General features: G+C 68.8%; 112 protein-coding genes (2 of these 112 only partly in view). 49 read left to right on the top strand and 63 right to left on the bottom strand.

The features are described from left to right. Positions 1-596, top strand: partial view of an MFS transporter gene (locus tag NQK81_RS25345; protein ID WP_257483511.1) — the 3' portion only. 571 nt of this gene lie to the left of the window's left edge; the window shows 596 of its 1167 coding nt (coding positions 572-1167); its start codon lies off the left edge, out of view; it ends in the stop codon at positions 594-596. Here the strand turns inward: NQK81_RS25345 and NQK81_RS25340 are convergent. Continuing rightward, a complete protein-coding gene (locus NQK81_RS25340) occupies positions 593-1363 on the bottom strand; it encodes a dioxygenase family protein (RefSeq protein WP_126734711.1) in 771 nt (256 codons plus the stop codon). The two genes, NQK81_RS25345 and NQK81_RS25340, sit on opposite strands and share 4 nt — an antisense overlap. Before the next feature lie 60 nt (positions 1364-1423). Continuing rightward, complete coding sequence (locus NQK81_RS25335) at positions 1424-1774, bottom strand: winged helix DNA-binding protein (protein WP_257483510.1); 351 nt, start codon at positions 1772-1774, stop codon at positions 1424-1426. 62 nt (positions 1775-1836) lie between these two features. Between NQK81_RS25335 and NQK81_RS25330 the strand changes: the two genes are divergently transcribed. Further along, entirely contained in the window at positions 1837-2298 is a 462-nt protein-coding gene (locus tag NQK81_RS25330) for a MarR family winged helix-turn-helix transcriptional regulator (RefSeq protein ID WP_257483509.1), read from the top strand. Here the strand turns inward: NQK81_RS25330 and NQK81_RS25325 are convergent. Beyond that, positions 2274-2645, bottom strand: coding sequence for a VOC family protein (locus NQK81_RS25325; RefSeq protein ID WP_257483508.1), 372 nt, complete (start codon positions 2643-2645; stop codon positions 2274-2276). The genes NQK81_RS25330 and NQK81_RS25325 overlap by 25 nt on opposite strands. An 85-nt stretch (positions 2646-2730) precedes the next feature. Here NQK81_RS25325 and NQK81_RS25320 point away from each other — a divergent pair, with 85 nt between their 5' ends. Further along, positions 2731-3684 (top strand): helix-turn-helix transcriptional regulator, encoded by a 954-nt coding sequence (locus tag NQK81_RS25320; protein ID WP_257483507.1) that lies wholly within the window; start codon positions 2731-2733, stop codon positions 3682-3684. 4 nt (positions 3685-3688) lie between these two features. On the opposite strand, the gene NQK81_RS25315 is transcribed toward NQK81_RS25320, so the two are convergent. Continuing rightward, the gene (locus NQK81_RS25315; protein WP_257483506.1) at positions 3689-4864 is read right to left on the bottom strand and encodes a serine hydrolase domain-containing protein; all 1176 of its coding nucleotides are present in this window, start codon (positions 4862-4864) and stop codon (positions 3689-3691) included. A gap of 37 nt (positions 4865-4901) precedes the next feature. Then, positions 4902-5585 carry a TetR/AcrR family transcriptional regulator gene (locus tag NQK81_RS25310; protein WP_257483505.1) on the bottom strand — a complete coding sequence of 228 codons (684 nt, stop codon included), beginning with the start codon at positions 5583-5585 and terminating at the stop codon, positions 4902-4904. A gap of 69 nt (positions 5586-5654) precedes the next feature. On the opposite strand from NQK81_RS25310, the gene NQK81_RS25305 reads away from it, so the two are divergent. Further along, a complete protein-coding gene (locus tag NQK81_RS25305) occupies positions 5655-6809 on the top strand; it encodes an FAD-dependent oxidoreductase (protein ID WP_257483504.1) in 1155 nt (384 codons plus the stop codon). Between the two features lie 117 nt (positions 6810-6926). Next, positions 6927-7706 carry an alpha/beta fold hydrolase gene (locus NQK81_RS25300; RefSeq protein WP_257483503.1) on the top strand — a complete coding sequence of 260 codons (780 nt, stop codon included), beginning with the start codon at positions 6927-6929 and terminating at the stop codon, positions 7704-7706. 126 nt (positions 7707-7832) lie between these two features. On the opposite strand, the gene dnaB is transcribed toward NQK81_RS25300, so the two are convergent. From dnaB to NQK81_RS25240, 12 genes are all read right to left on the bottom strand, one after another. Then, complete coding sequence (gene dnaB / locus NQK81_RS25295) at positions 7833-9242, bottom strand: replicative DNA helicase (protein WP_007032313.1); 1410 nt, start codon at positions 9240-9242, stop codon at positions 7833-7835. A 475-nt stretch (positions 9243-9717) separates the two neighbouring features. Continuing rightward, positions 9718-10515 (bottom strand): ESX secretion-associated protein EspG, encoded by a 798-nt coding sequence (locus tag NQK81_RS25290; protein WP_126734702.1) that lies wholly within the window; start codon positions 10513-10515, stop codon positions 9718-9720. 96 nt (positions 10516-10611) lie between these two features. Further along, positions 10612-11946: a PPE domain-containing protein gene (locus tag NQK81_RS25285; RefSeq protein WP_257483502.1), complete on the bottom strand. Its 1335-nt coding sequence runs from the start codon at positions 11944-11946 to the stop codon at positions 10612-10614. A gap of 3 nt (positions 11947-11949) precedes the next feature. Continuing rightward, on the bottom strand, positions 11950-12549 hold the full coding sequence (locus NQK81_RS25280) for a DUF3558 domain-containing protein (protein WP_126734700.1): 600 nt from the start codon (positions 12547-12549) through the stop codon (positions 11950-11952). After that, a complete protein-coding gene (locus tag NQK81_RS25275) occupies positions 12549-12956 on the bottom strand; it encodes a hypothetical protein (RefSeq protein ID WP_257483501.1) in 408 nt (135 codons plus the stop codon). Before NQK81_RS25275 ends, NQK81_RS25280 begins: the two co-directional genes overlap by 1 nt. A gap of 154 nt (positions 12957-13110) precedes the next feature. Then, positions 13111-13566 (bottom strand): 50S ribosomal protein L9, encoded by a 456-nt coding sequence (rplI, locus tag NQK81_RS25270; protein ID WP_005168124.1) that lies wholly within the window; start codon positions 13564-13566, stop codon positions 13111-13113. 12 nt (positions 13567-13578) lie between these two features. Then, positions 13579-13827: a 30S ribosomal protein S18 gene (gene rpsR, locus NQK81_RS25265; protein ID WP_005168122.1), complete on the bottom strand. Its 249-nt coding sequence runs from the start codon at positions 13825-13827 to the stop codon at positions 13579-13581. A 77-nt stretch (positions 13828-13904) separates the two neighbouring features. Next, positions 13905-14408: a single-stranded DNA-binding protein gene (locus tag NQK81_RS25260; protein ID WP_126734698.1), complete on the bottom strand. Its 504-nt coding sequence runs from the start codon at positions 14406-14408 to the stop codon at positions 13905-13907. Between the two features lie 17 nt (positions 14409-14425). Beyond that, positions 14426-14746 (bottom strand): 30S ribosomal protein S6, encoded by a 321-nt coding sequence (gene rpsF, locus NQK81_RS25255; RefSeq protein WP_185927209.1) that lies wholly within the window; start codon positions 14744-14746, stop codon positions 14426-14428. A gap of 78 nt (positions 14747-14824) precedes the next feature. Continuing rightward, entirely contained in the window at positions 14825-15715 is an 891-nt protein-coding gene (locus NQK81_RS25250; protein WP_257483500.1) for a hypothetical protein, read from the bottom strand. A 101-nt stretch (positions 15716-15816) separates the two neighbouring features. Next, complete coding sequence (locus NQK81_RS25245) at positions 15817-16695, bottom strand: hypothetical protein (RefSeq protein WP_257483499.1); 879 nt, start codon at positions 16693-16695, stop codon at positions 15817-15819. 124 nt (positions 16696-16819) lie between these two features. Beyond that, entirely contained in the window at positions 16820-17629 is an 810-nt protein-coding gene (locus NQK81_RS25240; RefSeq protein WP_257483498.1) for a hypothetical protein, read from the bottom strand. 118 nt (positions 17630-17747) lie between these two features. Here NQK81_RS25240 and NQK81_RS25235 point away from each other — a divergent pair, with 118 nt between their 5' ends. From NQK81_RS25235 to NQK81_RS25225, 3 genes are all read left to right on the top strand, one after another. Beyond that, positions 17748-18527, top strand: coding sequence for a deoxyribonuclease IV (locus NQK81_RS25235; RefSeq protein WP_257483497.1), 780 nt, complete (start codon positions 17748-17750; stop codon positions 18525-18527). A 219-nt stretch (positions 18528-18746) separates the two neighbouring features. Continuing rightward, entirely contained in the window at positions 18747-19265 is a 519-nt protein-coding gene (locus tag NQK81_RS25230; protein ID WP_257483496.1) for a hypothetical protein, read from the top strand. Positions 19266-19309: 44 nt separating this feature from the next. Next, a complete protein-coding gene (locus tag NQK81_RS25225) occupies positions 19310-19645 on the top strand; it encodes a hypothetical protein (RefSeq protein ID WP_126734693.1) in 336 nt (111 codons plus the stop codon). Here NQK81_RS25225 and NQK81_RS25220 read toward each other — a convergent pair. Further along, complete coding sequence (locus NQK81_RS25220; RefSeq protein WP_257483495.1) at positions 19602-21149, bottom strand: glycosyltransferase family 87 protein; 1548 nt, start codon at positions 21147-21149, stop codon at positions 19602-19604. The genes NQK81_RS25225 and NQK81_RS25220 overlap by 44 nt on opposite strands. A gap of 17 nt (positions 21150-21166) precedes the next feature. Then, positions 21167-22255, bottom strand: coding sequence for an ROK family transcriptional regulator (locus NQK81_RS25215; protein ID WP_257483494.1), 1089 nt, complete (start codon positions 22253-22255; stop codon positions 21167-21169). Positions 22256-22310: 55 nt separating this feature from the next. Here NQK81_RS25215 and NQK81_RS25210 point away from each other — a divergent pair, with 55 nt between their 5' ends. Further along, positions 22311-23360: a Gfo/Idh/MocA family oxidoreductase gene (locus NQK81_RS25210; protein WP_257483493.1), complete on the top strand. Its 1050-nt coding sequence runs from the start codon at positions 22311-22313 to the stop codon at positions 23358-23360. Here NQK81_RS25210 and NQK81_RS25205 read toward each other — a convergent pair whose 3' ends face one another. The 3 genes from NQK81_RS25205 to NQK81_RS25195 all read right to left on the bottom strand — a co-directional run bounded on the left by NQK81_RS25205 (position 23361) and on the right by NQK81_RS25195 (position 29305). Beyond that, the gene (locus tag NQK81_RS25205; protein ID WP_257483492.1) at positions 23361-25874 is read right to left on the bottom strand and encodes a transglycosylase domain-containing protein; all 2514 of its coding nucleotides are present in this window, start codon (positions 25872-25874) and stop codon (positions 23361-23363) included. A gap of 160 nt (positions 25875-26034) precedes the next feature. Further along, positions 26035-28422 carry a transglycosylase domain-containing protein gene (locus tag NQK81_RS25200; RefSeq protein WP_257489842.1) on the bottom strand — a complete coding sequence of 796 codons (2388 nt, stop codon included), beginning with the start codon at positions 28420-28422 and terminating at the stop codon, positions 26035-26037. A gap of 469 nt (positions 28423-28891) precedes the next feature. After that, positions 28892-29305 carry a DUF5318 domain-containing protein gene (locus NQK81_RS25195; RefSeq protein WP_126737440.1) on the bottom strand — a complete coding sequence of 138 codons (414 nt, stop codon included), beginning with the start codon at positions 29303-29305 and terminating at the stop codon, positions 28892-28894. Between the two features lie 247 nt (positions 29306-29552). On the opposite strand from NQK81_RS25195, the gene NQK81_RS25190 reads away from it, so the two are divergent. Together NQK81_RS25190 and NQK81_RS25185 are read left to right on the top strand one after the other, a co-directional pair. After that, the gene (locus NQK81_RS25190) at positions 29553-30098 is read left to right on the top strand and encodes a PadR family transcriptional regulator (protein WP_005168208.1); all 546 of its coding nucleotides are present in this window, start codon (positions 29553-29555) and stop codon (positions 30096-30098) included. A 62-nt stretch (positions 30099-30160) separates the two neighbouring features. Then, on the top strand, positions 30161-31243 hold the full coding sequence (locus tag NQK81_RS25185) for an inositol-3-phosphate synthase (protein WP_125679418.1): 1083 nt from the start codon (positions 30161-30163) through the stop codon (positions 31241-31243). 186 nt (positions 31244-31429) lie between these two features. On the opposite strand, the gene NQK81_RS25180 is transcribed toward NQK81_RS25185, so the two are convergent. Then, positions 31430-32065, bottom strand: coding sequence for an HAD family hydrolase (locus tag NQK81_RS25180; RefSeq protein ID WP_257483491.1), 636 nt, complete (start codon positions 32063-32065; stop codon positions 31430-31432). 77 nt (positions 32066-32142) lie between these two features. Between NQK81_RS25180 and NQK81_RS25175 the strand changes: the two genes are divergently transcribed. From NQK81_RS25175 to NQK81_RS25140, 8 genes are all read left to right on the top strand, one after another. Next, positions 32143-32601: a MarR family winged helix-turn-helix transcriptional regulator gene (locus NQK81_RS25175; RefSeq protein WP_126737438.1), complete on the top strand. Its 459-nt coding sequence runs from the start codon at positions 32143-32145 to the stop codon at positions 32599-32601. Beyond that, entirely contained in the window at positions 32591-33808 is a 1218-nt protein-coding gene (locus tag NQK81_RS25170; RefSeq protein ID WP_257483490.1) for an MFS transporter, read from the top strand. Before NQK81_RS25175 ends, NQK81_RS25170 begins: the two co-directional genes overlap by 11 nt. Positions 33809-33905: 97 nt before the next feature. Next, a complete protein-coding gene (locus NQK81_RS25165) occupies positions 33906-35948 on the top strand; it encodes a PhoX family protein (RefSeq protein WP_257483489.1) in 2043 nt (680 codons plus the stop codon). A 179-nt stretch (positions 35949-36127) separates the two neighbouring features. Continuing rightward, positions 36128-38230, top strand: a complete 2103-nt coding sequence (locus NQK81_RS25160) for a PhoX family protein (protein WP_257483488.1) — start codon at positions 36128-36130, stop codon at positions 38228-38230. A gap of 124 nt (positions 38231-38354) precedes the next feature. After that, positions 38355-39953 (top strand): DUF7850 domain-containing protein, encoded by a 1599-nt coding sequence (locus NQK81_RS25155; RefSeq protein ID WP_371878916.1) that lies wholly within the window; start codon positions 38355-38357, stop codon positions 39951-39953. 111 nt (positions 39954-40064) lie between these two features. After that, positions 40065-40682 (top strand): class I SAM-dependent DNA methyltransferase, encoded by a 618-nt coding sequence (locus NQK81_RS25150; protein ID WP_257483486.1) that lies wholly within the window; start codon positions 40065-40067, stop codon positions 40680-40682. 53 nt (positions 40683-40735) lie between these two features. Continuing rightward, positions 40736-42463, top strand: coding sequence for an arabinofuranosyltransferase AftB family protein (locus NQK81_RS25145; RefSeq protein ID WP_257483485.1), 1728 nt, complete (start codon positions 40736-40738; stop codon positions 42461-42463). A 189-nt stretch (positions 42464-42652) separates the two neighbouring features. Further along, entirely contained in the window at positions 42653-43339 is a 687-nt protein-coding gene (locus NQK81_RS25140) for an SDR family oxidoreductase (RefSeq protein ID WP_257483484.1), read from the top strand. Between the two features lie 205 nt (positions 43340-43544). Here the strand turns inward: NQK81_RS25140 and NQK81_RS25135 are convergent, their stop codons facing one another. The 3 genes from NQK81_RS25135 to NQK81_RS25125 all read right to left on the bottom strand — a co-directional run bounded on the left by NQK81_RS25135 (position 43545) and on the right by NQK81_RS25125 (position 47377). Continuing rightward, positions 43545-44852: an amidohydrolase family protein gene (locus NQK81_RS25135; protein WP_257483483.1), complete on the bottom strand. Its 1308-nt coding sequence runs from the start codon at positions 44850-44852 to the stop codon at positions 43545-43547. 102 nt (positions 44853-44954) lie between these two features. Next, complete coding sequence (locus tag NQK81_RS25130; protein WP_126737430.1) at positions 44955-45605, bottom strand: response regulator; 651 nt, start codon at positions 45603-45605, stop codon at positions 44955-44957. Continuing rightward, positions 45602-47377 carry a sensor histidine kinase gene (locus NQK81_RS25125; RefSeq protein WP_371878809.1) on the bottom strand — a complete coding sequence of 592 codons (1776 nt, stop codon included), beginning with the start codon at positions 47375-47377 and terminating at the stop codon, positions 45602-45604. The genes NQK81_RS25130 and NQK81_RS25125 overlap by 4 nt, the downstream gene beginning before the upstream one ends. Before the next feature lie 180 nt (positions 47378-47557). Between NQK81_RS25125 and NQK81_RS25120 the strand changes: the two genes are divergently transcribed. Further along, positions 47558-48253, top strand: a complete 696-nt coding sequence (locus tag NQK81_RS25120; RefSeq protein WP_016338261.1) for an ABC transporter ATP-binding protein — start codon at positions 47558-47560, stop codon at positions 48251-48253. Continuing rightward, positions 48253-50502: an FtsX-like permease family protein gene (locus tag NQK81_RS25115; protein WP_257483482.1), complete on the top strand. Its 2250-nt coding sequence runs from the start codon at positions 48253-48255 to the stop codon at positions 50500-50502. The genes NQK81_RS25120 and NQK81_RS25115 overlap by 1 nt, the downstream gene beginning before the upstream one ends. A gap of 396 nt (positions 50503-50898) precedes the next feature. Here NQK81_RS25115 and trmB read toward each other — a convergent pair whose 3' ends face one another. The 6 genes from trmB to NQK81_RS25085 all read right to left on the bottom strand — a co-directional run bounded on the left by trmB (position 50899) and on the right by NQK81_RS25085 (position 55862). Further along, positions 50899-51582 (bottom strand): tRNA (guanosine(46)-N7)-methyltransferase TrmB, encoded by a 684-nt coding sequence (gene trmB / locus NQK81_RS25110; RefSeq protein WP_257489840.1) that lies wholly within the window; start codon positions 51580-51582, stop codon positions 50899-50901. 44 nt (positions 51583-51626) lie between these two features. Further along, positions 51627-52169, bottom strand: a complete 543-nt coding sequence (locus NQK81_RS25105) for a hypothetical protein (protein WP_126737426.1) — start codon at positions 52167-52169, stop codon at positions 51627-51629. Positions 52170-52338: 169 nt separating this feature from the next. Further along, positions 52339-53091 (bottom strand): hypothetical protein, encoded by a 753-nt coding sequence (locus tag NQK81_RS25100; RefSeq protein ID WP_126737425.1) that lies wholly within the window; start codon positions 53089-53091, stop codon positions 52339-52341. Continuing rightward, the gene (locus NQK81_RS25095; protein ID WP_192747230.1) at positions 53088-54005 is read right to left on the bottom strand and encodes an ABC transporter ATP-binding protein; all 918 of its coding nucleotides are present in this window, start codon (positions 54003-54005) and stop codon (positions 53088-53090) included. Before NQK81_RS25095 ends, NQK81_RS25100 begins: the two co-directional genes overlap by 4 nt. Positions 54006-54153: 148 nt before the next feature. Continuing rightward, positions 54154-54885: an ABC transporter permease gene (locus NQK81_RS25090; protein WP_126737423.1), complete on the bottom strand. Its 732-nt coding sequence runs from the start codon at positions 54883-54885 to the stop codon at positions 54154-54156. Positions 54886-54923: 38 nt separating this feature from the next. Beyond that, positions 54924-55862 (bottom strand): ABC transporter ATP-binding protein, encoded by a 939-nt coding sequence (locus NQK81_RS25085; protein ID WP_257483481.1) that lies wholly within the window; start codon positions 55860-55862, stop codon positions 54924-54926. A gap of 190 nt (positions 55863-56052) precedes the next feature. On the opposite strand from NQK81_RS25085, the gene NQK81_RS25080 reads away from it, so the two are divergent. Next, positions 56053-56631 carry a TetR/AcrR family transcriptional regulator gene (locus NQK81_RS25080; protein ID WP_126737421.1) on the top strand — a complete coding sequence of 193 codons (579 nt, stop codon included), beginning with the start codon at positions 56053-56055 and terminating at the stop codon, positions 56629-56631. Beyond that, positions 56632-57543, top strand: coding sequence for an SDR family NAD(P)-dependent oxidoreductase (locus tag NQK81_RS25075; RefSeq protein WP_257483480.1), 912 nt, complete (start codon positions 56632-56634; stop codon positions 57541-57543). It abuts the gene before it with no gap. 207 nt (positions 57544-57750) lie between these two features. Here the strand turns inward: NQK81_RS25075 and NQK81_RS25070 are convergent, their stop codons facing one another. From NQK81_RS25070 to NQK81_RS25060, 3 genes are all read right to left on the bottom strand, one after another. Beyond that, on the bottom strand, positions 57751-58164 hold the full coding sequence (locus NQK81_RS25070) for a VOC family protein (protein WP_257483479.1): 414 nt from the start codon (positions 58162-58164) through the stop codon (positions 57751-57753). An 80-nt stretch (positions 58165-58244) separates the two neighbouring features. Beyond that, complete coding sequence (locus NQK81_RS25065) at positions 58245-58901, bottom strand: response regulator (RefSeq protein ID WP_037307422.1); 657 nt, start codon at positions 58899-58901, stop codon at positions 58245-58247. Continuing rightward, positions 58898-60076, bottom strand: coding sequence for a sensor histidine kinase (locus tag NQK81_RS25060; protein WP_257489838.1), 1179 nt, complete (start codon positions 60074-60076; stop codon positions 58898-58900). Before NQK81_RS25060 ends, NQK81_RS25065 begins: the two co-directional genes overlap by 4 nt. A gap of 208 nt (positions 60077-60284) precedes the next feature. Between NQK81_RS25060 and NQK81_RS25055 the strand changes: the two genes are divergently transcribed. The 11 genes from NQK81_RS25055 (at position 60285) to NQK81_RS25005 (ending at position 71835) form a co-directional block, all read left to right on the top strand. Further along, complete coding sequence (locus tag NQK81_RS25055; RefSeq protein ID WP_443092900.1) at positions 60285-61808, top strand: dynamin family protein; 1524 nt, start codon at positions 60285-60287, stop codon at positions 61806-61808. Between the two features lie 48 nt (positions 61809-61856). Next, on the top strand, positions 61857-62336 hold the full coding sequence (locus tag NQK81_RS25050) for a YqeB family protein (RefSeq protein ID WP_257483477.1): 480 nt from the start codon (positions 61857-61859) through the stop codon (positions 62334-62336). Further along, the gene (locus NQK81_RS25045) at positions 62333-62989 is read left to right on the top strand and encodes a TetR/AcrR family transcriptional regulator (protein ID WP_257483476.1); all 657 of its coding nucleotides are present in this window, start codon (positions 62333-62335) and stop codon (positions 62987-62989) included. Before NQK81_RS25050 ends, NQK81_RS25045 begins: the two co-directional genes overlap by 4 nt. A 39-nt stretch (positions 62990-63028) precedes the next feature. Next, the gene (grpE, locus tag NQK81_RS25040) at positions 63029-63514 is read left to right on the top strand and encodes a nucleotide exchange factor GrpE (protein WP_257483475.1); all 486 of its coding nucleotides are present in this window, start codon (positions 63029-63031) and stop codon (positions 63512-63514) included. Continuing rightward, positions 63511-65346, top strand: a complete 1836-nt coding sequence (locus tag NQK81_RS25035; RefSeq protein WP_257483474.1) for a dynamin family protein — start codon at positions 63511-63513, stop codon at positions 65344-65346. Before grpE ends, NQK81_RS25035 begins: the two co-directional genes overlap by 4 nt. Positions 65347-65438: 92 nt before the next feature. Continuing rightward, positions 65439-66158: a DUF6802 family protein gene (locus NQK81_RS25030; RefSeq protein ID WP_126737414.1), complete on the top strand. Its 720-nt coding sequence runs from the start codon at positions 65439-65441 to the stop codon at positions 66156-66158. Between the two features lie 399 nt (positions 66159-66557). Next, positions 66558-68381, top strand: a complete 1824-nt coding sequence (locus tag NQK81_RS25025; protein WP_257483473.1) for a phosphoenolpyruvate carboxykinase (GTP) — start codon at positions 66558-66560, stop codon at positions 68379-68381. An 86-nt stretch (positions 68382-68467) separates the two neighbouring features. Next, entirely contained in the window at positions 68468-69340 is an 873-nt protein-coding gene (locus tag NQK81_RS25020; RefSeq protein ID WP_257483472.1) for an LLM class F420-dependent oxidoreductase, read from the top strand. Next, a complete protein-coding gene (locus tag NQK81_RS25015; RefSeq protein ID WP_257483471.1) occupies positions 69337-69942 on the top strand; it encodes an ABC transporter ATP-binding protein in 606 nt (201 codons plus the stop codon). The genes NQK81_RS25020 and NQK81_RS25015 overlap by 4 nt, the downstream gene beginning before the upstream one ends. Beyond that, positions 69936-71183 carry a DUF6297 family protein gene (locus NQK81_RS25010; protein WP_257483470.1) on the top strand — a complete coding sequence of 416 codons (1248 nt, stop codon included), beginning with the start codon at positions 69936-69938 and terminating at the stop codon, positions 71181-71183. The genes NQK81_RS25015 and NQK81_RS25010 overlap by 7 nt, the downstream gene beginning before the upstream one ends. A gap of 76 nt (positions 71184-71259) precedes the next feature. Then, positions 71260-71835 (top strand): EndoU domain-containing protein, encoded by a 576-nt coding sequence (locus tag NQK81_RS25005; RefSeq protein ID WP_257483469.1) that lies wholly within the window; start codon positions 71260-71262, stop codon positions 71833-71835. Here NQK81_RS25005 and NQK81_RS25000 read toward each other — a convergent pair. Continuing rightward, on the bottom strand, positions 71832-72107 hold the full coding sequence (locus NQK81_RS25000) for a helix-turn-helix domain-containing protein (RefSeq protein WP_126737409.1): 276 nt from the start codon (positions 72105-72107) through the stop codon (positions 71832-71834). The genes NQK81_RS25005 and NQK81_RS25000 overlap by 4 nt on opposite strands. Before the next feature lie 355 nt (positions 72108-72462). After that, positions 72463-74079, bottom strand: coding sequence for an alpha/beta hydrolase (locus tag NQK81_RS24995; RefSeq protein WP_257483468.1), 1617 nt, complete (start codon positions 74077-74079; stop codon positions 72463-72465). Positions 74080-74282: 203 nt separating this feature from the next. On the opposite strand from NQK81_RS24995, the gene NQK81_RS24990 reads away from it, so the two are divergent. After that, the gene (locus NQK81_RS24990; protein WP_185927414.1) at positions 74283-74561 is read left to right on the top strand and encodes a DUF3311 domain-containing protein; all 279 of its coding nucleotides are present in this window, start codon (positions 74283-74285) and stop codon (positions 74559-74561) included. After that, a complete protein-coding gene (mctP, locus tag NQK81_RS24985; protein ID WP_126737406.1) occupies positions 74558-76201 on the top strand; it encodes a monocarboxylate uptake permease MctP in 1644 nt (547 codons plus the stop codon). Before NQK81_RS24990 ends, mctP begins: the two co-directional genes overlap by 4 nt. 1 nt (position 76202) lies before the next feature. On the opposite strand, the gene NQK81_RS24980 is transcribed toward mctP, so the two are convergent. The 9 genes from NQK81_RS24980 to NQK81_RS24940 all read right to left on the bottom strand — a co-directional run bounded on the left by NQK81_RS24980 (position 76203) and on the right by NQK81_RS24940 (position 83055). Beyond that, a complete protein-coding gene (locus NQK81_RS24980) occupies positions 76203-76823 on the bottom strand; it encodes a hypothetical protein (RefSeq protein WP_257483467.1) in 621 nt (206 codons plus the stop codon). Between the two features lie 327 nt (positions 76824-77150). Then, positions 77151-78368, bottom strand: a complete 1218-nt coding sequence (locus tag NQK81_RS24975; RefSeq protein ID WP_257483466.1) for an RNA polymerase sigma factor — start codon at positions 78366-78368, stop codon at positions 77151-77153. Next, positions 78365-78736 carry a YciI family protein gene (locus NQK81_RS24970; RefSeq protein ID WP_257483465.1) on the bottom strand — a complete coding sequence of 124 codons (372 nt, stop codon included), beginning with the start codon at positions 78734-78736 and terminating at the stop codon, positions 78365-78367. Before NQK81_RS24970 ends, NQK81_RS24975 begins: the two co-directional genes overlap by 4 nt. Beyond that, positions 78736-79092, bottom strand: a complete 357-nt coding sequence (locus NQK81_RS24965; RefSeq protein ID WP_126736194.1) for a YciI family protein — start codon at positions 79090-79092, stop codon at positions 78736-78738. The genes NQK81_RS24970 and NQK81_RS24965 overlap by 1 nt, the downstream gene beginning before the upstream one ends. Positions 79093-79149: 57 nt before the next feature. Further along, positions 79150-79425, bottom strand: coding sequence for a hypothetical protein (locus NQK81_RS24960; RefSeq protein ID WP_257483464.1), 276 nt, complete (start codon positions 79423-79425; stop codon positions 79150-79152). Position 79426: 1 nt separating this feature from the next. Continuing rightward, entirely contained in the window at positions 79427-80350 is a 924-nt protein-coding gene (locus tag NQK81_RS24955) for a bifunctional helix-turn-helix transcriptional regulator/GNAT family N-acetyltransferase (protein ID WP_257483463.1), read from the bottom strand. Between the two features lie 235 nt (positions 80351-80585). Continuing rightward, a complete protein-coding gene (locus NQK81_RS24950) occupies positions 80586-80735 on the bottom strand; it encodes a hypothetical protein (protein WP_007032374.1) in 150 nt (49 codons plus the stop codon). Positions 80736-80990: 255 nt separating this feature from the next. Next, positions 80991-82181: an ATP-binding protein gene (locus NQK81_RS24945; protein WP_007032375.1), complete on the bottom strand. Its 1191-nt coding sequence runs from the start codon at positions 82179-82181 to the stop codon at positions 80991-80993. A gap of 112 nt (positions 82182-82293) precedes the next feature. Beyond that, a complete protein-coding gene (locus tag NQK81_RS24940) occupies positions 82294-83055 on the bottom strand; it encodes a MerR family transcriptional regulator (protein WP_192747209.1) in 762 nt (253 codons plus the stop codon). A 71-nt stretch (positions 83056-83126) separates the two neighbouring features. On the opposite strand from NQK81_RS24940, the gene NQK81_RS24935 reads away from it, so the two are divergent. Further along, the gene (locus tag NQK81_RS24935) at positions 83127-84158 is read left to right on the top strand and encodes a glycerophosphodiester phosphodiesterase family protein (RefSeq protein ID WP_257483462.1); all 1032 of its coding nucleotides are present in this window, start codon (positions 83127-83129) and stop codon (positions 84156-84158) included. A 129-nt stretch (positions 84159-84287) separates the two neighbouring features. Further along, entirely contained in the window at positions 84288-84794 is a 507-nt protein-coding gene (locus NQK81_RS24930) for a DoxX family membrane protein (protein WP_192747207.1), read from the top strand. Between the two features lie 319 nt (positions 84795-85113). On the opposite strand, the gene NQK81_RS24925 is transcribed toward NQK81_RS24930, so the two are convergent. From NQK81_RS24925 to NQK81_RS24910, 4 genes are all read right to left on the bottom strand, one after another. Further along, entirely contained in the window at positions 85114-85485 is a 372-nt protein-coding gene (locus NQK81_RS24925; RefSeq protein ID WP_192747206.1) for a YciI family protein, read from the bottom strand. Positions 85486-85584: 99 nt separating this feature from the next. After that, a complete protein-coding gene (locus NQK81_RS24920; RefSeq protein WP_037307367.1) occupies positions 85585-86388 on the bottom strand; it encodes an ABC transporter permease in 804 nt (267 codons plus the stop codon). Beyond that, the gene (locus NQK81_RS24915; RefSeq protein ID WP_126736186.1) at positions 86385-87338 is read right to left on the bottom strand and encodes an ATP-binding cassette domain-containing protein; all 954 of its coding nucleotides are present in this window, start codon (positions 87336-87338) and stop codon (positions 86385-86387) included. Before NQK81_RS24915 ends, NQK81_RS24920 begins: the two co-directional genes overlap by 4 nt. Before the next feature lie 70 nt (positions 87339-87408). Beyond that, positions 87409-88698 (bottom strand): acetyl-CoA C-acetyltransferase, encoded by a 1290-nt coding sequence (locus tag NQK81_RS24910; protein ID WP_192747204.1) that lies wholly within the window; start codon positions 88696-88698, stop codon positions 87409-87411. A 92-nt stretch (positions 88699-88790) separates the two neighbouring features. On the opposite strand from NQK81_RS24910, the gene NQK81_RS24905 reads away from it, so the two are divergent. Then, the gene (locus tag NQK81_RS24905; RefSeq protein WP_257483461.1) at positions 88791-90125 is read left to right on the top strand and encodes a 3-oxoacyl-ACP reductase; all 1335 of its coding nucleotides are present in this window, start codon (positions 88791-88793) and stop codon (positions 90123-90125) included. 2 nt (positions 90126-90127) lie between these two features. Then, on the top strand, positions 90128-90973 hold the full coding sequence (locus NQK81_RS24900) for a MaoC family dehydratase (RefSeq protein ID WP_257483460.1): 846 nt from the start codon (positions 90128-90130) through the stop codon (positions 90971-90973). Here the strand turns inward: NQK81_RS24900 and NQK81_RS24895 are convergent. Continuing rightward, positions 90956-91621 carry a TetR/AcrR family transcriptional regulator gene (locus NQK81_RS24895; RefSeq protein WP_126736182.1) on the bottom strand — a complete coding sequence of 222 codons (666 nt, stop codon included), beginning with the start codon at positions 91619-91621 and terminating at the stop codon, positions 90956-90958. The two genes, NQK81_RS24900 and NQK81_RS24895, sit on opposite strands and share 18 nt — an antisense overlap. Positions 91622-91749: 128 nt before the next feature. Between NQK81_RS24895 and NQK81_RS24890 the strand changes: the two genes are divergently transcribed. Then, on the top strand, positions 91750-92385 hold the full coding sequence (locus NQK81_RS24890) for an SCP2 sterol-binding domain-containing protein (protein ID WP_126736181.1): 636 nt from the start codon (positions 91750-91752) through the stop codon (positions 92383-92385). Positions 92386-92414: 29 nt separating this feature from the next. Continuing rightward, a complete protein-coding gene (locus NQK81_RS24885) occupies positions 92415-93062 on the top strand; it encodes an SCP2 sterol-binding domain-containing protein (RefSeq protein WP_371878808.1) in 648 nt (215 codons plus the stop codon). A gap of 8 nt (positions 93063-93070) precedes the next feature. Here NQK81_RS24885 and NQK81_RS24880 read toward each other — a convergent pair whose 3' ends face one another. The 7 genes from NQK81_RS24880 to pdhA form a co-directional block, all read right to left on the bottom strand. Then, positions 93071-93553 carry an FxsA family protein gene (locus NQK81_RS24880; RefSeq protein ID WP_257483459.1) on the bottom strand — a complete coding sequence of 161 codons (483 nt, stop codon included), beginning with the start codon at positions 93551-93553 and terminating at the stop codon, positions 93071-93073. 44 nt (positions 93554-93597) lie between these two features. After that, positions 93598-94098, bottom strand: a complete 501-nt coding sequence (locus NQK81_RS24875) for a P-loop NTPase family protein (protein WP_257483458.1) — start codon at positions 94096-94098, stop codon at positions 93598-93600. Positions 94099-94100: 2 nt separating this feature from the next. Continuing rightward, on the bottom strand, positions 94101-96044 hold the full coding sequence (locus tag NQK81_RS24870; RefSeq protein ID WP_306856064.1) for an ABC transporter ATP-binding protein: 1944 nt from the start codon (positions 96042-96044) through the stop codon (positions 94101-94103). A gap of 20 nt (positions 96045-96064) precedes the next feature. Further along, entirely contained in the window at positions 96065-96634 is a 570-nt protein-coding gene (locus tag NQK81_RS24865; RefSeq protein ID WP_257489835.1) for a TetR/AcrR family transcriptional regulator, read from the bottom strand. A 148-nt stretch (positions 96635-96782) separates the two neighbouring features. After that, positions 96783-98108: a dihydrolipoamide acetyltransferase family protein gene (locus NQK81_RS24860; protein ID WP_257483457.1), complete on the bottom strand. Its 1326-nt coding sequence runs from the start codon at positions 98106-98108 to the stop codon at positions 96783-96785. Positions 98109-98124: 16 nt separating this feature from the next. After that, positions 98125-99117, bottom strand: coding sequence for an alpha-ketoacid dehydrogenase subunit beta (locus NQK81_RS24855; RefSeq protein ID WP_126736176.1), 993 nt, complete (start codon positions 99115-99117; stop codon positions 98125-98127). 1 nt (position 99118) lies between these two features. After that, a complete protein-coding gene (gene pdhA, locus NQK81_RS24850; protein WP_126736175.1) occupies positions 99119-100324 on the bottom strand; it encodes a pyruvate dehydrogenase (acetyl-transferring) E1 component subunit alpha in 1206 nt (401 codons plus the stop codon). A 373-nt stretch (positions 100325-100697) separates the two neighbouring features. Between pdhA and NQK81_RS24845 the strand changes: the two genes are divergently transcribed. Both NQK81_RS24845 and NQK81_RS24840 read left to right on the top strand, forming a co-directional pair. Continuing rightward, a complete protein-coding gene (locus NQK81_RS24845; RefSeq protein WP_257483456.1) occupies positions 100698-102110 on the top strand; it encodes a M20/M25/M40 family metallo-hydrolase in 1413 nt (470 codons plus the stop codon). Positions 102111-102192: 82 nt separating this feature from the next. Then, a complete protein-coding gene (locus tag NQK81_RS24840; protein WP_257483455.1) occupies positions 102193-103050 on the top strand; it encodes an alpha/beta fold hydrolase in 858 nt (285 codons plus the stop codon). Positions 103051-103134: 84 nt separating this feature from the next. On the opposite strand, the gene NQK81_RS24835 is transcribed toward NQK81_RS24840, so the two are convergent. Beyond that, positions 103135-104133: an ABC transporter substrate-binding protein gene (locus tag NQK81_RS24835; RefSeq protein WP_257483454.1), complete on the bottom strand. Its 999-nt coding sequence runs from the start codon at positions 104131-104133 to the stop codon at positions 103135-103137. Between the two features lie 114 nt (positions 104134-104247). On the opposite strand from NQK81_RS24835, the gene NQK81_RS24830 reads away from it, so the two are divergent. Together NQK81_RS24830 and NQK81_RS24825 are read left to right on the top strand one after the other, a co-directional pair. Then, the gene (locus NQK81_RS24830; RefSeq protein WP_371878915.1) at positions 104248-105231 is read left to right on the top strand and encodes a FecCD family ABC transporter permease; all 984 of its coding nucleotides are present in this window, start codon (positions 104248-104250) and stop codon (positions 105229-105231) included. Beyond that, positions 105228-106232: a FecCD family ABC transporter permease gene (locus tag NQK81_RS24825; protein ID WP_257483452.1), complete on the top strand. Its 1005-nt coding sequence runs from the start codon at positions 105228-105230 to the stop codon at positions 106230-106232. Before NQK81_RS24830 ends, NQK81_RS24825 begins: the two co-directional genes overlap by 4 nt. On the opposite strand, the gene NQK81_RS24820 is transcribed toward NQK81_RS24825, so the two are convergent. The 3 genes from NQK81_RS24820 to NQK81_RS24810 are packed head-to-tail and all read right to left on the bottom strand — an operon-like array spanning position 106229 to position 109688. Next, positions 106229-107071, bottom strand: a complete 843-nt coding sequence (locus tag NQK81_RS24820) for a transglutaminase family protein (protein ID WP_257483451.1) — start codon at positions 107069-107071, stop codon at positions 106229-106231. The genes NQK81_RS24825 and NQK81_RS24820 overlap by 4 nt on opposite strands. Further along, entirely contained in the window at positions 107068-108015 is a 948-nt protein-coding gene (locus tag NQK81_RS24815) for an alpha-E domain-containing protein (protein WP_034314142.1), read from the bottom strand. Before NQK81_RS24815 ends, NQK81_RS24820 begins: the two co-directional genes overlap by 4 nt. A gap of 11 nt (positions 108016-108026) precedes the next feature. Continuing rightward, on the bottom strand, positions 108027-109688 hold the full coding sequence (locus NQK81_RS24810) for a circularly permuted type 2 ATP-grasp protein (protein WP_126736171.1): 1662 nt from the start codon (positions 109686-109688) through the stop codon (positions 108027-108029). A gap of 148 nt (positions 109689-109836) precedes the next feature. Between NQK81_RS24810 and NQK81_RS24805 the strand changes: the two genes are divergently transcribed. From NQK81_RS24805 to NQK81_RS24795, 3 genes are all read left to right on the top strand, one after another. After that, positions 109837-110652 (top strand): basic amino acid ABC transporter substrate-binding protein, encoded by an 816-nt coding sequence (locus NQK81_RS24805; protein ID WP_126736170.1) that lies wholly within the window; start codon positions 109837-109839, stop codon positions 110650-110652. Between the two features lie 70 nt (positions 110653-110722). Beyond that, positions 110723-111526, top strand: coding sequence for an amino acid ABC transporter permease (locus NQK81_RS24800; RefSeq protein ID WP_063275315.1), 804 nt, complete (start codon positions 110723-110725; stop codon positions 111524-111526). Continuing rightward, positions 111523-112278 carry an amino acid ABC transporter ATP-binding protein gene (locus NQK81_RS24795; RefSeq protein WP_126736169.1) on the top strand — a complete coding sequence of 252 codons (756 nt, stop codon included), beginning with the start codon at positions 111523-111525 and terminating at the stop codon, positions 112276-112278. Before NQK81_RS24800 ends, NQK81_RS24795 begins: the two co-directional genes overlap by 4 nt. On the opposite strand, the gene NQK81_RS24790 is transcribed toward NQK81_RS24795, so the two are convergent. Further along, positions 112275-112291, bottom strand: the 3' portion of a protein-coding gene (locus NQK81_RS24790) for an ESX secretion-associated protein EspG (protein ID WP_126736168.1). Its footprint extends 727 nt past the window's final position; 17 of the gene's 744 nt are visible here — the last part of the coding sequence; its start codon lies off the right edge, out of view — the gene reads right to left on this strand; the stop codon is at positions 112275-112277. The two genes, NQK81_RS24795 and NQK81_RS24790, sit on opposite strands and share 4 nt — an antisense overlap.

Genomic DNA, 112291 nt, shown 5'->3' with positions numbered 1-112291 from the left:
GCGTCTTCGACGTCCGCAGTGCGCCGGACGAGAACCCGCCGCCGAGGTTCGCGCTGCCGCCGAAGTCGGCCGTGATCATCGGTGCCGTCGCGTTCTGCGCCGTCTTCGCCGAAGGGGCGAGCCTCGACTGGTCCGCCGTCTACCTGCGTGACGTCCTCGGCACCTCGCCGGGGATCGCGGCCGCGTCGACCACCGCGTTCACCTGCACCATGGCGATCGCCCGCCTCTCGGGCGACGCGCTGGTGCGGCGCTTCGGCTCGGTCAACACCGTCCGCGCGGGTGGCGCCTTCGCGACGTTGGGCGGGCTGCTGGTCGTCTTCGCCGCCCATCCGGTGATGGCGATGGCCGGTTTCGCGCTGATCGGGCTCGGCGTCTCCGTCGTCGTGCCGCTCGCCTTCGCGGCGGCCGGACGCAGCGGGCCGACACCGAGCCAGTCGATCGCGGGCGTCGCGACCATCACCTATTCGTCGGGTCTCGTGGCGCCGTCGCTGATCGGCGGGATCGCCGACCTGACGTCGCTGACCGTGTCGTTCGCGGTGGTCACGCTGCTGGCACTCGGCCTGGTGGCGGGCGCCGGCGTCCTTCGATCCCGTTAGCCGAACTGGAGGGAACGCTTGGCGAGGCCGTACCAGTAGCCGTCGATGACGGTCTCGCCCTTTCCTTCCGAAGAGCTCGCGCCGAGTGACACGAACAGCGGCGCGAAGTGTTCGATCCGGGGGTGCGCGATGGCCGCGGCCGGTGCCTTGTGCTGGAAGTCCAGCAACGCGTCGAGGTCGCCCTGACGCAGGGTTTCCGCACCCCAGTGGTCGAATTCGCTCGACCACGACGGCGGCACCCCGTCGGTGCCGTCGGTCTGGCGCATCGCGCTCAGGTTGTGGGTGAAGAAGCCGCTGCCGATGATCAGCACGCCTTCGTCGCGCAGCGGCGCGAGCTTCCGGCCGAGGTCGAACAGCTCCCGCGGGTCCAGCGACGGCATGGACACCTGCAGCACCGGGATGTCGGCGTCCGGGTACATCTCCACGAGCGGGACGTACGCGCCGTGGTCGAGGCCGCGGTCGGGCGCGTCGTGCACCGGCGTCTGGGACGAGCGCAGGAGTTTCCGCACCTTGTCCGCGAGCTCGGGGGCGCCGGGCGCGGCGTATTTCACCTGGTAGTAGCGATCCGGGAAACCCCAGAAGTCGTAGACCAGCGGCACCGTGGTGGTGGCGCCGAGGGTCAGCGGTGCCTCTTCCCAGTGCGCCGAGACGACGAGGATCGCCTTCGGCTTCTCGAGGTCCGCCGACCAGCCGGCGAGCTGGCGGGTCCAGGTGGCGTCGTCGGCGAGCGGCGGCGCGCCGTGGCTGAGATAGAGCACCGGCGTCATGTCAGCTCCAGGTGTTTGAACTTTCAACTACCAGGATAGATGACGTCGCCCCACTTCGCCTTATTCCCGCGCGAGGTTGGCCGCCATCCGTTCGAGCACGGTGACCGTCGTCCGGTACTCGTCGTCGCTGATGCCTTCGGTCGCGCGCGACCGGAACGCGTCGACCTCGGCTTTCAGCCGGAGATGCGCCGCCCGACGGGCTTCGGTCAGGCCGCCCTCGTCGATCCAGCCACGAACGCGCAGGTCGGAGATGGTTTTCTGGAGGTCCCCCAACGGCTTCAGTGCTTCGCTGTCGGTGGTATTCAGGACCTGCCAGTGGCGACGGGTCAGTCCTTCGTCGTCGAGGATCCGCTCAAAGGAGGATTCGAGCGCCTGGTGAAGGTGGGCGAACCAGAATCCGATGGGCTTCATGGATACTCCTCGGGTAGACGACAACTACATGTAAAAATACATGCAATTGGTGAGGACGGGTAATGACGGACGCCGTGGCCGACGTGGAACGCGCGATGATCGCCATCCGGCGGAGCCAGGCGCGGCGATCACTGTCGAAACTCGCCCGCGACCGCGCCGAAACGATGCCGGACCAGGCGATCCAGGGGCTCCTCGACGCCGTCGAGGCGGCCGAGGAGAGCGGCGAACCGGGGACAGTCACCAGCCTCGCGGTGGCGCTGACCATCGACCAGCCTCGCGCGAGCCGTCTCGTCGCCCGCGCGGTCGAGGACGGTTTCCTCCGGCGTGAAGCCGATCAGCGCGACGGCCGCCGCGCCGTCCTCGTGCTCACCGAGGCGGGCCGCGCCGAAGTGACGCGTATGCACGAATTCCGCCGCTCGGTGTTCGCCGAGGCGATGGCGGACTGGACGGACGACGACCGCCGCGAGTTCGCGCGGCTGCTGACCGCGTTCGTCCGGAACTACGGGGCGCTCGGCGTGAAGTAGTTGACCAGGTTGCCGTCGGGGTCGCGGAACAGCAGCGACCGGTTCCCCCACGGCATCGTGGTCGGCTCCTGCACGATCTCGGCCAGTCCGGCCAGCCGCTCGTACTCCCGGTCGACGTCCTCCACGCGGAACTCGAGGATCGCGGTGCGGTTCGACTCTGGCACCGCTGCTCCCGCGCCGAAGAGCCGCATCGTCTCGGCGCTGCCGATCGCCAAGGTGCACGACGGCCCGATGAGTTCGGCGAACTGCTCGGAACGCCAGCGCGCCGCGAGGCCGGTCGCCTTTTCGTAGAAGCCGGCGAGGCGGGCGACGTCATGGGTGATCACGCGGACGGAAACGAACTGCATGGCTGGTCCTTTCGGTGCCGGAAATCGGGTCATCGGCCACGCTAGGAGCAATACCGGGCAAGATCTGCCCGGTATTCTTTTCGCTGTGACCAGGCCCATCGCCCGTGTGCTCGCGCTGCTGGAGATCCTGCAGAGCGGCGGGACGCGCACCGTCGCGGAGCTCGCGGGGAGGCTCGATGTCGACGAACGCACCGTCCGCCGCTATGCCGAACACCTCGTCGACCTGGACATCCCGGTCCGCTCGGTGCGCGGCCGGTACGGCGGCTACCGGCTGGCCCCCGGCTACCGGATGCCGCCGCTGATGCTCACCGACGAAGAGGCGCTGGCCGTCTTGCTCGGCCTGGTCGCGGGGCGGCGTGCCGGGCTGATCACCACGTCGGTCGCGGCCGTCGAGAGCGCTGTCGCGAAGGTCCGCCGGGTACTTCCCGAACCACTGGGCCGGCGGCTCGACGCGCTGCTGGAGACCGCCGATTTCACCGCGCCGGCAAGGAAAGCCCTGTCGGCCGAGGCCGAAGTACTGCTCACTCTCGCGGAGGCGGCCCGCGACCGGCAGCCCGTCGGGATCGCATACCTCGCCGGGCACGGCGGCGCCAGCGAACGCGTCGTCCATCCGTATGGCGTCGTCGCGCATTCCGGCCGCTGGTACCTGACCGGATTCGACTCGGCCAGCGGCGAGGTGCGCACCTTCCGCGTCGACCGGATCAAGGCGGCGGGGCCGCGGCCCGGGACCTTCGAGGCCCCCGGCGGCTTCGACCCGGCCGAGCGGGTGCTGACCGCGTTGGCCGAGACGCCGTACCGGCACGACGTCTCGGTGCGGATCCAGGCGCCGCCCGAGGAGATCCGTGCCGTCTTCCCGCCGTCCGTGGCGACGCTCGAACCGGACGGCGACTGGGTCCGCGCCAGGATCCGGGCCGAACGGCTCGACTGGATCCCGGCGCGGCTCGCCGCACTCGACCGGCCGTTCGTCATCGAACGGCCGGCCGAGCTTCGTGACCTGGTCGGCGCGCTGGCGGCCAGGCTGGCCGAGCGGGCGCGCTGACCGCTCACTTGCCGCAGAACACCGTCCGGACGAGCTTGTCCAGCGCCGCCGGGTACGACGGCAGCGGGTCCTTCGCGGAATCACCCGAGGTGATCGACGCGGTCAGCGTCCTGCTGCCGTCGGGCGAGCTGTACATCATCGATCCGTAGCCGTTGACGCCGCCGTTGTGGTTGAGGACGATGCCGCAGCCCGGACCCAGGTCCTGCGTGAACTGCCCGAGACCGTAGAAGCCGTAAAGGCTTTCGCTGCCGGGGTGCGTCTCGCGCATCTCGGCCATCAGCCAGGCCGGGAGCAGCTTTCCGCTCTGCAGGGCGGAAAAGTACGTCTGGAGATCCTTGGTCGTCGAGATCATGTCGCCGGCGCTGGAGATCCAGGACGGGTTCTGGTGGGTGACGTCGATCGTCTTCCACTGCCCGGCGTCCTCATAGCGGTAGTAGGCGTGGGCGTACGGCTTGGGCATCCCCGCCCACGCGCCCGGCGACAAGGTGTCGCGCAGCTTGAGCGGCCGCAGGATCCGGCGGTCCAGCTCGTCGGCGAAGGGACGTCCGGAGAGCTTCTGCACGAGCAGCCTGGCCACGACGTAGTTGGTGTTGGAGTAGCTCCAGCCTCCGCCCGGCTCGAAGACCGCGGGCTTGGACACCGCCAGCCGGACCAGCTCCTCCGGCTGATAGGTGTGGAATCGCTTGCCCACCCATTCCTTGCCCGCCCACGGGATTCCCGGTGTGACCGTGCCGTCCGGGTGGTACTGGCCGGTGTGGTTGAACAGGCCGCTGGTGTGCTGCAGCAGCATTCGCACGGTGATCCGCGAGTCCAGCCCGAGGCCGGGAAGGAAACCGGCGACCGGGGTGTCGAGCCCGATCCGGCCCTCGGCCACGAGCTGCAGCACCAGGGTCGCGGTGAAGTTCTTCGACGTGCTGCCGACGCGGAAGTGGCCGTTGGTCGGCGGTTTCGCGGTCCCGCCCAGCTCGCGAACCCCGGCGCTGCCGGTCCATTCGCCTCGCTCGTCGCGGACGCGCAGCTGCATCCCGCCGAACCCGGCGTCGACGAATTCCTGGGCGACCTGACGCAGTTCCGGGCGGTCCTGCCCGGCGGAGGCCGTCGGCACGGCGACGCCCGTCAGCAGTGCGGCGGCCAGCGCGGTGAGACCGATGCGGCGGAAGGTCTTCAGTGTCTTGGTCATGGCGATGACGTTCGCGGACCGCGCTGACACGGGACGGTCACGGCGCTGACACGCGGGCTCCGATGCCGTCGAGGAGGAAGTCGAGGCCGACGCGGAAGGTCTCGTCGGCGTCCAGGTGGACCGCGTCGCGCACCACCGTGGCCAGCGCGGGGAGCTTGCCGGTGGCGAAGGTCCGGGTCAGATAGGGGCCGAGCGTGGCCTGCCATTTCTTCTCGTCCATACCGGTGGCCCGTTCCGCCCGGCGCTCGGCGATCTCCCGGCGCACCGCGCCGATCGTGTACGCGTTGACCGCCGAGACCACCGGCATCGCGGCGTCGACGCCGACATCACCCAGCGCCGCCATCACGGCCTCCGAGGTGGCCAGCGCGTGCGGCCCCAGCTGGGGCCTGCCGCCGAGCAGGTCGGCGAGCCATTCGTGGCGGTGGACCGCGTGCCGCATGGCGTTCGCGAGCGATCGAAGCACCTCCCGCCAGCCTTCGCCGGTGGGCCGGATCTCGGCGTGGACGGCGTCGACCATCAGGTCGAGCAGCTCTTCCTTGCTCTCGATGTAGCCGTACAGCCGCATCGGGCCGGCGTCCAGCGCGGTGGCGACCTTGCGCAGCGACACCGCGTCCAGGCCGTCCGCGTCGGCGAGCCGGATCGCCGCCCGCACGATCAGCTCCCGGCTCAGCGGGGCCAGCGCCGGACGACTCGGCGGCTCCGGCCGCTCCCACACCACCATGCGGTGACAATACAACGCATCGATCGATACAGTGTATTGACCAATACGGTGTATCGAAGGAGGGCGATCATGACCATCGCCATCATCGGAGCGGGTCCCGGCGGCCTGGCTCTCGCCCGAGTTCTGCACGTCAACGGCATCGAGGCCGTCGTGTACGAACGCGAAACCTCGCGTGACGCCCGTGGCCAAGGCGGCATGCTCGACATCCACGCCGACACCGGCCAGCGGGCGCTGCGCGAAGCCGGCCTGTTCGACCGGTTCACCGAGATCGCCCGCGGCGAGGGTCAGGACATGCGGCTCCTCGAACCGGACGGCACCCTGCTGCTGCAGGAGGACACCCCCGACGACGCCCCGTTCGAGCGACCCGAGGTCGACCGCGCCGACCTGCGTGATCTGCTGCTGGACTCCCTCCCCGAACACACGGTCCGCTGGGGACACGCCTTCAAATCCGCCGAAGACGGCGTGCTGCATTTTTTCGATGGGCGCACCGCGACGTACGACCTGCTGGTCGGCGCCGACGGGGCGCATTCCCGCGTCCGCCCGCTGCTCACCGACGCCCGCCCGGCGCATCTCGGCCACAACTTCGTCGAGCTCCGTATCCCCGACATCGACCGCACCCATCCCGACCTCGCCGCGATGGTCGGGCGCGGCACCTACTGGGCGCTCGGCGACGGCAAATCCCTGGCGGCCCAGCGCAACGGCGACGGCACCGTGCGCGTCGGCCTCAGCTTCTACGGCACCGGCGAGGACTGGTTCACCACTGCCGGGCTGCCGCTCGAGGACCCGGCCGCCGCCCGGGCGTGGCTGATCGGGCAACTCGACGGCTGGGACGCCCGGTTCACCGCGCTGATCGCGGCCTGCGACGACGTGGTGGTGCCACGGTCGATCGCGGCCCTCCCGGCCGGCCTGACCTGGCCGTCGGCACCGGATGTCACCCTGCTCGGCGACGCCGCGCACCTGATGCCGCCGGTGGGGGAAGGTGCCAACCTGGCGCTGCTCGACGGCGCCCTGCTCGGCCTCGCGCTGGCCGCGCATCCGGACGACTTCCCCGCCGCCGTCGAAGAGTACGAACGCGAGATGTTCGACCGCGCCGGCGCCGCCGCCGGGATGTCCGCGCAGGTCCACGAACTCCTGACCGCGCCGGACGCCGCCCGGAAAATGCTGGCGTTCTTCCAACCGGACCCAGGCCGAGATGCTATGAACGGGAAGTCATTTCGTTCGTAGTCGAAGAGGAGCAGGCTTGCCGACCCCCGCCGGACGCGACCTCTCCGCCGCACAGGGCCTGCGCAATACCTCCTTGGACGACCTCGTCGGCCCCGCCGGGATCGCCAAGGAGTGACCATGCGCGAAGGTGTACTGGCGGGTGGTGCCCCGTATCTCGAATTCGGCACGGGGAGCCCGCTCGTGGTCTTCCGGTCGGTGCTGCCGGACTCGGCCAACCCCACCGGGTTCGCCCGCTGGGCGGAGGTGCGGTCCCTCAAACCGCTGGCCGAGCGGTTCACCGTGCTGACCGTCGGCAGGCGGCCGGGGCTCCGGCCCGGCGTCACCATGGCCGATCTCGCCGCCCACCACGCGGAGGAGTTGCGACAGCGGTTCGACCGGCCGGTGGACGTGCTCGGCGTGTCCACGGCCGGTTGCCTCGCACTGCAGTTCGCCGTCGACCATCCCGGCCTGGTGCGGCGGCTGGTGGTCGGCGCCGCCGGCGCCCGGCTCGGCGAGGAAGGCCGCCGCGTCCAGCGCCGGTACGCGGACCTGCTGGCCGCCGGACGGCACCGGGCCGCGGCCATGGCGCTGGCGCCTACCGTGGCGGACTCCTTGCCGGGACGGGCTTTGCTGGCCGGGCTGCTGGCGATGGCCTCCGGACGCCCGGCGGATCCGGACGGCATGGTGGCCATGCTGCGGGCCGAGGACGCTTTCGACATCGAAGACCGGCTCGGCGAGATCACCGCGCCCACCTTGGTGATCGCCGGTTCGCAGGACGCCCTCTACCCGCTCGAACTCGCCGAGCGACTGGCCGACAAGACCCGCCGCGGTGATCTCAAGGTCTATCCGGGACGACGGCACCACACCGTGATGAGCGATCGCCGCTTCACCAAGGACGTCTTCGAATTCCTTCTCTGACTTGAGGCGCCATCGCCTAGCCTTCGAGGCGAACCTGCCCTAGGCGCGCCTACCCGGTAAGGGCGCGTCCGCAGTCGGAGAGGGAGGCTGCCCGTTCGAGCCGGGCCAGGTCCTTGTCTTTCGCCGCTAGTCGTGTGACAGGTCGACGAAGCGGCTGTAGTGCAGCTGGTGCGCCACGGTGATCGTCGCCGTCGGCCCGGCACGGTGCTTCGCGATGATCAGGTCCGCCTCGCCGGCACGCGGGTCGTCCCGCTCCCAGGCGTCGGGGCGGTTGACCAGGATGACGAGGTCCGCGTCCTGCTCCAGCGAGCCGGACTCACGAAGGTCGGACAGCATCGGGCGTTTGTCCGTCCGCTGCTCGGGACCACGGTTCAGCTGGCTGATCGCGATCACCGGGACCTCGATCTCCTTGGCCAGCAGCTTCATCTGCCGCGAGAACTCCGAGACCTCCTGCTGTCGCGACTCGACGCGTTTGCCCGAGGTCATCAGCTGGAGATAGTCGAGGACGACGAGTTTGAGGTCGTTGCGCTGCTTGAGCCGCCGGGCCTTCGCGCGGATCTCCATCATCGTCATGTTCGGCGAGTCGTCGACGAACAGCGGCGCCTCGGAGACCTCGCTCATGCGGCGCGCGAGCCGCGTCCAGTCGTCGTCGGACATCTTGCCACCGCGCATATCCGCCAGGCGGATCCGAGCCTCGGCCGAGAGCATGCGCATGACGATCTCGGTCCTGCTCATTTCCAGCGAGAAGATCACGCTGGTCAGACCGTGTTTGATGGACGCCGAACGGGCGAAATCCAGTCCTAGGGTCGATTTGCCGACACCGGGCCGCGCCGCGACGATGATCATCTGGCCGGGGTGCAGACCGTTCGTCAGATCGTCGAAGTCGGCGAACCCGGTCGGGATGCCCTGCGACTGCCCGCCGCGCGAGGCGATCGCGTCGATCTCGTCCATGGTCGGCTGGAGCAGCTCTTCCAGCGCGACGTAGTCCTCGCTGGTGCGCCGCTCCGTGACGTCGTAGATCGCGGCCTGCGCGCGGTCGACGACCTCGTCGATGTTCGCGCCGTCGGCCGCGGCCGCGCCGTAGCCGTACTGCACGATCCGGGTGCCCGCCTCGACCAGGCGCCGCAGCACCGCCTTCTCGGAGACGATCTCGGCGTAGTAGCCGGCGTTCGCCGCCGTCGGCACCGTCGCGATCAGGGTGTGCAGGTACGGGGCGCCGCCGACGCGGCCCAGCTCGCCTCGACGCTCCAGCTCGGCGGAGACGGTGATCGGGTCGGCCGGTTCGCCGCGGCCGTAGAGATCGAGGATGACGTCGTAGATCGCCTGGTGCGCGGGCCGGTAGAAATCGTCGGGGCCGAGTGCTTCGATGACGTCGGCGACGGCGTCCTTCGACAGCAGCATGCCGCCGAGCACGGACTGCTCGGCCGCGATGTCCTGCGGGGGCTGGCGGTCGTACTCGCCGCCACGCGGACCGGGGTCGCCGGGACCCGGGTCGGACTCCGCGTACATCGGATTGCGGTCGTCGGTCAGCGCCACCGCTGCTGCCACCTCCTCAAGACATCGAACACGCGTTCGATTATGCCAGAATTTCCCCGGTCGGTCCGTCCGCGCCCGCCTGCCCCTCCCGCGGCGTCCGGCGCTCCCCTGTGCTCCCCTTCTCGGCCGGACGACCACCACGGTGTGTACCGGCCCGGCGGGCACGGTAGGCCCCCCGAAAGGACGAGCGCAATTTCGCCTGGGGACCGCCCTGTGGACAACCTGGGGATGACTGGGGGCAACCCTTCACAGGTGGGCCGAAGCCTGTGTACAACTTGTGGGCAACGCCGGGATGGTCTGACAAAAGTGCTGGTCAGGGCCTGTGGAGACACTGTGGAGAACTTTATTCAACTCAGCACGGCGTGTCGGGCAAAACTCGTCGTTCGGCGTGTCGCACGCGGGCGCACAGGGGTGCCCTGTGGATGGATGACACGGAGGGTAGAGGGGGCATCCGCCCGGCTGAACGGAGCCGGATTCAGGACGCGAACAACCTGCCCTGTGCGCTCCGTAGTCGTTCTCCGAGAATCTGCTGGTCGGCGGGTGTGAAGGCGATCCTCGGTTCGCCACTCCCCGGTACCTCTTCGGTCAGCCACCGGCCTTCGGTCGTATCGATGTAGTTCACCGGGCGTTCGATCCGCTGCCGCGCGCCGCTCCGGCCGCGGGCCGCGACGTAGAGGCTTCCGCTCCCCAAACGGCGTAACGCGAGGATGCGGCGAAGCTCGTCGGCCTCCTGGCTGCCGGCGCTCTGCCTTCCGCTGCGAAGGACCTCGAAGCCCTCCTCCTGCGCGGTCGACGAAGAGCGCGGCGCATCGACCTGGCTCTTCGGGACGGCGACCGGACGCCCGCGCCCCGGCGCGAGCTTCGGGATCTGGTCGAGGAACTCGGTGAGGAGCTCTTCCGGCCGCACCGAAGCGAGCGCGATGCCATCGTGCTCGCTGTGCCGCGCGAGGACGAAGCCCTCGCCGCCGGCGCTCCCCGCGAGCAGGGTGAAGCTCAGCGCCTTGCCCTCGAACCCGCCGTCGATCCAGCCGTAGTACTCCAGCGACGGCCTGGCGATCGCTTCGAGCGTCGCCTTGAACCCGGGATGCAGCCCCCGCGCGCCGAAGAGGCCCTGGCTCGCCAGCTCCTCGTTGGTCCGCTCGTCCTCGGCCCGCTGCGCGTCCTCGTCGAACCAGGTCGGCGTTTCCGACAGGATCGTGTGCGGTTCGCCGCCACGGCGGCGGATCAGCGTGATGAGGGTGCCGGTCGTGATCGTGACCTGCTTGTCCAGCACCGGAACTGCCCCCTAGTCCTTCTTGTTCGTCCAGCCCGGAACAAGACAAGCCGGGCGCGCCCCAATCTTGGCACGCGCCCGGCCCGCTCGTGACGACTACTCGCCGATCACCGGCGGTGCGGTGAGTTCGTCGGTTCCGAAGATCTCGTTGGGGTCGTCGCCGACGAGGAATTTGGAGCTGCGCTCCTCGTCCTCGGCGCCCTTGCCCCTGGCGCCACCGGCTCCCATACCGCCCATGCCGCCCATCATCCCGCCGGCGCCACGGCCCGCTCCGGCACCGGGACCGGCCGCACCGCCGCCCATGCCGGCGCCGCCCATCGCCCCCGCGTTGCCGGGCAGGGCCGCGCCGCTGCCGCCACCGGGACCGAACCCGGGGCCGAAGCCACCGTCCGGGCCGAAGCCGCCCGCACCGGGGATGTCGGTGCCGCCGAAGCCGCCACCGCCACCGCCTCCGCCGCCACCCGGGCCGAAGCCGCCGGCGCCGGGGATCTTCGGCGGGGTGTAGCCGGACGCGTTCGTCCCGTCGTCCCAGGACGGCGGCTTGTAGTTGCTGCCGGGGATGTTCGGGTTGTACTGCCCACCGGGCAGGTTCGAGCCCGGCATGTTGGACCCGGGAAGGTTCGACCCCGGCAGGTTGCTGCCCGGAAGGTTCGAGCCTGGCGTGCCGATGCCCGGCATGTTCGAACCGGGGATGTTCGGCGTGCCCGAACCGGGGATGCTCGGCATCGAACCGGGCGGGGTCGAGATGCCCGGCATCCCGTTGTGCCCGTTCCGGTCGCCCTGGCCGTTCCCGTTGCCGTCCTTGTCCTTGCCGTTTCCGCCGCCGCCGTTGACGTCGACGTTCGTGTTCTGCCCCTCCATCTTGGAGTAGGTGGGCAGCTTCTTGCCGTTCTCGGAACTGGCCTTGAAGTACTCGTTGAACGCGTCGACGTTCGCTTGACCCTTTTCGTTGTAGTCCCGGATCGCGCGGTCGGTGTCGGTGGTCCACGGCGTGATGGAGTTGAGCAGGTTGTTCTTCGGCGGTTCCTTCGGGACCTGCTGCACCTTCGCCTTCACCGTGGTGAAGGCGGTGTTCTGCTCGCCGAGGTACTTGTCGGAGTCCACCAGCTTCTTGCCGGAGTCCTCCATCCACGCCCGCAGCGGATGCGCGCCGGACTGCTGCGCGGCTTCGGCGCTCTTACCGGTCCAGGCGGCGTCCATCTCCTTCGACAGGTTGTCGATGGTGGTCAGCCGTTCCTGGTAACCGGCCTTGAGCCGGGTCGCCGCGGCCTGGCCCTCCTGGATCGACCCGGTACCCGGACCGGTGACGATCTTCTCCCAGATGTTGTAGCAGTCGATCTTGCGATCGCCGCCGGACGCTTCGAAGTCGCCGGATTTCGTGGTCGCCAGGTTGTAGGCCGAGTACCCGGCGATGATCGGCAGCAGGAACACGTGTCAGCCCTCCTTCAACGTCTCGATCATCGCTTCCCCCACTTTGAGCGCGACGGGGCACGGATCGCTCGCGCCCGGTCCGTTGTCGTACTGCACCAGGATGTTCACGGCCAGCTGGTCGGTCACGCCGACGAAGAGGCCGCACTTGCCTTTGTTACGGGCGTCGAGCGAGGCGGCGTACACCGCCGGGTAGCCGGCGACCTCGGTCGGCTCGAAGTACTCGTTGTTGGCCTTGGTGTCGTAGACGTCGCTGAGGCCGTTCTTGTTCGCGAGCACCGGGCTGATCTCGATCTGGTTCAGCCGGTCGTCGGCGGCGAAGATCGAGCAGCCGGGCCCGACGCTCGTGGTCCGCTGCTCGCCTTCGCCGAGACCGAGCTCGGTCCGCTTCGCGGCGGAAAGCGCGGAGCAGGCGTCGTTCTCGATCGACGAGGTCTTCAACGGGTTGGCCACCTTGGGCGCGGAGCCGGACGAATCGCTCGACGCGCTCGAGGCACCGGCCCCGGTCGTGTAGGACGGCTCCGACGAGGCGGTGCCGTTCTTGGTGCCCGAACAGCCGGCGACCAGCGCGCCCGCGGCGAGGAGGAGTACGAGGGAACGTCGCATCACACGGCCTTGTGCTTGTTGAGCGAAGCCTGCGTTTCGGCCTCGTTCGTGGTGATCTTCTGCTTGGCGGCGGTCAGCTGGTCGATGTAGTTCTTGACGTAGTCCTGCATCTTCTGGTTCTGCTCCAGGAACGCCTTGCCCGACGGGTTCGCCAGCTTCTCCCAGTCGCCGCTCGCGAACTCCTTGCCCGGCGCCTTGACGTTCGCCATCAGGTTCGCGTCGGCGTAGTCCCGCTTGAGCTCGGCCTGCAGATCTGTCCACTTCTTGATGATGCCGTCGATCTTGTCCTTGTCGAAGGTGAACCCGCCGCCACCGCCCGACGCCGACGAGGGCTTGTCAGGATTGGCCGGCGCGGAGACCGTGACCTTCTCCTGCCGGTTCTGCTCGGCGTTGCTGTCGTAAGCCATGCGTCCAGATCTCCCCGTGCCTCGACGTCGAGTCTCGATAATGCCTTGATCCCCAGTCAAGCTTAAGACGTGGCCCGGCGGGGTGGGGTTCCCCGTAAAGCAAAGGGCGGGACACCTCCGGAATGGAGACGTCCCGCCCTGTGCCGAAGCGGTGTTACTTGGCCTTGACCTCGAGCCGCACGTCGACGCGGACGTCGGGGTGCAGACGGGCGCCGACCGAGTGCTTGCCCACGGTCTTGATGTGGTCCTTCAGCTCGATGACGCGCTTGTCGAGCAGCGGGCCACCCGCCGCCTTGATCGCGTCCACGATCTCGGCGGTGGTGATCGAACCGAAGAGCTTCTTCGAGCCCTCGGCCGCCTTGCCGCTCAGCTGGATGGCGCCGAGGCCCTCCAGGGTCGCCTTGATCTCCTTGGCGTGGTCGAGGTCGCGGATGCGACGGCTCTCCTGCGCCCGCTTGATCGTGCGCACGTTCTTCTCCGCGCCCTTGGTGGCCACGATGGCGTAGCCGCGGGGGAGCAGGTAGTTGCGTGCGTAGCCGTCCTTGACCTCGACGATGTCGCCGGGCCCACCGAGGTTGGCGACGTCGGTGGTGAGAATGATCTTCGCCATTGACGTGCCTCCTTAGCGTGCGGTCGAGGTGTAGGGCAGCAGCGCCATTTCGCGGGAGTTCTTGACCGCGATGGCGATGTCACGCTGGTGCTGGCTGCAGTTGCCGGTCACGCGACGGGCACGGATCTTCCCGCGGTCGGAGATGTACTTCCGAAGCAGGTTGGTGTCCTTGTAGTCGATGTTCTCCGGGCGGCCCTTCTTCTCGGCCTTGCAGAACACGCAGACCTTCTTCTTGGGCTTGCGGATGGGTGGCTTGGCCACGGTATTTCTCCTGGATTTCTACGTAGTGGTTGTCTCGCGGCGTCTCGCGGAGCTTTCGCCCGCGGTGGATCGCCTGATCAGAAGGGCGGCTCGTCGGAGAAACCGCCGCCACCGCCGCCACCGGCGGGCGGGGCGGAACCCCACGGGTCGTCGGCGGGCGGGGCGCTCTGGCCACCGCCGCCACCACCGAAGCCGCCGCCACCGCCACCGGTGCCACGGCTGACCTTGTTCACCTTGGCGGTGGCGTAACGCAGCGACGGGCCGATCTCATCGACCTCGAGCTCGACGACGGTGCGCTTCTCGCCTTCCTTGGTCTCGAAAGACCGCTGCTTGAGGCGCCCCTGCACGACGACCCGCGCGCCACGCGTCAGCGACTCGGCGACGTTCTCGGCCGCCTGACGCCAGATGTTGCAGCGCAGGAACAGGGCCTCGCCGTCCTTCCACTCACCGGACTGACGGTCCAGCGTGCGCGGGGTGGACGCGACCGTGAAGTTCGCGACCGCCGCACCGGAAGGGGTGAAGCGAAGCTCCGGGTCGGACGTGAGGTTGCCGATCACCGTGATGACGGTGTCTCCAGCCATCGGGAAAGTCCTTCGGCTCAGGCCTTGGCGGCGGCGGTCGCGGCGCGCTTGATCTCGCGGCGCATGACCTTGGTGCGGAGCACGGTCTCCTGCAGGGAGAGCTGACGGTCCAGCTCCTTGACCGCTTCCGAAGACGAGTTCAGGTCGAGCAGCGCGTAGATGCCCTCGGCGTGCTTCTTGATCTCGTAGGACAGCCGGCGACGGCCCCAGACGTCGACTTTCTCGACGCTTCCGCCCGAAGTGCGGATCACGTTGAGGAAGTTGTCCAGGGTCGGGGCCACCGTACGCTCGTCGAGCGTGGGGTCCAGGATGACCATTACCTCGTAATGGCGTGACACAACCACTCACCTCCTATGGGCTCGCGGCCACGGACTGTCCGTGGCAGGAGGGTTTGTCCAGGTAAGCGTACCTGGCGGTCAGGCGACGCGGCGCAGCACCCAGGTGCGGACCAGCGCGGCGGTCACGCCGGCGAGCACGAGCACCGCGAGCAGCATCGGCAGCTGGACGTCGCCGCCGGGCATGCCGTCGGTCGCGAGCGCTTCGGCGTTGCCCGCGTTGCGGACGTCGGGGCCGCCCTGCCCGGCTTGGCCGTCGGTGCCGTACTGCGGGGCACCCTCGCCGGGGAGCGGGCTGTTGGCCGGGTAGCGCACGCCCGGCGCCACCGCGACACCCGGCTGCGCGACCGGCAGGTTGCCGTAGTCGCGCGGCGGCGCGTATCCGGTGCCGTTGCTGCCGCCGGGGAGCAGGTTCGTGTTCTGCGGGATGCTGCCGTTGGTGCCGCCGCCGGTGCCGCCCTGCTGCGGGGCCGTGGTGCCAGGGGTCGGCAGGGTGGGCGCGACGTAGTTGGTCGCGACCGTCGTCAGGCCGCAGCTGCCTGCGACCTTGTGCTCGATGGAGTTCAGCGTCTTTTCGGGGTTCAGCCCGAGGCCCCAGGACTTGGTGTTCTTGACCGCCTGCCGCACGGCCGTGCCGATCGCCTTGCCGTCGATCGAACCGCCCGCGGCGTTCGGCACCGTGCCGAGGTCGATCCTGTTGACCTTGGCGATGTCGTTCGCGGCGACGTCGTAGAGGGCCAGCGTGCCCGCTTCCCGCGCGCCCGCCCGCACCAGTTCCTTGACCGAGGTGCCGGTGATCGCGACGGTGTCGCCCATCCCACCGCTCACGGTGCCGCTGCAGGCGTTCGCCAGCGTGGTGCCCGCGGCCGACGCGGTACCCGCCGTCAGGAGCGCGCCACCGGTGACCATGGTCGCGAGTGCGGTGACGGTGAGCGCCTTGCGGGTGGTCTGCCAGATGGTCGTCTTCCGCACGGGCGCGTTCCTCCGGGTCGGTGGGGGCGTGTGGCAGTGCATGAGGAATCACTGCAACGGGGATAACGAGGGAGTGACCAGAAAGATACTAGGCGGTAGGTCTAACTTGTAGCGGCCATTCGGCGGAGCACCCAGGTGCGGACGAGGCCCGCGCTGACTCCGGAGAGTGCCAAAACCGCGATCAGCAGCGGCAGCTTCCCGTCTTGAGTGAATCCGTCGCTCACGCTCGGTAGCGCTTCGGCCTGTCCCGCGGTCTGGACGTCCGGGTTGCCGTTCTGGTTTTCGGTCGTGACGCCGAACTGCGGCGTGTAGCCCGGGATCTGCCCGCCGTACCGGAGGCCGGGCGACGGGCTGAAGAGACCGGCCGTCGCCATCGGGATGGAGCTGTAGTCGCGCATCGGGGCGTAGCCCGTGCTGATGCCCCACGGCAGGTTGCCGAAGTTCGGGGTGAAGGTGCCGGGCAGAAGCGGGCTGTTCGCCGCAGGGATGCCGCCTTGTGCGGGGGCGCCGCTCTGCGCGGGCGCGCCCGGCCCGCCCGTCTGCGGTCCGCCGCTGCCGGGCGTGCCGGGAGCGGGTTTCCCTGGCTGGGGCTGGGTTCCGGGAGCGGGCTTGGCGCCGCCGCCGGTCAGGGCTTCGTGGGTGCCGCTGACGGCGCCGTTCAGCGCCTCCGCGGCGGGTGCGCCGACGACTGGGACCGGCGCGACGACGGTGTTCACCACGGTCACCGTCACCTTGCAGACCGTGCCCAGCACACTGCTGAGAACAGTCGAGACCGGGCCGACGGTACCGAGGTCGATCGGGAGGCCGAGCAGTGTCTTCCCGATGATCTTGTCACCGGGATTCGCGGTCACCGATCCCCCGCAGGGCGCGGTCTTGGTCTCGGCGGCGGCGGCCGTGCCGGGCATGGCGAGGGCGGCCGAGCCCGCGAGAATGAAGGCCGACGCACCCAGGGCGGTCGCCCTCCGTGTCCGTTCGCGCATGCCTTCGACTCCTCCGTCGTCGGGGTCACCTACCCGGATAACGACGCTAATGGAGACGAGTAACGCCCGCTCACTCGAAGAGGTCAGGCATTCGAGTGGAAGCGGGCGTCACTGACGGTGAAGATCAGGCGGGCTTACCCCGCAGCCAAGCGCGGACCAGGGCCGCGGCGACGACGGCCAGCGCCAGCACCGCGAGCAGCAGCGGCAGCTTGGCGGGGGCGACCGGCGCCTGGATGGCCTGCGCGTTGCCCGCGTCCTTTTCGTCGACGGTCGGCGGCGGCACCTCACCCGGGATGATCTCGGTGATCACCGGCGCCTGGACGAAGCTGCCGGGGAGCAGTGCCGCGTTGCTGATCACGCCGGCGATCGAGTCGCCGCCGATGCCGGTGGAGGAACCCGGGCCGGTCTGCACCGGGAGTTGGCTGCCCGGGCCGCCGGGCTGACCCGGCCCCGGGCCCGGACCCGGCGTCGGGGGCTGCGGCGGGTTGGGGTCTTCCGGCGGTCGCGGGGACGGCGGGGTCACGACTGGCGGCACGTCCTTGGTGACGCCCTGCGTCAGATTCCCGAGCGCGTTCACCGTGCCCTGCGCGGGCTTGCAGACGCCCTGCGCGGCGAGGTCGCCGACCGCGTTGTCGGTGAGGCCGGTGGTCTTGACCAGATCGCCGACCGGCAGCGAAAGCAGCGGCTTCCGTCCTTCGGCGGTCTTGGCCTTCGAGTCCAGGCCGACCGTCAGCGCCTCGGGCGAATTGAGCGGGGCGCCCGCGTCGAGAACGAGTCCGTCGGCGGACTTCCCGTTCTGTAGCGTGGCGGCGCAGTCGCCAGAAAGGGTCGGATTCGGTTCCCCGGCGGCCGTCGCGGTCATCGGGAACGCGAGCCCGGCCGTGACCGAAAGCGCGAATCCCCAAGCCGTAATCCGCCCGGCAGTCTTCCCCATCGAGTTCGTCCTCCGCCCCTCAGGACCCACGCGGTTTAACGGAACGCGCTCACGCTACCCCACGAGCGTGACGACCTGGCCCGCACCGGGGAGAAATGCCCAAGGGTATTTTGCCAACATGAAAATCGGTGCCCATGTCCGCGACGACGATCCGCTGGCCGCGGTCGCCGAGCGCGAAGCCGAAGTCCTTCAGTTCTTCCTTTCCGACCCGCAGGGTTGGAAAGCCCCCAAACCCCACCCGCACGGTGAGGCGATCAAGGAATCGCCGGTCGAGGTGTTCATCCATTCGCCGTACCTGATCAACGTGGCGTCGATGAACAACCGCATCCGCATCCCGTCGCGGAAGAACGTCACCCAGCACGCGAACGGCGCCGCCGCGATCGGCGCGAAAGGGCTCGTCGTGCACGGCGGGCACGTCGGCGCGGGCGAGGACGTCGAAGAAGGTCTCGTCAACTGGCGCAAGCTTTTCGAGCGTGAACAGGAAAAGGGCGGTTTCGCCGTGCCGATCCTGATCGAGAACACCGCGGGCGGCGACAACGCGATGACCCGCGACCTCGACACGATCGCCCGGCTCTGGGACAAGGTCGGCGAATTCGGCGCGGGTTTCTGTTTCGACACCTGCCACGCGTACGCGGCGGGCTGGGACCTGACCGAGGCGGTCAAGAAGGTCAAGGCCATCACCGGCCGGATCGACCTGGTGCACCTCAACAACTCGCGCGACGAGTTCGGTTCCACCCGCGACCGGCACGCCAACGTCGTCGGCGGTGACGGCACGATCGATCCCGAGGTGCTCGTCGCGGTCGCGGCCGAGGCCGGCGCTCCGGTGGTCGTCGAGACCCCGGCCGACGGGCAGGCCGCGGACATCGCCTACGTCCGGGAACGCGTCGCCTCCGCCTGATGTCGCGTTGGTCGTGAGTGGCGATTCGGGTTCTAACCCGAATCGCCACTCACGACCACCCGGACCCACGCGTTGGCCGACGCCGGCAGCCTCAGTGCCCCCGCTCAACCCGGTGCTACTCGGGAGGGAGATCGTTCCCTCTCCGGCGGGAGGGCCGGGCGCGCCGATCGCGAAAGGCTCGACCTCGACCGGGAAACACCCGGTGCTGGAGGGGAAGCCATGAACATCAGGTCGAAGATCGCCGCGGTCGCCGTGCTCGCCGCCGCGGCGGGAACGCTGGGGGCGACGCAGGCGACGGCGGCTCCGTCGACGGGTTCGGCCGGCTCGGTCGTGCTCGGATCGGCGGGCGGACCGCTGACATTCCCCGGTTTCGAGGGCGACCCGGTCCGCTTCGATTTCGCCGCGTTCGGGGAACCCGGGAAGTCGTCGGGCCGGTTCCACGTGAATCATCTGACCAAGGACGGAAAACCGTTCGCCGATTTCGACGGCAAGATCGACTGCGTCTCGCGTGACGGCGACCTCGCCGTGTTGACCGGCGTGATCGAACGCGCCGACATCCCCGGCTTCCCGGTGAACCTGGTCGGCCGCCGCATCGGTTTCTCGGTGCGGGACGTGCCGCGCGGCCACGACCGGATCGGCTGGAGCTGGGCGTACGGCGGGTTCGAACAGGACGTGCTGCCCTGCACCGGGCCGATCCCGTTCTTCGAAACGAGCACGGGCGGTTATGTAGTGCGCTGAATCGGCTTGACCCTCACGCCACGGGAGGGTCCAACCTGTGCCGCATGAAGAATCGGACCGTGTACCGGGCGGAGGACGGCGAGCACGTCGGCTACGTCGTCCCCGCGCCGGAAACCCGTTGGCAGGCACTGACCGTTTTCGGCTACCCGCTCGGCGGGCCGGCCGCCTTCGACGACTCCGTCGCGTTGCTGGAGGCCGAAGGGCTGGCCATCCTCGCCGAGCGCTGGTCGGTCAAGCAGGGGGACGACTGGGTCAGCTGCCGTCTGGTCGAGACGTCGCCCGAAGCCGTCATCGTGAGTATCGACGACTTCGGGGCCGAGGACTTCGGCAAGCACGTCAGGCTGGAACGTCCTGGACCTGAGGTGCTGAGGCGCGTTTGACGGTGCGCGCGTCGGGGGCGCCGTCGAGGAAACCGCCGATCGGATCGTCGTCCCCGGCGGCGCGGACGAGGTCTCTGCGCGGCTGGAAGATCTCCCTGATCACCAGCGCGCAGAGGCCGACCACCGCGAGATCGCGGACGACGACGGTGCCGAGGAACCAGTCTTCGGGCAGGCCCTTGTTGTCGACGCCGAGGTAGTACATCATCCGCGGCGCCCAGACCAGCGCGTCGAGGATCATCCAGCCGAGCAGCAGCCGCCAGCGCGGGATCGCGAGCACCGCCAGCGGCACCAGCCACAGCGAATACTGCGGGCTCCACACCTTGTTGGTCAGCAGGAACGCGGCCACCACGAGGAAGGCCAGCTGGCCGAGCCGCGGACGGCGCGGCGCCTTCATCGCGACGTACCCGATGCCGGAGCAGGCGGCGAGGAACAGCACCGCGACGACGGCGTTGAGCACGACCGGTGTCTGGCCCGTCGCGAGTTTCCCGTCGAAACCGGCCCAGCCGGACAGGTGGGAGATCACGTTGTAGAGCGAGTCGGGATCCATCGGGCGCGCCGTGTTGAGCCGGAAGAACTCCCACCAGCCGGTCGGCGCGGCGAGCGCGAACGGGACGTTGACCACCACGAGCGTCGCCGCGGCGAGCCCGGTGGTGAGCGCCCACTGTTTGACCTTGCCCGCGCGCAGGCACAGGAAGAACAACGGGATGAGCAACAGCAGCGGATACAGCTTCGCCGCCGCGCCGAGGCCGAGCAGGAAACCCGCGACCTCCGGGCGGCGCCGGGCCCAGGCGAGCAGCGCGGTCGCGGTGAACGCGGTCGCGATGGCGTCGAAGTTGGTGAAGACGTGCACCATGGCCAGCGGTGAGATCGCGACCAGTGCGGCGTCCCACGGGCGGCGTTTCAGCGATCGGCCGGTCGCCCACACCGTGACGAGCCAGGCTAGCGCGAGCCAGAGCGCCGAGATGTTGAAGTACACGGCCACCGGGAGCGCACCGGGCAGCCAGCCCGATTCCGCGACCGAAAGCCACGCTTCGGTGATCTTCGCGTTGATCCACTGGAACAGCCCGGTCGCGACCGGGTACTCCATGTACCGCGTGGTCTCCTTCGCCGTTCCCGCGTCTTCGGTCCACGAAGTCACGTACGGGAAGGTGTCCGGATCGTTCAGGCGCTCGGAACTGTAGAGCGGGATGATGTCCGAGTAGCACATCGCGACGAACGGGCGGCCCGCCCGCCAGTCGAGCTGATGGGTCCCGGAGTCGTCGGTGTACTCCTGGATGCACGACGCCTTGCCGAACCACGAGAGCACCAGCGCGAGGCAGGCCAGCAGCAGCCCCACCCGCTGCGGGGACCAGAACCAATGCCGCCCCACGGCCGCGTGCTCGCCGAGCGGTCCGCCGATCGGGCGGGTGGCCGCGGCCACGAGCGGTTCGTTCCAGCTCGGGATGACCCGCTCGCCGGGGGTGAGGGAGAGCGGAGCCTCGGGCTGGGTCGTCTGGTCGGACACGTGGCGGATGTTAGCGCCTACCCGGGTGACTGCCCGGTGATGTCACCGCTCTCGTAGAACCCGGCCAGCACCTCCGCCGCCGCGCCGAACGCGACGACGTCGTCGCCCATCTCGTCGAGATCGACCTGGATCCGTTGCCAGTGCGGCAAAGGCAGCAGCTCCCGCAGCCGCGCCGCGACGGTGTCGCGGTAGACCTCGGGCTCCGCGCGGACCGAGCGCCCGGTCAGCACGACCCGTTCGAGGTCGAGGACCTGGACGAGGTCGGCGAGGCCGATCCCGAGCAGGCCCGCCGCCTCTTCCGTGGTCGCCGCCGCGTTGTGCAACACCTCGACGCAGCCGCGGCGGCCGCACGCGCAGCGCGGTCCGTCGAAGGCGAGCGTGGTGTGCCCGAATTCGCCCGCGTTGGTCCGCGGCCCGCGGTACAGCCTGCCGTCGATCAGCAGGCCGACGCCGATCCCGGTGCCGACGAGCACGACGGCGGTCGCGGCCTCGGCGCCCTCCGGCCAGTGCTGGGCGAAGGCGGCGGCATTGGTGTTCTTGTCGAGCCGCACGGGCAGCCCGGTGCGTTTCGCGAGCAGGTCGCGCAGGGGGACGTGGTGCCAGCCCGGCATGTTCGTGGCGTCCCGGACGACGCCTTCGCGGTGGTCGAGAGGGCCGACGGAGCCGACGCCGAGGCCGAGAACGCCTTCGCGTTCGACGCCGTCGAGTAGTGCTTCGGTCGCTTCACCGAGAACGGAAACGGCCTGGTCAGGGGTGAATCCCGGGGTAAGCGGGCCACCTCGTGACGCGATGATCTTCCCGGTCAGGTCGGTCATGAGCACGCGGAACGAGTCCCGGTCGAGCTGGGCGCCGAGCGCGTGCCGGGCGTTCGCGCGGACGCGCAGCAGGGTGCGCGGTTTGCCGACGCCGGACGCGGCCTGGCGTTCTTCGTCCAGCAGGCCCGCTTCGAGCAGTTCGGGGACGATCTTCGAGACGGCCTGCTGGGTGAGCCGGGTGCGTTCGGCGAGTTCGACGCGGCTGAGGCCGCCCGCGCGCAGGATATGCGTGAGCAGCAGTGTCCGATTGTGCTGGCGCAGGCCGCGCAGATTGACCCCGGTCTCCGGCATAGCGCGCATCCTGCCATGACTGGCTGATTACGCAACACTGTTGTTTAATGGGGTCATGGCTGACTTGCGAGTGGGGATCTTCGGATACGGCACCGGTGGACGCGTCTTCCATGCGCCGCTGGTCGACGCGACACCGGGGCTGACCCCGGCCGCCATCGTCACCTCGAATCCGGACCGGGTCGGGCAGGCGAGCGCCGACTATCCGGCCGCCGACGTGCTGCCCGACGCGGACGCGTTGTTCGCGAAGGCCGGCGAGCTGGACTTGGTCGTCGTCAGCACGCCGAACCGCACGCACGTTCCGCTCGCGCTTCGGGCGATCGAGGCAGGCTTGCCTGTCGTCGTCGACAAGCCCTTCGCGCCGACAGCGGCCGAAGCGGCGAAGGTCGTCGAAGCGGCGAAGGCCAAGGGGGTCGGACTGACGGTGTTCCAGAACCGCCGGTTCGACTCGGACTTCCTCACCGTCCGGAAGGTCCTCGAGTCCGGCCGTCTCGGCGACGTCTTCCGCTTCGAGTCACGCTACGACCGCTGGGTGCCGAAGCCGCGGGACAACTGGCGCGAGTTCGGCGACCCCGCCGAGGCGGGCGGCCTCCTCTACGACCTCGGCGCGCATATCGTCGACCAGGCGCTGCAGCTGTTCGGCCCGGTCTCCGAGGTCTACGCGGAGGTCGACAGGCGCCGCGCCGGGGTGTCCGTCGACGACGACGCCTTCGTCGCCCTCCAGCACACCAACGGGGTGCGCTCGCATCTGTGGGCGTCCGCGCTCGCGGGCACCCGGAACCCGCGCTTCCGCGTGCTCGGCGACAAGGCGACCTTCACGAAGTACGGCCTCGACGTCCAGGAGCCGCAGATCAAGGACGGACTGCGGCCCGGCGACCCCGGCTGGGGCGTCGAGCCGCCGTCGGACGCGGGCGTGCTCGGCGTGAACGACGACGTCGAAACCGTGCCCACCGAGGTCGGCCGGTACGAGGACTTCTACGCGCGGGTGCGCGACGCGCTGCTCGGCAAGGGCGGCTTCCCGGTCGATCCCGCCTCCGCCGTCGAGGCGCTCCGGGTCATCGAAGCCGCACACCTTTCGGGTGCCGAACGGCGCGTCGTCACCCTCTAGCTATTCGTTGTCGCCTCTGCCGCCGCCACGGCCGGGCCCGTTGCCGCCGCTTTCTTCTTCACCGCCGTTGTTCTCGCTCGACGAAGGCGGGTTCCGCGAACTGGAGGTCTCCTCTTCCTGGTTCCGCGAGGAAGAGGAACCGGTGGACGGGCCGGTCGACGGCGTGCCGGTCTCGGTCGAGCCTTCGTCCTCGTCCGGCGGGGTCTGCGTCGACGGGACGGTGTTGCTGTCGTCCCCGCCGATGATCTTGACCTTCTCGAAGCGCTCCCCCGGTTTCCCGTTCAGGTACAGGGAAAGGAACTTCTGCCAGATCGGCCCGGCGATCGTCGAACCGAAGATCGACTTGCCGTTCTTGCCCTTCAGCGCCTTGTCACCGTCGCCGCCGACCCAGACCGCGGCCGAGATCGACGGCGTGTAGCCGACCATCCAGGTCTGCGAGTTGGCGTCCTTCGCCGACGCGGGTTCGCCCGGACGGTAGGTGTGCTGCTGCGTTCCCGTCTTGCCCGCGCACTCGTGATTGTTGGGGCACTTGAGCTTCGAGAACGGGATGACACCCTTGAGCGACTCGGTGACGTTCCCGGCGATCTGCTTGCTCTTGTCCGCGTCGTCGGAGAACGCCGGCTTCGCCTCTTCCGGAGCCGAGTACGCGGCCTCATCCTGCGAGTTGGTCACCTTGACGATGAAGTGCTTGTCCCGCCGCTGGCCTTCGCCCGCGAAGGTCGCGTACGCGGCGGCCATGTCCTCCGGGCTGACGGCCGTCTTGCCACCGCCGAGCGCGATGTTGTTGTCGGCGTACAGCTCGGACACGCCCTCGGGGGCGGGTTTGATCCCGGCGTCCTTGGCGGCCTGTGCCACCGGCCCGGGCTTGGTCACGTTCACGACCATGTCGTAGAACACCGTGTTCGCGGAGCGCTGCATCGCTTCGGACACCGTGCACTGCGCCGAACACGAGCTACCGGGACCGGCGTTCCGGATCGTCTGCTTCCCGAACTGCCGGTTGTTGGAGCCGTCGAACGTCGAGTTGATGCCACCCTTGCCCAGCTGCATGTACGCGGTGAGGTCGAACGGCTTCATCGACGATCCGGGGTTCTGCGGGGTGTTCGCCCAGTCACGGCCCTTCTGGTCCTTGCCGTCGGGCCCCTTCACGATGGACGGGCCACCGTAGTACGCCTTCACGCCGCCGGTCTTCGGGTCGATGGCGACGAGCGCGTTGAGCAGGTTCTCGTCGGTCTGGCCCTTCATCCCGTCGGCCACCGCCTGCTCGGCCGCGGCCTGCGCCTTCGGGTCGATGGTCGTATAGACCTTGTAGCCGCCCCGGTAGTAGACGTCGGCGGTGATGCCGTTCGCCGCGAGCTCGTCCATGACCTTGTCGCGGATGAACGGGTTGACCACCCCGGCCTGCTGCTTGTCCTCCTGCGGGATCGGCGTCGGGAACTGCAGGTTCGCGCGATCCGCGGCGGAGAGGAAACCGTTCTGCACCATCCGGTTCAGCGCGACGTTCCAGCGATCGTTCGCGACCTTCGGGTTCTCCGAGCGGCCCGGCTGCTGGATGAGGCCCGCGAGGAGCGCCGCCTCCGAAGCGTTCAGGTCACCGGCGGGCTTGCCGAAGAACGCCTGCGCGGCCGACTCGATCCCGTACGCGCCACGCCCGAAGTAGATGATGTTCAGGTACGCCGAGATGATGTCCTTCTTCTCGTACGTCTGGTTCATCTTGAAGGACTTGGCGAGCTCGGTCCATTTACGGGCGAGCGACGATTCGTCGTCCCCGCTGGCGACCTTGATGTACTGCTGGGAGATGGTCGAGCCACCGCCCTTGCCCGCGGTCACCTGGTTGTAGACCGCGCGCAGGATGCCGCCGATGTCGAAGCCGGAGTTCGTCTCGAAGGAGGCGTCCTCGGTGGCGATCACGGCCTTCTTGACGATGTCCGGGATCTGCTCCGGCGTCAGGATCTGCCGGTTGCCGCCCTTGGGGACGTCCTTGCCCATCTCGGTGTTGTCGGCGTAGTAGTACGTCACCGCCTGGCCCTGGGTGGCCGCGACGGACTGCGGCGACGGCACGTCGACGGCGAAGTAGGTGATCACGAACGCGATCGCCGGGATGACGACGAAGAGGCAGAACAGCGCGAGCAGCACTCGCCGGATCCGTCTCCACCGGCGCTTCTTGCGCTGCGCGGGGGTGAGGACCGGCTTCCCGTTCTCGTCGGTCTCCGGGCCGTACGGCTCATCGTCGTACGGCTCGTCGTAGCCGCGGTCGGTGGTGCCGTTGTGCTCGTGATGCGTGATGAGGTCCGGCTCGTGCTGCGGCGCGACCGGTGGCCGCTGCGGGCGGCGCGGGGGCGGCTGCTGCTGGGAGGGCCCCTGGCGTTGCCACGGCGCCTGTCCCGGGGGACCCTGCCGCTGCCCGTGTCCAGGGGGCGGCCCGGCGGGGCGGCGGGGCGGTCCGGCCGGGCGTTGCGGACGACGTGCGGGGTCAGGGTCCTGACCTGGCCATCCGCCGTGGGGATCGTCGTTCACTGGGACGTCCTCCGAACCTTCCGTGGTGAGCGCGGTCCTGCGGTCGCAGGTCTCCTTCTAGTTAAGACGTATCGGATCGGTTCAGGTTCACCGATGCCACGAAAAAAGGTGTGCCGGGCACTCGCCCGGCACACCCTTCGTCAGGTGCTCAGCCCGATCGTCACGGATCTTCGGCGTTCGGGAACAACGGATCCGTGGTCCCGGGCCCCGGCCTCGTCGGCTTCGTGGGTTTGGTCGGCTTCGTCGGCCAGCCACCCGTTTCGGTCGTCTCGGTCGGCGTCGTGGGTGTCGTCGGCGTCGGGGTGGTCGACGGCGTCTCGGGCGGCGTCGACGTCTCCGGCGGCTTCTGGGCGGTCGTCGTCGGCACGGAACGCGCGTCCTTGCCGATCGGCTTGACGCTGTCGAACTTCTCCGACGGCTTGCCGGTCATGTACCGGGACATGAAGTCTTCCCAGATCGGACCGGCGATGGTCCGGCCGTAGATCGGCTTGTTGTTCTTGTCGTGCAGCGGCTTGTTGCCGTCGCCGCCGACCCACACCGACGTCGAGATGCTCGGCGTGTAGCCCACCATCCAGGTCTGCGCGTTGCGGTCGCGATAGCTCGGCGGGTCGCTGTCCTTGAAGTCGTACTGCTGCGTCCCGGTCTTGCCCGCGCACTCGTGGTTCTTCGGGCACTTGAGCTTCGAGTACGGGATGACCTCTTCGAGCGCGTCGGTGACGTTGCCCGCGATCTGCTTGCTCTTGTCGGCGTCGTCGCTGAAGGCCGGGGTTCCCTTGGGAGCCGTCTCGTCGAACTCGACCTCGTCCTGGGAGTTGGTCAGCTTGGCGACGAAGTGCTGCTTCTGCCGGACGCCTTCGCCGGCGAAGGTGGCGAAACCGGCCGCCATGTCCTCCGCGGTGGTGACCGTGCCACCACCGCCGAGCGCGATGTTGATGTCGGGGCTCAGCTTCGCCTTACCGCCTTCGGCCTCCACCATCACGCCGGCTTCCTTCGCGGCCTTCGCCACCGGGTCGACCTTCGTCTCGTTGCGGACCATGTCGTAGAACACGGTGTTCGCGGAGACCTTCATCGCCTCGGCGACCGTGCACTGCGTGCCGCAGTTGGAGCTCTCGCCCGCGTTCCGGATCGTGCGGCCGTCGAACTTCCGGTTGTTGGAGCCGTCGAAGGTCTCGCCGAGACCGCGGCCCATCTTCAGGAACGCGGTCAGGTCGAAGGCCTTGAACGCCGAACCGGGGTTGTGCGGCACGTTCGCCCAGTCGATGGCCTGGACGTCCTGGCCCTGCGCGTTCTTGGTCCAGTCCGGGCCGCCCCAGTAGGCGACGACGCCGCCGGTCTTGGGGTCGATCGCGACCAGCGCGTTCAGGATGTTCTCGTCCGTCTGGCCCTTCATCCCCTCGGCGACGGATTCCTCGGCCATCTTCTGCGCCTTGGGATCGATCGTCGTGGTGATCTTGTAGCCGCCCTGGTGGAGCCGGTCCTGGTCGTAACCGCGGGCTTCGAGCTCGTCGATCACGCGGTTGCGGATGTGCAGGCTCAGCGTCCCGGCGTCGTCGGCCTTCGCCTGCGCCTTCGGGATCGGCTTCGGGAACTGCGCGGCGGCGCGCTCACCCGGGTCGAGCCACTTGTTCGACACCATCTGGTCCATCACGAAGTTCCAGCGTCGCTGCGCGTACGGCTCGTTCTCGGACCGGCTCGGACCCTGGATCAACCCGGCGAGCAGCGCGGCCTCGGACGCGCCGAGCTCCTTGGCCGGCTTCTTGAAGTAGGCCTGCGCGGCCGCTTCGATGCCGTTGGCGCCGCGGCCGAAGTAGATGGTGTTGAGGTAGGCGGTGATGATCTCCTCTTTGGACATCTGGTTGTTCATCTTGAAGGATTTGGCCAGCTCGGTCCATTTACGGGTGAGCGTCGGCGCCTCGTTGGCCGTCGCCTTCTTGATGTACTGCTGGGAGATCGTCGAGCCGCCGCCCTGGCCGCCGGTGACGTTGTTGTAGACCGCGCGCAGGATGCCGCCGACGTCGAAACCGGAGTTGGTCTCGAACGACGAGTCTTCCGCCGCGTACACGGCCTTCTTGACCACTTCGGGGACTTCCCCGGGCTTGAGCAGGTACCGGCTTCCGCCGCTGGCGGGCGCGATCTTGCCCATCGGGCTGCCGTCGGCGTACATCAGCGTGATCGGCTGGCTCTGCAGGCTCGCGACGCTTTCCTGCGACGGGACGTCCACCAGGAAGTAGGTGATGACGAACGCGATCGCGGGCACCACGACGAACAGGCCGAACATCGCGTAGAGGACCCGGCGGACGATCCGCCAGCGCCGCTTCTTGCGCTGCTTCGGCGTGAGGACCTTCTTCTTGCCGTCCTCGTCGTCTTCGGCGGGCTCGTCTTCGTACGGATCCTCGCCCTCCGCGCCGAACGCGGCGCTCGGGTGACGATCGTCATAGCGGTCGTCGTACGGGTCGTAGCCGTACGGGTCTTCGGTGCCGTTGTGCGCGTGGTGCGTGATGAGTTCCGGCTCGCGCTCGTACGGTTCCGGCTCGACCGGCCGGACCATCGCGGTCGCCTGGTCGGCCGGGGCGGGAGGACGGCGGTCGCCGGGCGGAGGCGGCGGCGGACGGTGCCCGGCGGGACGGCCACCGGGCGGCGGCGGGGGACCCTGCCTGCGCGGGGGCATGCCGTTGGGGCGGCGCGGCGGCGCGGGACGGCGCGGTTCGTTGTCGGAGGGCCACTCGGGGCCACCGGCGTCGCCGGCAGGCCACTGCGGGTCGGAAGCGCGGGGGCCGGCGGGACGCGGGTTCGCCGAGCGGGGGATGCCGTTCGGGGGAGTCCGGCGCTGGGGGCGGCGCGGCGGTTCTTCGCTCGGCCAGCCGGGTTCGTCGTCTTCGCCAGGCCATTGGGCACGGCGAGGTGCATCAGGCTCCTGGCCAGGCCAGGAGCGATTGCGGTCGTCGTTCACGAATGGGCCTCCCAGACCGGCGCTTCGGGGCACGCCGCTCTGTGCTCAACTGCGTTTTCGATACCTGTCACTGACCCGCTGTCCTCTGCGACCGGGTCCGTGGCCGGGTGGTTCCCGGATCTCCTGTTCCGAGGACGTAGGACCGCACCAGGTGGTTCCAGTGGCAGCTCCGGCAGACCTCGACCTCGTAGACGGTGAACTCCGCGAAATGCCCGTCCATCCGTACCAGTTCTTCCGGCGTCTTGGCCGATCCGGCGGCGTGCTTGAGCTCGTCGCCGTACACCCACGACACCAGGGTCAGTTCCTCCCGATGGCAGACCGGGCAGTCCAGATCGCCTGGTCGGCCGTGGAATTTCGCGGCACGGAGGAGGTACGGGCCCGCGTCGCAGACGTCGTATGTGCCGACCCGTCCGGAGTGGACGCCCTTGAGCAGCGCGCGCCGCTGTAAGGCGTAGTCCACGACCTGCCGCTGGTTTCGCACGCCAACAGAGTACGGGCTCTTCCTGTGTGGTCCACGTCCCGTTGGCGGCGGGACGGTGCGTATGCGGTCGGACACGCCGACGATTCGATAACTCTCCGGTGAATTTCGCCCGGTTTCCGGGTACTCGATCGGGGTTAGCTACACCACTTCGATGTATCGGCGCGATATAGTGGGCCGGTAGGTTGACCGAGCCGGTCACGGTGGCCAACGCGACCGGTCGCGGTTTGTTCCCGGAAGGGGGTGCGGTGTGCTCGAGCTCGCGATCTTGGGCCTGCTGCACGAGACCCCTATGCACGGCTACGTGCTGCGCAAACGTTTGCATGAGACGCTCGGGATGTTCCGGACGTTCTCGTACGGCTCGCTGTACCCGACCCTGCGTCGGCTGCTTCGCGCCGGTTACCTCGTCGAGGAGCTCGAAGAGGTGGAAGACCGGGCGTGGGCGCGCCGGGGCAAGCGGGTGTACAAGCTCACCGCCGAGGGCAAGGAACGGTTCGCCGAACTGCTCGGCGACGCCGGGCCGCAGACGTGGGACGACGAAGGCTTCGGCGTCCACCTGGCGTTCTTTTCGAGGACACCGGCCGACGTCAGGATGCGAATCCTGGAAGGCCGCCGTCGTCGGGTCGAGGAACGCCGTGAAGGACTTCGGACGGCAATGGCGCGGGCCGAGGAGAAGATCGACCGCTACACCCGTGAGCTGCACCGGCTCGGGCTGGAGTCCAGTGAGCGGGAGGTGCGCTGGCTCAACGAGCTGATCGCGCACGAACAGGCCGAGCAGCGCGGGCCGGAGACCTGAGGCGCTCTCCGAGCGCGCTGCGCATTACCTACAACTGTTGGACTAATGAAGGAGAAACCGGCATGGGCGAGAACCGCCGCGTTCGGGTGGCCATCGTGGGCGTCGGCAACTGTGCGGCCTCGCTGGTCCAGGGCGTTCAGTACTACCGCGACGCAGATGCCGGCACTCGCGTGCCCGGTTTGATGCACGTCGTGTTCGGCGAGTACCACGTCCGCGACATCGAGTTCGTCGCCGCGTTCGACGTGGACGCCAAGAAGGTCAGCCGCGACCTGTCCGAGGCGATCTTCGCCTCGGAGAACAACACGATCAAGATCGCCGACGTGCCGCCGCTGGGTGTCACCGTGCAGCGCGGGCACACCTACGACGGGCTCGGCCGCTTCTACCGCGAGACCATCGAGGAGTCCGACGAGGCCCCGGTCGACGTCGTCGCCGCGCTGCGCGAGGCCGAGGTCGACGTGCTCGTCTCCTACCTGCCGGTGGGCTCCGAAGAGGCCGACAAGTTCTACGCGCAGGCCTGCATCGACGCCGGTGTGGCGTTCGTCAACGCGCTGCCGGTGTTCATCGCCTCCGACCCCGAGTGGGCGGAGAAGTTCCGCGCGGCGGGCGTCCCGATCGTCGGTGACGACATCAAGTCCCAGGTCGGCGCCACCATCACGCACCGCGTGCTGGCGAAGCTGTTCGAGGACCGCGGCGTCCAGCTCGACCGGACGATGCAGCTCAACGTGGGCGGGAACATGGACTTCCTGAACATGAAGGAGCTGGAGCGGCTCGAGTCGAAGAAGATCTCGAAGACCCAGTCGGTCACTTCGCAGGTCGACCGCGAGCTCGGCAAGGGCAACGTCCACATCGGGCCGTCCGACTACGTGCAGTGGCTCGACGACCGCAAGTGGGCCTACGTCCGGCTCGAAGGCCGCGCCTTCGGCGACGTGCCGCTGAACCTGGAGTACAAGCTCGAGGTGTGGGACTCGCCGAACTCGGCGGGCATCATCATCGACGCCGTGCGCGCCGCGAAGATCGCGAAGGACCGCGGCATCGGCGGCCCGATCCTGTCGGCTTCCTCGTACTTCATGAAGTCGCCGCCGGAGCAGTACGACGACGCCACCGCGCGCGACGAGGTCGAGAAGTTCATCGCCGGCGAGGCGTGACCCTCCCCTGACGCGGGCTGAAAGGTCCTTTCCTTGCGAAATTCGCAAGGAAAGGACCTTTCATGGCATCCGGGCGCCCGCGAGAGGCTGAACCTGGTCCGGTCCCGAGCGGGAGCGTTGCGAAAGCCACTTTCGCAACGTTGAAGGTTGCGAAAGTGGCTTTCGCAACACCCCGTCGGCCCGGAATCAGCCCTCCAGCAGCGCCGCCGGCAGATCCGTGATCACCGGCACCACCGTCGTCTCCGCCAGCACCGCCGGATCCGGCGGGAAATGCGGATTCGGCACCGCGTACACCGTCATCCCCGCGGCCAGCGCCGCGCGCAGCCCGTTGGTGGTGTCCTCCACGGCCGCGCAGTTCTTCGGCTCCGCGCCCAGCAGCTCCGCCGCCTTCAGGTACACATCGGGCGCCGGCTTTCCGGCGCCGACCTGCTCCGACGAAAGCGCCGTCGGCACCGGCAGCCGCGTGATGTCGAGGAACGCCTTGATCAGCAGCGGCGGCGACGAGCTCGCGATCGCCACCGGCCAGTGCTTCGCGACCTCGCGCACGACCCCCGGCGCGCCCGGGATGATCGGCGGTTTCTCCGCGTACCGCCGCGCCATCCGGTCGATCACCACCTGCGCGACGTCCTCGGGCCGCAGCTGGACGCCGAGGTCGTGCGCCAGGTAGGCGGCCCATTCCGGGGTGCTCATCCCCTGCATCGCCCTGGTCGATTCCTCCCGCCAGGTGCCGTGGAACTCGTGGACGACCGCCCGGCGGACCTCGTCCCACATCTTTTCCGAATCCACCAGGACACCGTCGAGATCGAAGATCACCGCTTCCACACCCCCAACCCTAGGCGCTGGAAACCTGTGCGGCAGATTACTTAGCCATGCTCAGTAATTTTAGTTAGCATGGCTAAGTGACCACGAAAGTCGCCGACCTCGCCCACCGGCTCCGCCCGCTGGTGTTCCGGCTGTACTACCTCGTCCGCCGGGAGACGCCGCAGGTGCAGCTCACCCTCACGCAGGGTTCGGTGCTGTCGGAGCTGCTCAACGGTGGTCCGCGCCGGATGAGCACGCTCGCCGACCTGGAACGGGTCCGGATGCCGACGATGACCGACGTCGTCCGCCGTCTCGAACGGCTGGGCCTGGTCAGCCGCCGCCGCGATCCCGCCGACGGCCGGGCGGTGCTCGTCGAAGTCACCGAGGTGGGGCAGCGCTTCCATCGCCGGCTGATCGTCGCGCGGGAGGAGTTCCTCCGCGAACGCCTCCTCGAACTCGACGAGACCGACCGCATCGCGATCGAAGCCGCGCTCCCCGCCTTCACCCGATTGCTGCACGAAGACAAGAAGGAGGAACTGATCCGCGATGAGCGCTGAGCACCACTCGAGCCTGTTGGACGCCGTCAAGGGGCAGCCCAAACAGGTATGGATCACCGCGTTCGCCGCGGTCATCGCGTTCATGGGCATCGGGCTCGTCGACCCGATCCTGTTGTCGATCGCGGAAGGCCTGAAAGCGACGCCGTCGGAAGTGACCCTGCTGTTCTCCAGCTACCTCGGCGTCCAGGCGGTCGCCATGCTGGTGACCGGCGCGATGAGTGCCCGGTTCGGGGCCAAGCGGACCGTGGTCGTCGGGCTGACGCTGGTCGTCGTCGCCACCGCGCTGTGCGCCGCGTCCGGGTCGATCGAGCAGCTCATCGGGTTGCGTGCGGTCTGGGGGCTCGGCAACGCCTTCTTCATCGCGACCGCGCTTTCGGTCATCGTCGGCGCCGCGACCGGCGGCCAGGCCGGCGCGATCCTGCTGTACGAGGCCGCGCTCGGCGTCGGCCTGGCGGTCGGCCCGCTGCTGGGCGCCCTGCTCGGCAGCATCTCGTGGCGCGGCCCGTTCTTCGGCACTTCGCTGCTGATGCTGTGCGGTCTCGTGCTCTGCTCGATCTTCCTGACCGGCGACGCGAAGGAGAAGCGGCCGAAGATCCGCCTGCTCGACCCGTTCCGCGCGCTCAAGCACGGTGGATTGCTGCGTACGTCGATCGGGTCCGCCCTCTACACCGCCGCGTTCTTCGTCGTGCTGGCGTGGTCGCCGTTCGTGCTGGAGTGGAGCGCCGTCGCCGTCGGCCTCATCTTCTGCGGCTGGGGCCTTTCGGTCGCCGTCGCGGGCGTGGTGCTGGCGCCGAAGCTGGCTGCGAAGCTCGGCGAGCGGCACGCGACCGTGGTCGCCGTCTTCGGCTACGCCGTATTGCTGCTGGTCATGGCGATCCCGAGCAAGCCCGTCCTGGTGGTCGGCATCATCCTGTCCGGTCTGGTGTCCGGCCTGCTCAACACGCTCTTCACCGGTACGGCGATGTCGATCAGCGGCGCTCCGCGTCCGGTCGCGAGCGCCGGGTACAACTTCTGCCGCTGGCTCGGCGGTGCGGTCGCCGCGACCGTCGTCGGTCACCTGGCCGAGTGGTTCGGCGCCAAGCAGGCGCCGTTCGTGATCGCCGCGATCCTGTGCGTGCTGGCCGGTGCCCTGCTGACGATCCGCGAGAAGTCCGCCGATCCGCACACGATTCCGGCCGAGGCCGTCCTCGTGGGCGAGGAGATGTAAAGCGGAACAAAGGGTGAACACCGGACCAACGAGGGGTTTCCTCTCGTCGGTCCGGTGCCTTAGCGTCGACCTCCCGAACTGCAGATGCGAGGTCCGCGTGAAATTCCTTCCGTTGCTGGCCGGCCACTCACCAAGCCGGGCATCAGTGACCTGTACCTACCGCTGTGGCGACGCGTGCTTCCACGACGCGCCGAACACGTCGGACAACCCCACCTTCGCCGACGTGCTCGGCGCGGTGAGCCGCCGTGGCGCGTTGAAGGCGACCGCCGTCGTCGCGCTGGCCGCCGGCACCCCGCTCGCGCTCGCCGCGCCCGCGTCCGCCGCCCCCGAGGGACGGCCGAAACCGCCACCCGGCACGGACTACGAGCGGGTCCAGCCGAACACGCTCGACGCGGTCGTGGTGCCCGAGGGCTACGAGCAGGGCATCGTGATCCGCTGGGGTGACGCGGTGCTGCCCGGCGCGCCGGAGTTCGACTTCGACCACCAGACCGCCGAGGCGCAGGCGAAGCAGTTCGGCTACAACTGCGACTTCGCCGCGCTGCTGCCGCTCGACCACTGGGGCCTCTCCGCGCTCCTGGTCACGAACCACGAGTACACCTCGGAAGAGTTCATGTTCCGCGGTTACGACCGGAACAACCCGACCGAGGAACAGGTCAAGATCGCGTGGGCGGCCCACGGACTGACCGTCGTCCAGGTGTCGCGCGGACGCGACACCGGGCACCTGCGGCCGAAGATGTCCCGCTACAACCGGCGGATCACGCTGCACACGCCGTTCAAGGTCACGGGTCCGGCGGCGGGCAGCGACCTGCTGAAGACCGCCGCCGATCCCACCGGCACGGTGGTGCTGGGCACGATGAACAACTGCGCGGGCGGCGTCACGCCGTGGGGCACGATCCTGTCCGGCGAGGAGAACATCAACCAGTACTTCGGGAACGCGGACACCGTGGCCGATCCGGTGAAGCGGCAGCGCTACGCGCGCTACGGCATCCGGGGCACCGCGACCACCCGCAAGTGGGAGCGCTTCGACGCGCGCTGGGACATCGCGAGGGAGCCGAACGAGGCACACCGCTTCGGCTGGGTGATCGAGCTGGATCCGCACGACCCGGACAGCACCCCGGTCAAGCACACACATCTGGGCCGCTTCAAACACGAGACGGCCAACATCCGCGTCGCCAAGGACGGCCGCGTGGTCGCCTACTCCGGTGACGACGAGCGCTTCGAGTACATCTACAAGTTCATCTCGAAGGGCCGGATGAAGCCGGGGAACAGCGCGCACGCCCGGCGCCACAACATGACCCTGCTCGACGACGGCACGCTGTACGTCGGCCGGTTCACCGGCGACAGCCCGCCCGCCGAGATCGACGGCACCGGGAAACTGCCCAGTGACGGTGAATTCGACGGCGGCGGCGAGTGGATCCCGCTGGCGTCCGGCAACAAGTCCTTTGTGGACGGAATGACCGCCGAAGAGGTCTACGTCTTCACGCGCGAGGCGGCCGACAAGGTGGGCGCCACCAAGATGGACCGTCCCGAAGACATCCAGGCGCATCCGTACACCGGCCGGATCTACTGCGCGCTGAGCAACAACGTCGAGCGCGGCAACCCCGGCAAGGAAGGCGCCACCGAGCCCAACCCGCGGCTGAACAACAAGCACGGCCAGGTGCTGGAGCTCGAAGAGCGTCGCGGTGACGCGCTCGCGCTCACCTTCAGCTGGCGGTTGTTCCTGGTGTGCGGCGACCCGGCCTCGCCGGACACCTATTTCGCCGGCTTCCCCAAGGACCAGGTCTCACCGATCTCCAGCCCGGACAACGTGGCCTTCGACCGGCACGGCAACCTCTGGATCTCCACCGACTCGGCGGGCGCGCTCGGCATCAACGACGGCCTCTACTCGGTACCGCTCGAAGGCCGCAACCGCGGGGAGCTCAAGCTGTTCCTCACCGTGCCCCGCGGCGCGGAGACCTGCGGGCCGATCGTCGAGCGGAAGATCGTCACGGTCTGTGTCCAGCATCCGGGTGAAGTTGACGGCGCGAACGCCGACAAACCGGCCTCCCATTGGCCGGACGGCGGGGAAACCCAGCCTCGTCCCTCCGTGGTGGCGGTGTGGAAACCGGGCAGGCATGGCCTGGAAGACATCGGTTCCTAGTCGAAAAGCAACGATCTAGCAGTACTTTTGGTCGATGGCGCGCTGTCCGGCTCGGCAGCGCGCCATCGCTCGTTCGCGCGCTGTTCATCTTCTGGCCAGAGCTGGATCGTTTTGGTCGCTTACCGTCACGGCGTTCCCCCGACTGGACTACGTGTACCCACCGCGACCATGGAGGCCCTGTGTCCTTCGAGCCTCAGCGGCTGCTGCCGTTGATCACCTCCCACCCCGGTGGCCGCTCCGCGGTCACCTGCGAGTACCGCTGCGGCAACGCGTGCGCCCACCCCGAGCCGAACACGTCGGACAACGAATACTTCGGCGACGTCGTCAAGAACATGCTTTCCCGTCGTGGCGCGCTGAAGGCCGGCGCCGTGATGGCCGCCGCCGCGGGCGGTTTCGCCGCGCTGTCCGGCACGGCCGCCGCCGAAACCCCGGCTGAAGTCGCCGCCGCGGGCCACGGCAAGCCGGGCCGCCCCGGGCGTCCGGTGCCCGGCACCGACTTCGAAGCGGTGCCGCCGAACACCCTCGACGCGATCACCATCCCCGAGGGCTACGAGCAGCGCGTCGTCATCCGCTGGGGTGACGCCGTCGAGTGGGGCGCGCCGAAGTTCGACTTCCACAAGCAGACCGCGGCCGCGCAGGCGAAGCAGTTCGGCTACAACTGCGACTTCGTCGGCCTGATCCCGCAGGATCCGCTGGGCATCCGCAACCTGCTGGTGGTGAACCACGAGTACACCACCGAGGTCCACATGTTCCCGGCCGACCAGTACGACCCGAAGAACCCGACCGAGGAGCAGGTCAAGATCGCGTGGGCCGCGCACGGTCTTTCGGTCGTCCAGGCCTTCCGTGACCCGGTCGGTGGCGCCCTGCGCGTGACGCCGAGCCCGTTCAACCGCCGCATCACGCTGAACACCGCCTTCGAGGTGCGCGGCCCGGCCGCCGGTTCGAAGTACCTCAAGACGTCCGCGGACCCGACCGGCCGCAAGGTCTTCGGCACGCAGAACAACTGCGCCGGCGGCGTGACCCCTTGGGGCACCGTGCTTTCCGGCGAGGAGAACGTCAACCAGTACTTCGCCAACGCGGCGAGCGTCACCGACCCGGTCGCGGCGGCCCGCCTGAAGCGGTACGGCTTCTCGGGCACCGAGAGCACCCGCAAGTGGGAGCGGTTCGACAAGCGCTGGGACCTCGCGCAGGAGCCCAACGAGGCCAACCGCTTCGGCTGGGTCGTCGAGATCGACCCGAACGACCCGAACTCGACGCCGATCAAGCACACCGCGCTCGGCCGGTTCAAGCACGAGGCCGCGAACATCAAGATCACCAAGGACGGCCGCGTCGCCGTCTACTCGGGTGACGACGAGCGCTTCGAGTACATCTACAAGTTCGTCTCCAAGGGCAAGTACAAGCCGGGCAAGAGCGCGCACGCGCGCCGCCACAACTCGGCGCTGCTCGACGACGGCACGCTGTACGTCGGCCGCTTCACCGGCGACAGCCCGGCCGCCGAGATCGACGGCACCGGAAAGCTCCCGTCGGACGGCGAATTCGACGGTGTCGGCGAGTGGATCCCGCTGGCGTCGGGCGACAAGTCCTTTGTGGACGGCTTCACCGCCGAAGAGGTCTACGTCTTCACCCGCGAAGCGGCGGACAAGGTCAAGCCGACCAAGATGGACCGCCCCGAGGACATCGAGGCGAACCCGGTCAACGGCCGGATCTACGCGGCGCTGACCAACAACAGCCAGCGCGGCCCCGCCGGCAAGGCGAACGTCGACGAGGCGAACCCGCGCCCGAACAACCGCAACGGCCACGTCCTGGAGTGGGAGGAGGACCGAGGCGACGCCGCGTCGACGAAGTTCTCCTGGCGGCTCCTCCTGGTCTGCGGTGACCCGAAGACGGCCGACACCTACTTCGGTGGCTTCCCGAAGGAGCAGGTCAGCCCGATCTCCTGCCCGGACAACGTCGCGTTCGACCGGCACGGCAACCTGTGGATCTCCACCGACGGCAACGCCCTCGGTGCCCACGACGGCCTGTTCTCGGTGCCGGTCGACGGCCCGGAACGCGGGCACGTCAAGCAGTTCCTGTCGGTCCCGGTCGGCGCGGAATGCTGCGGCCCGGTGGTGACCGACCACCTGGTGCTCGTCGCCGTGCAGCACCCGGGTGAGGACGCGGCCAGCTCCGCGAACCCGACGTCGCACTGGCCGGACGGCGGCACTTCGCAGCCGCGGCCGTCGATCGTGTCGGTGTGGAAGAAGGGCCGCTGGGGCCAGGTCGGCCGCATCGGCGTCAAGTAGTGGCTTCCGGCGCCCCGATCACTCTCGGCAAGACTTGTTCTGCCTGATCGGGGCGCCGGACGACACCGTTCGGTGATTACGGAACCCTGCCGCGCTCATTAGCTTCAGCCCTGTGAAACGGGCAATGGTGGTGATGGTGGCGGGCGCGCTCGTCTCCGGCTTCGTCCCTTCGTACGCGCAGGCGGCGACCGTCCCGTCCGGCTGCACCGGCGGCGTCGCGCCGAATCCGAGCGTCGAGCAGGGCAGCCCACCCGCCGGGTACACGTTCAACCCGGCCGCCCCGGTGCCTCCCGGCACGCCGAGGAGCAAGCAGCCCCGGCTGTCGACGGCCAGCGGGTACCAGTCCGACGGGGGCAAATACGCCCTGATCTCGACCCCGGACAAGATGATCAGCACCGCCTACGCGGCCATGAAGTTCGTGCCCGGCGGCGTCTACACCCTGACCGACTGGACCGGCACGAACGTCCAGCGCGCGGACGCCGTCCAGGAGACGGGGCTGCGGTTCTACAACGGGTCCGGCAAGGTCGTCCTGGAGAACAAACTCAAGGTCGTGCACGCCGTCGAGGCCGACGGCAAACTGGCCCGGCAGGATTTCCCGCCGTCGATCGCCCCGCCGTCGGCCGGTTCGGTGAAGTTCTTCGCCGCCACCGACCGCAACTGGGTCATGTGGGACTGCGTCCACCTGCGGGTCGACTCGTTTTCGGCGAAGGCGGAAGTGCGTGATCCGGCGAGCGGCGCCTGGGGCGCCACGGCCACCCTGGAGGCGGGCACCACCGCGAACTACCGGTTCACCGTCACCAACGACGGCACCACGACGCTGACCGCCATCAAGGTCGAAGACCCGTACTGCGACGCGAACCCCGCCCCGATCGCGACCCTCGAAGCAGGCAAGTCGGCGACCGTCACGTGCGACCACAAAAACGTCACCGAAGCGGACAACGGCCACGTCAGCACCGTGACCGTCTCCAGCGGGACTCTGCCGAAGAAGACCGCGACCACGACCATCAAGGTCACCCCGCCGCCCGCGATCGACGAGATCGGCGAGTTCGTCTGGAACGACCTCGACCGGAACGGGTCGCAGGACGCCGGGGAGCCGGGCGTTCAGGGCGTGAAGGCGACTTTGAAGGACGCGTCCGGCAAAGCGCTCGGGACGCTCACCACCGACGCCGGCGGCAAGTACCGCTTCACCAAGCTGAAGGACGGCATCTACCAGGTCTGCTTCGACCTCGCCGGGCTTCCGTTCACGTACACGGCGAAGGACGCGGGCGACGACGCGAAGGATTCGGACGCCGACCCGGCGACCGGCTGCACCGCGACCACCACCGTCGGCCCTCGCAAGCGGCAGGACTTGACCCTCGCGGCGGGCCTGAACGCGCCGGCGAGCAGGCTGGGCGACTTCGTGTGGCTGGACAAGGACAAGGACGGTCTCCAGAGCCGCGACGAACTCGGCGTCCCGGACGTAAAGGTGACGCTGAAGGACGCTTCCGGCAAAGAGGTCGGCTCCACCGTGACCGGCCCCGACGGGCGATACGCCTTCGAACGGGTGATCCCGGGCTCGTACCAGGTGTGCTTCGACGTCGGCTCACGTCAGCTGACCCGGCCCGGCGTCGCGCACTACAACGGCACCGATTCGGCCGCGGACCCCGCGACCGGCTGCACACCGGTGGCCTCGCCCGGTTCCCCGGAAGACCTGACCAGGGACGCCGGCCTGCTCGACCCGTGATCGCCGCCCGATCACGCGAGTTACGCCTCCAATCACGCGAGTTACGCCTTCAATCACGCGAATCACGCCTTGACCACAAAGTGTCGGTGGGTGCCGCTAACGTCGCCGACCGTGACTTCCCATCTCGATGCCACCCGCGAGTCCTATGACACCGTCGCCGAGGACTACGCGGCGCGGATCAAGCCGCTCTTCGACCAGGAGCCGATCAGCCGCGCGATGCTCGCCGCCTTCGCCGAGCAGGTGCGCGGCCCGGTCGTCGACGTCGGCTGCGGTCCCGGCCACGTCACCGCTCACCTGGCGTCGCTCGGTCTCGACGTCACCGGTGTCGATTTGTCGCCGAAAATGGTCGAGATCGCCCGTCGCCAGCACCCTGAACAGCGGTTTTCGGTCGGCTCGATGACCGCCATGGACTTTCCGGACGGGTCGTTGGGCGGTCTCGTCGCCTGGTGGTCGATCTTCCACCTGCCGCCGGAGGAGCTCCCGGCGGTGTTCACGGAGTTCCGCCGCACGCTCGCGCCAGGTGGTCGTCTGCTGCTCGGGTTCCACGTCGGTGACGAGCGGCTGAGCCCGGAGACGGCGTATGGCCACCCTGTCACCTACGACGCCTACCTGCTGGATCCCGGCCGGGTCGCGGACCTCCTCGGGCAGGCGGGCTTCGAGGTCACCGCGCGGCTGACCATGGAAGGGAGGAAATGGCCACAGTCCTGCCTGTCCGGCCGTGCGGTTTGACTCGCGGGCCGCGGGCCTGATCTGCTGCGCACGCAACCGAGCCGGGCGGGGCCATGACGCAGACGAACACGACCACGGGTGAGAACACGCCCGACTGGCCTTCGCGCGCCTGGTACCTGAGGCCGTCGACCTGGACTTGGTTCGGGTTCGGCCTGGTGCTGATGGTCTACGCCGATCTGGCCTGGCGCCGCCGCTGGATGAGCGACGACGGGCTGATCGTGCTGCGGACGGTCCGTCAGGTCCTCGCGGGCAACGGGCCGGTCTTCAATGTCGGCGAGCGGGTCGAGACCAACACCAGTCCTTTGTGGACGGCCGTCCTGAGCGTCCTCGGGCTGATCCCGGGGGTGCCACTGGAATGGGTCTCCGTGGTCACCGGGCTGGTCTTCTCGGTCGCGGGGTTGTTCTTCGGCCTGGACGGCGCACGGCGGCTCTATCAGCCGCTGGCGTTCCACGGACTCGCGCCGGCCGGGGCGCTCGTGGTCTGCGCGCTGCCGCCGTTCCGCGACTTCGCGACGTCCGGGCTCGAAACCGGGCTGATCACCTTGTGGCTGGGCGGTACCTGGTGGTTGCTCGTCCGCCGCGCGTCCACAATGGACGATCTACGCACCTGGCCGGTCGCGCTGGTAGCCGGGCTGGGACCGTTGGTGCGGCCCGATCTCGCGCTTTTCAGCGCCGTCGCCTTGGTGGCGTTGCTCGTCCTCGCGCGGCCGGGACGACGCCGCGCGGTGGGCCTGATGGTCGTGGCGGTCGCGCTCCCGTTGGCGTATCAGGTGTTCCGGATGGGCTACTACGGTCTGCTGACACCGAACACCGCACTGGTCAAGGAGGCGTCGGAGGCGAACTGGGCTCGCGGATGGGCGTACCTGGCCGACCTCGTCCAGCCGTACTGGCTCCTGCTCCCGCTGCTGCTGCTCGCCGCCGCGGTGGTCATGGTCTCGTCCACTATGGACAGAACCTTCGTGGTGCTCACCGCGGTTCCGGTGGCCGGAGCGGTGCTGCTCGCGTTGTACGTGATCCGGGTCGGCGGGGATTTCATGCACGGGCGCATGCTGCTCCCGGCGTTGTTCTGCCTGCTCTTGCCGGTGCTGGCCCTGCCGGTGACGAGGGTGACCGTGGCACTTCTGGTCGCCGTCGGGATCTGGGCGTTCGTGGCCGCCGCGTCGCTCCGTCCGGCGTACTCGGCTTCTCCGCGCGCTGTGGGCGTCACGGACGAGCGGGCGTTCTGGTCGCGGTCGACGGGGCACGAACACCCGGTCCTGGCGAAGGACTACGCCGACCACCCGCTGATGCCGTCGGCGCTGGCCGCCATCCGCGGCGTGACAGGTCCGGCGGTGCTGATTCAGGACTACACGACCCGGCGCTGGTACGCGTACCCGACGGACCGGCCGTACGTGACAGTCGCGGCGGACAGCATGGGCGCGCTCGGCCTGCTGATCCCGCTCGACATGCGGCTGCGCGACGGCTACGGCCTCGCCAACCCATTCGCCGCGCATTCGACGGCTCTCCCCAACGGCCGTCCCGGCCACCAGAAATGGCTGCCGCCGGTCTGGGAGCTGGCGAATTCGGCGCGGCTCCCGATCGCCGAGGGCGGTCCGGTCCGCTCCGCGGACGTCGCCGCCGCGCGAGCGGCACTGGACTGCCCCGCTCTCGTGGCGATCGACGCGTCGGTGCGGGATCCCCTGACTCCCGACCGCTTCGCGGACAACCTCACCGGTTCCTTCACCCGCGGTTCGATCCGGTTCCCGCGCGTGGCGGCCCCTCCCGTCGTGTGCGCCCCCTGATCACGCGAGTTACGCCTTCAATCACGCGAGTTACGCCTTCAATCACGCGAGTTACGCCTCTGATCACGCGAGTTCGCCGTCTGATCACGTGTGTCGGCCACCCAATCACGTGTGTCGGCCGTCTGATCACGAGAGCTGGCCGTCTGGACACGCGCCGGCGGTCCAGAACCGAACCACTAGCGTGACGGTATGGCTGATCTACCCCTCGCTCTCGTCACCGGCGCCACCCGCGGCATCGGTGCCGCGACCGCCCGCGCGCTCGCTCCGACCCACCGGTTGCTGCTCGGCGGCCGCGACGCCGACGCGCTCGGCGAACTGGCGGGCACCCTGCCCGAGGCGAAGCCGTGGCCGATCGACCTGACCGACACCGAGGCGCTGGAGACGGCGGCCGCCGAAATCGGTGAGCTGGACGTGCTGGTGCACTCGGCGGGCGTGGCGCGGCTCGGCACGGTCGAGACCGCGACCGACGCCGACTGGCGGGCGAACTTCGAGGTCAACGTCCTGGGCGTCGTCACGCTGACCAGGCTGTTGCTGCCAGCGCTGCGCGCTTCGAAGGGGCACGTCGTCGTGATCAACTCGGGTGCCGGGCAGAACGCGCGGCCGGGTTGGGGGCCGTACGCGGCGAGCAAGTTCGCCGTCCGGGCCTTCGCCGACTCGCTGCGCGAGGAGGAGTCCGCGCTTCGGGTGACGTCGATCTACCCCGGCCGCACGGACACCGAGATGCAGCAGGCGATCGTCGCCGACGAGGGTCGCGAGTACGAGCCCGAACGCTTCCTGCGCCCCGAATCCGTCGCGGCCGCGGTCTTCGCCGCGGTCTCCGCGACCGGTGACGCGCACCCGACCGACGTGACCCTCCGGCCGCGCGGCCTGGTCTGACGTCCCGGGTTCCCGATGTCGCATTAGAGACGCTCAGCGCCTCTAATGCGACATTGGGAACGGCTCGCACCCACTTGTCCACACCCCGTCGCCGTTGTGGACAACTCCCGGCTGACCAGCACTTTTCCGCCGGTCCCAGCCCCCACCCCCGATAGACTGGCCTCGGGGCCGCCCCCTGGGACGGGTGGGGGGCTGCGTAGGTGAGTTAAGAGCGAAGGCGTGCGGCGGTGTGGGCTACTTCGGCTTGCACCTTGGCGCGGTCCACCCGCAGGGGTTCGCCGTCGCCGACGACCTGCTCGCCCGCCACCCACACGTCGCGGACGCGGCGTGAGCCCGCGGCCCACACCAGGTTCGCGAGCAGTTGCGTGTCGGGCACGTCGATGCCGGTCGCGAAGGCCGGGTCGTCGAGGTCGACGTGCACCATGTCCGCCCACCGGCCGGTTTCCAGCGCGCCGATGTCGGTCCGGCCCAGCGCGTCCGCGCCGCCGCGGGTGCCGAGCAGGAACGCGTCGGCCGCGGTCAGCACGGTCGAGTCGCCGGTCGCGAGCCGCGCGAACATCGCCGAGAGCTGCAGTTCCTCCCACAGGTCGATGTCGTCGTTCGACGCCGGGCCGTCGGTGCCGAGCCCGATCGCGACGCCCGCCTTACGCAGCTCCGTCACCCGGGCGATACCCGAGGCGAGCTTCGCGTTCGACCCGGGACAGTGCGCCATCCCGACGCCGCGCGCGGCGAACAGCGCGATGTCCTCGTCGGACAGGTGGATCGCGTGCGCGGCCAGCGTCCGGCCCCGCAGCATCCCGACCTTCTCCAGCAGCGCGGGCACCGAACCGTGCGCTTCCCGCTGCTTGACGTCTTCGAGCGCCGCCTCGGCCACGTGGATCTGCACCAGCGCGCCACGCTCGGCCGCCGACTCCGCGGTCGCCCGCAGCGCTTCCTCGTTCAGCATGTACGCCGAGTGCGGCCCGTAGCCGACCTCGATCCGATCGCCGGGCCCGAACCGGAGACCGTCGGTGTCGATCCAGCGTTCGATGCTCTTCAGCATCGCGCGCCAATCCATCCCCGGCAGTTCCATGATCGGCGGGCCCAGCACCACCCGGCCACCGGTGGCGAGCACCGCGTCGGCGAGCTGCTCGCCTTCGAAGTACATCTCCGCGCTGGTCGTGACGCCGTGCCGCAGCATCTCGATCGAGCCCAGCATCATGCCGGTGCGGATGTCGGCGGGCTCCAGCTTCGCCTCGGCAGGCCAGATGATCTCGGTCAGCCACGGCAGCAGCGGCAGGTCACCGCCCATCCCGCGCAGCAGCGTCATCGGGCTGTGCGCGTGCGCGTTGACCAGACCGGGCAGGAGGATGCCGCTCAACCGGGTCACGGGAGCGGACGATTCGGGGGCCCCGGACAGGGGACCGACATGGGTGACGCGGCCCGTCTCGTCCACGTCGACCACGGCGTCACGCAGCAACGAGCAAGCGGGGTCGGCGGGGAGTACGACAGGAGCGTGGAAACGGCGTTGCATGAAGGGAGCTTACGGGTGCTCTTTATCGCGCCGACCGCTATCTCGTCGCCAGGACGCAGCTTGCGCGTGAACGGCACTATCGCTATCCCGGCGCCCCGCCGCTCAGTCCACGACGCCGCTCCGCCACGCCCAGGCCGCGATCTCCACCCGGTTCCGCGCCCCGACCTTGCCCTGCACCGACGCCAGATGCGTCTTCACCGTGGACAGCGACAGGAACAGCTCGGCCCCGATCTCGGTGTTCGTCAGCCCCTTCGCGGCCGCCTTGACCACATCCAGCTCCCGCGCCGTGAGCGGCTCCGAAGGCGGCGTGACGTCGCGTTTCACCGTTCCGCCGTCGAAATGCTTCAGCAGCCGGACGGTGATCTGCGGCGACACCAGCGCGTCCCCGCGCGCCGCCGCGCGCACGGCTTCGATCAGCAGCGCGGGCCCGGCGTCCTTCAGCAGGAACCCGCTCGCGCCGTTCCGCAGCGCGGTGTGCACGTATTCGTCGAGGTCGAACGTCGTGACCACCACGACCTTCAGCGGATCGGCGACGTCCGGGCCCGCCAGCTGCTTGGTGACCTCGAGCCCGTCGATCCCCGGCATGCGGATGTCCAGCAGGCAGACGTCCGGCCGCAGTTCTCGCGCCTTGGCGACCGCCGAGACGCCGTCCGGCACGTCGGCGACCACCTCGATGTCGTCCTGTGCGTCCAGGATCATCCGGAAGCCGATCCGCACCATGTCCTGGTCGTCGGCGATCAGTACCCGGATCACTCTTCTCCTTCAAGTGGTAGCCACGCTTCGACGCGCCATCCGCCGCCCGGCACCCGTCCGGCGGAGAGCCGGCCGTGCAGCAGGGCGACCCGTTCGCGCATGCCGATCAGACCGTAGCCGCCCGACCCGCCTGCCGGACGGCCCTGTGGCTCGCGTCCGTCGTCGGTCACCTGGAGGTGCAGTTCGTTCTCGCTCACCTCGGCGATGACCAGCGCCTCCTTCGCGCCGGACGCGTGCTTGCCGATGTTCGTCAGCGACTCCTGCACCAGCCGCAACGCCGACCGCCCGACCTCGTGCGGCACGTTCGGCGGCAGTTCGAGCTTCATCGACGTCTTCACGCCGTGGTTCGACCGTTCGATCAGCGTCCGCAGGTCGGCGGCGAGATCGGTGGTGGCCTGTTCACTGAACTCGCTGCTCCCGGCAGGCGCGTCTCCGCGCATACTCCGCACGAGCCGCCGCATCGCCGCGAGCGCCTCCACCCCGGCGTCCTCGATCCGGCCCATCGCCTCGACCGCGACCTGCGGATTCTTCTCGCCCATCATCTTCGCCGCCTGCGCCTGCACGACGATCCCGGTGACGTGATGGGCGACCACGTCGTGCAGTTCCCGCGCCAGCGCCATCCGCTCCGACGTCTGCGCGTCGCTGATCGCCGACTGGATGACCTGCGTGCGTTCCGAATCCCGTGACCGCAGCGCCAGGCCGACCGCCACCGAGATGCCGAGCAGCAGCACCGCGGCCACGGCGAGACCGGCGATCTCGTCCGGATCGGTCATCAGCTTGGGGCCCGGACGTTTGGTGTTGAGGATCGAGGCCACGGCGACCACCACCGACAGCCCGACGATCCTCGGCACGGCCTTGCTCAGCCCGACCGCCCGGACCAGGGTGACGACCAGCCCCATCCCCGCGACGATCTGCGTCCCCGGCACCCCACCGGGTGTGGCGTAGTCGTAGCGGAGCCGGAGGAACGGCGTCACCAGCGCCGAAAGCAGCATGACCGCGGTGAGCGCGATCATCGCGTCGGCCGGTCGCCGCGGCGCGGCGACGGCGATGACCGCCGCGACGATCGAGCACACCAGGATCGGGAAGCCGTGCGCCCCGCTCTCGTAGGTGAAGCCGAACTCCAGGATCAGCGCGACACCCAGCAGGCCGATGAGCGGCCATTGGCCCATCACCAGCTTGTTGAGCTTCTGCAGCTTCTCGTAGTTCTTCGGATGCGCCGTCCGGTCGCGTCCGGGGATCGCGAAGAGCAGCGTGCCGCCCAGCAGGATGCCGCCGAACAGCATCGCCTGCGCCATGGTGCCGTTCGACTCGCTGCCGTAGTAGTACCGGCCGGACACCGCGGTCAGCGTGGCCAGCACCAGGCCGGTGATCACGGCGAACGCGACACCCGGCCGCGTCCGGCGCGCGGCGTAGAACAGGACCTCGACCCCCGCGACCACCTCGGTGATGGACAGATTGGCGAGCACGCTCGAGTAGGTCGGGATGTCGAAGTACCGGACGACCAGCGTGTACGCCACCAGCACGACCGAGGCCGCGACGGCGGCCACGGCCGCTCGCTTCTGCGCCCAGAGCGCGCAGAACACCATCGCGAAGATGCCGGGGAAGAGCAGGAGGTCGATCCCGCGCGGGCCCGTGTCGTCGAAGGCGGCGTCGGTCACGAAGATCAGGTCGAAAGCGAGCGCGGCCAGCAGGACGACGGCGGGCATGCCGATACGTCGCGCGAGCGCACTCACCCGCGCGGGGAACTTGTTCTGGGCCGGACCTGCTGTCACACCGTGACGGTAGAGGATCGGCGGGCGTCCGCACCTTGGCCGACCGGCCCGAGCCGGGTCGGCCGATCGGCCGATGCGCGGGTGATCAGCACTGGCCGTCTGCCCGAAGTGGACACACCCGGTCCACCGCGAAGCTCTTTCCCGAAGCAGAACACAAGTGACTGACTAGGGAGAATCACGGTGGTGGATCCACAGTGGACAGGGCAGCCGGTGCTTTCGGGCCGCGGGCTGGTGAAGCGGTACGGCACGCAGCACGCGCTGGCCGGGATCGACATCGACATCCAGGCGGGTGACGCGGTCGCCATCGTCGGGCCCTCCGGCTCGGGCAAGACCTCCCTGCTGCACGTGCTCGCCGGGATCCTCCGCGCCGACTCCGGGCAGATCTTCCTGGCCGGGCAGCGGGTCGACCAGCTCAACGAGCGCAAGCGCAGCGAGCTGCGGCGCACCGAGTTCGGCTTCGTGTTCCAGTCCGGGATGCTCGTCGCGGAACTGAGCGCCGAGGAGAACGTGGCGCTGCCGTCGCTGCTGGGTGGCAAGGGCCGCAAGGAATCCATCGAGGCCGGCCGCGAATGGCTGGCGAAGCTCGGCCTCGCGGGCAAGGAGAAGCGCCGCCCCGGTGAGCTCTCCGGCGGCGAGGCGCAGCGTGTCGCGATCGCACGGGCGCTGACGCACCGGCCGAAGGTGATCTTCGCCGACGAGCCGACCGGCGCGCTCGACACCCGCACCGGCCGCGCCACCATGGACGCGCTGCTCGCCGCGGCCGCCGACAGCGGTGCCGCGGTGATCGTGGTGACCCACGACCGCGAGCTCGCCGAAGCCATGCCGCGCACCGTCTCCATCCGGGACGGGCTGATCGCGACGAGGCTGGCCGCGTAATGAACAGCTTCCAGCTGGCCATGCGGGTGCTCCGGGTCGACCGCCGGACCCGCACGTCGGCCATCCTCACCGCGGTCGGGGTCGCCGTCGCGACCAGCCTGGTGCTCCTGCTGGCATCCCTCCCCGGTGCCACGCAGGCCCGCTCCCAGCGGGCGATCTGGCAGGACATCGGCAGCTACTACTCCCAGTCCGGGGAGAGCCAGCGCCCGGCTCCGCTGCTCATGGCGGCGAACAAGGACTACTCGGGCGACCGTGAGATCACCCGCGTCGACATCGCCTTGACCGGCACTTCGCCGATGCTCAGCCTGCCGCCGGGCATCCCGCGGCTGCCCGCTCCCGGCGAGTCGATCGTCTCCCCCGCCCTCGGGAAACTGATCCAGTCGACACCGCAGGCGCAGCTCGGGGACCGGTTCGGCAAACTCGTCGACGCGCTCGGGCCCGAATCGCTGATGTATCCGGAGCAGCTGGTCGCCGTCGTCGGCCACACCCCGGAGTCGATGCCGCAGACGGCGATGGCCGCGGACGGCTTCCCGAACAAGGAGGCGAAGCCGGACCCGCTGCTCGAACTGCTCGCCTGGGTCGGGGTGATCGTCCTGCTCGTGCCGAGCCTGGTGCTCGTCGCCTCTTCGGCCCGGCTCACGGCCGCCCGGCGTGAGCTGCGGATGGCGGCGCTCCGGCTGGCCGGGGCGACTCCCGGACAGGTGACGAAGATCGTCGCCGCCGAGACGGCGTTGTCCGCCACGGTCGGCGCGCTGCTCGGCATCCTCGTGGCACCGGCGCTCCAAGGACTCTCGACGTTCGTCCCGTGGGGCGGCGGAACCTGGCTCGCGTCGGACTTCAGCCTTTCGGCCGGTTCGACGATCGCGGTCGCCGTGGCGATCCCGCTGCTGGTCGTCCTCGCCGGGGTCCTCGGCATCCGCCGCGTGCTGAAGACGCCGCTGTTCGCGGCTTCGGCACACGCTCGCAAGCCGCTGCACTGGTGGCGGCTGCTCGCGGTCCCCGTGGCCGGTGCCTTCTTCCTCTTCGCGGTCACCCAGGACAACGCCAGCCTGCCGATGGTGATGCTCGGGCTATTCCTGCTGGTCGGGTCGGCCGCGATCATCGGTCCGTGGGTCACCTCGGCGGTCGGCGGCACGTTCGTCCGGATCTGGCGCAAACCGGCGTCGCTGCTGGCCGGACGCAGGCTCCGCGACGACCCGAAGAGCGCCTACCGCGCCACCGCGGGTGTCGTGCTGGCCGTCTTCACCGGTTCGATGGCGCTCACCCTGCTGCCCTCGTTCGAGTCGATGGCGGGCGGCGGCCGGACCTTCAAGGACAACGTCCTCTACGCCCAGGCCGACGCGGCCCAGGCGCAGCAGGTCGCCGACCAGACCAACGCCTCCCTCGCCCGCTACGGGATCACCGAGAAGGCCGTCTCGGTCGGGCAGGTCTACCTGTCCACCGGTGAGCCGGGCACCCGCTCACAGAATCTGAACCGGGCTTTCGTGATGACCTGCGACGACGCCGCGAAACTCCTGCGGGTGAACGTCGGCGGCTCCTGCCAACCGGGACCCGCGATCTACAGCAGGTACGCCATCAACCCGGCGGAGTACCGCGTGCTGTCGGAGTACGACAAGGCCGGTCCGCCGCTGGACCCGAAGGCTCCCGTGCACCTCTTCCCGCAGGGTGACGAGGACACGTCCAGCACGATCGTCATCGACCCAGCCCTGGTGCCCGCGGGGGTCACGCCGGAGCGCTTCGACGTGATCGTGCCGACCACCGCGGACAACGCCGAGGTCGTGCGGACCGCGCTAGTCGGCGCCGCTCCCGGCCAGGAGGTCGGCAGCCGCGGCCTGCACCTGATCGGCCAGCAGCAGGAGCTCGGCGACCTGCGCCGGGTAACCGTCATCGGCCTGATCGCCGCCGGCGTGCTCGCCGGGTGCAGCGCGGCCGTGGCGACCGCGGGCTCGGTGATGGACCGCCGCCGCACCTTCGGGGCGCTCATCGCGGCCGGGACACCGGTCCGGGTGCTGGCGAGGGCGCTGCGGATGGAAGCGGCCCTGCCCGCGATGGTGGCCACCCTCGGCGCGGGGGCGGTCGGGATCGGCGTCGGCATGGGGCTCTACAGCCTGGTCGAGAAGGACGCGGTCGTGCTGAGCCCGTGGCTGCTGGCGCCCGTGGTGCTGGGAATCGGGGTGGCGTTGCTCGGGGCGTCCGTCTCGACCCCGGCGCTCAAGCGGGTGCAGTCGGAGCCTCTGGCCGACGAATAAAAAGATTCGCCCGAATGGCGTCATGGCGCCCGGGCGGGCAGGTCTCGTGGGTGGAGTCGGTGGTGATCCACCCACGGGCCGGGTGCCCGGTCGTCTCTCTGTCGGGGGAGGGACGAACGGGCACCGGGGACGCGCAGGGGGCGTTCCGAGGCGCGGGGGTGTGAAGGAAGGGCCGGTCAGGGACGTGGGGACGTCCTGACCGGCCCTTTCTGTCCGCGGGGTTCCGGAGGTGGTGTCGCGAAAGCCACTTTCGGGACATCAGACGTCTCGAAAGTGGCTTTCGCGACACGGTCGCCAGGACGGTGTCGGGCCCGGATGAGCGAAGGGGCACCGCGAGTCGTCCGTCCGGTCACGCGAAAGCGCCATCCATGCTCAAGGCACCCTTCACGAGGTCGTTCAGACCCGCTCGAAGATCAGGTCGTGCGAGATCCGGCCTTCGACGTCGGCGCGGTTCTCGAACTTCGTGATCGGCCGCCACTCCGGCCGCGGCGCCCAGCCGCCGGGCTCGCCGGCGTACCGGTTGCGCAGGAGCGGCTCGGCCGAGCAGACCTCCATCATCTGCTCGGCGTAGTTCTCCCAGTCGGTCGCCATGTGGAAGGTGCCGCCCGGCGCGAGCCGCGAGGCCACCAGCGAGACGAACTCCGGCTGCACGATCCGCCGCTTGTGGTGCCGCTTCTTCGGCCACGGGTCCGGGAAGAACAGCCGGACACCGGCCAGCGAGCCCGGCTCCACGTGCGAGGTCAGCAGCACGACGGCGTCACCGTGCATCAGCCGCAGGTTCTTCACCCCGAGCTTCTCGGCGCGCAACATCAGCTGGCCGAGCCCCGGGTCGTAGACCTCGACCGCGACGTAGTTGAGTTCCGGCGCGGCGGCGGCGAGCTGGGACGTGGTCTCGCCCATGCCCGAACCGATCTCCACCATCACCGGCGCCTGCCTGCCGAACCAGTCGTCGAAGTCCACCGGTCCTTCGGGCAGTTCGCCGACGGTGCGGCCGAGCGACGGCCAGAGTTCGTTCCAGGCTCGCTGCTGCCCGACGGTCATCCGGCCGCCGCGTTTGACATAGCTGACCACGCTGCGCATCCGTGGCTGGTCCTCGTTTTCCACCAGCCCATTAAACGCGGCGGTTACCGGACGGCTTCGAACTCCCCCAGCCGCGAACGCAGCCCAGCGAATCCGGCGACCGCGATCGGCGACGGCGTCGTACCGGAATGAGCGGGGAGAACGTCGATCCAGCCGTCGTGGCGGCTGGTGTTCAGCACCGTGGTCGGGATCGAATGCCCGGACGCTCCGCGTTCAGAGGGCATGAACTCCCAGTAACCGGATTCTCCGTCCGCGGCCCACGGGACGAATTCCCAGCCGGGCCGCCTGCCGAGCAGGCCGGCGATCCGATCTTCGATGCGGAAACCGAGTTCCCGCGATTCGAGCCTGCCTTCCACGACGGCGCGAAGCCACCACGGCGCGGGGATTTCGCCGTGCATTCCACTGGACGCGCGGTACAACGCGACAACGAGATCTTCGGGCGCGCGGTGTACCCAGGCGCGGCGGATATCGGATGGCCGGGTCGCGGACGCGACCGTGCGGGGCAGTTCGATCGCCTGTGACCATTCGAGGTCGAGCATGGGCTCGAGCCGGGGCTGCATACTTTCCGTGCGGGCTTGCGGGATCATGCGTTCCACTCCCTGACCGGAATCCACCGTCAAGGATCACCTCCGGGGCCGAGAGCCGAAAAATAGGCTCATCCCGAGCATCGCCCGGGCTGGAACAGTATGTCCGCTCCGTGTGAGAGAAGCCACAGGCTCTTAACGTGGACTTAACTCCTTTGGCCGCGGTAAAAGCTCACGCATCCCTTCGATGGGTGATCATCAGCCCGGCCGCATAGACAATCACGCAGATGCCGCCGAAATAAGCCAAATAACCCCACGGCCCCAGCGGCGGTTCGAGTTTCAACATCGACACCGTGAGATCCGGCCCGGAAAACTGATTCGCCGCGAAGAACGGCATCCACTGGTAGATGTCGTCGCCCACTTTCGGAATCAGCACGACGAGCCCCTCGAGCACCTGCGTCCACGCCAGCGCGAACCCGAGCGCGAACGCGGGGCTGCGGAACAGCAGGCCGAGGCCGACGCCGAGCAGACCGGTCAGGAAGAAGGTCAGGCCCTGGCCCGCCACCGCGCGCCAGTCGGCGCCCGAAGCCAGGCCCAGGTCGGCGGCCGGTTTGATCAGGTACGCGATCGCCCACGAGCCGAAGCCCACCAGCAGCCCGATCAGCCCGGAGAACACGCCGACGACGGCGCCCTTCGCCAGCAGGGCCGGCACGCGCGACGGCACCGCCTGGAAGGTGAGCTTCATCGTGCCCCAGTTGAACTCCGTCGCCGCCGCGAGGATGGCGAGGACCAGCACGACGGTGCGGCCGAGCGCGCTCGCGACCTGCGTCGAGTTGACGCCGGTCTGGCCTTCGAGCGGCACGAAGCCGAAGAAGAGCGCTGTGTAGGCCAGCGCGACCACCACCGCGATGGCCGCGCACCACCAGGGTGCGCGCGTGCTCAGCAGCTTGATCCGCTCCGCGCGGAGCATGTTCGCCGCGGTCATCGGGCCACCTCCGGTACGCCGGCGCCGTACTCGACGGCCTCGGCGGTGAGTTGCATGTACGCCTGTTCGAGCGAGCCGGCGAGCGGCTTCAGTTCGTGGAGGGTCGCGCCGGCGGCGAACGCGAGTTCGCCGATCGTGTCACTGTCCATTTCGGACACGACGAGCGCGCCGTCCTCTTCGCGGAACTCGGCGCCCTTGTCGGTGAGCGCGGTCCTGAGCTCGGGCAGATGCGGGCTGCGGACCCGCACGCCGAGGCCCTTCGCCCGGCCGACGAACTCCTCCATCGTGCCCTGGTAGATCAGCTTCCCCCGGCCGATCACGACGAGGTCCTGCGCGGTCTGCGCCATCTCCGGCAGGAGGTGGCTGGACACGAAGACGGTGCGCCCCTCGGCGGCGAGCGCGTGCATCAGCTTCCTGATCCACACGATGCCCTCGGGGTCGAGGCCGTTGACCGGCTCGTCGAACAGCAGTACCCGCGGGTCGCCCAGCAGCGCCGTGGCGATCCCGAGCCGCTGCGACATCCCGAGCGAGAACTGCCCGGCCCGTTTGCGGGCGACCGAGTCGAGCCCGACCAGCCGGAGCACCTCGTCGACCCGCTTGTCCGGCAGGCCGTTCGTCGCGGCGATCCACCGGAGGTGCTCGCGGGCGGTGCGGCCGGGATGCCGCCAGGTGGCGTCGATCATGCCGCCGACCGTCCGAAGTGGATCACGCAGCTCGCGGTAGGCCATGCCGTCGATGGTCACCGAGCCCGACGTGGGGTTGTCGAGCCCGAGCATCATCCGCATGGTGGTGGACTTCCCCGCCCCGTTGGGGCCGAGGAATCCCGTCACCCGGCCGGCTTCGGCGGTGAAGGAAAGCGCGTCGACGGCGAGCTTGTCGCCGTAGCGTTTCGTGAGTCCGGTGGCCTCGATCATCGGCCCTCCCTCCAGTGGATTCCGACATTACGCGGGAAAGGACCGGGCTGCCCCCCGATCGGCGGCCCGGTCCTTCTTCCCCTTTTTCTCCCCGGCCGGACGCCTCGCTCCCCCGAGTTCGGCGTTCGGCTTTCCCCTGTGGAAGTCCTTACGCGTCGCGCTTGTCGGCGACGACGAGCGAGATGACCAGCAGCACCAGCGCGAAACCGGCGAAGTAGGCGAGCGACCCGGCCTGGCTCAGCGGCGCGTTCGCCGCGGCGGGACCCGAGCCGGTGAGGAACCGGTCCGCGACGTGGAACGGCATCCAGTCGTAGATGTCCTTGCCGATCTTCGGGATGAGCTGGATCAGGTTCTCGACCGCGAGCGTGTAGATCAGCAGGAGCGAGATGGCGCCGGCGCTCTGCCGGATCAGGATGCCGACGGCGACCGCGATCACCGAGGCGAGGGCGAACACCAGGCCGACCCCGGCGACGCTGATCCACTCGGCGGTGGTGTTCAGCGCCAGATCCTCCGGTCGCATGATCGAGGCGAGTGCCCAGGCGCCGAAGGCGGCGATCTCGCCGATCACCAGCGAGAGCGTCGCGACGACGCCGGTCTTCGCCAGCAGCGCGGCGCGGCGGTTCGGCACGGCCTGGAACGTGGTGCGGATGGTGCCGAAGCGGTATTCGGTGGTCACCGAAAGCGCGGCCAGCACCATGACCACGGTCATCCCGAAGACGTAGCCGAACTGGGACATGCCGACGTCGGTGAATTCCCCCGACGGCGCGGCGCCGGCGAAGATGGCGGCGAAGCCGACCACCACCGCGAGGGTGATCAGCGCGCACCACCAGGGCGAGCGGGTGGTGAACAGCTTGATGCGTTCCACGGCGAGCAGAGTCATGGCTTTTCTTTCCTCAAAAGAGTGAGCGGCTGTGCCGGTTACTGGGCGGCGGTGACCACTTCGGCGGCTTCGGCTTCGAGACCTGTGTGGTACTCGACCGAGTCGCCGGTGATCTGCATGAAGGCCTGCTCCAGGGAGCCGGTCTGCGGGCTGAGCTCGTGCAGCACGATCTGGTTGGCCGCGGCGATCTCGCCGATCTTCTCACTGTCCAAACCGGACACGACGATCGCTCGTTCGGCGTCGGTGACCTGAGCGCTCGCCTGCGTCAGCGCGGCGCGCAGGGCGGGCAGCTGCGGCGACCGGACCTTGACCGTGTTCTCGGCGGCCCGGGCCACGAAGTCCTCGGTGGAGGACTGGGAGATCAGCTGCCCCTTGCCGATCACGACCAGGTGGCTCGCGGTCAGCGCCATCTCCGAGAGGAGATGCGAGGAAACGAACACCGTGCGGCCTTCGTCGGCCAGCCGGTGCATGAACTTGCGGATCCAGAGGATGCCCTCGGGGTCGAGACCGTTGACCGGCTCGTCGAAGAGGAGCACCTCCGGGTCGCCCAGCAGGGCCGCCGCGATCCCCAGTCGCTGCGACATGCCGAGGGAGAACCCGCCGGCGCGCTTCCCGGCGACGCTGGTGAGCCCGACGATCTCGAGTACCTCGTCGACCCGGCTCTCCGCGATCTTGTTGGACTTCGCCATCCATCGCAGATGCGCCCGGGCCGACCGGTTGGGGTGGACCCATTTGGCGTCCAGCAGCGCGCCGACCGTCCGCAGTGGATCTTTCAGCTCGCGGTAGAGCTTGCCCCCGATGCGCACCTGGCCGGCGGTCGGGTTGTCCAGGCCGAGGATCATCCGCATGGTCGTCGACTTGCCCGCCCCGTTCGGGCCGAGGAAGCCGGTGACCTCCCCCGGCGCGACGGAGAAGGACAGGTCGTTCACCGCCAGTGTCTTGCCGTACCGCTTGGTGAGGCCCGCTGCCTCGATCATGTCTGCTCCCCTCGGCGACTGCGAGAACAATCGTCGTCCATGTGGGTGGCCGAGCGCGTCATCCTGAGGTGCCAACCTGGTACCCGACCTGAGACGTAGCTTGCCGTCTTCCGGCGGCGTACGCGATCGGTGAGACCCCTGAGAGTGACCCTGATTCGCCAGGGTTAATGAACCGTGGTTCAATAATCGCATGGCGAGGCCACGGAGCATCACCGACGAACGGCTGCTGACCGCGGCGGGAACCGTGATCGGCATGGTCGGCCCGGGTTTCACGCTGGCCCAGGTGGCGGCGGAGGCCGGCGTCGCGGTCGGCACCGTGGCCCAGCGGTTCGGCTCGAAGAACGGTCTTCTGCTGGCGTTGAGCCGGGCGAACACGCGATCCGTCGTGGAACGGATGCGGGAATGCGGCGAGCTGGCCGATCCGGTGGAGGCGCTGCGCGCGGCGGTCGTCGTGGTCTACGAGGGGTTGGGCGACGCGGAGACGGCGGCGAACCATCTCGGGCAGCTGGGCGTGGACATCGGCGATCCGGAGCTGCGCGCTCTGCTCGGTGAACATTTCACCGCCGTGGAAGCGGAATTGCGGCGGCTGACGCGCGTCGCGGCGCGTGACCTCCCGGGTGCGCCGGGTGTCGTCCGTGCGGCGCGGGTGCTGCTGGGGGTGGCGAACGGGGCCGCGCTGGACTGGTCGATCCGGCCGAAGGGCCGGATCACCGAACGGATGGGGCAAGACGTGGACGCGGTGCTGACCGCGTGGAAGGGAGTGTCCTGAATGGATCAGAAGGTGGCCGTGGTCGCGGGGGCGACGCGGGGATGCGGCCGGGCGATCGCGGTGGAGCTGGGCAGGCTCGGCTGGACGGTGTTCGTCACCGGCCGTACGACGCGTGAGCACCAGTCGCCGATGAAGCGTTCGGAGACGATCGAAGACACCGCGGAGCTCGTCGACGCGGCGGGTGGCCGGGGGATCGCCGTCCGGACCGACTTCACCGTGGTGTCCGATGTGGACGCACTGCGAGCGCGAATCGAGTCCGAAGTGGACGGCCGGATCGACGTACTGGTCGACGACGTCTGGGGCGGCGACCAGTACGCGGACTTCGAGGGGGCGTACTGGGACTCCAGCCTCGACGACGCGCTCACGCTCGTGCACAACGCGATCGACACGCACCTGATCGCGCTGCACCGGCTTCTCCCGCTGGTCGTGCGGCGGGAAGGCGGTCTCGTCATCGAGGTCACCGACGGCGACCACGACGAGTACGTCGGCGCGGGGATCCCGTACTTCCTCGCGAAATGCGGGATCCGCGCGATCGGCAGGGCGCTCGGCGCCGAACTGAAGAAGTATGGCTCCGTCGGCATGACCGTCACGCCGGGCTTCCTGCGTTCGGAAGCGATGCTCGACCACTTCGGGGTCACCGAGGAGACGTGGCGGGACGCGGTCGGCGAGTCCGCTCCGGTCGATTTCGCCATCTCGGAGACCCCGGCGCTGCTCGGGCGGGGTGTCGCGAAGCTGTCGACCGACCCGGAGGTCGCGCGGTTCGCGGGCAAGACGCTGGCGTCGTGGACGCTGATGAACGAGTACGGCCTGACCGACGTCGACGGCTCACGCCCCGACTTCGGCAAGTGGATGGCCGAAGTGCGGGACGCGGGCAAGGACCCGGCTACCGCGGATCACTCGCTGTACCGCTGAGGCACCGGCCGCCGGCCCGTGTCGCGAAAGCCACTTTCGGGACGTCAGACGTCGCGAAAGTGGCTTTCGCGACACACCTAGCGGCACGTCAGCGGGCGAGGCAGGGCTCGCCTGGCCCTCCTTCAACGTTGCGAAAGCCACTTTCGCAACGTTGAAGGTTGCGAAAGTGGCTTTCGCAACCTTCCGTCCAGTGCCTGGCCAGGGGAGCTACTTCTTCCCGGCCAGCACGTCCAGGTAGTGCTGGTTGAACATGACGCCGAGGACGTTGCCGAACGGGTCGACGACGGCCGCGGTCACGAAGCCCGGCCCGCGCTCGATGACCGGCTCGTACTCCTTCGCGCCTTTCGCGAGCAGCTGAGCGAAGGCGTCCTCGACGTTGTCGACGGCCCAGTTCGCGATGGCCCCGCCGGGACCGGGCTGGGCCATCGGCGGCCGGAAGTCGCCGCGGACCAGGCCGAACTCGTGCTGGTAGTCGCCGATCCGGTACTCGACGTACGCCGGTGTCCCGTCGGGGCCGTTGCGGACGAAGTACGGCTCGATGCCGAAGAGCTCGGAGTACCACTCGATCGCGGCGGCCATGTCGTCGGCGTAGAACGTGGTGGTGGTGAGACCTCGCAGCATTTCCTTCTCCTCAGGTAGTGGCTCTGAGGACAAGCATCCGCCGCAAAGTGCTCACCGAACGACCACTTTCCGACGAGATCTCAGCTGACCCCGGGACGCGCCAGCCCGGTCTCGTAGGCGAGCACCACGGCCTGCACCCGGTCGCGCAGGTCCAGCTTCGACAGGATCCGCCCGACGTGCGTCTTCACCGTCGCCTCCGACAGGAACAGCGTCTCGGCGATCTCCAGGTTCGAAAGGCCCTTCGCGATCAGCACGAGCACCTCCCGCTCCCGTTCGGTGAGGACGTCCAGCTCGGCCGCGTCCCGCATCGGCTTCCCGCCGCCGCCGACGAACCGGTCGAGCAGCCGCCGGGTGACCGACGGCGAGACCACGGCGTCGCCCGAAGCGACCGCCCGCAGCGCCGACACCAGGTGATCCGGCTGCGTGTCCTTCAGCAGGAACCCGCTCGCCCCGCCCTGCAACGCCGAATAGACGTACTCGTCCAGGTCGAACGTCGTCATCACGAGCACCCGTGCCGTCCCGGCCTCGACGATCCGCTTCGTCGCCTCGACCCCGTCCAGCACCGGCATCCGGACGTCCATCAGCACGACGTCGGGCCGCAGTTCCTCGGCCAGCCGGATGGCCTGCGCGCCGTCACCCGCCTCGCCGACGACGTCGATGTCGGCCTGCGCGCCCAGGACCATCCGGAACCCGACGCGCATCAATTCCTGGTCGTCGACGACCACCACCCGTATCACGTCGCCAACCTAACCGGGAGCCTCGCGTGCACCTGCCACCCTCCACCGGGGGCGGGCCCGACCTCCAGCGTGCCGCCGAAGACGTTCGCCCGTTCCCTCATTCCGATCAATCCGTTCCCACCGGGGACGGTGAGTTTCCGCGGCGGCGCGGCGTGCTTCGCCGCCATGGGCACCAGCTGTTTCGCGCGCCCGGCGCCGTCGTCGGTGACCTTGACGTCGATCACGTCCGCCTCCCGCCGCACCACCACCTCGGCCTGCGCGCCCTGGCCGGCGTGTTTCAGCGTGTTCGTCAGCGACTCCTGCACGATCCGGTACACGCCGAGGGACACCCCCGCGGGCAGCCCGGCCAGCGCGTCCGGCCCGATCGCCAGCGTCACCGGCACCCCCGCCTGGCGGATCCGGTCCGCGAGGTCGGTCAGCGCGCTGGCGTCGGGCTGCGGCACGCGCGGCTCGTCGTCGCCGTCGCTGCGGAGCACGTCCAGCAGCCGCCGCAGCTCGGCGAGCGCGCCGCGGCCGGTCTCCGAAATCGTCTGCAGGGCACGTTTCGCCATCTCGGGATTCCCGTCGACCGCGTAGGACGCACCGTCGGCCTGCACGACCATCACGCTCACCGCGTGCGCGACGACGTCGTGCAGCTCGCGGGCGATACGTCCGCGTTCCTCGCCGACGGCGATCCTGGTCGCCTGGTCCCGTTCCGTCTCAAGTAGATGCAACCGGGCTTCCACCTCCTCGTGATAGGCGCGCCTCGCGCCGGCGAATTCGCCGAGCGTCCAGCACAGTGCGCTGGAGAAGACGCCGATGATCGCCAGCACCCACACGTCCTCCGGCGGGTCGGCCCACAGCTGGATCGCCGAGGTGACCAGCGTGATCACCAGGTACAACAGGCCCTGTTTGCGCCCGACGTAGACCAGCACCGAGTAGATGCTGATCATCATCGCCAGCCCGCTCGCCGCGCCGAGTTCCAGCGCGCTGTGCGGGATGCCGATCAGCAGCACCAGGTACGCCGACCACAGCGTCGCCTTCCGCCGGAAGACCAGCGGGGCGACCATCACCACGTCCAGCGGCAGGACCACGTACCAGGGCGGCATCGGGACTTCCGGCGTCTCGACCGCCGCCACGAAGAACAGCAGGTCGGTCAGCAGCAGGACGACGGCGATGAAACTGTCCCCGGCCATGGGGTGGGCACGCATCCAGAGGCTCAACCGTCGCACCTGGTAACACTATGTCGGCCGGGGCCGCCCGCGCGTCGGTCGCCGGTACCACCTTCGGTGCGACCCGAGGATGAGCGGCATGGCACGATTCCCCTCGGTGTGCTCGACGACTGGGAGGGTGGGCACCGTGACCTCAGCGACGGAGCAGGGCCGTCTCGCCGGCCCGCTGTCGATGTCGGTGGCGAACCTCTGCCACCGCCTCCAGCCCCAGGTGTCCGCGCGGACCGCGGCCGGTTTCGCCGAGGTGCTGCGACGGCTGGGCGGCCCGCTGCAGGTCGCCGTCGCGGGCCGGATCAAATCGGGGAAGTCCACCCTGGTCAACGCCCTGATCGGGCGCCGGGTCGCGCCGACCGACGTCGGCGAGTGCACCAGGCTGGTCACCAGGTTCCAGTACGGCACGGTAGACCGCGTCGAGATCGTCTTCAACGACGGCCGCAAACAGGTGCTGCCCTTCTCCGCCGACGGGATGATCCCGGCCGAACTGGGCATCGACATCGACAAGGTCTCGCATATCGAGGCGTACCTCACCAACGCGGTCCTGCAGGGTATGACCGTGATCGACACCCCGGGCCTCGGCTCGCTCGACGCGGCTTCGGTGTCGCGGACCGAGGAGCTGCTGGGCGCGGCGAAGCACCGCAAGCCCGAAGACGGTGACGAGGAGGAAGAAGGCTCCGACGAGCTGGACGACACCTCGCGCAACGCCGTCGCGGGCGCCGAAGCCGTCCTCTACGTGGTCACCCAGGGCGTCCGCGCCGACGACCAGCAGGCGCTCGCCGCGTTCACCGCCGCGACGGCGAGCCGCGAGGCGGGCCCGGTCAACGCGATCGCGGTGCTCAACAAGGCGGACACCATCGCGCCGGAGTCGGTCGAAGGCTCGGGCGGCGACGTGTGGAAGGCCGCGACGCTGTTGTCGGAGAAGCAGGCCGCGACGCTGAAGCCCCGCGTCGCCGACGTGCTGCCGGTGATCGGGCTGATCGCGGAGTCGGCCGAGTCCGGCGGGTTCACCTCGCCCGACGCCGAAGCGCTGCGCCAGCTGGCCGAGATGGACGACGACATCCTCGAGACCATGCTGATCTCGGCGGACATCTTCACCAGCTGGGAATGCGACGTCGCCGCGGGCACCCGGCTGCGGCTGCTGGAGAAGCTGGACCTGTTCGGCGTGCGGTACGCCGTCGAGGCGATCCGCAAGGAACCGGAGATCACCGCGGGCTCGCTGCGGCGGAAGCTGCTCGACGCCTCCGGGCTCGAAGCCGTCCGCCAGCGGCTGAGCATCGTCTTCGCCGCCCGCGCCGACGGCATCAAGGCGGCGGCCGCGCTGGCCTCGGTCACCGCGCTGGCCCACGCGTCCGGCGACCCGGCCGAACGGCAGCGCGTCCACGACGCGATCGAGGTCCTGCTCGCCAAGCCCGAGGCACACCAGCTGCGGCTGCTCGAAGCGCTCACGCTGGTCGCGTCCGGCGCCGTCGACATGCCCGAGGACCTGTCCGAGGAGGTCCTGCGGGTCGGCAGCAACGCGGACATCGGCGCCCAGCTGGGCAAGCCGGGCGCTCCGCGGGCCGAGCTGGCGGCCCACGCCCTGGAGCGCGCCGGCTGGTGGCGTTCCTTCGCGTCCTTCGGCGCGACACCCGCCCAAAGCCGCGTCGCGCACGTCGTGCACCGGGCGTACTTCCTCATCTGGCAGCAGATCCGCGACTAAACGCGCCCCAAGATTGATAAACCGAGCGCTCGGTCTAATAATGAGCGCATGGAAACGATCGTCGACGAGCCCCAGTGGCTGCGTACGGCCTCCTGGATCGGCTGCCCGCTGGCCGGGGCCGCGCTCGGCTGGTTCCTCCAGTCGATCTCGGGCTGGGTGGCGTCCCTGAGCTGGGTCCCGTTCAAGGGCCCCTTCCAGCTCGTCTCGGAGATCCCCCAGCCCTGGGGCACGGTCACCGGGATCGGCGTCGGTCTGGTCCTCGGGTTGCTCTTCGCCGCGGTCTGGGCGCACGAGCGGCTGATCGTCAAGGTGACGCCGACCCGCATCACGCTGACCACCAAGGGCCGCAGCCGCGCGTACGAAGCGGAGCTGGAGGCCGTCTTCCTCGACGGCAAGGAGCTCGTCCTGCTCGCCGCGGACGGCCGGGAGCTGGTGCGGCAGAAGGGCGACGTGGACCGCAAGGCCGTCGCCAAGGCCTTCCTCGACCACGGCTACCCGTGGCACGACGAGCCGCCGGCGGTGAAATGAGGACGGTCGACCCGGCCAAACACGAGGCGAAACGCCGCGCCATCCTCGACGCCGCCGCGGGCTGTTTCGCGATGAAGGGCTTCGAGAAGACGACGACGGCGGAGATCTGCCGCGCCGCCGGGATCAGCACCGGCAGCCTGTTCCACTACTTCCCGAACAAGCGCGCGGTGTTCGTCGGCATCTTCGAGCAGGACGCCGACGAGACCGCGGCACTGCTCGCGGCCGCCGAAGAGATCGAGGATCCGGGGGAGGCCATCCTCCAGGTCATCACCCACGTGTCGGAACAGCTTCTGCATCCGGTCATCGCCAAGCTCGTCCTCGAGGTCGCCGCGCAGTGTTCCCGCGACGCCGAGCTGGCCAGGCTCATCCAGGGCAACGACCGCGCGCTGCGCGACGGCCTCGTCGGCCTGGTGACGCGGGCGATGGAAGCGGGCCGGATCGATCCCGGATTCGATCCGCAGACGGTGGCCAGCTGGCTCGTCGCCTTGGTCGACGCGCCGCTTTCCCGCGTGATTCTTGAGCCGGACCTGGATCCGGCGGCGGAACTCGCGGTGATGAAGGAGCTGATCGCCAGATTCCTCCGTCCCGTTCTGCCGATTTCGCCCCCGCCTGGCGGGCCGGTGCCCGACACTGGTGAAATCTCCCCGGGCTGATCGGTAGGCCCGGGACACCAGTTACGGGGGTCGATTCGGGTGGGTGCCTGGCTGCGCAAGAAGGCGGTCGAAGACGTGAATCCGGACGACGTGCCGACCGGTCAGATCTCCGCGGCGATCATCGCCGAAGCGGACGGGGAGACTTCGCCGGCGGAGGGAACCGAGGCCGTCGAAGCCGCGTCGAACACCGATGTGGAGTCCACGACCACGGGTCCGGCCGACCTCGAACAGGCTCTCGCCGACAGGCAGGCGCTGATCCAACTGTGCCTGTACGCCCTCGATCGCGCGCGAAGCGGCGGCGTCGTCGAGCGGCTCGAACACGGTCTCGCCGGGATCGGCGTCCGTGCCCTGCGCCCGGACGGTGAGCGGTTCGACCCCGCCGTGCACGAGGCGGGCGGTGCGGTCGCGACCGAGGACCCTGCGCTCGAAGGGCTCGTCGCGGAGACCGAGGTGGTCGGTTTCGCCGATCACGAGCGGGTCCTGCGCGCGCCGATCGTCATCGTCTACGCGAAGAAGGCCCAGTGACGGCTCCGAGCGCGGCGGCCAACCTTCCGGCGGTCGTGAAGAGCACCCGCGAACAGCTGCTCACCGTCGTCCGCGAAGCCGATCCCCAGGCCGCGAAATGGGTCGAGGACATCCGGAAGGCGCGGCCGAAGAAGCCGTCGGTCGTGGTGGTCGGCGAGACCAACCGCGGCAAGAGCTCGCTCGTGAACGCGCTCCTGTCCATGCCGGGACTGTCCCCTGTGGACGCCGACGTCGCCACGGCGACTTATCTCGTCTTCGAACACGCCGAGCAGTGGTCCGCGCAGGCCTGCTACCCGGGCCAGCTGGCGCCGGTGCCGATCAACCTCAACGACCTGATCCACTGGGTCTCGGCCGCGCACGAGCTGCCGGAAGGGCAGATCCCGCCGCGCTACGTCGAGGTCTCCGGCCCGGTCCCGCTGCTCGAACGAGTGTCCATTGTGGACACGCCGGGTGTCGGCGGGCTCGACTCGATGCACGGTGAGCTGGCGAAGGAGGCCGCCGCCGGTGCCACCGCGCTGCTGTTCGTCGTGGACTCGTCCTCGCCGTTCACCGCGCAGGAGCTGCAGTTCCTGCACGACATGGGCGAACGCGTCGAGACCGTGCTGTTCGCGCTGACCAAGACCGACCAGTTCCGCGGCTGGCGCGAGGTCCTCGAAGCCGACCGGCGGCTGCTCGCCGAACACGCCCCCCGGTTCGCCGACGCGGTGTTCCACCCGGTTTCCGCGCGGATGTTCGAGACGGCGGCCAAGGCCCCGAACGAGCAGATGGCCACGATGCTGCGCGAGAAGGCCGGGATCGCCGCGTTGCAGGGCGCGCTGCAGGAGATGCTGGTCGGCCGCTCGGCGATGCTGGGCGAGGCCAACACCCTGCGCGCGTTGTCGAGCGCGCTCGGCGAGCTCAAGGCGAAGCTGCAGGCGGAAAGCCGAGCGCTGTCCGCGGGTGAGGCCGAGGCCGAGCAGTTGCGCCAGCGGCGTGACGACCTGACCACCGAGCGCCGCTCTTCGACGCGGGGCTGGCAGCTGAAACTGCGCGCGGAGATCCAGCGGACCCGCGTCGAGGTCGGGCACGAGACCAGCAGGCAGATGCGCGACGCGTCGACGCATTTCCGCCAGCTGATCGACGGCGCGAAACGGGACGCCCTCGCCGCGCTGCCCCAGCAGGTCGACATCGCGTTGCAGACGACGTCGCAGCGGATCTCGATGCTGCTCTCGCAGCGGCTCAACCAGGTCACCAACGTCGCGCTTTCGGAGCTGTTCTCGCCCGAAGAGCTCGAAATCATCCGCGGCCAGTTCGCCAGGGCGGGCGGCCCGCCGGTCGTGCTGCGCCCGCCGGACAAGAAACCGCCGACGGCCGAGGACAAACTGCTCATCTTCATGGGGGTTTCCGGCGGACTCGGCGCCGGGAAGGTCGCCGCGCTGCCGCTGGCGGGCGTCGCGATCCTGAACCCGGTGATCCTGCCCGCCACGATCATCATCGGCCTCGGCGCCGGCTGGTGGATGGCGCGCACCCGCAAACACGCCTCGGACAAGCAGCATATGAAGCAGTGGCTGGTCGAGGCGATCGCCGACGCGCGGTCCACGCTGGACCAGCTCGTCGCGGAGCAGCTGATCGAGGCCGAACAGCAGCTGTCGATGGCGCTCGACGAAGCCCTCGGCCGCCGGATCGACGCGATCGAGGCGGAGCTGAAGGAAGTCGACAAGACGATCAAGATGGGCGCGCAGGAACGGGCGAAGAAGATCTCGGTCGTCGCGAAGCGCCTGAAGGACGTCTCGGACGGCCGGGACCGCGCCGAGGCACTGCTCGGTCGCATTCGGTCACTGCGCGACGCCTGACCCGGGTGGGTCCTGTTGTGGACCGGAACCGAACCGGCCTACGGTGAGTCATAAGCTTCGACACACCAGCAGGTCAACGAGGGGGTTATCCCATGTGGGTCGACGAGAGCGGCGGCACGGACACCGAGTCGGGCTCCACCGAAGCGGTCACCGTCCACGTTGACGGCGAGGAGTACCAGGCCGAGCTCAACTACGACCTCGACAAGGACGGCGTCAACGACGCCGCGGTCATCCAGCACGAGGACGGCACCGGCCAGGCGTTCGTCGACACCGACGGCGACGGCGACGCCGACCAGTACGCGGTGCTCGACGAGAACGGCAAGGTCGTCCAGGAGGCCGTCTACGACGAAGCCTCCGGTTCCTGGGTCGAGGCCGGTGGCGGCGGCAACGACGACGGTTCCGACGCGGGCACCAGCGGCACCATGCACGCCGACATGCCCAGCGGCGACGTCGAGGTCGGACCGCCCACCATCGACACGGACGGTGACGGGACCCCCGACACCGCCGTCGTCCAGACGGAGGACGGCCGCACGATCGCCTTCACCGACAAGGACGGCGACGGCAGCGCCGACATCGCGGTGGAGACCGACGCCTCCGGCAACTCCAAGACCTACGAGCACACCGGGCCCGGCCAGTGGACCGAGGTCGGCAGCGGCGTGGTCAACAACGACATCGGCGCGGCCTTCGCGAGCGTCCCGGCGGCCGGAGGTGACCCGGCGGGCGACGCGGCGTGGGGTGGCGCGGGCACCGAAACACTCGAAGGTGTGGCGAAGATCGATTCCGCCACCGGTCAGTGGATCAGCCCCAACTGATTCCCAAAATGGCCTGGACCAATACAAGAATGGTCCAGGCCAATTCGAAGAGGTCATTCCTGTAATCCTGGTCACAGAACAGCCCGGCACGAGTACTCGTGCCGGGCTTTCTCATGTCCGATTCGTCCGTCCGCTGTGCCATCGGTCACCGGAAGAATTTCTGCGTATGGCCCATTCCGGTGATACTGAATCGATTCCCTTATCGTTCTTGTGAGAGAACCGACAGGTCAGCTCTCGGTTACCTGCCGGTCATCCGGCTACTCTCGGGGAATCCCAAAACCTGCACACCGGCCTTCCCGCCGGTGTGCGAAGCCATTCGGTCTCACGAGCTTGAGGGCCGCACCGGAACAGCGTCGTTCCCGGTGTGGGCCCTCTTTGCGTCGGAAGTCAGGAGTAGAGATGACCGCAGTCGCCATCCCCGGACTGGAAAATGCGCCGACGACGCACAGTGGCGTGCTGTCCTGGGTCCGAGAGGTCGCCGAACTGACCACTCCGGACCGTGTGGTGTGGGTCGACGGGTCCGACGAAGAGGCCGCCCGGATCAACGCCGAGCTGGTCTCCGCCGGCACGTTCGTGCAGCTCGACGCGAAGCCCAACTCGTACTGGGCCGCTTCCGACCCGAATGACGTCGCCCGCGTCGAGGAACGCACCTTCATCTGTTCCGAGAAGGAAGAGGACGCCGGTCCCACCAACAACTGGATGGACCCGGCCGAGATGAAGGCCACGATGACCGAGCTGTACCGCGGATGCATGCGCGGTCGCACGATGTACGTGATCCCCTTCTGCATGGGCCCCCTCGGCGCCGAGGACCCCAAGCTCGGCATCGAGATCACCGACTTCGCCTACGTCGTCGCCTCCATGCGCGTGATGACCCGCGCCGGCAAGGCCGCGCTGGACAAGTTCGTCACCGAGGACGGCACCGAGCGCGAGTTCGTCCCCGCCCTGCACTCCGTCGGCGCGCCGCTGGAGCCGGGCCAGGAGGACGTCTCGTGGCCGTGCAACACCACCAAGTACATCTCGCACTTCCCCGAGACCCGCGAGATCTGGAGCTACGGCTCCGGCTACGGCGGCAACTCGCTGCTCGGCAAGAAGTGCTACTCGCTGCGCATCGGCTCGGTCATCGCCCGCGACGAGGGCTGGCTGGCCGAGCACATGCTGATCCTCAAGCTGATCTCGCCCGAGGACAAGGTCCACTACGTCGCGGCGGCGTTCCCGAGCGCCTGCGGCAAGACCAACCTCGCCATGCTGCAGCCGACCATCCCCGGCTGGCGCGCCGAGACCCTCGGTGACGACATCGCGTGGATGCGGTTCGGCGAGGACGGCCGCCTCTACGCGGTGAACCCCGAGTTCGGCTTCTTCGGCGTCGCGCCGGGCACCGACTGGCACACCAACCCCAACGCGATGCGCACCATCGAAAAGGGCAACACGGTCTACACGAACGTCGCGCTCACCGACGACGGCGACGTCTGGTGGGAGGGCATGGGCGAGAAGCCCGCGCACGCCACCTCCTGGAAGAAGCAGGACTGGACGCCGGAGTCGGAAGAGAAGGCCGCGCACCCGAACTCGCGCTACTGCACGCCGATGTCGCAGTGCCCGATCCTCGCGCCCGAGTGGGACGACCCGCAGGGCGTGCCGATCTCGGCGATCCTGTTCGGCGGCCGCCGCAAGACCACGGTCCCGCTGGTGAACGAGGCCCGCGACTGGCAGCACGGCGTGTTCATGGGCGCCACCATGTCGTCGGAGACCACCGCGGCCGCCGCCGGCGCGGTCGGCAACGTGCGCCGCGACCCGATGGCCATGCTGCCGTTCCTCGGCTACCACGCCGGTGACTACTTCAAGCACTGGCTGGACCTCGGCAAGAACGCCGACGCGGACAAGCTGCCGAAGATCTTCTACGTCAACTGGTTCCGCCGCGGCGACGACGGCCGTTTCCTGTGGCCGGGCTTCGGCGAGAACTCGCGGATCCTGAAGTGGGTCATCGACCGCGTCGAGGGCAAGGGCAACGCGAACGAGACCCCGGTCGGTTTCGTGCCGAACGCCGAGGACCTCGACACCGACGGCCTCAAGGAGCCGCTGGCCGACATCCAGGCCGCGCTCGACGTCTCCGCCGAGGAGTGGCGCCAGGAACTGCCGCTCATCGAGGAGTGGTTCGAGAAGATCGGCGACAAGGTCCCGTCGTCGCTGCGTGACGAGCTGGACGCGCTCAAGCAGCGTCTGGGCTGATCGTCCGAACGTAGGAGAAAGGCCTCATCCTCGGAGTCATTCCCGAGGATGAGGCCTTCTTCTTTCGGTCTCGGTACCGTGGCGGCATGGTCAGATTCGGCGTCAACATGGTCGTCCCGGAGACCCGTGCGGCGTGGGTCGAGAAGTGCCGCAAGGCCGAGGACCTCGGATTCGACGTGATCGGCGCGGCCGACCATCTCGGCATGGCGCCGCCGTTCCCGGCCCTCGTGCTCGCCGCCGAGGTGACGGCCCGCCCGCGGCTCAACACCTTCGTCATCAACACCGCCTTCTACAACCCCGTGCTGCTCGCCCGCGACGTCACCGGCACGGACCAGTTCACCGAGGGCAGGCTGGAGCTCGGCCTGGGGGCCGGTTACGTGAAGGCCGAATTCGAAGCGGCGGGAATGGAGTTCCCGCGCGCCGGAAAGCGCGTCGACCATCTCGAAAACACCATCGAGGTGCTCAACCGGCTCTATGCCGACGAAAGCCACAAACCGCCGACGGTGCAGAAGCCGGGCCCGCCGCTGATGATCGCCGGCCGCGGCGACAGGCTGCTCACCCTCGCCGCCGAACACGCCGACATCATCGGATTCACCGGCACGGCGGCCGTTCCTGACGGCGGCGCGCTCGCCGTCGAGGACGCGGCCGGAATCGAAGAGCGGGTGGACTTCGTCCGCGGAAAACTGAACGGGCGCGAGGCCGAATTCAACATCCTCTCGCATTTCGTCGCCGTGGTCGAAGATCGGCAAGAGGGTTTGGAGAGTCTGCGGGAACTGCTCGACGGCAAGCTCACCGTCGCGCAGCTCGCCGAACTGCCGACGGCTCTGGTCGGCACCCACGAACAGATCGCCGAACAGATCCTGGCGCACCGCGAGCGGTTCGGTTTCACCTATTTCACCGTGCTGGAGCACAACATGGACGCACTCGCGCCGGTGATCGAATCCTTGCGCGGCAAATGATCGACGTACGAGGGCTCGGTGTGCAGGCCGGGGAGCACTGGCTGTTCGACGGACTCGATTTCGAGGTGGAGGCGGGCGAATGCGCGGTCATCGTCGGCCCCAACGGGGTCGGGAAATCGACCCTGCTGCGATGCCTGTACGGAACGCAGGCCCCGCAGCGGGGCCGCGTCGTCGTCGCGGGCGGTAAGCCCGACGAACGCGACGTTTCCTTCCGCCGCAAGGTTTCCGTGCTGTTCGACGATTCCGACTTCTTCGCCGAGCTGACCCCGCTCCAGCATCTCGAACTGCTGGAGGGCTCGTTCGGGGCCGATCTCGGCGATTTCGACGCGCTCCTGGCCGACGCGGGGCTTTCCGAACGCGCGAAAGTCACCGCGGGCAAGTTCTCGGCCGGGCAACGCCGTCGTCTGCTGCTCCTCGGCGCGACCGCGCGGCCGCACGACGTCCTGCTGCTCGACGAGCCCGAACGGGCGCTCGATGCCGCCGGGAAGGAATGGCTGACGTCGTTGATCAAGCGGTCGACCGACGCCGGGGCGGCCGTCGTCGTGGCCACGCACCATCCCCCGCTGCTCGAAGCGGCCGACTCCACCCTCGAGCTGTGGTGACCACGAAAGCCCCCACGCACGTCCCGGGAAGACAGCGATTCGGCGGCCTGTTCAACGGCGACTACCAGACCTTCCTGGCCCTGTTCGGTTTCGGCGCTCTGTTCACCGCCTTCCAGAACCTGCCGAAGCTCCGGGATTTCCTTTTCGGACAGTCCGTTGTGGACTTTCCGGCGGTCTTCGGGCTGCTGATCGTGTTGTGCGCGATGTTCTGGCGCGGCCTGCTGCGCCGCGGTTTCGTCTGGGCCGAACCGGCGGCGCTGACGTGGATGGACTTCGCCCGCGTCGACAGGCGCCGAGTCGTCGTCAAGCGGATGTGGACGCTTTGGGCCGGGCTGGTCCTGGTGGTCGGCTACACCGGAGCGTTGGTCACCGCGATCGGCGGCGGCTCGAAGGGCGTGTGGATCGCGATGTCGGCGCTGACCGCGTCCGGCGCGATCCTGGCGGCGGTCACCGCGCGGCGGACGGCGATCCGCGGGGAAACGCTCGCTCCGGTCGTGCTCGCGATGGCGGGTCTGGCGTTCGCCGCCGCGGGATGGGGCCCGATCGCCGTCGAGGTGCTGGCCGGCGCGCTGTTCGTGGTGGCGGTCGCGGTGGCCTTCGGCGGCGAACCGATGTCCGGGGTCGGCCGTCAGGAACTCGTCGACGGCTGGAATGCGCGGCTCCTGCGGGCGATGGCCGCGGTCTTCATGGACCCCATGCTGCTGATCCCGGAGTCGAAGCCGGTGCCGTGGGTGTCGTTGCGGCGTCCGACGACGCTGCGGCTCGCCTGGGCCGGGGTGCTCGGCCGGATGCGCTACGCGGCGGCCAGTGTGGTGATCGCGGGCCTGGTCGGCGTCGCGCATCTGGCTTTTCCGGCCATCCCGCCCGCGCCGCTGTTCGCGCTCGGCGCGTACGCGGCGCTCGTCCCGTTCGTCGGCGGGCTCGGCGAACTGTGGCGCAACCCCGGCCGCCGTCGGTGGCTCGGCGCGTCCGACTGGGAGTTACGGCTGGTCAACGGCCTGGTGATCGCGCTGCTCGGCCTCGTCTGGGGGATCCTGCTCGGCCTGGTGACGCTGACCCTCGGCGTCTCCCCGGCCTGGCCGGTGTGGCTCGCGATCCCGCTCGCCGTCGTGGCCGCGGCGCGGACGGCGACCCGGCCGCCGATGAACTACGACGTCAGCGGTGGGGCGGCCGGGCTGCAGGCCCTGCGCGGCGTCGACGTGCTCGTCGTCGGCGCCGTCTTGCTCAGCGTGATCGCCTGAGGTCACCCGTTCCCGCGTTCGGATCATTCGGATACTCCGAACGCGGGTTACCCTCGATGCGACGAAAGGAGCACGAGTGGGCGGCGGGCACGCACCGGGAAAGGGACGGCGGGCGACCAGCGAGTTCCCCGCGGGCTGGACCGACGAGCAGATCATCGCGGTGATCAAGGACGTCGCCAACGATCCGAGCGAACCCCGCCTCAGAATGCACAACGGCCGCTGGCGGTGCGCCGGCGAACGGTACGGTGTGCACCTGATCGTGCTGGTGGAGGACAACGGCAACGTCAAGACGGGCTATCCCGTGGCGGGTCCCGGCGTGGTCCGCAATCCCGACACCGCCGCCGACCCGGCGAACCCGACCGTCGCCGACCTCGCCGCCGGCCGGATCAGCTTCTTCGGCGACAGCCTCCTCGACCAGATCGGCGACCGCATCGCGCCGGACGTCCTGGCCTTCTACCGCACTCTGCACTGGTCGGGTGAGTGGGAAGAGCTGGCCGACGTCCTCGTCGCGCACGCGCTGAACGAGAACCTGCGACTGGGTGTGGACGAATACGCGACGCTGGAAAGCCTGCTGAACAGCTTCGACCTGCCGATCGACGGCTTCCTCTACCTGAACGACCGGGCACACGCCCTGGCCGTCCTGCGCCCCTAGCTCGCTTCCGCGACTTGTTCGCCGCCGCCCTCGGCGGCCGCCCGCAGCGCGTCCAGCGGCAGCCCGACGGCGTCCGCGATCGCCATCACCGTGAAGAAGGCGGGCGTCGGGATCCGCCCGGTCTCGATCTTCCGGAGCGTCTCGACCGAGATCCCGGCCTCCGCCGCGACCTCGACCATGCTCCGCGACGACGCCGCGCGCGCGTCCCGGAGCGCCAGGCCCAGCCGCTCGCCGCGTTCACGTTCCTCGTCCGTCAACGGCACTCGCACCATGGTGCCAATACTAATACCGGTCCGGCCGGATTCCCGAGTTACGCCTCCGATCACGCGAGTTACGCCTTCAAGCACGCGAATTACGCCCCGGCGCACACCGGCCGCGAGCGTGTGCCGTCCCTCCAGTCACGCGTGTCGTCCGTCCGATCACGCGTGTCGTCCATCCAGTCACACGAGTGTCCCGGCCGGCCCGCCCAGTCATGCGAGATCCGACCCAGTCGCCACTGCCGTCCGCGAAGTCGTCCCCACCGAGTTACCCCCAGCCTGTGGACAACTCTGTGCACAGGTCGTGGACAACCCCAAAGAAAGGGCCCCGCCGAGCCGAAACTCGACGGGGCCACAATCCCTAGTGGCTTCAGGCGCCCGCGGGCACCGGAAGTGGGAGTCCGGGGAGGCTCTGGTCGTTCGGCACCTTGCCGTCGACGAGGTAGTCCTCCACGACCTTGTCCACACCCGCGTTGCCGCCGGCGTAGATGCCGTGGTCACCCTCACCGGTCACGGTGATCATCCGCGAGCCGGCGAACGCGCGGTGCGCACGGGTCGCACCCTCGAGCGGGGTCGCCGGGTCGTTCACCGACTGGACGATCAGCACCGGCGGGACGCCGCGGCCGTCGAGCCTCGGCAGTTCGACCGGCTTGTTCTTCCAGAAGATGCACGGCTGGATCAGCCAGCCCGCGCCCAGCAGCGGCAGGTCGCGGTCGATCAACTTCTGCGACTGCCGGATCACGCTGTTCCGGTTGCCGTACCACGGGCCCTCGTTGCAGGGGATGGACCAGAAGCTGGCGTTGTAGGAGTCGCCGTCGGTCGGGACGAACAGCGGCTGCGGGCCGATGACGCCGTCACCGTCCACAGTCTCCGCCTTGACCTTCTGCGCGGCCGAGGCCTTCTGCTGCTGCGTCGAGGTGCCCTCGGTCAGCGTCTTCAGGTTGACCAGGTAGTCGGCCAGCGCCGTGAAGTTGCGCTTCGAGTAGAGGTACGACGCGATGGTCGAGTCGAGGGCGTTGGCCGAAACCGGGACGCCGTCCACCTCGACCGGGTTCTGGGTCAGCGCGAAGCGGACCTTCTCGTAGGTCTGGCGCGCGGCTTCACCGGTCTTGCCGAAGCCGTAGACCTTGTCGTACTTGCCGATCCACGGCAGGAAGTCCTGACGCCAGCGGCGCTCGAAGCCGAGCGGCTGCCAGTCGAACGAGTTCTGCCAGGTGGTGGTGAACTCGGTCGCGGAGTCGAGCAGGAAACGGCCCGTTCGGGTGGGGAACTGCTGCGCGTAGTGCGCGCCCATCCAGGTGCCCGCCGAGTAGCCGACCCAGTTGATCTTGTCGCGGCCCAGCAGGACACGCAGCAGGTCGATGTCGCGGATGGTCTGCGCGGTGTTGATGAGCGGGCCCAGCTCGCCGGACTTCACCTGGCAGGAGTCCGCCGCGTACTTGGTGGCGTCCAGGATCAGGTTGAGGTTCGCCCGGCTGCGGTCGCGCGGGTCGAGGTCCGAACCGGTGCCGATCGCGTTACCGCAGGTGATGTTCGTGCTCTTGCCGGTGCCGCGCGGGTCGAGACCGATGATCTCCTGGTGCGCGCGGAGCTTCGTCTGGTTACGCAGACGAGCCGGGAAGTTACGGCCCGGAGCGCCGGGGCCACCCGGGTTCGTGATGACGCTGGCCGTCGCCTTGCCGCTGGTGGCGGCGAGGCGGCTGACGGCGATCGTCAGGTCGATGTTCTCGTTCGTCTTGTACCAGTTACGCGGCGCGCGGTAGGTCGCACACTCGATGTTCTCGGCCCCCGGAGGCGGCGCGGACGGCAGCTCGCTCGCGGTGCACTTGTGCCAATCGAGCTTCTGGTCCGCGTACTTCGCCGGAATGTTGGTGGAGTTCAGCGGCTGCTGCCCGGCAGCCTCCGGCCCTGCGAACGCAGGCGTGAACCCGGCCAGCATGGTGCCGGCGACAGCCGGGATCACCACCGCATAGCGGAGTTTCTTCATCCGATGCCCCTTTGATCATGCGTGCGAAGTTCCTGTTCGCGACTGCGGCTATTGATATCCGCCGGGGCCCGGGACGGCAACCGCCCTTCGTCGGATGAGGCGTCGCTGATCAAATCGATATCGGGCGCGCGTGACCCGGACGGGGGAGAGGTTCTAGGGTCATCGGGACCATCCGGGGGTACGGGAACGTTAGGTGAGGTCCGATGGTGTCAGGTAAGGCAGACGGGAAGGTGAGGGGTTTTCAGTTCAGCCCCTGGAACCTCCTGTTGATCATCCCGTTGCTGGTGCTGATCACGTCCTTGTTCAATTCGGACGGTCCCCGGCTGTTCGGGATGCCGTTCTTCTACTGGTTCCAGTTCGTGTTCGTCGCGGTCGGTGTCCTGTGCACCTGGATCGTCTTCGTGATGACCAAGGACAAGCCGACCAGTGAGCGTCCCGACCGGCTGTCCGTGGACGAGCTCGACGAGGGGGACGTCAAGTGACCAACATCCAATGGCCAGAGCTGATCATCTTCACGATCCTCTTCGCGGTGGTCACCGTGCTCGGCTTCGTCGCGTCGCGCTGGAAGGCCGGCAACACCCTCGACCACCTGGACGAATGGGGTCTCGGCGGCCGCAAGTTCGGCTCGTGGATCACCTGGTTCCTGCTCGGTGGTGACCTCTACACGGCCTACACGTTCGTCGCGGTCCCCGCGCTGATGTTCAGCGCCGGCGCGATGGGCCTTTTCGCGCTGCCGTACACGATCATCGTCTACCCGATCGTGTTGATGCCGGCGCTGCGCATGTGGTCGGTCTCGCGCGTCCGCGGCTACGTCACGCCCGCCGACTTCGTCCGCGGCCGGTTCGGTTCGCCGACGCTGGCGCTGCTCATCGCGATCACCGGCATCGTCGCGACCATGCCGTACATCGCGCTGCAGCTCGTCGGCCTCGAAGCCGTGCTGCGGACGATGGGCATCAACGGCTCCGGCATCGTCGGCCACCTGCCGCTGCTGGTCGCCTTCATCATCCTGGCGGTCTACACGTACCAGTCGGGTCTTCGCGCGCCCGCGCTGATCGCGTTCGTCAAGGACATCCTGATCTACCTCGTGATCATCGTCGCGATCATCTACCTGCCCTCGAAGCTCGGCGGCTGGTCGGCGATCTTCGACGCGGCCGACGCGAAGTTCGACAAGACGCCGTCGCAGGCGGACGGCATCCTGCTCAACGCCAACAACCAGTTGCAGTACGCCACGCTGGCGCTCGGTTCGGCGCTCGCGCTGTTCCTGTACCCGCACTCGCTCACCAGCGTGCTCGCCTCGCGCGGCCGCAGCGTGATCAAGCGGAACATGGTCGCGCTGCCGGCGTACTCGCTGGTGCTGGGTCTGCTGGCGCTGCTCGGCTACGTCGCGATCAGCGCGTCGGTCTCGCCGATCACCAACAACGCGACCGGCAAGCCCGACACGAACACCGTCGTCCCGGTGCTGTTCGACACGCAGTTCTCGTCGTGGTTCGCCGGGATCGCGTTCGCCGCGATCGGGATCGGCGCGCTGGTACCCGCGGCGATCATGTCGATCGCGGCGGCCAACCTGTGGACCCGCAACATCTACAAGGAGTACATCAAGAAGAACGCGACGCCGGGCGAGGAAGCGAAGCAGGCCAAGCTCGCTTCGCTGATCGTGAAGTTCGGCGCGGTGGCGTTCATCCTGTTCATCGACCCGCAGTTCTCGATCGACCTGCAGCTCATCGGCGGTGTGCTGATCCTGCAGACGCTGCCGGCGGTCGCGATCTCGCTCTACACGCGGTGGTTCCACCGCTGGGGCCTGATCGCCGGCTGGGTGGTCGGCATCGGCTGGGGCATGATCATGCTCTACAACATCCCCAACCCGGCGACCGGCAAGGCGCACTTCGGTGGCTCGGCGCTGAAGCTCGGCGATCTGTCGATCTTCGGCTGGCACCCGCTCAGCGGCTCGCAGCTGCAGATCTACGTCGGGTTCGTGGCGCTGATCGCGAACCTGCTGATCGCCGTGATCTTCACGGTGATCGCGCGGCAGCTGAAGGTCTTCAACGGCACGGACGACACCGAGGCCGCGGACTACCACGCCGACGAGCACGACAAGGATCTCCGCGAAATCGGCGTCCACTGAGTCAGCTGTGGGAAGGGGCCGCGTCCTGCCGGGACGCGACCCTTTTCGTCGCGGCGCTCGCGGCGAGATAGAGCACGAGCCCGTTCAGCAGGTGCCAGAGGAAATGCGTCCCGGCGGGGAAGTTCCCGCAGACGGTGTGGTCGGCCGTGCGGAACGAAAGCGACACCCCGAAAACGCCCGCGGCGACGGCGAACCTGCGACGGTCTTCACCCTTGAGAACGACCGCGAAGATCACGAGCCCGATCAGCGCCGAGAGGTACAGCCCGCCGCCCAGTGACGCGACGACGGCGGCGAAGGCGAGGAACACGGGGATGCCGAGCCAGGCCAGCCGTCGGCGGACGCCGAAGAACACGTGCGGGAACACGGCGGCGTAGTACAGGACGAACACCAGGATGAAGCCGGTGTCCGCGGCGGCGGACCAGCGGGTGGCGAGCAGGTGGAACGCCGTGCTGCCGAGGAACACCAGCCCGATGAGGGCGCCGAACACGCGGCCCTTCGGCTGCCGCCAGACCGCGATCGCCGCGATCAGGAACGCGAGATTGCTGAGGCTGTTGAGCGGCTCGCCCCAGAGCCCGGGGGCGAGGCGTTCGCAGTAGCCGTCGACGTACGCCGTCCAGTTCACTCCCCCAGCCAACCCTGTCCGCGTGAACTGCGGATGTCTTCGACGGCCTTTCGCCTCTGCTCACCGGCGGCCGGCGCGCGTTGCGTGTTGCGAAAGCCACTTTCGCAACCTTCAACGTTGCGAAAGTGGCTTTCGCATCACGCCCAGCCGTGTCCCGCGCGGCCCCTCGCCCACTTGTCCACACCCACCCACCGTTGTGGACAACTAGCCCCCGAACCCCTCCGTCCCCGCCCCCGCGACACCCCCTCCCGATACGCTGGTGCGGGGCGCGCCCCCCTGGGAGTGGTGGGGGGTGGGGTAACGCGCGAGGCAAAGCAAAAGCGCTGGTCAGGATGTCGCGGAGCAGGCCGTCAGGCGTCGGGTGAGGAAGCGGCGTTGCGGTTCCGAGCAGGGCAGCGCGAGCGCTCGCCGGTAGTGTTCCGCGGCTCGCGCCGGGTCGCCGGCCCGCTGCCACAGGGCGCCGAGCACGGCGGGCAGCAGGGTGTAATCCGGCAGGTCGGCCTCGATGGCTTCGAGTTCGGCGATCCCGGCAGCGGCGCCGTCCACCATCGAAAGCGCGATCGCGCGGTTCAGTCGCGCCACCGGCGAGGGCCGCAGCGCCAGCAGATCGTCGTACAGGCCGACGATCCGCCGCCAGTCCGGCGGCGAAACCGTGCTGTGGCACAGCGCGATCGCCGCCTCGACGTGGTACGCCGACATCTCCGGCCCGGTGCACGCCCGCTCGAACAGCCGCGTCCCCTCGGCGATCATCGCGTGATCCCAGCGGTCCCGGTCCTGCTCGTCGAGCAGCAGCAGGTCCCCCTCCCGGTCGACCCGCGCGGGCAGCCTGCTCCCCTGCAACAGCATCAGCGCGACCAGCGCCCGCACCCTCGGCAGATCCGTCTTCGGCTCGGCCAGCAGCAGCCGTCCCAGCCGGATCGCCTCCCCACACAGTTCGCCGCGCACCGCGACCTCTCCGGTCGTCGCGTCGTAGCCTTCGTTGAAGAGCAGATAGAGCACGGCCAGCACACTGTCCACTCTGGACTCCAGAGCGTCCGGACCCGGCAACGACAGCGGCTTTCCCGACTCCCGCAACCACTTCTTCGCCCGCACGAGCCGCTGCGCCACCGTCGCCGGTTTCGTCAGCAGGGCCGCCGCGATCTCGTTCACGCCGAGCCCGCCGACCGTCTTCAACGTCAGCGCCACCTGCGAGACCGTCGGCAGCGCGGGATGGCAGCACAGCAACATCAGCACGAGTTCGTCGTCCGTGCCGCGGCCGTCCTCGTGACCGTCGAGTTCCACGAGCCGCGGCAGCAGCGTGCGCAAGGTCCGCTCGCGCCGGACGACGTCCATCGCCCGGTTCCGTGCGGCGCGGAACAACCAGCCCTGAGGGTTGTCCGGCACCCCGCACTGCGGCCAGGTGCGCAGCGCCTGTTCCAGCGCGTCGGCGACGGCCTCCTCGGCAAGATCCAGCCGTTCGGGCCCGAGCGCCCTGGCCAGCGTGGCGACGATCCGCCCGGCACTGTGCCGGAACAGATGCTCCACCACGCCGGCCGGGCGGCTCATGACAGCCCGGAACGCCTCAGGTGTTCCTCCCGAGGCGTGTCGAGGTCGAGTGCGATCTCACTGACCACGAACATCCCGACGCCGTCCACCGCGATCGGATGCGTTTCGAACAGCTTCGCCGCTTCATCGAGATCGGCGGCCTCGACCACGAGATACCCGGCGACGATCTCGCTGGCCTCGGTGAACGGGCCATCGGTGATCGTCCCGGCACGCACCACCCGCGATTCCGGGGCCAGCCCGGCGGCCGCGACCAGCTTGCCGGACGAACGCAGCTCCTCCTGCCAGGCGAAGTACCGGTCGATGCCGTTTTCGGCCGGCCCGCCCCCGGCGCCCTGGGTGAAGGTCATCAGACCGACGAACCTCGGCATCAGTCCTCGCAACCGCGTTCGCCGACCTTGCGCACCTCGATCGGCCCGAACGCCAGATGCGGATGCGTCGCGAAGATCTTCTCCGCCTGGTCGAGGTCCGCGGCCTCGATCACCTGGTAGCCGCCGACGATCTCGGTGGCCTCGGTGTGCGGTCCGTCGGTCGCGCCGACCTCACCGCCGGAACCGCGCAGCACCCGGCCGCCCCTCGACAGCCCGCCACCGCCGACGAAGCGGCCTTCCTTGGTGCGTTCGTCCGCCCAGGCCAGGTAGCTCTCGAGCACACGTTGCGCTTCGTCGGGGCCGAGGTGGTCGTGCGAGTCCGCGGTGGAGCGGATGAAACCGATGTAGTGGGGCATGGTGTCCTCCTTGGGGATCGATGGTCCCTAGACGAACGAGCCCCCGGCGAATCGACATCAGTAGCGGAAGAGCCGGTCGTGCAGTTCACGCTGCCGCGCGAACCAGGCACTCAGCCTGGTCCGGCGACGCCGCCGTTTCAACACCTGCCGGACTTCGCGCACACACGGTTCGTGGGGCGCGAAGGCCTTCCCGGTCAGGAGGACGGCGTAGTGGCCATCCGGGCAGCGACCGGAAACGGAGATCATGCCCGGGGTCAGGTCGTCGACGAAATCGATCGAGCCGACCCCGACCACGGACCGGCGGTCGCAGGTGGGGCAGTAGACGACGAACACCTCACAGCTCCAGCCGCCAGGTCTGCCCGGTCAGCTCGTAACCGAAGCCCGGGATCGTCTCCTCGCTCACCAGCTGGAAGCCGGCCTTCCGGTAGATCGCCCGCGCCGCCTCCAGCAACGAGACCGTCCAGAGTTCCATCGCCTGGTAGCCGGAGGCCCTCGCGAACTCGACGCATTCGGCGACCAGGCGTTTCCCGACGCCACGTCCCCGCGCGGCCGGTTCCAGGAGCAGCATCCGCAGCTTCGCGGTGGTGCCGTCTTCGGCGGGCATGCAGAAGACGCTACCGACGCGTTCGCCGTCGAGTTCGGCGATCCAGCCCGCTTGGCGCGGGTCTCCGCGCCGGTCGACGTACTCCGCGACGACACGGGCGACGAGCGCTTCGAAACGTTCGTCCCAGCCGTACTCGCGGGAGTAGAGGGCGCCGTGGCGGTGGACCACCCAGCCGAAGTCACCCGGCCGGGGCGGGCGCAGGACCAGCGCGGGATCCGAGGCACGCTCACCGACCAGCGAGGTGATCGTGTCCATGGCGCCGAGCAGCCGTTTCTGCTCGTCTTCGCCGAACTTGCCGAGCAGCGAGCCGATCCGGCCCACCGACCGTTGGTCGAGGACGGCGAAGGCCTTGCGGCCGTCCTCGGTCAGCCGGACGATCTGACGGCGCGCGTCCTCGTCGCTGCGTTCGCGGGTGAGGAGACCTCGCCCTTCGAGCCTCGCGAGCAGCCTGCTCGCGTACCCGGCGTCGAGGTCGAGACGTTTGCGCAGGTCGGTGACCTGGGTCGAATCCTGCTGCGCGAGTTCGAAGATGACCCTGGCTTCGCTCAGGGAGTACTCGGCGTCGGCCGGTCCTTCGTCGAGGACGCCGATCACGCCGGTGTACAGGCGGTTGAAGGCCCGGACGGTCGCCACCCGGTCCGCGGATCGATTCATTTGACCACCTCAACAGATTCGTTGACTGGGTCAAGTGTTACCCCGCGAAGCGGTGAAGGCAAGAAATCTTTCCGGGGGTGGACATATGGAAACCCCGTGATGCTGCCAGGTCGGGGGTCCGCCAGCATCACGGGGTCGTAGTGGGTATCGACGCCACGTTCCGCGGCGTTACACCTCACGCACTATGTGTCGTAGGTCACTCGAACGGGCGACACCTACAACGGTTGTTGTCGAGTCAGCGCATGTGCGTGTGACGCGCCTGGGAGATAGCGATGAGCTCCTGACGAACGGTCGCGGTGGCCGCGGTGTCGATCGCCCGGTTCAGGGCCCGGCGAGTACGAGCCTCGGCGCGACGGGCACGGAGCTTGGCGGCGATGTTGTTCATCGGTTTTTGTCATCCCCTTGGGAGTAGATCTTGCGTCTTCGTGGCTGTGCTTCTAGTATGCACCCTTTTTCACAAGGAAGCCAACGATTATCCGGTGACTTGGCACACCTGCCGATGAATCATCGGCAACAAGAGCGTAAAACCGGAGAGATTTGGTGGCGCCGGTCACTTCTTGGTAACGCCGAGGACAGGGCAAAGCCTCGGTAGAGGTCTCTACCGCTTTCTAGGATTTACGCGATAAAGCCTGAGAGAGGCTTAGTCCCGGCCGAGCAGGTAGTGGCCGAAGTGCGGGACGGTGAAGGCGATGTGCCCGCGTTCGGCGGAGTACACCAGGCCCTTCTTCATCAGGCTGTCCCGCGCCGGAGACAGCGACGAAGGCTTCCGCCCCAGGTAGACGGCCACATCGGCGGTACCGGCGGACTCGTCCCGGCCCTGGGTCAGCTCGGCCATCGCGAGCAGGTACTCGCGTTCGGCCGGCGTCGCGCGCTCGTAGCGGGAGCCGAAGAAGCCGACCGCGAGCTCCGATTCGGCCTCCGGCGCCGCGACCTGGACGTCCTTCACGGTGATCGGATCCGCCGGCGCGGCATCCCAGGCGGCCTTGCCGTAGGCCTGGATGAAGTACGGATATCCGCCCGACGCGTCGAACAGGGCGTCCAGCGCCTCCGGTTCGATGCCCGCGTCCTCCCGTTCGATGGGGGCCATCACCGCGAGGTCGGCGTCCTCGCGCTCCAGCCGGTCGATACGCGCGTAACGGAAGAGGCGTTCCGAGTACGACTTCGACGCCGAAAGGACGGCGGGCACGTGCGGCAGCCCCGCGCCGACCACGACCAGCGGCGCCCCGGACTGCGAAAGTTCGTGGCAGGCGGCGCAGAGCGCGGAAACGTCCTCCGGCAGCAGGTCCTGGATCTCGTCGATCAGCAGCGCGACCCCGGTGCCGACGTCGGCCGCCAGTTCGGCGACCTCGGTGAACAGCTCGACCAGGTCGATCTCGATGTCGCCGGAATCGGCGCGGCCCTGAGCGGCGGGCACGTCGATGCCCGGTTGCCAGCGGTCACGGAGCTTCGCGTCCGGTTTGTTGGCGCGCAGCGCGAACGCCTTGAGCACGCCGAGCACCTGCTCGACCCGGTCCGGCGCGCGATGGCGCACGGCGAGGTCGCGGATCGCGCGGTGCAGCGCGGCCGACAGCGGCCGCCGAAGTTCGGTGTCGGGGCGGGCTTCGATCTTGCCCGCGCCCCAGCCGTGCTTGATGGCCCGCGAACGCAGCTCGCCCAGCAGCACGGTCTTCCCCACGCCACGCAGGCCGGTCAGCATCAGGCTGCGTTCGGGTCTCCCGCGGGCGACCCGTTCGAGCACGACCTCGAAGGCCTGGAGCTCGCGCACGCGGCCTGCCAGCTCGGGCGGCCGTTGACCGGCGCCCGGGGCGAAGGGGTTGCGGATGGGATCCACTCTCACACGCTATCGGCGTTTCTAGCGTGGACCCGATATTCCGCCATAGAGGGATAGGCGTGTCGCGACGGGTTAGTCCGAGTGGACGGGTCTGCAGCCCCGTCCCTCGTTCCTAGTCGCGCAGGTTGCGCTCGGCGTAGACCGCCATCGCGTCACGGATGTACTCCGCGGTCCCCTCACCGTGCTTCTCGTCGTACTGCCCGTAGCGCGGGTCGTCGACGTACAGCTGCCCGAGACCGGCGAAGTAGCCCTTCGAGACGGCCCGCACGGCCGGCCGAAGCCACTCGTACAGCCGCTGCGTGATCGCCTGGGCCTCGTCACCGTCGGCGGGCAGACCCTTGGCGCGGGCCTCGCCGAAAGCGGCGGCGATGTCCTTCTGTTCCTGCTGGTGCGCCTTCTTGTCCTCGGCGCTCAGCGACTTCCACCACCGGTCACCCTGCTTGTAGGCGTCGGCGCCCCAGCGTTCGGTGACCTCCTTCTCGTACTTCGTGTGGTCGAAGCCGTCGAACACTTCCGTTGCCATCAGCTGTTCACCTCTCTCTGTCTTCTTCAAGGTCGTCCTGACCGATTCGATCTGCCGTCCGAGCCGCTGTCGCTCCTGCTCCAGCCACTTCAGGTGCGTGCGCAGCGCCGCTGTCGTGTCTTGCTCCCCTTCGAGGACTTCGCCGATCGCGGGCAGGCTCAGCCCGAGTTCGCGAAGCAGCAGGATCCGTTGCAGCCGCACCAGCGCGTCCTGGTCGTAGTAGCGGTATCCGTTGCTCCCCACCCGGCTCGGTTCGAGCAGCCCGATGTCGCCGTAGTGGCGCAGCGTGCGGCTCGTGGTCCCGGCCGAGCGGGCGATGTCCTGGATCGACCACTCCTTCTCGTTCGGCATGTCCACGAAGGTAGAGGTTGACGTTGCGTCAAAGTCAATCGAAGTTCACCCGTCCGTGGCATGGTTCACGAATGAAGACATTCGCGCTGGTCATCGCCACTGCGCTGACCTTGACGACGGCCGGGGTCGCCGACGCGCATCCGCGTCGCGCCTTCGACATCCAGGCTCACCGCGGCGGGCTCGGCCTCACGGTCGAGAGCACGCTCGCGTCCTTCGGCAAGGCGATGGAGCTGGGGGTGACCACGCTCGAACTCGACATCCAGATCACCAAGGACGGTCGCGAGGTGATCACCCACGACCGCAAGACCACCCCCGCGAAGTGCCGCGACACCGCGCCCGCGACGCCCGGCGACCCGGCGTACCCGTACGTCGGCAAGTACGTGAAGGATCTGACGTTCGCGCAGGTCCGCACGCTGGACTGCGGTTCGATCCGGCAGCCCGCGCATCCCGGCCAGACGCTCTCCCCCGGCGCCAAGATGCCGACGCTCGCCGAGCTCTTCCAGCTCGCCCGCGACCACCGCGCCTGGGGCATCAAGTTCAACATCGAGACGAAGGTCGAGGCCGCCGCGCCGCACGAGACGGCGCCGCGTGAGCAGTTCGTCCAGCGGGCGGTGCGCGAGATCGTGCGCGGCGGGTTCGCGCACAACGTCTCGATCCAGAGCTTCGACTGGGGCGCGCTGATGCGGTTCCGCGAGGTCGCGCCGTGGCTCCCGACGGTCGCGCTGACCCAGCCCGAGTTCCTGCAGGTCGGGCAGCCGGGCAAATCGCCGTGGCTCGGCGGGATCGACATCGACGACTTCGGCGGCAGCCCCGTCCGCGCGGTGAAGTCGTTCGGCGCGAAGGCGCTCTCGCCGGTGCACGGCAACCCGCAGGGCGGCAAGGTCGGCGACCCCGACTACCGGCCGTTCACGACGAAGGCGCTGGTCACCGAGGCGCACCGAGCCGGGATCAAGGTCGTGCCCTGGACGATCAACGACCCGGCCACCATGCACAAGCTCATCGACGACGGCGTCGACGGCATCATCACCGACTACCCGGACCGGCTGCGGGAGGTCGCGGCGGACCGCGGGTTCAAGCTGCCCAAGGCGTATCGAGCCCGCTAGGGGAATCTAGCTCTATCTAGTGCCAGAGAAATATTCCGGGATACACCGTTAGCGCGGTTCGGCGACGTGGCGGGCGGGAAGACTGGGGTTAGGTTTGTTTCCCGGGTCCGGATCAGAAAGGTTACGACCGTGATTCTCCGTCGCGTCGCACGTCCGCTTCTCGCCGCGATCTTCATCTCCGGTGGGATCGGCGCGCTGAGGGACACCCAGGGGCACGCCAAAGCCGCGGAGCCGTTCCTCACCCAGTCCTTCGACAAGCTGGAGGGCGTGGTGCCGGAGTCGGTACCGCGCGACCCCGCCACCCTCGTCCGGATCGACGCCGCGGTGAAGGTCGGGGCCGGGGTCGCGCTCGCCGCGGGCAAGGCGCCGCGCCTGGCCTCGCTGCTGCTGCTCGGCAGCCTCGTCCCGACGACGCTGGCCGCGCACCGGTTCTGGGAGATCAACGAACCGGCCGAGCGTCAGCAGCAGCAGATCCAGTTCATCAAGAACGCCGGCCTGGCCGGTGGCCTGCTGCTCGCCGCCGCCGACACCGCCGGCAAGCCGTCGCTCGGCTGGCGCGCGAAGCGTGCCGCCTCCAAGACGGAGAAGCGCGCCGAGAAGCTGGCGAAGAAGGCCGAGAAGGCCATCACGAAGTAACGCCTGCCTCTAGCGAGGGGCCGGGCAACGGGGCGTCGTCGGTGCCGTGGGTCGTGAGTGGCGATTCGGGTTAGAACCCGAATCGCCACTCACGAGAACCCGAGGCGCTCGGTACCGCTGGCTGGGCTCGGCCGAGCGTTGCGAAAGCCACTTTCGAGACCTCTGACGTCCCGAAAGTGGCTTTCGCGACACCGGCTCCAGCCCCCCAGGCCCCCACAGACCGGGCCGGGAAGTCAACGACGGCCGGAAGCCAGTAGGTACCTAAGACACCCTCGGCTAGAACCCGAATCGCCACTCACGACCGCCTGAACGCACGGGGTCACGAGGTGAGGGCCTCGATGTCCTCCGCCTCGACGACGGTGCGCACCTCGACCTCGATCTCGTCGAACAGCGCGGCGTAGGACTCGGCGAACGAGACGGCCTCGGCCAGGTCCTTGGCGTTGAACAGCGCGAACCCGCCGATGACCTCTTTCGCCTCGGTGAACGGGCCGTCGGTCGCGGTGATCTTGCCGCCGCGGCCCTTGCGGACCTTCGCGCCCTTCTCCGACGGGTGCACGCCCTCCGCCGTGATGAGGATGCCCTTCTCGAACGAGTCCTCGATGAAGGCGCCCATCTTCTCGATGAACTCCTTGCTCGGGTTCCGGGCTTCCGGGGCGCTCTCGTCGAGCCGGTGCATCATCAGAAACCGCATCGCTGCTCCTCAGTGTCTTGGCGGGGCTGTTTCTACCTCGCCTTCACCGACGCGTCGAGCGGCTCGACGGCGGTTCGACATTTCTGCACAGAAGTTTTCCTAGCGGCTCGCGACCTTCTTGTACTGGGCCGTCGCGAGCGGCGCGAAGATCGCGATGATGGCGACGCAGCACAGGATCGCGTACAGCGAGGCGTGCTCGGCGGGCCAGCCCGTCGGCGCCGCGCCGAAGCGGTTCCCGAACAGGTCACGGGCCGAGTTGATCACCGCGGTGAACGGGTTCCAGTCGGCGATGGCCTTCAGCACGCCCGGCAGCTTGTCCGCCGGGACGAACGCCGTCGAGATGAAGCTCAGCGGGAACATCCACATCAGCCCGGCACTCTGCGCGACCTCGACGCTGCGCGCGACGAGCCCGATCCACGCGCCGACCCAGGACAGCGCCCACGCGAACATCAGCATCACCAGGTAGCCGAGCACCGCGTCGAGGAAGCTGCCGCGGATCCGCCAGCCGACGAGCAGCCCGCAGAGCGACATGACGACCAGCGCGACCACGCTGATCACCAGATCCGACGTCGTCCGGCCGAAGATCACCGCGAGGCGGGAGATCGGCAGCGAACGGAATCGGTCGATGATGCCCTTCTGCAGGTCGTTCGCGAAGCCGATCACGGTGAAGGCAGAGTTGAACGCGACCGTCTGCGCGAAGATGCCCGCGATCAGGAACTCGCGATACGCGAGCCCGCCCGCCTCCCCGCCGATCGCGTCGCCGAAGACGTACGCGAACAGCAGCACGAACATGATCGGCTGCAGGGTCGCCGCCATCAGCCAGTCCGGGTTGCGCTGGACGTTCTTCAGGTTCCGCCAGGTGATCACGCCACCGTCGGAAAAGGCCTTCGCGACCGCGCTCACTTCTTGTCCCCCTCGTCCGTCGCGTGCCCCGTCAGCGAAAGGAACACGTCGTCGAGCGTCGGCCGGTGCAGCGCGACGTCCTGAATGGCGACGCCGTGGCCGTCCAGCCGCCGCAGTGCCTCGATCAACGCTTTCGGCCCGCCCTCGACCAGGACGTCGACCTTGCGGGTGTGTTCGTCGACCGACGGCGTGCCCGAGCCGACCTCGGTCAGCACCTGCGTGGTGATCGCGAGATCGCTCGTGTTCGCCACGACCAGTTCGAGTCGCTCGCCGCCGATCTCCTGCTTGAGCTCGTCGGCGGTGCCGCGCGCGATGACCTTCCCCTTGTCGATCACCACGATCGAGTCGGCGAGCTGATCGGCCTCCTCCAGATACTGCGTGGTCAGCAGCACCGTGGTGCCGTCGGCGACGAGCTCCTTGATGACCTCCCAGGTGTCGATCCGGCCGCGCGGATCGAGCCCGGTGGTCGGCTCGTCGAGGATCACCACGGTCGGCTCGGCGACCAGCGCGCCCGCTAGGTCGAGCCGTCGCCGCATACCGCCGGAGTACGTCTTGGCGGGACGATCCGCCGCGTCCTCCAGCCGGAACCGGGCGAGCAGCTCACGCGCCCGCGACTTCGCCGCGGCCTTCTTGCTCCCGTAGAGCCTGCCGACCATGTACAGGTTCTCGAACCCGGTGAGGTTCTCGTCCACGGCGGCGTACTGCCCGGAGAGCCCGATCGACCGCCGGACGGCGTCGGGATGGGCCAGCACGTCGTGCCCGGCCACCTCCGCCTCGCCCGAATCCGGGCGGAGCAGCGTGGTCAGGATGCGGACCGTCGTCGTCTTCCCGGCACCGTTCGGCCCCAGCAGGCCGAGCACCTTGCCCTGGGGGATCGACAGATCGACCCCGTCGAGCGCGCGTGTGGACCCGTAGGTTTTGACCAGCGCTTTCGCCTGAACTGCGAACATGCGGCCAACCTAGACCCCGGCACCGACAAAGGCACCGGGGTTTTTCCCGGATCTGCTCCAGGCGAACGGCCTACTTCTCGAGGATCGCGGTGACGCCCTGGCCGCCCGCGGCGCAGATCGAGATGAGGCCGCGGCCGGAACCCTTCTCGTTCAACAGTTTCGCGAGGGTGGCGACGATACGGCCACCGGTCGCGGCGAACGGGTGCCCGGCCGCCAGCGAGGAGCCGTTGACGTTCAGCTTCGCCCGATCGATGGAGCCGAGGGGTTCGTCGAGGCCCAGCTTCGACTTCGCGAACTGCGGGTCCTCCCACGCCTTGAGGGTGGCGAGCACCTGCGACGCGAAGGCCTCGTGGATCTCGTAGAAGTCGAAGTCCTGCAAGGTGAGCCCGGCCCGCGTGAGCATCTGCGGGACGGCGTACGCGGGCGCCATCAGCAGGCCCTCGTCGCCGTGGACGTAGTCGACGGCCGCGGTCTGCGAGAACGTCAGGTACGCCAGCACCGGCAGCTTCCGCGCCTTGGCCCACTGCTCGGTCGCGAGCAGCACGGTCGACGCGCCGTCGGACAGCGGCGTCGAGTTGCCCGCGGTCATCGTGCCCTCGGGACCACCGAAGGCGGGCTTCAGCTTCGCGAGCTTCTCGACGCTGGAGTCCGGCCGCAGGTTCTGGTCACGCGCCAGCTTCAGGTACGGCGTCACCAGGTCGTCGAAGAAACCCTTGTCGTACGCCGCGCCGAGCCGCTGGTGGCTGGTCGCGGCGAGCTCGTCCTGCGCCTCGCGGGTGATCTCCCAGACCTTCGCGGTCAGCGCCGCGTGCTCGCCCATGGACAGGCCGGTGCGCGGCTCGGAGTTACGCGGGATCTCGGGCACGATGTGGCCCGGGCGCAGCTTCGCGGCGAGCTTCAATCGCTCTGGCAGCGTCTTCGCGGCGTTGAGCTGCACCAGGATCTGGCGCAGGTCGTCGTTGACCGCAAGCGGCGCGTCGGACGTGGTGTCGACGCCGCCCGCGATGGCCGAGTCGATCTGGCCGAGGGCGATCTTGTTGGCGACGTTGATGATCGCCTGGAGGCCGGTGCCGCAGGCCATCTGCACGTCGGAGGCCGGGGTGGCGGGGTTCAGCCTGCTGCCGAGGACGCTTTCGCGGGCGAGGTTGAAGTCGCGGGCGTGCTTGAGCACGGCGCCGGCGGCGACCTCGCCGATCACCTCGTCCTGCAGGGAGAAGCGGCTGACCAGGCCGTCGAGGGCGGCCGTGAACATGTCCTGGTTCGACGCTTTCGCGTACGGGCCGTTCGAGCGGGCGAAGGGGATCCGGTTACCGCCGATGATCGCGACCTTGCGCACGGGTGCCGTCCTTTTCGTGGCCATTTTTTCCACTCCTCCGTAGGCTCTCTCACACTGTAACCTACTAGCGAGTAGGTTAGACTGCGACGTGACGCAAACTGCACGGGAGGCACGTAATGGCTGACAGGTACCAGCAGTTCACGAAATCCCCGGTGGGGAAGTTCGTGGTGCCGAAGCTCGGCCTGCCGAACCCCGCCACGCTCCGCCGGTACAAGCCCGGCCAGCCCGCCCTCGAGGGTCCCGCACTTCTGGGTGCCGCGCCGGGCGGCCGTCTCGAAAAGGTGATCGAGGCCCAGCTGCACCGCGCGGGTATCGAGGTCCTCTCGACGGCGGCCGACAAGCACGCCGCGCTCGTCTTCGACGCGACAGGCGTGAAGGACCCGAAGCAGCTTCGCGAGGTCTACAACTTCTTCCACCCGGTGATCCGGAGCGTCGGGCCCTCGGGCCGCGTCGTCGTCCTCGGGACGCCGCCGGAACTGGCCGAAGGACACGAGCGGATCGCCCAGCGCGCTCTCGAAGGCTTCGTCCGTTCCGTAGGTAAGGAGCTGAAGCGCGGCGCGACCGCCCAGCTCGTGTACGTCGCCGAAGGTGCCGAAGAGGCCACTGAGTCCACGCTCCGGTTCCTGCTTTCGTCGAAGTCCGCCTTCGTGGACGCCCAGGTCATCCGCGTGGGCACCGAGACCAAGACCGCCTCCGCCCCGGCCGACTGGACGAAGCCCCTCGAAGGCAAGGTCGCCCTGGTCACCGGCGCTTCCCGCGGTATCGGCGCCGCCATCGCCGAGGTGCTGGGCCGCGACGGCGCCCACGTCGTCGCGCTCGACATCCCCGCGCAGGGCGCGGACCTGTCCAAGGTGGCCAACAAGGTCGGCGGCTCGTCGCTGCAGCTGGACATCACCGCCGCCGACGCGCCGGAGAAGCTCGCCGAGTACCTGACCACGCGCCACGGCGGGGTCGACATCGTCGTGCACAACGCGGGCATCACGCGGGACAAGACGCTCGGCAACATGACCGAAGGCGGCTGGGACTCGGTCATCGCGGTCAACCTCGCCTCGCAGCTCGTGGTGAACGAGAAGCTCCTCGCCGACAAGGTGCTGCACGAGAACGGCCGCATCATCGGCGTCTCCTCGATCGCCGGGATCGCGGGCAACGTCGGCCAGACCAACTACGCCACCAGCAAGGCGGGCGTCATCGGGATGGTGAACGACGGCGCGCCGAAGCTCGCCGAATACGGCGGCACGATCAACGCCGTCGCGCCCGGTTTCATCGAGACCAAGATGACCGCCGCCGTCCCGCTGTTCATCCGCGAGGCCGGGCGGCGGCTGTCCAGCCTCGGCCAGGGCGGGCTCCCGGTCGACGTCGCCGAGACGATCGCCTGGTACGCGAATCCCGCTTCGGCCGCGGTCAACGGCAACGTGGTCCGCGTCTGCGGCCAGGCACTGCTGGGGGCGTGAGCATGGCCGTCAAGGAACTCCACGAGTCGCCGAGCCTGTCTTCGCTGTACCCCAAGGCGTTGCTCGGCTCGCTGCGCAAGAGCGGCGGGGACACGCTGCCGGGCACCGAGTTCGTCCGCGAGGGCGTCGTCGTCGACCCGGCGCACCTCGCCGCGTACAACCAGGTGTGCGGATTCCGGCTGGACGACGTGCTCCCGGCGACGTATCCGCATATCCTCGCGTTCCCGTTGCAGATGGCGCTGATGACCGAGGCGGACTTCCCGTTCCCGTTGCTGGGCATGGTGCACGTCGCGAACCGGATCACCCAGCACCGGCAGCTGCGGCTCGACGAGTCGTTCACCCTGCGCGTGCGCGCCGAGGATCTGCGCCCGCACGAGAAGGGCAAGCAGTTCGACGTCGTCAGCGAGCTGCTGGTCAACGACAGTCCTGTGTGGACGGACGTCAGCACGTACCTGCGCCGCGGTGGCGGCAGCGGCGAGAAGACCGCGCGAGGTCAGCTCTCCCAGCCGGCGGCCAACGCGATCTGGCACGTGCCCGGCGACATCGGCCGCCGCTACGCCGAGGTCTCCGGCGACCGCAACCCGATCCATCTGCACCCGATCACCGCGAAGGCGTTCGGGTTCCCGGCCGCGATCGCACACGGTATGTGGACGAAGGCGCACGCGCTCGCGGCGTTCGAGGGCAGGCTCCCGGAGGCGTTCACCGTCGACGTCAAGTTCAAGCAGCCGGTCCTGCTGCCCGCGAAGGCCGCTTTCACCACCTGGAGTGAAGGTGACGGCTGGGCTTTCGAACTGTGGAACGCGCGCAAGCCGAAGCCGCACCTGGAGGGCTCAGTCGTCGCTCTCTGACGGCTTCCAGATCTCGCCCTCGACCAGGTCGTTGAACCCGAGCCAGACCAGGTTCATCAGCCACGAGGCGAGCACGCCGTCGGAGACGTCGGGGTGGTCGAGCGCCCAGTCGGCCAGCGACTCGGCCGCCCCGACCAGCGCGGCGGACAGCCCGGCGCCGGAGAACTCGGCCTGTTCGCCGAGGCCCTTGCGGGTGCCGGCGGAGACGACCAGCGCGGCGACCAGCTCGATCGCGCGGGTGCGCATGTCGGTGATCTCCGCGGCGAAGGCGCCGCCGACGGTCATGGCCTGGCGGTGCAGCACCGTCCAGGACTCGCGGTAGTCGGCGACGAAGCGGTAGAACGCGCGGAGCCCGTGCCAAAGCTGCATGTCGGGCGGCAGATCGGGTTTGATCCCGTTCTGCACGGCCTCCAGCAGGCGGGTGGCTTCGCGGCGGATGCACGCGCCGAAGAGATCTTCCTTGGACCCGAGGTAGGTGTAGATCATCGGCTTGGACACGCCTGCGACCTCGGAGATCTCGTCCATCGACGCGGAGTGGTAGCCGTAGCGCGAGAACACCGAGACCGCAGCGTCCAGGATCTGGCGTTCCCGCACCGCTCTCGGCAGCCTTTTGGCGCGTTCGGCGGGACGCGGCACTTCCTCGGACACTCAGGACCTCCCATTAGTTCGCGTAAGACGCTACCGGGCCACCACCGGCGAGGGTGATTTCGGCACGCTTGCCCGCCTACCTACTCGCGGGTAGCCTTACGCTCGGGTAGGCGGGAACTGGAGGGAAGATGACCGAGATCGTGGGGCTGACCGGCCGCGCGCTGGTCGACGTGCTGGAACGGATCGAGCCGGATTCCGCCGAAGCGCACTCTCTCGACGTCAACGAGGTCGCGGGCGCCATCGACCCGAAGGACCTCGGCAAGGACGACGTCCGGCGGCTGCTGGCCGCACTGGGACGGCTCGCCGAATCCGCGCCGGCGTTCGACCTCCGCAAGGTGGACCCGGCCCGCTTCGCGAACCTCGTCGCGCGCGCCTCGCGCGCCCAACTCGAGAGCGTCGTCGCCGAACGGCCGCTCCGGGAACGCGTGCTGCGCGAGATCTTCGACCGCATGGGCGCCCACATCCGGCAGGACCGCGCGAAGAGCCTGCACGCCGTGGTGCACTGGCGGCTGTCCGGCGGCACCGGCGACGGCGGCTACGACCGCTACGAGACGGTGATCTCGCACGGCGAGTGCACGGTCGACCGGGACATGCGGGAGAAGCCGAGGGTGACGATCACGATCGCGCCCGTCGATTTCTTCCGGCTCATCACCCACCAGGCGACGCCGGCTGTGCTATTCGTCACCGGAAAGATCAAAGTAAAAGGTGACCTGGCGTTCGCGGCCGGTCTGATCGGTTTCTTCGACCTTCCGAAACCATCCTGAACCCGGCCGAGCAGATACACTTCCGTGCCGTGCCCCGAAATTCTGCGAACCGGCGCTGGCGGGACAAGGTACGCCTTTCCCGTCCGTCGAGGCCGCACAAAACGCGCACCGGCGGCGAACACGTCGTCAACGCCTTCGCGGAGAAACTCGAGCTCGCCAAACTGAGCCCCGAGCAGTTCACCCAGGTGCTGGAAACCCTGCACATGCTCGGCGAAACCGGTGCGGGCATCGAGCTGAGCTCACTGGAGACCGAGGTGCTCGTCGACGTCGTGCAACGCGCGTCGCGGGAGCAGCTCAAGGCCATCGCCGATCATCCGGAACTGCGTGCCGCCTTCCTTGACGAGATTTTCCGCAGAATGTCGGATCATTTCGTTCCGGAACGCGCACGGCACGTCGACTTCGTCGTCGCGTGGCGTTTCACCGACGGTGACGGAGAAGACGGTTTCGATCGATTTCAAACGGTCATCGAAGACGGCGTCTGCGTTTCCAGCACCGATCTCGCGCGCACTCCGGACACCACCATCACGCTGTCCGTCGACGACTTCATCCGGATGGCCACCGGCAACGCGGCGGTGGCGGCGATGTTCGTGACGGGCAAGGTGAAGGTGAAGGGCGAGTATGCGCCGGCGGTGCGGTTCAGCGGGTATTTCGACATCCCGAAACCGAGCGCGGGCTAAAGCGTCCTTCAGCCCTCGACGATGCGGCCCTCGATCACCTGCGGCTGCTTCTTGGCGGCCTCCGCGGGCGGCGTGTCCACGACGACCTCGCTGTCCACGACCATCACCGGCCCGCGCGTGCGATTGGCGAACTTGACCGCCCGGCGAGCCATGCGCTTCTGCCAGACCTTCCGCGCGACACTCCGCGTCGGCGGCAGGATGAACAGCAGGCCGATGACGTCGCTGACGAAACCGGGCAGCAGGATCAGCAGGCCGCCGAGCCCGATCAGCATCCCGTCGGTGAGTTCCTTCTCGGCGTCGGCGGGGCGGCCGAGCCGCGCGGACTCGGCGAACGCCCGGAAGGCGCGGCCGCCTTCACGGCGGGCGAGCCAGGATCCGACGAACGCGCCGGCGAAGAGCAGCGCGATCGTGCCGAGGACGCCAACGGCCGAGCCCACCGCCCACACGGCGGCGATCTCGGCGACGACATAGAGCAGGAACGCGACAGCCATACTTGGACAACGTACGGCTCGCCCGTTTTGCTCCCAACCCCCGGTCAGCCGATCCGGCTAAGGAAATTCTCCGCCTCGCGTGGCCTGCTCAGCACGACCCGTCGCGCGTGCGCCCCCTGCTCCGCCAGCCGCCGCACCGTCCGCTCCCGGTGGTGCTTCGGCCAGCGCCAGACGTAGGAATAGAACTCCAGATCCAGCCTTTCGGGGCAGCCGGGCGCCTGCTTGTCCTGCCCGTATTCGCGCAGGCACCGCACGAGCACTCGCCGTAGGCAGACGCGGCGCGGGTAGTCGAGGAAGACGATCGTGTCCGCTCGCGGGAGGCGGAGATGCATCGACGATCCGTAGTTGCCGTCGATCACCCAGGCATCGGACGCGATGATCTCCTGCTGGGCGGCGTGGAACTCGGCGTCCGGCGCCGGTGTCCAGCCCGGCCGCCAGTAGAGCCGGTCGAGATGGGTGACCGGCAGGCCGAGCGCGGCGCCGAGCCGTCGCGCGAACGTCGACTTCCCGGCGCCGCTGCAGCCGACGACCATGATCCGCCGCATGGTCAGTCTTCATCGAGGTACGCGGCGGCCTGCAACGTGAACAGTTCGGCGTAGCCCGCCTTCGCCGCTATCAGCTCGTCGTGCGTCCCGTACTCGGCGACCTTTCCGTGCTCCAGCAACAGAATCCGCTCCGCCTGCCGCACGGTGGAGAACCGGTGCGAGATGTACAGCGTCGTGCGTCCCTCCGAAAGCTCCCGCAGCCGCGAGAAGAGGTCGTGCTCGGCCTGCGCGTCCAGGGCGGAGGTGGGCTCGTCGAGGATCAGGATCGGCGCTTCCCGCAGGAACGCCCTGGCCAGCGCGATCTTCTGCCATTCGCCGCCGGACAGGCTGACGCCCTGGTCGAACCAGCGGCCGAGCGGGGTGTCGTAGCCGCTGGGCAGGCGCTCGATCCGCTCGTCGGCACCGGCCCGTTTCGCCGACGTCTCGATCCGTTCCCGGTCGACGAGGTGCGTCAGGTCCCCGAGCCCGATGTTCTCGGACGCGGTGCCCTGATAGGTCACGTAGTCCTGGAACATCGCGCTGATCTGCCGCCGCAGCTCCACCGGGTCGTACTCGCGGATGTCGACGCCGTCGAGCAGGATCCGTCCACCGGTCGGGTCGTACAGCCGGCACAGCAGTTTGAACAGGGTCGACTTCCCGGCGCCGTTGCGGCCGACGACGGCGACCGTCTCCCCCGGCCGGATTTCGAAGCTCACCCCGTCGAGGGCCGGGTCCGGTGCACCGGGATAGGTGAAGGACACTTCTTCGAACCGGATGTGACCCTCCACTGTGGACGGAAGAGGCCGGGGTTCCGGCGGCGCGACGATGTCCGGCTTCGTCCCGAGGAAGCGGTACAGCGTGTCGAGGTAGAGATTGTTCTCGTACATCCCGGAAAACGCGGTGAACAGACCTTGGACCGAAGTCTGCACCGACGCCGCGGCGGCCGTGTACAGCGCGAGATCGCCGAGGGTGAGCCTGCCGCCGACGGCCTCCAGCGCGATGTACAACGCGATCGCGGAGCCGGCGGCGGTGCTGAGCAGGCCCCACGACGTCGAACTGACGCTGCGTTTGCGGGTCAGTGTCCGCTGCCGGTCGTAGAAGACCTGGCCGAGCCGCTGGAACCGGTCGACGAAGTACGGGCCGAGCCCGAACAGCTTGGTCTCCTTGGCGTACGTGTCCGTGGTGACCAAGGAGTTCAGGTAGTCCATCCGCCGTTTCAGCGGCGACATCATCAACGTCAGCCAGAACGCGCGGGCGCCGTACTTCGACTGCGAGATGAACGCGGGGATCGGCGCCACGAGCGCGACGAGCGCCAGCAGCGGGCTGATCGAGACGAGCAGCGCGATCATGCTGCCGAAGGTGATCACCGTCCGGATCAAGCCGAGCGCCGAGTTCATCATCGACAGCGGCCGCGTCGGCGCCTCCTGCGAGGCTTGGCGCAGCATGTCGTAGGACGCGGAACCCTCGAAGTACGAAAGGTGCAGTTTGCTCGCGTGGTCCATCACCTGGTGGCGGATGGTCAGCGTCATCCGTTCCTGCAGCAGTGACTGGCCGTAGGTGGTCAGCGCCTGGGAAATCGCGGTGAGTACGAGGACGCCGAACTGGAAGAGGGCGACCCCGACGATCGCGCTCTTCGTCCCGTGCCCCTGGATCGCCGCGACCACGGAATCGATCAGCAGCTTCGCGATGTACGCGGTCGCCGTCGGGAGGAGGCCGGAAAGCAGGGTCACCAACGTGATCACGATGGTCAGGACCGGGCTTGCCTGCCACGTCAGCTTCGCGACCTTCGGCAGGCCGCGGACCGTGCCCACGACGTTGACCCACATGCGGTCGAGCCGGGACTTCAGGTCTTTCGGAACGGCTTCGGGCTCGGGCTCCGGGATGTCGACCGGGCCGGTCAGCCCGCTGTCGGGCACCGTCGACGGCGGACGGCGCCGCCTGCCGCCGCGCGCCATGAACAGTTCCAGGCCGCCACCGGGCGGGCCGATCACGCGGCCGCCAAGGCGCCGTTGAGGAACACGTCGACGAGCTCCATCGTGGTGGGCTCGTCACCGGTCTCGCTGAACCGGATCCGGCCGCTGAACAGCAATGACAGGAAGAGCGCCGCGGACTGGGCCGGCGGCAGGCGGAGCCGGTCCTTCTCCGGCTCGAACAGCTCGGCCATGGCGTCACGCATGGCATTCATCGATTCCTTGCGGCGGTCTCGACGGTCGTCATGGCGATGCTCCGGCCGCTTGCCGGAGCCGTACATGATCGCCATCAGCGCGCCCATGCGCTGGAGGTGTGCGCTGAGCGCGTCGGCGGCTTCGATGAGCCTGTCGTCGAGGGACTGGTCGAGGTCGATGACCGCGATCGCGTCGAGTACCTGGTCGGGCTTCAGCGCTTCGGCGAAACAGGTGGCGAACAGTTCGTCCTTGTCCTTGAACACGCGGAAGACCGTGCCCTCGCCGATGCCCGCGGCGCGTGCGATCTGGCTCGACGTGACACCGGCGCCGTGTTCCACCAGCAGGGGCAGCACGGACTGGACGATCATCCGGCGCCGCTCGTCGGCGCTCATCCCCGGCGCTCTCCGCCGGGCGGTGGTCTCTGTCATGCGTCCAGTGTGCGGAGTGAGCGCTCACTCCGTCAACTGAATAAGGCCGAAGCGCGTGAAGGCCCCCTTCCCTCGGCTCAGCCGAGGGAAGGGGGCCTTCACGCGCGAAACGTCAGTAGGTGATCGCGACCGCGGGGTCGGCCAGCAGCGCGCCGACGTCGGCCAGGAACTCCGAACCCTGCTGCCCGTCGACCACACGGTGGTCGAAGCTCAGCGAAAGCTGGAGCACCTTGCGCACCTTGATCTCGCCGTCGACCACCCACGGGGTGTCCTTGATCGCGCCGAGGCACAGGATCGCGGACTCACCGGGGTTGATGATCGGCGTCCCGGTGTCGACGCCGAAGACGCCGACGTTGGTGATGGTGATCGTGCCGCCGAGCATGGCCGCCGGGGTGGTCTTGCCCTCGCGGGCGACGTCCGTCAGCTCGGTGAGCGCGATCGCGAGTTCCTTCAGCGACATCGAATCCGCGTCGCGGACCTTGGGCACGACGAGCCCGCGCGGGGTGGCCGCGGCGATCCCGAGGTGCACGTAGTCCTTGTAGACGATCTCTTGCGCCGCCTCGTCCCATACCGCGTTGACGTCCGGAGTGCGCTTCGCCGCCAGGCAGACGGCCTTCGCCGCGAAGGTCAGCGGGGTGACCTTGACCCCGGCGAACTCCCGCGACTTCTTGAGCTTCTCCCGGAATTCCATCATCGGCGTGACGTCGATGGTCAGGAACTCCGTGACGTGCGGGGCGGTGTACGCGCTCTGCACCATCGCGGCGGCGGTGGCCTTGCGGACGCCCTTGATCGGCACCCGGCGTTCCCGGGTCGCGGGGTCGTAACCGCTGTCCACAGTGGACACAGTGGCGGCGGCGGGAGCGGCGGAACCGTTGGCGGCCGCCTGGACGTCGTCACGCGTGATGACGCCACCGTCGGCGGAGCCCGTGAGCGCGTGGAGGTCGACGCCGAGGTCCTTGGCCAGCTTGCGCACCGGAGGCTTCGCCAGCGGCACGTACCCGCCCTTCGGCTTCGGAGCCGCCGCAGGCTGGGGCGCCACAGCCACCGGGGCGGCGGCCGGAGCAGCGCCCTTGCGTGCCCGCCGCTGCGTGACGACGGCCTTGGAGCCGTAGCCGACCAGCGGCTTCATCTCCTCTTCCGCCGGCTCCTCCGCCACGGGCGCGGCGGCCGGTGCCGGGGCCGCCTTGCCGTCCGGGTCGACGTCGATGGTGAGGATCGGCGCGCCGACCTCGACCGTCTGGCCCGGTTCGACGAGCAGTTCGGTGATCACGCCCGCCCACGGGATGGGCAATTCGACGGCGGCCTTCGCGGTCTCGACCTCGACGACGATCTGGTTCACCGTGACCTTGTCACCCGGCTTGACCTGCCAGGCGATGATGTCGGCCTCGGTCAGCCCCTCGGCCGTGTCGGCGAGGGGGAATTGTTTGTATTCGGGCATTTCAGGAACTTCCCCCTTACCAGGCGAGTGAACGGTCGACGGTGTGCAGCACCCGGTCCAGGTCGGGGAGGTAGTGCTCCTCGAGCTTGGCGGGCGGGTACGGCGTGTCGAATCCGGTCACCCGGAGCACGGGGGCTTCCAGCGAGTAGAAGCATTCCTGCTGCACGCGCGCGGCGATCTCCGAGGTCAGCGACGATTCCGACGGCGCCTCGCTCAGCGCGATGAGCCGACCGGTCTTGCGCACCGACTCGAACACCGGCTCCAGATCGAGCGGGGACAGCGTCCGAAGGTCGATGACCTCCAGGGACTTGCCCTCGTCCTCGGCGGCGGCCGCCGCGTCGAGCGCGACCTTCACCGACGGGCCGTACGCGACGACGGTGGCCGTGGTGCCCTCGCGGACGACGCGGGACTTGAACAGCTCGTCCGGCGTCGCCTCCGTGTCGACCTCGGACTTCATCGCGCCCGAGTGGTACAGCTTCTTCGGCTCGAAGAACAGGATCGGGTCGTCGGACTTGATCGCCTGCTGGATGCCCCAGTAGGCGTCGACGGCGTTCGAAACCGATACGACCTTCAGGCCGGGGATGTGCGCGAACAGCGACTCCGGCGACTCCGAGTGGTGCTCGACCGCGCCGATGCCGCCGCCGAACGGCACCCGGATCACGATGGGCATCTTGATCTTGCCCTGCGTCCGGTAGTGCAGCTTCGCGACCTGGCTGGAGATCTGGTCGAAGCCCGGGAAGATGAAGCCTTCGAACTGGATTTCGCACACCGGGCGGAAACCGCGGACGGCGAGGCCGACCGCGGTGCCGATAATGCCCGACTCCGCCAGTGGCGTGTCCAGGACGCGCTGCTCGCCGAAGTCCTTCTGCAGGCCGTCGGTGATGCGGAAGACGCCGCCGAGCTTGCCGACGTCCTCACCCATGATCAGGACCTTCGGGTCCTCTTCCATGGCGCGCCGGAGGCCGAGGTTGATCGCCTTGCCGATGGTGAGTTTCTGGAGGTCGCTCATTTCAGTGTCCCTCCGCCCCGACGAAACCGTCCAAGTAGGACAGGAACTCTTCGCGCTGCGCGTCCAGCAGCGGCGTGGATTCCGCGTACACGTTGGAGAAGATCCGCTCGGGCGGCGGCTCGGGCATGTTGAAGCAGTAGTCGCGCAGCTCGGCCGCGAACGCGTCCGAATCGGCCTGCACCTGGTCGAAGAACGCCTGGTCGGCGCCGCCACCGCGGGCGAGGTACGCCCGGACGCGCTCGATCGGGTCCTTCAGCTTCCACTCCTCCAGCTCGTCGGAGAGCCGGTAGCGGGTGGGGTCGTCGGTGGTGGTGTGCGCGTCCATCCGGTAGGTGAACGCCTCGATCAGCACCGGGCCGTTGCCGTGACGGCACTCCTCCAGCGCCCATCGGGAGACCGCGAGGCAGGCGAGGACGTCGTTGCCGTCGACGCGGATTCCGGGGAAGCCGTAGCCGCGGGCGCGCTGGTACAGCGGCAGGCGCGACTGGCGTTCGGTGGGCTCCGAGATCGCCCACTGGTTGTTCTGGCAGAAGAACACGAGCGGCGCGTCGTAGACGGCGGCCCAGACGAAGCCTTCGTGGACGTCGCCCTGCGAAGTCGCTCCGTCACCGAAGTAACAGATGGTCGCTTCGCTGTCGTCGTCGCCGACCTTGCCTTCGAACTTCTGGCCCATCGCGTAACCGGCGGCGTTGAGCACCTGGTTGCCGATCACGATGGTGTACGGGTGGAAGCCGTGGGCCTTGTAGTCCCAGCCGCTGTGGTCGGTGCAGCGGAAGATGCCGAGCACCTCTTTGAGGTCGACGCCGCGGGTGTACGCGACGCCGTGCTCGCGGTAGCTGGGGAACGCCATGTCCCCCTTCCGCAGCGCGCGGCCGGAGCCGATCTGCGCGGCCTCCTGCCCGAGCAGCGGCACCCAGATGCCGAGCTGGCCCTGGCGCTGCATCGCGTTGGCCTCGCGGTCCGCGCGGCGGACCAGGACCATGTCGCGATACAGACCCTTGAGGGCCTCGGCGTCGATGTCGTCGACGTAGCGGTCGAATTGCGGCGAGGCGACTCGTTCGCCTTCGGGGGTGAGCAGCTGAGTCAGCTCAGCGCCACCTTCGCTCGTTGCTCGCAAACCGGCGATCACCTGTTCGGGGGAAGGCTGCGCCGCTACGGCGGCGGGACCATCTCCAGGCTCCGGGTGCGTCCAGTGTTCGGACGGCATGCGCTGCTCTCCTTGATGTCGGCGCCTCTGGCGGCCACTTGTGGCGGCCACAGTGACTGCGCCGGCGGGGACCAGCGCGTCGGATCTGAAGCGCTGGGTCACCGTCGGCGTTGACGGTTCGTGCGCACATCCTGGCATGCCGGACGCCGTTTTGGTCAGTGGCGGATGCTGATTTGTTGCTGAGAAAGGGTGTCTGATCAGGGAAAATGCTAGGAAGCCCGAGTGTGGGGCCGCCGAAAGTAGGGAATTCACCCGCGGGCCGACCAGCGGACGACGGACCCGGACGGGTGTCCTGTCCGGCTGGATCGATGACGATCCGTGCCCACCGCTGTGATCCATCCCACTCCCCGGCACCCGTGGCAGGATGGCGGACGTGGAGCAGAAATCCGTACGCGAAACCGTGGTTTCGAACTGGACGAACGACGTCCTTCCCAGCCTGTCCGGCCTGGTGGCGATCCCCGCCTTGTCGCCGGCGTTCGACCCCGAGTGGGCGAAGACCGGGCATCTGGCCGCCGCCGTCGAGCACGTCCGCTCCTGGATCGCCGCCCGGGAGATCCCCGGCGCGACGCTCGAGGTCGTGGAGCTCGAAGGCCGCAGCCCGCTGCTGGTCGTCGACATCCCGGCGACGTCCGAAGCCGCCGAAAAGGGCACCGTGCTCATGTACGGGCACCTCGACAAGCAGCCGCCGGTCGGTGGCTGGTCCGAGGGGCTCGACCCGTGGACGCCGGTGATCCGCGACGGCAGGCTGTACGGCCGCGGCGCGGTCGACGACGGCTACTCCGGCTACGCGGCGACGACGGCGATCGAGGCCGTGCGCGCCGCCGGTGGCGAGCACTCCCGCGCGGTCGTGCTGCTGGAGACCGGTGAGGAGTCCGGCAGCCCGGACCTGCCCGCCTACGTCGAGCACCTGAAGGAGAAGCTCGGCGAGGTCTCGCTGGTCGTCTGCCTCGACGCCGGCGGCACCGACTACAAGCGGCTGTGGCTGACCACCAGCCTGCGCGGAATGCTGCACGTCAACGTCACCGTGAAGGTGCTGGAGTCCGCGCAGCACTCCGGCATGGCCAGCGGCATCGTGGCGAGCTCGTTCCGTGTCCTGCGTGTCCTGCTCGACCGGATCGAGAACGCCGAGACCGGCGAGATCAAGCTCGCCGAGCTGAGCGTCGACATCCCGGAGAACCGCGTCGAGGACGCTCGCGGTGTCGTCGAGATCGCGCCCGGCGCGGCGAAGACGCTCTTCCCGGTGGTCGGCCGGACGGTGTCCGACGACGACCTGGAGCTGCTGCTCAACAACTCGTGGCGGCCGACGCTGTCGGTGATCGGCGCGGAGGGCTTCCCGCTCCCGGCCGACGCGGGCAACGTGCTGCGCGACAGCACCACGCTCACCCTGAGCTTCCGCCTCCCGCCGACGGCCGACGCGAAGGCCGCGATGGAGGCGGTCCGCCGTGTCCTCACCACCGACGTGCCGTACGACGCTTCGGTCGAGCTCGGCGATTTCCAGGCCGAGAACGGCTGGAACGCGCCGGACACCGCGCCGTGGCTCGACGACGCCCTGCACCACGTGAGCGGCGAGGTCTTCGGCGCGCCGCACAAGAGCTTCGGCATGGGCGGGTCGATCCCGTTCATGGGGCTGCTCGGCGAGAAGTACCCGGACGCGCAGTTCGTGGTCACCGGCGCCTGCGGGCCGGACTCGAACATCCACGTGCCGGACGAGTGGCTGAACATCGATTTCGCGCAGCGGGTCACCGAGGCGGTCGCGCACATCCTGGACGCGCACGCGCGGAGCTGATTCCCCGGCTCACGCTGCGATGAACGGGCCGTTCCTTGCACAATTCGCAAGGAACGGCCCGTTCATCGCGCTCGGGAGGATCATGTTCGAAGGCTTCGAGCTCGAAAACGTCGACACCGGCGAAGTGACCTTCAGGGTCCGCCACGGCGGGTCGGGGCCGCCGCTCGTCCTCCTGCACGGTCATCCCCGCACGCACACCACCTGGCACGACGTCGCGCCCCGGCTCGCGGACGCGTTCACCGTCGTCTGCCCGGACCTCCCCGGCTACGGCCAGTCCTCGAAACCCGAGACCACCGAAGACCACTCGGCGCACTCGAAACGCGCCATGGCCAGGCACATCGTCGCGCTCATGCGGCATCTCGGCCACGAACGGTTCGCCGTGGTGGGCCACGATCGCGGCAGCTACGTGGCGCACCGGCTGGCCATGGACCATCCCGAAGCGGTCACCAAGCTGGTCATCCTCGACGGTGTCCCGATCGGTGAGGCGCTCGCCCGCGCCGACGCGGACTTCGCGCGGAGATGGTGGCATTGGTTCTTCTTCGGCCAGCTCGCGAAACCCGCCGAGCGCGTGATCAACGCCGACCCGGACGCCTGGTACGGCGGAGATCCCGAGGCGATGGGCGCGGAGAACCACGCCGACTTCCTTCGCGCGATCCACGATCCCGAGACGGTCCACGCGATGCTGGAGGACTACCGGGCCGGCCTCGGGCCCGACCGCGAAGCCGACGACGCGGACAAGGCGGCCGGACGGAAACTCGCCTGCCCGATGCTCATGCTGTGGTCCAGCCGCGACGACATGGCCGAGCTGTACGGCGACCCCATCGCGGTGTGGCGTGAATGGGCCGACGACGTCCGCGGCTTCGCGATCGAGTCCGGGCACCACGTGGCCGAGGAGAACCCGGCCGACCTCGCGGCGGCGCTGCGGGAGTTCCTGGGCTGAGTGGGTCGTGAGTGGCGATTCGGGTTAGAACCCGAATCGCCACTCACGACCAACCGGACCCACGCCGCACCGCCGCCTTACCTCCTAGGCGAACTTGTTCAACGCCGCGGTCAGTTCCGTCAGCTGCGGTGTGAAGCGCTGGTACGAGAACGGCGTCTCGTTGTTCCACGGGATCAGCTTCCCGGCCTTCACCGCGGGCAGCTGGGTCCAGGTCGGCACGCCGCCGAGCCCGTCCGGGCCGAGCGAGAGCGATCCGCCGCGATTGTCGTACATGATCACGTCGGCGGGGTACTTGCCGATGTTCTCCCAGCTGATCTGCTGGTAGTAGCCGCCTTGGCTCGCGTCGGGAGCCTCCGGCGTGACGAAGTCCAGCCCCTTGCTCTGGTAGTGCTTCGAGGTCGCGAACTTCGGCGCGTTCGAGACGTATACGGAGTCCTTCTGCGCGGACACGAGAAGGATCTTCAGCCCTGCGGCCTTCTTCGCCGCCTCGCCGAACGCGGCGTCGGCCTTCTCGTACTCTTCCTTCGCGGCTCGGATCGCCGGAGTCTCGGTGTCGGCGCCGAGCGCCTTCGCGAGCGCGATGAACTTCGCGATCCCCTCGGGCATCGAGATGTCCTGCAGCCGGACCCCGACACTCGGCGCGGCCTTGTCGATCTTCTCCGTCTGCGTGTCCGGGACGTACCACATCTGGTCTTTCAGGTACATCACGCTGACCAGGAGCTGCGGGTTCAGCGCGACGAACTTGTCGAAGTTGAACTCGTTCCACACGTTCCCGAGCGAGGTCACGGCGTTCAGGTCGACGCCGCCCGCCTGCGGGTCCGGCTTGCCGTCGGCGAACTTCGACGGGCCGAAGATCCCGACCGACTTCACGCCCAGGTCCCACAACGCGGCCGCGGCGGTCACCTGCGCGACGATCCGCGTCGGCCGTTCGCCTTCGAGCTTCCGGCCGCGGTCGTCGGTGAACGACCAGGTCGCGCCCGCTCCCTGGGCGGGGGTCTCCTCCTGGTAGCCGCAGGCGGTCAGGAGGCCGGTGGCGCCGAGCGCCGCGGTGCCGGCGAGAAAGCCGCGTCGGGAGAGGTGCATGGAGATCTTCTTTCACCGAGGGACCGAATTTCGTCGTTAGGCTAGCCTTCCCTTATTGTCAGGGCCATGGTCCAGGTCACGGAGCGCGTCAGATCACCCCGGACCGGCGTTTCCGTGAGAACGCTGGTCCTCGTGGGGTCCTTGGCAGCGCTTGTCGCGGTCGTCCTGCTGTCGATCGGCTTCGGCTCGAACCGTCTGTCCCTCGGCGAAGTCCTGCACGCGCTCTTCGCTTACGACGGGAGCTACACCGACGTCGTCGTCCGCGACGATCGCCTGCCCCGCACGGTGCTCGGCGTCCTGGTCGGGATGGCGCTCGCGCTGGCGGGCTCGCTCATGCAGGCGATCACCCGCAACCCGGTCGCGGAACCCGGGCTGCTCGGCATCAACCACGGCGCCGCGGTCGCGATCGTGCTCGGCTCGGCGGTGTTCTCGGTGACGTCGCCCGGCGAGTACGTCTGGTTCGCCTTCGCCGGTGCGCTCGCGGGAACCGCGCTGGTCTCGGTGATCGGCGGGACGCGGGGCGCCACGAGCCCGCTGCGGCTGGTGCTGGCCGGGGTCGCCGTCCAGGCGGTGTTCGTCGGCATCAACCAGGGCATGCAGATGGTCAATACGCACAACCTGCAGGCCATGCGGTTCTGGCTGGTCGGCTCGCTGGTGAACCGGAACGCCGACCAGCTGTCGGTCCTGCTGCCGTTCTTCGTCGCGGGAGTCGTGATCGCGATCGTCCTGGCCCGTGCGCTGAACGCGCTGGCGCTCGGGGAAGACACCGCTCGGGGTCTCGGCGCGAATCCGGCGCTCGTCCGCGTCGCCGGAATGGTCGCCGTCGGGCTGCTTTCAGCGTCGGCGACCGCGGCCTGCGGCCCGATCGCCTTCGTCGGCCTGATGATCCCGCACGTCGTCCGGACGCTGATCGGCCAGGACGAACGCTGGGTGATGCTGATTTCGGCGCTGCTCGGGCCGGTACTGCTGCTCGGCTGCGACGTCCTGGGCCGTCTCCTCGGTTCTCCGGGGGAAATCCAGGTCGGCGTGATGACCGACGTCGTCGGCGGGATCGCGTTCGTGATCGTGGCCCGCAGGCTGAAGGCGGTGCGCCGATGAGCGCGCTCGTCCGCCGTGAGTCCGGTTTGGACAGACGATCGCTGGTCGTCGTCGCCGCGCTGGCACTGGTGGTCCTGGCGCTCGTCGTGCTCTCGGTCGGCACGGGCGATTACGAGATGAGCCCCGGCGAAGTGCTCGCGACCCTGGCAGGCCAGGGCACGAAGGCGCAGTACCTGGTGGTCATGGGACGGCTTCCGCGGGTGCTGGTCGCGATCCTCGTCGGTGCCGCGCTGGCGCTGGCCGGGGCGGTCTTCCAGACGATCACCCGTAACCCACTCGGCAGTCCGGACATCATCGGCTTCACCACCGGTTCGGCCACCGGCGGCATCGTGACGCTGCTGGTCATCGGCTCCGGCCCTGGCCTCGTCTCGCTCGGGGCGCTGGCGGGCGGGCTGCTGACCGCGCTGGTCGTCATGGCGTTGTGCGCGCCGCACGGCCTGCTGAGTGCGCGGCTGGTGCTGCTCGGGATCGCCGTCAGCGCGGTGCTCGTCGGCGTGAACTCGTATCTGCTGGTGAAGGCGAACCTCGAAGCCGCTTCGCAGGCCGTCGGCTGGCTGGTCGGTGACCTCTCCGGCCGGGACTGGAGCTACTTCGTGCCGCTGGCGATCGGGATGGCGGTGTTCGCCCCGATCGTCTTCGCGAACGGTCGCGCGCTGCGCATGCTGGAGATGGGCGACGACACCGCCACCGGGATCGGCGTCGACGTCCGCCGGGTGCGGCGGACCTTGGTGCTGGTCGCGGTCGCGCTGGTCGCCGCCGCCACCGCGGCGACCGGACCGCTGCCGTTCATCGCGCTCGCCGCGCCCCAGCTGGCGCGCCGGATGACGCGCCTGCCTGGGCCCAACCTGCTCGCGTCGGCCTTCGTCGGGGCGACGCTGGTCGTCGCCGCGGACTACCTCGGCCAGCGGTTGCTGGAGTCCTCGCTGCTGCCCGCGGGCGTCGTCGCCGCTGCCCTCGGCGGCGCGTACCTGCTCTGGCTGTTGCTCAGGCGACGGGCCTAGGTCAGCCGGGTCAGCTGCACCGAGACGTCCAAAGTGGACTGACCGCCGCCGGTGAAGATGCCCTTGAGCGGCGGCACGTCGGCGTAGTCGCGGCCGTACGCGACCCAGACGTGCCGCGGCCCGACCGGGATCGCGTTCGTCGGGTCGTAGGCCCACCAGCCGCCGGTCCATACGTCGACCCAGGCGTGGCTCTCGCCTTCGACCGTCTCGCCGAGCTTCGCCTCCGGTTTCGTGTGCAGGTACCCGGAGACGTACCGCGCCGGGACGCCGATCGCGCGCAGCATCACCAGCGTGACATGCGCGAAGTCCTGGCAGACCCCTTCGCGCGCACGCCACGCGTCGGTCGCCGTGCTGTGCACGCCGGTCGTCCCCGGCTGGTACTTGAGCTGCTTGTTGACCCATTCGCAGACCGCGAGCACGGCCTCCGCCGGGTCGAGCCCCTTCCGCAGTTCGCGCGCGACCTTCGTCAGCTCCGGATCGCGGGGCGTGTACGGCGTCGGCGTCAGGTACTCGGTGCGGTGGTCGACGACGGTGTCGCTGCGCAGGTCCTTCCACGTCGCCGAGCGGACCGGCTCGCCTTCGTCGGCCGTTTCGACCACCGACGTCGCGAGCACGGTGAACTCCGTGTGCGGCGCGTGAAGGTCGAACGACGTCACGATGGTGCCCCAGTAGTCCGTGTACCGGTAGGCGCGGGTCGCGGGCGTCGTCTCGACGCGGTTGACGACCGTGGTCTGCCGCCGGTCGGAGCGCGGGGTCAGCCGCGCCTCGTTGTACGACTGCGTGGCCGGCGTCGCGTACCGGTATCCGGTCCGGTGGGCCACCCGAAGCTGCCAGGTCACAGCGAAACCTCCGCACCGCTCCAGGCCACCCAAGGCGACGAATGGAAGTACTGCACCGAAACCGCGTCGCCGATGTCCTTGATCGAGGTCTGCAGGGCGCCGAGCCGTTTCGGCAGATCCTCCAGCAGATCCGACGGCCGCAGGAACTCCAGCTCGCTGCGCGCGCGGCCGAGCTGCCGCAGCGCCTCGGACTTCTCGTTGGCACGCGAGTTGACGCCGGGGTCCAGCCGCTCCAGGCATTCCTCGGCCTGCCGCAGCGCGTGGAACACCGAACGCGGGAAGAGCGTGTCCCGCAACAGGAACTGCACGACGCGGCCGGCGTCGAGCGCGCCGCGATAGGTCCGCAGGTAGGTGTCCTGCGCCCCAGCCGAGCGGAGCACGGTGATCCAGCCGGGTGACGACGCGCTGTCCTGGACCCGTGAGAGCAGCAGCCGCACCACCATGTCCGCGCGTTCGACCGACCGGCCGAGCACCATGAACAGCCAGCCGTCGTCGCGGCTCATCGTCGAATCGGCGAGCCCGGCGAACATCGCCGCGCGTTCCTCCACGAAGGACAGGAACGCGTGGGGCCCGGCGCGGCGCGCGTACCGCTGCCTGTCCGGCACCGCGTTCCACGTCGCGTTCAGGCATTCCCACAGCTCGGTCGAAACGACCTCGCGGGCGCCGCGCGTGTTCTCGCGGGCGGAGTTGATCGAACCGACGATCGACGCGGGATTGTCCTTGGCGTAGGCGACCAGTTCGGTCAGTTTCCACACGTCGAGCGAATCCATGCCCTCCGGCGAGATGCCGAGGACGGCGAGCAGCTGGCGGCTCGCGTGGTCCGGGTCGACGCTCGCGTCTTCGAGCAGCTGGTGCACGGAGACGTTCAGGATCCGGGAGGTGTCATCGGCGCGTTCGACGTACCGGCCGATCCAGTACAGCGATTCCGCGTTGCGGGCGAGCACATCAACCTCCCTTATGCCTGTTGCTGCTGCTGTTGCTGGGTGGTGGTCAGCTCGGGACCCTGCTCGGCGACCAGACCGTCCACTTGGGACAGTGCGCCGAGCGCGGGGCGTTCCAGCTCCCGTTCCGCCGTCGAAGACCGCGGCGCCAGCACCCAGGTGTCCTTGGAGCCGCCGCCCTGCGACGAGTTGACGACCAGGCTGCCCTCCGGGAGCGCGACGCGGGTCAGTCCGCCCGGCAGCACGAAGATGTCCTTGCCGTCGTTGACCGCGAACGGGCGGAGATCGACGTGCCGCGGTGCCAGCCTGTCGTCCACTTTGGACGGAACGGTGGACAGCTGCACGACCGGCTGCGCGATCCAGCCGCGTTTGTTCGCCCGGACCTTGCGTTTGAGCGCGGTCAGCTCCGCCTGCGTCGCGTCCGGGCCGAACACGATGCCGTAGCCGCCGGAGCCTTCGACCGGTTTGACCACCAGCTCATCCATATGCCGCATGACGTGGTCGAACTCGTCCGGCAGCCAGCACCGGAAGGTGTCGACGTTGGGCAGCAACGGCTTCTCGTTGAGGTAGTACTTCACCATCTCGGGCACGTAGGTGTAGACGAGCTTGTCGTCGCCGACGCCGTTGCCCACCGCGTTCGCGATCACGACGTTGCCCGCGCGTGCCGCGTTCAGGATCCCGGCCACGCCGAGCACGGAATCCGGCCGGTAGTGCACCGGATCGAGGAACTCGTCGTCGATCCGCCGGTAGATGACGTCGACCTGCCGCTCGCCCTCGGTGGTGCGCAGGTAGACGACGTTGTCACGGCAGAACATGTCGCGGCCTTCGACCAGCTCGACGCCCATCAGCCTGGCCAGCAGCGAATGCTCGAAATACGCGGAGTTGTGCACGCCGGGCGTGAGCACGACGACCATCGGGTCGGCGACGTTCGCCGCGGCCGCCGCCCGTAGCGCGCGCAGCAGATGCGAGGCGTAATCACCGACCGGGCGCACCCGGTGCTGGGCGAACAGGTCCGGGAACACGCGCGCCATCGTGCGGCGGTTCTCCATCACGTACGACACACCGGACGGGTTGCGGAGATTGTCCTCCAGCACCCGGAAGGTGCCCTCCTCGTCCCGCACCAGGTCCACACCGGACACGTGGATGCGGACGCCGTTGGGCGGGTTGATCCCGAACGCTTCGCGCTGGAAATGCTCACACGAGGTGATCAGCCGTCGCGGGAGAACGCCGTCGCGCAGGATCTGCCGGTCGCCGTACACGTCGGCGAGGAAGGCTTCGAGCGCGCGGACCCGTTGCGCCACACCACGTTCGAGTTTGCTCCATTCGGCGGTGGTGATCACGCGCGGTACCAGGTCGAGCGGGAACGGGCGTTCCTGGCCGGACAGCGAGAAGGTGATGCCCTGGTCGACCATGGCCCGGTCGATCGCCGCCGACCGGGACGAGAGATCGGCCGACGTCAGCGCGGAGATCGATTCGTACAGCGCCCGGTACGGCTGGCGGACCGTGCCGTCGGCGGTGAACATCTCGTCGTACGCGCCCGCGTGCGGCCGGGACGGCGAGAGATAGCCGTCGAACTGCGCCCCGGGTTTCGCCGCGCGCCGCGCCGACGTCGTCGTCCGTGGGCGGCGGCCCGCAGGTGGGAGCCGCGGCGCCGGGTTGTTGTTCATGGTCGCCATACTCGCTCACCCTGCCATGCCGGCGCGATACCTCATGCAACGCCCGTGACGGCCGAAACGGCGCTGTAACGTCGCAGTGCTGTGATTGCCGCCGGATGAGTGGCAATATGCGTGCTCTCGACACATGGGAACTACGAGGAGTGACGACGTGGCTCGATTCAAAGCGCTCGCCCTGATCCCGGCGCTCGCCCTGACCGCGGGTGCGCTGTCCGCGTGCGGCGAGGAAGGCGGAACCGCGGCCGGCGGCGTCCAGCTCGTCGCGTCCGGCAAGGTCACCACCTGCACGCACCTGCCCTACCAGCCCTTCCAGGTCAAGCAGGGCGACAAGATCGTCGGTTTCGACGTCGACCTGGTCGATCTGGTCGGCAAGAAGCTGGGTGTCGAGCAGAGCATCGTCGACATCGCCTTCGAGAACATCGAGTCCGGTGAAGCGATGAACAGCGGACAGTGCGACCTCGCCGCCGCGGGCATGACGATCACCGACAAGCGCAAGGAGAAGTTCGACTTCTCCGACCCGTACTTCGAGGCGACCCAGGCGCTGCTGGTCAAGACCGGTTCGCCGATCAAGGACCTCTCGAACGTGGCAGGCAAGAAGATCGGTGTCCAGTCGGCCACCACCGGCGCCGACTACGCCCAGAAGGAGGCGAAGGGCGCCGAGATCGTCACCTTCGACGACCTCGCGCTGCTGGAGCAGGCCGTCAAGAACGGCACGGTCGACGCGGGCGTCAACGACAACGGCGTGCTCTACGACTTCGCGAAGACGAACCCGGACACGACGGTCGTCACCGAGTTCAAGACGAACGAGTTCTACGGCATCGGCGTGAAGAAGGGCAACAGCGCCCTCCTCGGCAAGATCAACGAGGTGCTCAAGGCGTCCGCCGCGGACGGCTCGTACGCGCAGATCTACCAGAAGTGGTTCGGCAAGGCGCCGACCTGGCAGCCGGGCAGCCCGGCCGCCGGTTGATAATCCGTCCCCTGTGGCCGGTGCCCAGCGCACCGGCCACAGGCTTGTCACCACTTGTTTGAGGAGAGAAATGGCTTTGAGCCGCCGCCAGCGACGTTCGGCGTTCCGGACCGGGCAATACGTCCTGCTGCTGGTGATCGTCATCGTGCTCGCGCTGCTGGCCGACTGGAGCAAGATCGGCAAGGCGTTCTTCGATCTCGAAGTCGCCGCCAAGCAGTTCCCGGACGTCATCACGGTCGCGCTGAAGAACACCGTCATCTTCACCGCGCTGGGCTTCGCGCTCGGCCTCGGGCTGGGCCTGTTGCTCGCCCTCATGAGACTTTCGTCGGTCGGCCCGTACCGCTGGTTCGCGCGCGGGTACATCGAATTCTTCCGCGGCCTGCCCGCGTTGCTGATCTTCCTCGCGGTCGGCATCGGCGTGCCGACGGCGTTCAACACGAACCTGCCGCGCAATATCGCGATCATGCTGGCGCTGGGCATCGTGTCGTCCGCGTACATGGCGGAGACCATTCGAGCCGGTATCCAGGCGGTGCCGCGCGGGCAGGTCGAGGCGGCGCGTTCGCTCGGCATGTCGCCCGCCCGCACGATGATCACCGTCGTCATCCCGCAGGCCTTCCGGATCATCCTGCCGCCGCTGGCCAACGAGCTGATCATGCTGACGAAGGATTCGTCGCTGGCGTTCCTGCTCGGCACCACCCCGGCACAGCAGGAGCTCGCGCAGTTCAGCCGTCAGGCGCTGCTGGAGGCCAAGGGCCTGACCCCGATCGTCGTCGCCGGTCTGTGCTACCTGGTCATCACCATCCCGCTGTCGATCCTGCAGCAGCGGCTAGAGAAGAAATACGGAGCCGGAGTGCCCGGCGGAGGAACGGTATGAGCGGCCAGACGATCGTCGAAGTTTCGGGACTGCACAAGGCGTTCGGCGAGCTCGAGGTGCTCAAAGGCATCGACCTGCGGGTCGAGCGCGGCCAGGTCGTCTGCATCATCGGCCCGTCGGGTTCCGGCAAGTCGACGCTGCTGCGCTGCGTCAACCTCCTCGAAGAGCCGCAGCAGGGCAAGATCGTGGTCAACGGCAGCGAGATCACCGATCCGGACGTCGACATCGACGGCGCCCGCACGAAGATCGGCATGGTCTTCCAGTCGTTCAACCTCTTCTCGCACCTGAGCGTGCTCGATAACCTCACCGTCGCGCAGCGCAAGGTGTTGAAGCGCGGCAAGGACGAGGCGGAGCGCGTCGCGCGGGAGAACCTCGCGAAGGTCGGGCTGGCGGAGAAGGAATCCTCGCTGCCGACTCAGCTTTCCGGCGGGCAGCAGCAGCGCGTCGCGATCGCGAGGGCGCTGTCGATGAACCCGGACGTCATGCTGTTCGACGAACCGACATCGGCGCTGGACCCCGAACTGGTCGGCGATGTCCTCGCGGTCATGCGGCAGCTCGCGCAAGAGGGCATGACGATGCTCGTCGTCACGCACGAAATGCAGTTCGCCCGCGAAGTGGCCGACATCGTGCTGTTCATGGACGGCGGCGTCGTCGTCGAGCAGGGCTCGCCCGACCAGGTGATCGGGGACCCGCAGGAGGAACGCACGAAGACATTCCTCTCGCGGGTCCTGAACCCGAACCACCAGGGCTAACGCCCGCGAAGCT

The sequence above is a fragment of the Amycolatopsis roodepoortensis genome (assembly GCF_024628825.1).
Taxonomy (GTDB): domain Bacteria; phylum Actinomycetota; class Actinomycetes; order Mycobacteriales; family Pseudonocardiaceae; genus Amycolatopsis; species Amycolatopsis roodepoortensis.
This window is presented reverse-complemented; position numbering and strand designations above follow the sequence as displayed.

What these genes read in the sequence shown, in the direction of transcription:
- NQK81_RS25245 (WP_257483499.1), bottom strand. Translation starts at nt 16,695, where the DNA reads ATGCGCGAACGGACACGGAGGGCGACCGCCCTGGGTGCGTCGGCCTTC.
- NQK81_RS25085 (WP_257483481.1), bottom strand. Translation starts at nt 55,862, where the DNA reads ATGATCGAGGCAGCGGGCCTCACCAAGCGGTACGGCAAGACACTGGCG.
- NQK81_RS25210 (WP_257483493.1), top strand. Translation starts at nt 22,311, where the DNA reads ATGGCTGACTTGCGAGTGGGGATCTTCGGATACGGCACCGGTGGACGC.
- NQK81_RS25240 (WP_257483498.1), bottom strand. Translation starts at nt 17,629, where the DNA reads ATGGGGAAGACTGCCGGGCGGATTACGGCTTGGGGATTCGCGCTTTCG.
- NQK81_RS25305 (WP_257483504.1), top strand. Translation starts at nt 5,655, where the DNA reads ATGACCATCGCCATCATCGGAGCGGGTCCCGGCGGCCTGGCTCTCGCC.
- NQK81_RS25335 (WP_257483510.1), bottom strand. Translation starts at nt 1,774, where the DNA reads ATGAAGCCCATCGGATTCTGGTTCGCCCACCTTCACCAGGCGCTCGAA.
- NQK81_RS25075 (WP_257483480.1), top strand. Translation starts at nt 56,632, where the DNA reads ATGGATCAGAAGGTGGCCGTGGTCGCGGGGGCGACGCGGGGATGCGGC.
- NQK81_RS25260 (WP_126734698.1), bottom strand. Translation starts at nt 14,408, where the DNA reads ATGGCTGGAGACACCGTCATCACGGTGATCGGCAACCTCACGTCCGAC.
- NQK81_RS25070 (WP_257483479.1), bottom strand. Translation starts at nt 58,164, where the DNA reads ATGCTGCGAGGTCTCACCACCACCACGTTCTACGCCGACGACATGGCC.
- NQK81_RS25300 (WP_257483503.1), top strand. Translation starts at nt 6,927, where the DNA reads ATGCGCGAAGGTGTACTGGCGGGTGGTGCCCCGTATCTCGAATTCGGC.
- NQK81_RS25135 (WP_257483483.1), bottom strand. Translation starts at nt 44,852, where the DNA reads ATGCAACGCCGTTTCCACGCTCCTGTCGTACTCCCCGCCGACCCCGCT.
- NQK81_RS25340 (WP_126734711.1), bottom strand. Translation starts at nt 1,363, where the DNA reads ATGACGCCGGTGCTCTATCTCAGCCACGGCGCGCCGCCGCTCGCCGAC.
- NQK81_RS24910 (WP_192747204.1), bottom strand. Translation starts at nt 88,698, where the DNA reads ATGGCCACGAAAAGGACGGCACCCGTGCGCAAGGTCGCGATCATCGGC.
- NQK81_RS25025 (WP_257483473.1), top strand. Translation starts at nt 66,558, where the DNA reads ATGACCGCAGTCGCCATCCCCGGACTGGAAAATGCGCCGACGACGCAC.
- NQK81_RS25080 (WP_126737421.1), top strand. Translation starts at nt 56,053, where the DNA reads ATGGCGAGGCCACGGAGCATCACCGACGAACGGCTGCTGACCGCGGCG.
- NQK81_RS24860 (WP_257483457.1), bottom strand. Translation starts at nt 98,108, where the DNA reads ATGCCCGAATACAAACAATTCCCCCTCGCCGACACGGCCGAGGGGCTG.
- NQK81_RS25315 (WP_257483506.1), bottom strand. Translation starts at nt 4,864, where the DNA reads ATGACCAAGACACTGAAGACCTTCCGCCGCATCGGTCTCACCGCGCTG.
- NQK81_RS24950 (WP_007032374.1), bottom strand. Translation starts at nt 80,735, where the DNA reads ATGAACAACATCGCCGCCAAGCTCCGTGCCCGTCGCGCCGAGGCTCGT.
- NQK81_RS25030 (WP_126737414.1), top strand. Translation starts at nt 65,439, where the DNA reads ATGTGGGTCGACGAGAGCGGCGGCACGGACACCGAGTCGGGCTCCACC.
- NQK81_RS24965 (WP_126736194.1), bottom strand. Translation starts at nt 79,092, where the DNA reads ATGCCCCACTACATCGGTTTCATCCGCTCCACCGCGGACTCGCACGAC.
- NQK81_RS24925 (WP_192747206.1), bottom strand. Translation starts at nt 85,485, where the DNA reads ATGCGGTTTCTGATGATGCACCGGCTCGACGAGAGCGCCCCGGAAGCC.
- NQK81_RS25330 (WP_257483509.1), top strand. Translation starts at nt 1,837, where the DNA reads ATGACGGACGCCGTGGCCGACGTGGAACGCGCGATGATCGCCATCCGG.
- NQK81_RS24900 (WP_257483460.1), top strand. Translation starts at nt 90,128, where the DNA reads ATGGCCGTCAAGGAACTCCACGAGTCGCCGAGCCTGTCTTCGCTGTAC.
- pdhA (WP_126736175.1), bottom strand. Translation starts at nt 100,324, where the DNA reads ATGCCGTCCGAACACTGGACGCACCCGGAGCCTGGAGATGGTCCCGCC.
- trmB (WP_257489840.1), bottom strand. Translation starts at nt 51,582, where the DNA reads ATGCGCAGCGTGGTCAGCTATGTCAAACGCGGCGGCCGGATGACCGTC.
- NQK81_RS25235 (WP_257483497.1), top strand. Translation starts at nt 17,748, where the DNA reads ATGAAAATCGGTGCCCATGTCCGCGACGACGATCCGCTGGCCGCGGTC.
- NQK81_RS25015 (WP_257483471.1), top strand. Translation starts at nt 69,337, where the DNA reads ATGATCGACGTACGAGGGCTCGGTGTGCAGGCCGGGGAGCACTGGCTG.
- NQK81_RS25000 (WP_126737409.1), bottom strand. Translation starts at nt 72,107, where the DNA reads ATGGTGCGAGTGCCGTTGACGGACGAGGAACGTGAACGCGGCGAGCGG.
- NQK81_RS25155 (WP_371878916.1), top strand. Translation starts at nt 38,355, where the DNA reads ATGGTGGTGATGGTGGCGGGCGCGCTCGTCTCCGGCTTCGTCCCTTCG.
- NQK81_RS25310 (WP_257483505.1), bottom strand. Translation starts at nt 5,585, where the DNA reads ATGGTGGTGTGGGAGCGGCCGGAGCCGCCGAGTCGTCCGGCGCTGGCC.
- NQK81_RS24840 (WP_257483455.1), top strand. Translation starts at nt 102,193, where the DNA reads ATGTTCGAAGGCTTCGAGCTCGAAAACGTCGACACCGGCGAAGTGACC.
- NQK81_RS24875 (WP_257483458.1), bottom strand. Translation starts at nt 94,098, where the DNA reads ATGCGGCGGATCATGGTCGTCGGCTGCAGCGGCGCCGGGAAGTCGACG.
- NQK81_RS25145 (WP_257483485.1), top strand. Translation starts at nt 40,736, where the DNA reads ATGACGCAGACGAACACGACCACGGGTGAGAACACGCCCGACTGGCCT.
- NQK81_RS25215 (WP_257483494.1), bottom strand. Translation starts at nt 22,255, where the DNA reads ATGCCGGAGACCGGGGTCAATCTGCGCGGCCTGCGCCAGCACAATCGG.
- NQK81_RS24935 (WP_257483462.1), top strand. Translation starts at nt 83,127, where the DNA reads ATGAAGACATTCGCGCTGGTCATCGCCACTGCGCTGACCTTGACGACG.
- NQK81_RS25095 (WP_192747230.1), bottom strand. Translation starts at nt 54,005, where the DNA reads ATGATCGAGGCCACCGGACTCACGAAACGCTACGGCGACAAGCTCGCC.
- NQK81_RS24855 (WP_126736176.1), bottom strand. Translation starts at nt 99,117, where the DNA reads ATGAGCGACCTCCAGAAACTCACCATCGGCAAGGCGATCAACCTCGGC.
- NQK81_RS25100 (WP_126737425.1), bottom strand. Translation starts at nt 53,091, where the DNA reads ATGACCGCGGCGAACATGCTCCGCGCGGAGCGGATCAAGCTGCTGAGC.
- NQK81_RS25050 (WP_257483477.1), top strand. Translation starts at nt 61,857, where the DNA reads ATGGAAACGATCGTCGACGAGCCCCAGTGGCTGCGTACGGCCTCCTGG.
- NQK81_RS25230 (WP_257483496.1), top strand. Translation starts at nt 18,747, where the DNA reads ATGAACATCAGGTCGAAGATCGCCGCGGTCGCCGTGCTCGCCGCCGCG.
- NQK81_RS25225 (WP_126734693.1), top strand. Translation starts at nt 19,310, where the DNA reads ATGAAGAATCGGACCGTGTACCGGGCGGAGGACGGCGAGCACGTCGGC.
- NQK81_RS25325 (WP_257483508.1), bottom strand. Translation starts at nt 2,645, where the DNA reads ATGCAGTTCGTTTCCGTCCGCGTGATCACCCATGACGTCGCCCGCCTC.
- NQK81_RS24865 (WP_257489835.1), bottom strand. Translation starts at nt 96,634, where the DNA reads ATGAGCGCCGACGAGCGGCGCCGGATGATCGTCCAGTCCGTGCTGCCC.
- NQK81_RS25140 (WP_257483484.1), top strand. Translation starts at nt 42,653, where the DNA reads ATGGCTGATCTACCCCTCGCTCTCGTCACCGGCGCCACCCGCGGCATC.
- NQK81_RS24800 (WP_063275315.1), top strand. Translation starts at nt 110,723, where the DNA reads ATGGCTTTGAGCCGCCGCCAGCGACGTTCGGCGTTCCGGACCGGGCAA.
- NQK81_RS25170 (WP_257483490.1), top strand. Translation starts at nt 32,591, where the DNA reads ATGAGCGCTGAGCACCACTCGAGCCTGTTGGACGCCGTCAAGGGGCAG.
- NQK81_RS24995 (WP_257483468.1), bottom strand. Translation starts at nt 74,079, where the DNA reads ATGAAGAAACTCCGCTATGCGGTGGTGATCCCGGCTGTCGCCGGCACC.
- NQK81_RS24970 (WP_257483465.1), bottom strand. Translation starts at nt 78,736, where the DNA reads ATGCCGAGGTTCGTCGGTCTGATGACCTTCACCCAGGGCGCCGGGGGC.
- NQK81_RS24990 (WP_185927414.1), top strand. Translation starts at nt 74,283, where the DNA reads ATGGTGTCAGGTAAGGCAGACGGGAAGGTGAGGGGTTTTCAGTTCAGC.
- NQK81_RS25090 (WP_126737423.1), bottom strand. Translation starts at nt 54,885, where the DNA reads ATGACTCTGCTCGCCGTGGAACGCATCAAGCTGTTCACCACCCGCTCG.
- NQK81_RS25200 (WP_257489842.1), bottom strand. Translation starts at nt 28,422, where the DNA reads ATGGTCCGGCCGGTCGAGCCGGAACCGTACGAGCGCGAGCCGGAACTC.
- NQK81_RS24905 (WP_257483461.1), top strand. Translation starts at nt 88,791, where the DNA reads ATGGCTGACAGGTACCAGCAGTTCACGAAATCCCCGGTGGGGAAGTTC.
- NQK81_RS24890 (WP_126736181.1), top strand. Translation starts at nt 91,750, where the DNA reads ATGACCGAGATCGTGGGGCTGACCGGCCGCGCGCTGGTCGACGTGCTG.
- NQK81_RS25105 (WP_126737426.1), bottom strand. Translation starts at nt 52,169, where the DNA reads ATGATCCCGCAAGCCCGCACGGAAAGTATGCAGCCCCGGCTCGAGCCC.
- NQK81_RS25185 (WP_125679418.1), top strand. Translation starts at nt 30,161, where the DNA reads ATGGGCGAGAACCGCCGCGTTCGGGTGGCCATCGTGGGCGTCGGCAAC.
- NQK81_RS24915 (WP_126736186.1), bottom strand. Translation starts at nt 87,338, where the DNA reads ATGTTCGCAGTTCAGGCGAAAGCGCTGGTCAAAACCTACGGGTCCACA.
- NQK81_RS25060 (WP_257489838.1), bottom strand. Translation starts at nt 60,076, where the DNA reads ATGGCCGGGGACAGTTTCATCGCCGTCGTCCTGCTGCTGACCGACCTG.
- NQK81_RS25055 (WP_443092900.1), top strand. Translation starts at nt 60,285, where the DNA reads ATGTCGGTGGCGAACCTCTGCCACCGCCTCCAGCCCCAGGTGTCCGCG.
- NQK81_RS24810 (WP_126736171.1), bottom strand. Translation starts at nt 109,688, where the DNA reads ATGGCGACCATGAACAACAACCCGGCGCCGCGGCTCCCACCTGCGGGC.
- NQK81_RS24880 (WP_257483459.1), bottom strand. Translation starts at nt 93,553, where the DNA reads ATGGCTGTCGCGTTCCTGCTCTATGTCGTCGCCGAGATCGCCGCCGTG.
- NQK81_RS25045 (WP_257483476.1), top strand. Translation starts at nt 62,333, where the DNA reads ATGAGGACGGTCGACCCGGCCAAACACGAGGCGAAACGCCGCGCCATC.
- NQK81_RS24835 (WP_257483454.1), bottom strand. Translation starts at nt 104,133, where the DNA reads ATGCACCTCTCCCGACGCGGCTTTCTCGCCGGCACCGCGGCGCTCGGC.
- rplI (WP_005168124.1), bottom strand. Translation starts at nt 13,566, where the DNA reads ATGGCGAAGATCATTCTCACCACCGACGTCGCCAACCTCGGTGGGCCC.
- NQK81_RS24975 (WP_257483466.1), bottom strand. Translation starts at nt 78,368, where the DNA reads ATGAGCCGCCCGGCCGGCGTGGTGGAGCATCTGTTCCGGCACAGTGCC.
- NQK81_RS25115 (WP_257483482.1), top strand. Translation starts at nt 48,253, where the DNA reads ATGAACAGCTTCCAGCTGGCCATGCGGGTGCTCCGGGTCGACCGCCGG.
- NQK81_RS24795 (WP_126736169.1), top strand. Translation starts at nt 111,523, where the DNA reads ATGAGCGGCCAGACGATCGTCGAAGTTTCGGGACTGCACAAGGCGTTC.
- NQK81_RS25020 (WP_257483472.1), top strand. Translation starts at nt 68,468, where the DNA reads ATGGTCAGATTCGGCGTCAACATGGTCGTCCCGGAGACCCGTGCGGCG.
- NQK81_RS25275 (WP_257483501.1), bottom strand. Translation starts at nt 12,956, where the DNA reads ATGGCTTACGACAGCAACGCCGAGCAGAACCGGCAGGAGAAGGTCACG.
- NQK81_RS24825 (WP_257483452.1), top strand. Translation starts at nt 105,228, where the DNA reads ATGAGCGCGCTCGTCCGCCGTGAGTCCGGTTTGGACAGACGATCGCTG.
- NQK81_RS25280 (WP_126734700.1), bottom strand. Translation starts at nt 12,549, where the DNA reads ATGCGACGTTCCCTCGTACTCCTCCTCGCCGCGGGCGCGCTGGTCGCC.
- NQK81_RS24955 (WP_257483463.1), bottom strand. Translation starts at nt 80,350, where the DNA reads ATGAATCGATCCGCGGACCGGGTGGCGACCGTCCGGGCCTTCAACCGC.
- NQK81_RS24940 (WP_192747209.1), bottom strand. Translation starts at nt 83,055, where the DNA reads ATGCCGAACGAGAAGGAGTGGTCGATCCAGGACATCGCCCGCTCGGCC.